Consider the following 81,638-nt stretch of genomic DNA (forward strand, 5'->3'; position numbering starts at 1 on the left):
GTGATAAGAATCATACGGACCAACTAAATACCCCATTTTCTTAGCTTCTGTAACGAAATTAGGCTGCATATATCCTTGTTCCCAGTTCGGTAGACCAATCCACGCTTTGTCTATTCCTGCTTCTTTCATTTCCTTTATAATATCTGTCCCATCTGCGTTACCCCATTTACTTACTTCTTCAACCGCATCACCAAGTATCGACTTTAATAAATGCTTATTTAAGTTATATAACTCCATCTTCGATAAGTGATCTATGCCTTTCTTTAATAGTGCATTAGCTTCCTGATCGACTTTAGGAAAAATATCCTCTTTATAAAATTCCTTCATGGATAATACTTCGTTTATATAACGTAAAATAACATTTTTTTGATACTTATCAATGAAATCTTGTTTACTTACTTGATCTAATACATTCAGTTCCCCAGGCTCTGAACTATTCTTTTGAATAAGTTCTTTTATATGGCTAAACAGCGGGCTATTTATTTGCTCCCTTAGTTTTGGCCAATTTATATTACTTTCTGATAAACCATTTTGATTCCAAAAATAAAAATGCGCCGCTCCATATAACTTTTCGATTTCTTTATTTTTTCTAGCCTTTTCTTGTAATGTTCTAAATTCACCTTTTTCAATAATATAATCCTTATACAGTTTAGCAATACTGACCGCGTCATTATTTGTCACATATAATTGAAATCCATATGTTTTATTTTTATTTATGCTCGAGAATTCATGTGTAAAATCAAATCCTATTTTCGGATCCGAATGAAATTTCAATTCATTATTAAACATATTGTTCGCAATATATACAATGGAATACTTCGAACCATTTAACGCAAAAAACTTCATAGAAAATGATTCAGCAAATGAATATGCATCATCCTTTAAAAACTTCTTCCAATTCTCATCATTGCTCGGAATTTGCTTACCTTCCCATAACGGAAGTGTATAATTTTCAGCCTCTACTTTCGGCCACGTAAAGCTTTCCGCACCAGTCGATTCCACTTCAATGTTTAAGTGGTCTTTTTTCTTTTCTAAGTTTACTTTTACTTTTTCATCTGGATATTCCCACGATGTACGATCCTTTTCTTTTTTTACATTCGATACCTTCATTTTCGGTAGGGGTTGTGATGCCTGTTCCTTTACACCCTCATGTTCTACAGTTATTGTGAATGTTTCTGGATTTACATCGTAAGTAAAATCTTTATACGTCGCTTTCTTTATTTTAGACTCTTGTACAGTATTATTACCTTTTACATCACAACCGACTAAAGTCGAAAATGACATAGTTGTAAGAAGACATATCGCTATCATTTTTTTCATCCTCTGCACCTCCACCAATGAATATACAGGTGCTTTGTTACAGGAATGTGGCAAAAAATAATAGAGCTAGCATATTGCTAGCTCTATTTGGAGTATTAAAAAAGGTGATATGAACAACTTTAACTCGCTTAGAAGATATGTAATACGATAACTGCTTTTTTCTTTTTCACTAATTATGAAACTAAACAAATCAAAATTTTAACAAACATTCTTTAACTGAAAAAGTAAGTGTATACAAAGTATCCTAAAAGCAGTACTAAGATGATTATCCCTGTACCTTTCCAATTCATCCCCCCTGTCATATCAACAGGACTACCTGATTCCACTCTATTGAGTCCGTCATTTAAAGAACCAGTCGGATTACTTTTTAATTCACTTTGTCTCATACGTTCTCTTTTTTCTTCTGGTGACTCTTTATCCATATAAGCACCTCCAAAATTAATACACTCTTTACTAAATTATACATTATTATCTTTCTTTTATATGCCAATTTAACAGATATTTACAACAAAAAGAAAGCTAGCGATGCTAGCTTTCTTTATAATCCAATATGTTCTTCCTTATTTACAGTAATCCCTTTATGGTCGATTTCAAGCTCACATACTTTCATAGCTGTAAATACTCTCGCTAATTGCGCCGCAATTTCTTGTCGCTTCTCATATGGAGTTAATATAAAAATGGACGGTCCCGCACCGCTAAGCGCTGTGCCATATGCTCCGAATTCTTTTGCACATTTACGAATTGACGGTAATAACGGTACAAGTTCTAAACGATACGGCTCGTGAAAATGATCTCTCTCCATCATTTCACCTACAACTTCCCACTTCTTTTGACAAAACGCAGCTACTAATACGTTACTTATCGCACTAGCCTTAACGGCTTCATGAAATGGAAACATCTCTGGTAATACAGATCGACTCTCGTCCGTATTTAGCTCTTCATTCGGAATAAGAGAAATTACGCCTAATTCCTTACTTTCGATCCTTACAACGGAAACATTCTTTCCATCCAGTGCTCCGATTACAGTTCCACCTAATATAGAAGCAGCAACATTATCTGGATGTCCTTCAAAATTTGTTGCAATTTGAACTTTCTGATCACTTGTTAAGTTCAAATTTCCAAGCTGATTCGCAAGCTCTATTCCTGCTACAATTGCTGATGCACTACTTCCTAAACCTCTTGTCAGCGGAATATTACTAGTAACTTCTATTATATAGGGCGATAAAGAAGGACACACTTTACATGCCGTGCTAACAATTAAATTTTTATCATCCGTTGGAATTGAATCTTCAAAGGAATGGATTACTTGCCATTTATCTGCTTCCGCCTTTACCACCACATCTAAATATAATGACAACGCTATTCCTACTGAATCAAATCCAGGTCCGACATTCGCTGTACTAGCAGGGACACGTACTCTCAATGGTATCACGACATAATCACCCCTTTAATATGATCTTTAATTTGCTCTATATCATTTGACACACTTGCAATATCTAATTTATTAGAAGAAATTGCGATATCAGGATCTTTCAAACCATTTCCAGTTAATACCGCAACAACTGTTTCTCCCTTTTTAATTTTTCCAGATTGAACATGTTTGATTACGCCTGCTAATGAAGCATTTGATCCTGGCTCAGCGAAAACCCCTTCAGTTTTTGCTAATAATCTATACGCGTTTAAAATTTCTTCATCTGATACCATATCTATTTCACCATGAGACTGCTCAGCAGCCTCTACTGCATACGACCAACTCGCTGGGTTACCGATACGTATCGCTGTTGCAATCGTTTCAGGTTCTTCAATTACATGTCCTTTTACAATGGCAGCTGCTCCTTCGGCTTCAAAGCCGTGAATTCTTGGTTTTTTATAACCCTTTTCTTTTTCATATTCACAGAATCCTTTCCAGTATGCTGTTATGTTCCCTGCGTTCCCAACAGGAATAGCTAGAACATCTGGTGCATTTTCCAACTGGTCACAAATTTCAAATGCTGCTGTTTTTTGCCCTTCAATTCGGTAAGGATTTACTGAGTTTACTAATGTAATCGGCTCTTCTGCAGCAATATTTCTTACAGCCTTAAGTGCATCATCGAAATTCCCTTCTATTGAAATGATCTCCGCTCCATAAGCAACTGCTTGCGCTAATTTCCCATGCGCAATCTTTCCTTCTGGTATTACGATAATACATTTCATTCCGAGGCGTGCCGCATATGCCGCAGCTGATGCCGATGTATTACCTGTAGATGCACAAATGATGGCCTCTGAACCTTCTTCTTTCGCTTTTGCAACTGCCATTACCATGCCACGGTCTTTAAAAGAACCTGTTGGGTTCGCTCCTTCATATTTTCCGTATAACTGAATCCCTAATTGTTTTGATATATTTAATAATGGAATCAGGGGTGTATTCCCTTCCATTAAGCTGACATCAGGTGTGTTTTCATTCACTGGTAAATAAGAAGCGTACTGTTTTAATAGTCCTTTATACATATTGTTTTTCCTCCTCAATAATGTAGTAACTGTTTATTTCACTTGCGACATCTTCTATCGCTCCTAAAACTTGTTCGAATTGATATTTTGAAGTTTGATGCGTCACAACAACGACTTCTGCATGCTCATGATTTAATGGTAATTGGATTACCTCTTTTAAACTCACAGAATAATTAACGAAACATTCCGTTATTTTACGCAACATTCCAGGTTCATCTCGTAATGAAATACGTAAGAAATATTTCGAAACTACTTCTTCATCTCCTTGTAGTTCATACGGTTCTGGTTCTTTTAACGCACTTTTATTTTTCGGAACTTGATTCATATTTTTAACGATTGAAATGATGTCACTTACTACAGCAGAACCAGTTGGTAACTTCCCAGCTCCCGGTCCGTAAAACATCACTTCTCCTACTGCTTGACCGTGAACATATACCGCATTGAATTCATTATTCACATTCGATAGCGGATGATGCCTTGGTAATAAAGTCGGTTCTACACTTAAGTGAATGGATGATCCTTGTTTTTCGGCTTTACCAATTAGTTTCATAGTAAATCCTAATTTTTCGGCCATCTCTAAATCTTCTTTTTCAACCTTTCGAATACCTCTAACTTGCACATCATCTAAAGAAACATTCATCGAAAAACCTAAGTTTGCAAGAATTGCTACCTTTCTTGCAGCATCTAGTCCATCTACATCCGCTGTCGGATCTGATTCTGCAAACCCTAATTTTTGCGCTTCATGTAAAGCCTCTTCGTAAGACCATCCATTTTGACTCATCTTTGTTAACATGTAATTTGTTGTTCCATTTACAATTCCCATTATTTTTTCAATTTGATCTGAAGCTAGCCCGTCTGATAATCCTCTTAATATCGGAATCCCACCCGCTACACTCGCTTCGTAACATAAGTCACATTCATTTTTATTCGCTAATTGCAAAAGCTCCGCACCGTATACGGCCATTAAATCTTTATTTGCTGTTACGACATGTTTCTTACTTTGCAATGCCTTCACAATATGCTCTTTCGCTTCTTCAATTCCGCCCATTACCTCTACTACAATATCAATATTTGAATCATTTAGAACTTCATCGACATTACTTGTTACTACGATTCCATCGATACAAACATCACGTTCTTTTTCCAAATCACGTACAACGACTGTCTTTACCTTTACTTCATATCCTGTATCAAGAGTAATTTTTTTATAATGTTCTTTCAAAATATGGACAACACCACTTCCGACAGTACCTAATCCTAATACCCCAACATTAATAACGTTATTCATCTTCTAATCTCCTCCTAAATAGTTTAATTGTTACACCTATGAATCACCTTACTCTGCTTTTTAATCATGCAGGTGGTGGTTATTTCCGTACGTACTAAACGCTTCATGTTACCGCACCTCCTTTCAAAGTGATAAAAAAAAACACACTCATCCCTAGGAAAGGGACGAATGTGTTTTCGTGGTTCCACCCTTGTTCCAACCTAGACTTACTTACTTTCTTCTAGATTGCTCAAGTTCAGATAACGGCTGATACCGTCAATAATTACTAAATTGCTCGTTCACTATTGAAGTTCAAAGGCGGTAAGATCATTTCTCGTGTTAGGAAGCTCGCAGCCTTTGGCCTCCCTCTCTGTAAACCGTAAAAATGTTCTCATGTCCTTATCATTACTTTTTCGCTCATGTTTATTTGTTAACTCATTATACTCGCATAAAAAACAAAATCAATACTATTTTTTAATTATTTTAAATTTTCAATCTTAAAAACTATAAAAAAAACACACTCATCCCTAGGAAAGGGACGAATGTGTTTTCGTGGTTCCACCCTTGTTCCAACCCAGGATTATTTCTTTCCAGGTTGCTCAAGTTCAGATAACGGCTGATACCGTCAATAATTACTAGATTACTCTTTCACTATTGAAGTTCAAAGGTGGTAAGATCATTTTTCGTGTTAGGAAGCTCACAGCCTTGTCTTCCCTCTCTGTAAACCGTAAAAATCATCTCATGTCCTTATCGTTACTTTTTCGTTCATGTCTATTTGTTAACTTATTATAGTTATGAAAATTTTAAAAAGCAAGCCTATTTTTACTCACTATTTTAAAGATAATTTTTCATTATATTTCACAATAACATTTCATAAAGACTCCTCTTATTACGTATCTTACAACTTAACAACTTACAAGCCAGCAGTTCACATATGAAAAGCTCATTCTAAAACGAGAAGATCCCGTTCTCATTGAAACTATATTAATAAAATAATTCAATACAATCTTTTTGTATAACTTTCTTCTAAAGAACGTGCAACGTCCTCTTCTGAAGCATTCACTTTCGCATGCTCCAGTAACATCTTCGCTGCTGAAGGTAACTCTTTTTTATTTAACCACGATTCTGGATCCCACATTTTTGAACGTATAAAAGCTTTTGCACAATGGATATAGCACTCCTCTATCTCAACAACAATTCCAAGTAACGGATTACGTCCATTCGCCTGCATTTCTTTCAAAATTTCTTCATCGTTTGTAATGTATGCTCGGCCGTTTATTCGGAGTGACTCACCGAGACCAGGAATGAAAAAGATTAATCCTACGTGCGGATTCGAAATAATATTTAAAATAGAGTCTATACGACGATTACCCGGCCTTTCTGGGATGATAATTTTATTTTCATTTAATACATATACAAATCCAGGTGCATCTCCTCTCGGCGAAGCATCACACTCTCCTAATTTATTTGCAGTAGATAATACTAGAAAAGGAGATTTAGACAGAAAATCTACACAATGATGATCAAGTGATGAAATAACTTTTTTCAAAGCCCGCTCACTTGGTTGCCCCAATATTTGTCTTAATTCTTCCTCAGTTGAAATTATTGATTTTATTTCCTTATTCTCTATCTCCACTTATAGCCACTCCTTTTTCTTTATTTTCCCAAAATTCAATACAAATATTGTATAATAAAATTTGCAGAAAGGGGAATTAAAATGACAGAGTGGTTAACGATATTTGATTCTGAAAAAAATACACTTGGAAAGAAATTACGTGATGAAGTGCATCGTGACGGTGATTGGCACGAAACATTCCATTGCTGGTTTGTAGAAAAAGATGATGAAGATATGTTTTTATATTTCCAATTACGCTCTAAAAATAAAAAAGAAGCTCCAGGTATATGGGATATTACATCCGCCGGACATATTATGCATGATGAAGATGTGCAAATTGGCGGTCTACGTGAAATTGAGGAAGAATTGGGTCTTTCCTTCCAAACGACTGATTTAACATACAAAGGAATCTATAAAATAGATTATGAAATTTCAAACCTTACTGATCGTGAGTTTTGTCATATGTATTTCCACAATGTAATAAAACCACTTCCATTTGCACCAGGTGAAGAAGTAGACGATGTGATGAAAGTACATGCAACTTCTTTTCTACAACTATTAAAAAGAGATATTTCATCTTTAACGACTAATTCTGTTTTAAACAGTAATCCGATAACAATAACATTTGAAGATATTTATCCTTATAATCTTGAATACTATGAATTTGTTGTAGAACAAGGAAAAGAATTGCTGAAAAATAATAGTTTATAAATAAAATAGGACCCCTGCTTATAATATCCGGGGAGTCCTTTTTTATTTATCATCATTGTTCAAGGATCTTCAACCTTTTCTCTACTTGTATAAATAAGCGAATAATTAACAACAGCATAACAATCATAACCGCTATCATTGTATGCGGATATCTAAACAGTATACTAATAACACTTCCGATTAACATCATGATGAAACCATTTTGTTTCATCACTTCTGCACTATACCTATTACCCGCATCCCATAGTTCCTTATTTTTCATAGATCGCTTCGTACGATAACCATATGCCGCATTAATATCCGTTGGTGGATTCTTTTGAAGAATACGTGCGGCAAGTATAAATATAATACCGATCAACATGCTTATTCCTATGTTTACTAGTGCATACATCAATTATATCCACCCCCTAACTTACACCTTCATTATACTATACAATCATTCCGGTTCCAATTATTAACATTTTTATTTTCTCTCTTTCGATGTCTGGAACATGCTTGGAAGTGTTACAAAACGCGCTCCTTTCGTTTTTAACTGCGGAATGATTTTGTCTAGTGCATCGACAGACCCTTGCAAATGTCCACCTGGAGTTGAATGCTGAAGTATGACACTACCTGGAAATGAATTCCCTAACACATTATTTGTAATCGTATCAGCACTTACACCTTTCCAATCAACCGTATCAACACTCCACTGTACAATCATAAAATTTTTCTCAGTTGCCCATTTCAATTGATTTTCAAGTATTTCACCATACGGCGGACGTATAAATTTAGGTGCATAACCAGCTAAACGATTTAATATTTCTTCCGTTTTTATAATTTGATTACGGTACTCATCCTCATTTACTTTCGCTAAATTCGGATGGTTATACGTATGATTACCAATTACATGCCCTTCATTAGCGATACGCTTTACTACATTCGGATACCTTTCTGCATTTTCACCAAGCAGAAAAAAAGTAGCTTTTACATTATGTTGTTTTAACTTATCTAAAATTTTCGGCGTAAATACTAAATCTGGTCCATCATCAAATGTAAGAGCTACTTCCGCTTTATTATATGGACCTGAAAATGCATACGCATATTTTTCAGCCCACGAAAACGGTGTCCATGACCCACGATCCTTTTCTTTCATTTGGACTTCATAATTTTGAGGAACATGTAAAGCGTATGGCAATGAGCTTATATAGTCTCCATAATAAAATGAGTTATATGGCATATAAGCATACGAAACATTTCGCTCTAATCCCCATTGAAATGGAACGAACATCTCTGGTGAATAAAAATAATACATGATAAAAACCTCCCTAAAATTTCATATGTGATTCAGCTGCACTTTGTTAGAGAAATTCTTATTCATGAACAAAAATAAGACTGTCCATAATTAGGACAGTCTTACTACTTTATAAAATTAATATATCGTTGTACTATCTTTCGGCAAAGCTTTCACATGTTTTAAATAGCTCGTCACTTTGTCATCATCATCTTGCGGATATTGATAACCATAAGTGCTAGCAATTTCATTCGCAGCTTCCCTAAATAAATCTCCCATTACAAAGAATGACTCCCATATGTTTTCATATTCAGCATTAGAAAAGGTCCTCTTAAATTGTTGCCATATATCTTTTTCAAAATATTGCTCGAAATGCTTACCAAACTTCCCTGCATTAACTGTAAAGTCTGTTTTCATACCAATATGCCATTCTAGCATTACGATTAACATATCTCGTACTGGCCCTTCAAGCACCCCTTTCGCATAAGAAAGTTCCTCGCGCCACAACCCTTTTCCTACGTTTGTACTGCACCACCAAAATTCATTACAGCAATCTAAAAATTCTTTTTCTGTTGGCTTTTTTATTAAGTAATCTTTATCGCTTGCTGGTGGAAATTCTCCCATACAATTATCTTTATCTAGAAGCAGGTTACTTAAACTATCTTGCCCAACGAATATATCTATCAAATCAACCGGAACTAGCGCTAAATCAATTCGGTTCCCATCCATAAACTGCATTAAATACGGAAACTTCCCGTCTTCATCTGCTGGAAGTAATGACATTTCTTCCGGCATTTGTACAATAATTATCTCTCCAAATCTTTGAATCCAATTATGATTAGACGTAAAAGATTGGATATCTTTTACAACATATATAATATCATAATCTTGAAAACAATCTCTTTTCACATTTGGATTTACACGTGATCCATTCATGATGACTGCTCGAATTCTTTCATCCTCATTTGCTGTATTAATAATTAAGTCTAACATTTCTTTTTCAGTTCTCATCTATTCCTAACCTCCAATTTTTATATAAACTTATATTTTTATGTATGTTGGAGGTCCACGAGCTAGCTGTGTTACACACGATACATGTTATAATTTTTGAAATTTCTTTTTCATCCCTTTTACCTCCTCACATCACTCTTTTACGACTGCCATTATAAATCCATCATACCCTTTACTTCCGACAGTTTGAAGCGCTGTAGCACTTACACGTGGCTCTGCAGCTATCAATTCATAGAAACGACGTATCCCTCGTACACGAGGATCGCTGCTAGTATCGTCAATAACTTCTCCTTCCCGTACTACGTTATCCCCAATAATTACGGTACCAGGGCGTGATAGTTTCAGTGCCCATTCAAAATAAGCAGGGTTATTTTGTTTATCTGCATCTATGAAAATAAAATCAAATGGTTCATACTTCTCATTTTCTATTTGCTGTAAAGAATGTAGTGCTAATCCTGTTCGTATTTCAATTTTATCATTCAAATTGGCACGTTCAATATTGCTACGTGCAATTTCGGCATGCTTTTCACTTGCTTCTAATGTAACAATTCGCCCTCCAGATGGCAATGCTCTTGCAAGCCATATCGTGCTATATCCACCTAAAGTACCAATCTCTAAAATGTTACGAGCTCCTTGAATTTGTACTAATAGTTGCAAAAACTTCCCTTGCGTTGGCGATACATCATGTGTTGGCAAATTAGCTGCAGCGTTTACTTGAAGGACTTCTTCTAATGTAGAATCTTTCGGTATTAATACATCACTCATATATTGATCAACAGCCGTCCATTTCTCAATCGTACTCATATATATACCATCCCCTTAAAGTTTTTAATGCTTTTCTACCATTCACACTTGATTATACCGAAAATTCCGTTTTATATACAAAAAATAAGAAGGAACACCCACTCCATTACAGAATAGATGTCCCTTCTTTGTTGATAAATGTAGACCTTACGGATTAGTAGACCAAAGTCCTGCTGATTTAATAAATGTACGTTTATTTAATTTCAGCTGTGCTACGATAAACTCTGCAATATCTTCTGCTTGCATTACTTTATCAGGATTTCCATCAGTTAACCCTAAATCTACAGCCATATCAGTTGCTACTGTGCTTGGAGTTAAAGCTGTTACACGAATATTATGTTTACGAACTTCCATCGCTAACGATTCTGTTAAACCAAGAACCCCAAATTTAGAAGCACTATATGCACTTGTTACAGGCGCACCTTTTTGTCCTGCTGTAGATGAAATGTTAATAATATCACCAGATTGTTGTTCAATCATGCTTGGTAAAGCGGCGCGAGTTGCATAGTATACACCCATTAAGTTTACTTGAATGATTTTTTCCCAATCTGCAACTTCTAGTTCTAAAAACTTACCGAACTTAGAAATACCAGCGTTATTAATTAAAATATCGATAGATCCTAAACCATTTTTTAAAGTTTCAATTGCAGTCGTTACTTCTTCATATGAAGATACGTCAGCAGTGGCAATAACAGCTTTTACGCCTTTTGCTTCCACTTCTTTCGCAACTGCTTTTAAGTTTTCTTCTGAACGAGCTAAAAGACCTACATTTACGCCCTCTTTCGCTAATGCGATTGCTACAGCGCGACCAATCCCTCTACCTGCTCCTGTAATTAAAGCATTTTTGCCTTGTAATAATTCTGCCAAGTATAACACTCCTTAATCATCTCTGTTGTTTATTATATTAAAATTTTATCTGTGTTTATGTAAAAAGGCAATGATGCACTTTCATGTGCGTAGGTTACCTATAGGTAACTATAGTAGTTATGCATAACATTTTTAAAGAAAAATAGTGTTAGTAGGCTCTCCTCCTAACACTATTTTTCTTCATGATTCGGAATACGCACAATAAATTTTGTACCATTTTCTTCCTCACTCTCGACTTTTATTCCTCCATTATGAAGGTCGAGTACTTTTTTTACAATCGCTAAACCTAAGCCACTCCCTCCATAAGCACGGTTTCGTGAAGAATCAGCTTTATAAAAACGCTCAAAAACATGTTGCTTCTGTTCTTCTGATATACCAATTCCCGTATCATGAATACTTATTTCTACGAACTCCTTATGTTCTTTTAACTGAATCGTAATCGTACCACCACTTGGAGTAAATTTAATACTATTATGAATTAAATTAATCCACACTTGACTCATACTTTCTTGGTCCGCAGTAATTTTCACTTTTTCTAAATCAAGGTCTAACTCAATTTCTTTTTCAGCCCATAGCGGTTCACTATTTAATACAACTTGCTTTAACTGTTGATCTAATCGATAACTCACTCTTTCTGGTGTATACTCTTCTGATTCTAAAAGTGTTAGCTTTAATAGATTTTGACTCAGTTTAGATAATCTCGTTGTTTCAGTTTCAATAATGGTAAGATAATGCTTTCTTTTTTCCTCAGAAAGATTATTATCTTGCAGCGCTCTAGCAAACCCTTTTATAGAAGTTAATGGTGACTGTATTTCATGAGAAACATTCGATACAAATTCCTGGCGCAGTTTCTCCATCGCGTTCAGTTCATCTGTCATATCATTTATACTCTTTACGAGTACACCAATTTCTCCATCATACTTTTCTTCATTTCGTATTTTTACAGAGAAATCTCCTTTTGCAATTTTTTGTATCGGTTCAATAATGGTCCAAATCATCGCCTCTCGCTTCGGTCTCATTAAAATCCCGATTAATGTCCAAATAAGAACAATAAAAACAAAGCCAACCATATCACTAATTAGAAAAGTAATAAAAGGCGATACGTTTATTTCCAGAGCTTTCATTACACTAGACGATACAAAAAAGGCTATAGACCAAATTATAGTAAGAAAAGTAAAGAGTGCTACTATCGCCCCCATTACTTTTAACATCTTCATCTTACTCATTCTTTCTCTTTTTCTCATTTACTTACCTCTAAGCGATACCCTAAGCCCCTTATCGTCCTTATACTAAACTTCGATAACTCTTCTTGAAACTTTTCACGCAACCGATTAATATGAACGTCTAGCGTGCGTTCATTCCCTTCAAAATCATATCCCCATACGTCTTCTATTAATTGCTCTCTTGAACAAGTTCTTCCCGCTTTAGATCCTAATGTAAAGAGCAATTCAAATTCTTTTAACGGCAACGTCACCATTTGTTCTCCGGCGTTAACTTCAAATGTTTTACGATTTAACAGTACATTCCCAACTTGAATAGATTGCGATACTGTAATTTGATAACGTTTCAACAATGCCTTCACTCTCACAACTAATTCTAAAGGATCAAATGGTTTTACTAGATAATCATCTGTTCCGAGGTGAAACCCTTTTATCTTTTGAGATGTTTCACCTTTAGCAGTTAACATAAGAATCGGTATATCATAGTATTTTCTTAATTCATAACATAAATCAAATCCATCCATATTTGGCATCATAATATCAAGAATCGCCATATCAACTTTCACTTCTTCTATTCTTCGAAGAGCATCTAATCCATCAACGGCCTCATATGTTTGAAAACCTTCTCTTTCCAAAAATACAGAAACAAGTTCTCTAATGTGCGGATCATCATCTACAATTAATATTTTGGGTATCAAGGAATCATCTCCTTTCTGCTTAACATACTTTTTAGCACTCTAAAATTAACAATCAGTGAAGTTCCCCCTCACTGATTGTTTTCATTCTATAATGCTCCTTCTTTAATTTTCAATTGTTGCATTGCAAATTCACGGTACATGTCATGTGTCCGTAATAACTCATCATGTGAGCCACTTCCTGTAAGATTCCCTTTTTCAATAAAGATAATTTTATCTGCATCTACAACAGTAGAAAGTCTATGCGCAATAACTAAAGTTGTTCTACCTTTCATTAAGTTATTTAACGCCTTCTGAACAACCGATTCGGATTTACTATCAAGACTTGAAGTCGCTTCATCTAACATAAGGATTTGCGGATTTCGTAGTAACGCTCGAGCGATCGCAATTCGTTGCCTTTGCCCTCCAGAAAGCTTCACACCACGCTCTCCAACTTCTGTTGCATATCCGCTTGGTAAATCATGAATAAACGCATCAACATACGCCATCGCTGCCACTTTTTCAATTTCTTCATCCGTCACATCATTCTCAACACCGTAGCAAATATTATCACGAATCGTTCCATCAATTAACGGACTATCTTGTGAAACATAACCAATTTGACGTCGCCATGACTGTAATGAATAGGCCGTAATTGGTTCTTCTCCTAATTTTATTACACCATTAGTCGGCTCATAAAAACGTTCTAATAGCGAGAATAAAGTTGTTTTCCCACTACCACTTGGTCCTACAATCGCTGTTACTTTTCCAGATTCAATCGTGAAATCGATATTTTTCAATACTTTCTCATCTTCGTTATACTCAAAATTCACATTTTCAATAACGATCGACTGCTTTGCATTTGTAACTTCCACACCAGTTTCATGGTCTTCTACTTCATATTCTAAAATCGTATTAATTCTTTCAGTTGCACCAATTGCCTTTTGGAATTGTGTGAAAAACATAGATAATTGACTCATTGGCATTATAATTTGAACTAAATATAAAATAAACGCTACAAGTTCCCCTGTTGTTAATACGCCACTAGAAACTCGCATTCCACCATACCCTACGATAATAACAAGCAACGCCATTAACACAAACGACATAACTGGTGAAATTAACGCTTGCACTTTTCCTTCTTTCAAACCAAATTGCAATAACTTTTGGATACCTGTATTACCTGTTTCATATTCTCTTTTTTCCGTATTTGAAGATTTCACTAAACGAATTTCTGATAGCACCTGTGTTAACACACTTGTAAAAGAAGCTGTTTCATCTTGAAGTGCTTTTGAAATCTTATACATTTTTCGTCCAAGTGGCACTAAAATTAGTACAGATAATGGAATAACCGTTAAAAGTAATGCTGTCATTTTCCAATCTAAAACAAATAATACAATTAACGATCCAATAATTGAGATACCGCCTGTTAATAAGTTTGACAAATGCTCAGAAATTAATGTTTTCACAACACCTGTATCATTTGTCATACGGCTAATCGTATCGCCTGTTCTATTTTGATCATAATAAGATACTGGTAAAATAAGTACCTTTTTCCACAATCGTTCTCTAAGTCCAGCTACAATTTTTTGTCCAATATAATTCAATAAATAAATTGACAATCCTGCAGCAATTGTTTGCATAATAAAGAATGCGACTAACCCAACAATTTGTCCTGTACTAATTGAAGAAAGCGAAAAATTATCAACTAATCCTTTTGTTAGCATCGGAATAAACAAACTCGCTCCAGTAGAAAGTAAACTCATTAATAATGCAAAAATAAGAATGCCTTTCGGTGGATTTGTATCTTGAATAAGACGTAAAAACTGCCTCCAATTTCCTTTTTTCTTTTCTGTATTCCCAACTTCCATTGTCGTTCATCTCCTCGTTTTCAACAAAACTATGCTTTCTAAAAATAGAATACGATATAAATGTAAACTGAATGTAAACACACTTTTCTATTTTTACAAAATATACATATAAACTCATCTTTACAACAGATATAAATATCTGATATTATTACCTGGTACTTAATATTATTCTATGCAAATGCTAGGCTACGCATAGAATATATATAACGGTTTTTCTTAATTAGCCAATTTATAATACTAAATAAATCTCCAGTTACTGAAAGGAGTATCCTTTTTGCAAACAAATAAACATTCTGAAAAGGAAACAATCATTTTTATTCATGGATTAGTTGGAAATCGCCGTGCCTTCAAAAAAGAGCATAAACGATTTTCTGCATCCTACAACATTATAACTTATGACTTATTAGGCCACGGAGATGATAAGGGAGAAGCTATCGACTTTTCAATACAGCGCCTCGTAGATCAATTATTGAATTTGTATGAAAAAGAGGGAATTAAAAAGGCTCATATTTGTGCTCTAAGCTATGGCTGTTATATCTCTACGACATTTGCACAAATGCATCCAGAAAAAGTATTGAGCATTTGTCATATTGGTGGACATTATAATAACCCTTCTCGTTTATATAATGTTTTTCAGAATTTTTGGGAAAAACGTGGTGATGAATATTCATCTTGGCTTTCTCAGTATGCTAGTACTATTTTTCCAAGTGGAATACTAAGGGCAAATCCGTTCGCTGTTATTTCACGAAATATTTATTACCGTTTCGGATTACAATTACACTCGTCCATTATTGCTGAGTCATTACGACATCGCTTAGAATTCGACTTGAAATCTAAATTAAAAGCACTTACCCATCCTATATTATGGGTAATGGGAGAACATGATCACCTCTATAAATCTTGTCTATTCGATTTAAAATCTATTCTTCCAAACGTTCTATATAAGGAAATACCTTTAGCAGGACATGCAGCAAACTTATTTCGTCCTAACTATTTCCATGACTTATACGATCGATTTTTAAATGGGAAGTTAAAGTAAAAACTACTACACTTCCAATTTATTTAACTATAAAAAGGCTTCCCAAGTTTCCCCGGAAAGCCTTTTCTTTATACGAAAAGTAGTATATAAACTACTTTTTCTTAGTATGCTTTTGTGTAACCTGTTAGGTGTTTAGCCCAGTAAGAGTTATTAATTGAACTAATTCTTACACCCACACTTTCATTCTCTGCACTAATGAACTGACCGTTTCCTAAGTAAACACCCATGTGAGAAAGACCTGATTTATATGTGTTAGAGAAGTATACTAAATCACCTGGTTGTGGATTGCTAGTTTTTGTTTTAGAGCTCCAGTATCCAGCAACTGTTTGACGAGCGCCTTTATGACCAGTTTGATTTAATACGTAGTGAATGAATCCACTGCAGTCGAAACCAGCAGTAGTTTGACCACCAAATACATATTTTGAACCATTTAAAGATCTAGCGAATCCAGCGATTGAAGATGTATCTCCACCTGTTGGCGCTGTTGGTTTTTGTACTTGGTTTTGTCCTTGGTTCGTACCTTGGTTACCACCAGTAACTACATTGTTCACTCCGCCTTTTACAAACTTAACAAAGTCTGCACTTACGTAACCAGTGCGGCCGTTATGGTTAATTTTATACCAACCATTTTCAGCACCAGTAACGTTTAATACTGTACCATTTGTTACCCCACCAATTACAGGGTTATATGTAGCTGGACCTGTACGTACTTTTAAAGCACCTGTGTTAACAACATATGATCCACCAGTTTGAACTGTAGTAGTATTGTTGTTGTTTGTAGTTGGTTGCTGAGTTTGGTTAGATACAGCTGAACCACCTTTTGTTACGAAGTCTTTACTTACGTATCCAGTTCCACCATTGAAGTTAATTTTAAACCAATCTTGAACTTCACCTACAACTTGAACTGTTTTTCCTTTATTTACAGAACCTAAAACAGTATGAGATGCACTTGGGCCTGTACGTACGTTTAGTGAAGAAACGTTTACTGTGTAAGTACCTGTTCCTTGCTGAACAGTAGTAGTAGTTCCTTTATTGCCACCAGTTGTTACGAAGTCCCCACTTACATAACCTGTTTGACCATTTACACTAACTTTGAACCAACCGTTTTCTTGTCCAATTACTTGAAGTACTTGACCTGCTTTTACTTTAGAAATAACGTTATGTCCTGTACCAGCACCTGAACGTACATTTAATACATCAGCTGTTACTGTGTATTTTAATTCAGAAGTTGTTTCTACCGTTTTTGTTTCAGTTACAGTCGTTTGAGTTTGAGTTTGAGTTTGTCCATTAATTTCTTTTAGCGCATCATTTGAAACTTGTGCATGAGCAGAATCCATTCCAGGAACTGCTACACCTACTACAGATGCTGCTGCTAAACCTGCGATTACTTTTTTCATAAGTTGTCTTTACTTCCTTTCCCTACTATCCTCTTGAGAAAAACTATAAACTTAGTACTTTACAATATTATCAAAGTAAAATATTCATCCAGTTCCATTTTTTAGCAAGAGTTTTATTTTTCACACGTCGTTCATTTTAAACGATTGAAGTGAATTCCGTGTGAACTTCATGTGAACTTTACCATTAAACAGTGTGTTTTTGCAACGATTTTTTCAAATTTATTATGTATTACATCAAGATTTAAATTTTTTATGTTATTTCGATATAGTTTTTACACTTTCTATCTACTATGGAAATTCCATTAATCTAATACATAAACACAATATATTTTTCTAGAAAGTTCTTTTTCATGAGGCACACTCTTATCATGACAAAAAACCTCTTATTTATCAATAGTATAATATTTTAAGAAAATGAATTCTCAATACTATGTATGATTTTAAACAAAGTGATGATTTGTAAGATTTCAAACATGAAATTTCATCCGACTTGAGAGCACTCCCATTCCAAAAACACAATTGATTATTTTGTTTCTCTGCTAAATATGGAATTATTAGGGTTTTGTTGATAGAATATGTATAGTCACATAAAAAGAGGAGTTGCATTTGTGGAAAAAATAATAGACGATCACATAACTAATAATATCGAGCTTTACTATACACTTACTCACTTATTATCTTTTGCAACATTTAAAAAGGTACACGCTATTGAAACAAAGAAAAACGAATTAAAAGAACAGATAAAAACAATACAGCATACAAACTCCTACCATGTATAAAAAGGTGAACAGATTATATCTCTGTTCACCTTCTATTTTTTATTCTATTTGTAAATTTTCACACGAGTTTCTAATGGCTGATATTCTTTATCTCCTGCCGAAACTACCGGTTTACCAAACGGCATTTGCGCAGTTAACTTCCAGTTTTCAGGTACATCCCATTCTTTTCTTACTTCTTCATCAATCAACGGATTATAATGCTGCAATGTAGCACCAAAACCTTCAATCTCTAACGCTGTCCAAATCGCAAATTGCAACATTCCAGAAGATTGCTGAGACCATGTAGGAAAATTATCTTTGTATAGTGCAAAGTTCTCTTGCAAACTTTCTACTACTTTACTATCTTCAAAATACAAAACTGTCCCATAGCCACTTCTAAATGCATTCATTTTCTCTTCCGTAGGTGCAAAATTATTTTCAGGTACAATTTTTCGTAACGTTTCTTTCGTAGCATCCCATAATTTGTCGTGTTGTTCACCTAGTAATACAACAACTCTTGCACTTTGAGAATTAAAAGCCGAAGGTGTATGTTTCACAGCATGATAAATCACTTCTTGAATTCTTTCATCAGAAACTACTTGCTCTTTACTAATCGCGTAAATAGATCTTCTGTCTTCAATTGCTGAGTAAAAATCTTTTGCCATCACAATTCCCTCCAATTTTTATTTGAGGCAATATCATATGTATGAAGCATATAATCCCCCTAAACTTATTAATAATAAGTTCTCAACTTAATAATATCAACAAACAAAAACAAACTCAAATGATATCACTTAAGTTTTTACTCCCAATTCGTCAAAGAATAAAAAAAACAGTCTATTGTCACCAACATCAAGGTTCAATAAACTGTCTACTTTATTTTATAACAATCTAATTTACTTCTTTCTTCACCTAATTAAGCAATTGAAATGCATAGGACATTAATTTATTTGTTTCTGTAAAACGTTTTGTTTTACTTTTTGTCCCCATAACAACTGTAATAACGCGATTATCGCCTTGCTTTGCAGTACCTGTAAAACAATACCCTGCGCTATCTGTAAACCCTGTTTTTAAACCGTCTATTCCTTCTATATATAAAGCTTTATTATTTTTGTTTAACATCTCATTTGTGTTTGTAACATTAATATTATTAAATGCTAACTGACTTTGACGTAAGTGAGTCACTTCTAATATCTCCGGGTAGTCTTTTATAAGATGATACGCTAATTTCGCTACGTCAGCTGCTGTCATTTTTGTTTCACTTCCGTCGGGCTCCTGCAATCCGGAAGCATTCGCAAATTTAGCTTTATCTGACATTTCTAACTGCTTTGCTTTTTCGTTCATAAGTTGAACAAAGTTTTTTTCTGTCTTAGCTACATGTTCTGCTAAAGCGACAGCCGAATTATTAGCCGATTCAATCATTAACGCATGATATAAGTCCTTAACAGTTAATGTATCATTTACTTGCATTGGGATTTTTGCACCCTCTGTTTGTGCCGATTTTTCACTTATTTTCACTGGATCTTCCCAGCGGACTTTCCCATTATGTATACTCTCTAAAACGAGATATGCCGTCATCATTTTCGACATACTAGCAGGGGCAACAGCTTCATTTTCATTATTTTGATAAATAACTTCTCCATTACTCGCATCGATAATAATAGCTGCTTTTGCATCAATTTCTGGTGGTATATATTTTGGTGGAACTACTTTTTCAGATAGCCCTGTTTTAGGTAGCTCTGCCACTTGTAAAGGCTGAGTATCTACATTTGTTTCACTCTTTTGAACTCCCTGGAAAAAGAACCAACATATACCCAGAATTACTACTAATAGGATTGTTAATCTTCCCCATTTTAACCACTTCATTCTAAAACTCCTTTAGCAAACCTTTTATACACTCATGTTTAACCATAACAACAATTACTTTATATCGTCAAGGTAAAAAGTATATTTATTCATCTACAGCAATTATTATTTCAACCCCTTTCTCTTTTTCATATGTGTTACACTAAAAATAACGAAATATAAGAATATTCAATAACAAAAAGTTCGAAAACACTATATAATAGAAAGGATTTATACAAATGATACTTCCAAAAGCATTAAAATATGGCGATACAATCGGCATCTACTCTCCCTCTTCACCAGTAACCTATACTTCTCCAAAAAGATTTGAACGAGCAAAATTATACTTACAAAAGAAAGGATTTCGTATTTTAGAAGGCTCACTAACAGGTCAATATGATTATTATCGTTCAGGAAGCATTAAAGATCGTACTGAGGAACTAAATGAATTGATTAGAAACCCAAACGTTTCTTGTATCATGTCAACAATTGGGGGAATGAATTCAAATTCATTATTACCTTATATTGATTATGATTCTTTTAAAAAAAAACCAAAAATAATGATTGGCTATTCAGATGCAACAGCGCTATTACTAGGAATTTATGCAAAAACAGGAATTCCTACATTTTACGGTCCAGCACTCGTTCCTTCTTTTGGTGAATTTGAGCCTTTCGTAGATTGCACGTACAAATATTTTGCGGATACTGTATTAACTGATCAACACCTTCCTTACAACATAAACCAGCCATTATTTTGGTCAGATGAATTTATTAATTGGGAAGAAAAAACGAAAGAAAAAGAACTTCGACCTAACAATTGGATTTCAGTGATCGGTGGAAAAGCTACTGGACGTATTATTGGTGGGAATTTAAACACTATACAAGGTATTTTTGGTAGCCCCTATATGCCACATATTCAAGAAGGTGACATTCTCTTTATTGAAGATAGCTCAAAATTTGCATCTACTATCGAAAGAAGTTTTTCATTACTTAAAATTAACGGCGTTTTTGATAAAGTTTCAGGTATCATCCTTGGAAAACATGAGCAATTCGATGATTGTGGTACAAATCGAAAACCTTACGAAATACTATTAGAAGTATTACAAGATCAAAAAATCCCTTTTTTAGCCGATTTTGATTGTTGTCATACTCATCCAATGATTACTTTACCAATAGGTATTCAAGTAGAGATGGATGCAACAAATAAAACGATACAAATTATAGAACAGTGGAAAATCTAACACTACTACCTCTATTTCAACTCTATAGCTACGTATGACCTTCTATTGTTTTACATTAAAAGACATGATACTATATATTTTGGAATGTGAAGGAATAAACAAAAATCATTTCAATATGCCTTCTATATATAATAAGAAGCTATTGATTATATACATCGAGTTTACATATGTGTATATAAATGTAAAAGAGAGTGAATATATGAAACCAACTATTAAAAACTATGTATTTTTACATGTGGCCTTCTTGATATATTCTATCATTATGGTTTACATGAAATGGGCAGCTCAATTCCCTATTGCATCAATTTCATTTTTTATTGCTTACTTTGGACTTGTTGTACTTTTATTCGGATATGCAATTCTATGGCAACAAGTCATTAAGAATTTTGAAATTTCTAAAGCATATTCACACCGCGGAATTATAATACTGTGGTCTATGCTATGGTCAGTATTCCTATTCGGAGATAAGATACATTGGAATCACATACTTGGTGCAGCTATTATTATCGTCGGGATTGTGGTGGTGACAAAAGATGAATAGTTATATGTTATTATTTATTTTCGGGATAATTTTAGCCAATTACTCACAAATATTATTAAAAAAGGCTACTTTACAACAATACGATTCTAGAATAAAAGAATATGTGAATCCTTATGTTATCATCGGCTACTTTTTATTTGTAATTAACGCCGGATTGAATGTGATCGCTCTAAAAGGCTTGGCATTAAAGCAAGCATCTGCATTAGAATCATTAAGTTATATCATTATATTAATTTTCGGTTGGTACTTCCTAGGGGAGAAAATAACGAAACGAAAAGTCATTGGCAATATTATTATTGTCATTGGTGTAATCGTCTATTGTATACAATAGCAAAAGGATCCGTTTATGATAAACGGATCCTTTTGCTATTGCCCTAAGTTTTGAACCTTATCTTTCAAATCACGAACTTGTTCTATCGTCTGCATAAGCTCGGAGTCTTTAAACTGCTCTACATTCATTTTTCCTTCCTCTATCTTTTGCATAGATGTATCAATTAATGTATTTAACTTTTCATTATATCCGACGATTTGCTGGTGAAGATCCTTCGCTACATCCGGTGGTGTTAATTCATTAAAAGCTGGTATATCTTGTTTAATTTCAGTAAGTTTCGTTTCTAGTTCTTTTCGAGCTTCTCCATCATTAACAGCCTTTTCAGCTAATGCTGGTGCTTCATTTGCAAATGCACTTATTTCATTTACATAGTCTGTCGCTTTTTGAGCATAATCTATAGAGTTCTTCCCTCCCTCTACTAGCGAACATCCCATCAACCCAATTGAAACTACAATTGAAAGTAGCATTGTTTTTGTAAACTTCATTTTGACCTCCTAAATAATTATCATACTTTTATTCATTTATAAACACTTTATTTTCTTCTTATACACCTTATCGCATCATATCTTATTTTTTAATCTTTCTCTTATACATTCTAGAAAAATCATTATTATCCTGTTCAACATGTACTTCGAACAATTTATCATACATTTTTTCATTTTCACCTCGAAACTATCTTCATTTAAATATAAAAACAGACATACTTATTTTAAGTACATCTGTTTTCGAGGTACGTATAACTCTCACTAATTAAAGTTTCTCTTTATCCACTTACATGTCCTATGATCGTTACAATATCTATTTCTATATGTACACTAATAATATCTTCTATAATGTCCGTATATCCTTGGCCTAAAGGTGTTCCATAATGTAATATAATCCCCTTTTTTTCATAAACTGACTTCGGTACAGTAAAAATAAATTTCCTCATATTCCGTTCATCAGCAGGCTCCATAATTAACACAATGCCATCCTCTTCAAACATATAATCACGCCTTCCAACATTCCTTTCACTATGGCTCAGTATTGCCTTGAAAGACTAGGTTTTAAACACCCTTTCTAACAATATATAACCATTCCATGTTCAACTAGCTTATACGCCCTATATGATTTGACCACAAATAAAAAAAACACAAACCTTGAACTGTCAAGAATTTGTGTTTTTCTTCCTTTTATAATTTCACTTTATCGAGCTCATATAGGCTACGATATTTCTCATTTTCTTTCAGTAACTGTTCATGGCTACCTTGCATAGCGATTTGACCACTATCAAGGAAAATAACTTCATCTACATGTTCAATTCCTACAAGGTGATGTGTAATCCAGAGAACAGTCTTTTCTTCTGTTGCAGAAAACATTGTTTCTATTAAGGCTAATTCCGTTTTAGGATCTAAACCGATAGTCGGTTCATCAAGTACAATAATTGGTGTTTCTTGCATAAGGGTTCTTGCAAATGCTACCCTTTGCCTTTCTCCGCCAGAAAACCTCTTTCCCATTTCATGCATTTTTGTTTGTAATCCATCAGGAAGAGATGCAATATGTGAAGCTAGCTGTGCTTTCTCTAAAGCTTTCCATATCTCTTCATCATTAGCCTCTGGTTTACCGATTCGCACATTATTTCCAATTGACGTATCGAACAAATGCGGTTTTTGATTTAATACAGAAATATATTCGGATAAAAGATTCGTATGCGCTTGTTCACCATTCAATAAAACTTGGCCATTTACCGGACTTAACGCCCCTGTTAACAATTTTAGTAAAGTAGATTTCCCTGTCCCACTTCTACCTAAAATAGCAATTTTCTTTCCTGCTTTTATTTGTAACGATATGTCTTTTAATACAGTCTCGTTACTATCTGGGTAACTATACGATATATGATTCAGTTCAATATCTACATGTTTTGGTGCAACGTAATCTTTATCTCCATGCAAATCCATTTCATCATGTAAAACACTATCACTTTCTACACCATTAAGACGATGAGCAGATTCTACATACAATGGGATTCGATCGATGGCATCTGAAATAGGAATAAGCGCATTCGTTACCGATAAAGTCATTAATACGAAGGCCGCGATAACTGTAGGAGCAATTTGTTCCCTTGCCGCTTCATTCCCAGTCCATATAATCATTGAAATAACTACAATACCTACTACTAAATGAATGAGACTGTCTCGAATATGATACCAGCGTTTCACTCTCTTCTCTGTTTTTAACAATTGATCATTTTGCTCTACATACGCATTAATAAATTCATTTTTTCTACCACTCGCCTGCCAATCAGATAACCCAAATACTGCATCTGTCAATTGTTGATACAAACGATTTCTTCCTTGCTTCAAAGCGATATGATTTTGTTTCATTAAAAGCAGTGATACAAAGGGAAGAAGAAAAACGATAATAGCTAACATACAGCCTGCAATGAGTGCGAATACTAAATCAAATGCACCGATAACAAGTACGAAGATGCTATATACAACTAGCGCTAATATACTAGGAAATATTGTTCGTAAATATAGATTCTGTAAATGTTCAATATCCTCAGACAATACACCTAGTACATCACCAGTTTGAAAGCGTGAGCGGAAGAATAACGCCTGTGGTTCTACAATTCTATATAGTTTCGTTCTCATTTTTTCTAATATACGTAGTACAACATCATGCCCAACTAAACGCTCTAAATAATGAAAGACCGCTTGCCCTATACTAAATGCACGCGTTGCAACAATAGGAACATATACAGCCATTACATTTTCTGGTCTGAGAGCAGATTTAGATATTAAATAACCTGAAATAAAAAGCAACATCGCACCCGAACTAACTCCAAGAAGTCCAAGGAAAATAGTCAAAGTCATTCTACCTTTATTTTGCTGTATATAAGGCTTAATCCAGTTACTCATCGCTCTCCCCTCTCTTCGCTATGAAAATGTAATGTCTCATTCGTTAAAAGTTCTTCATATGTTCCGCTTTCTATAATTTTCCCTTTATTTAAAATAAGAATATGATCCATTTGCTTCATCCAATGTAGACGATGTGTTGCAAGAAATACTAACTTTCCTTCAAACAGATGTAACATCGATTGCTTTATTTCAAATTCAGTTTCAATATCAAGATGTGCTGTAGGTTCATCTAATAAAATGATTGGCTTTTTACTTAAAAGTGCACGTGCCATAGCGACACGTTGTTCTTGTCCGCCGCTAAGCATACGCCCACCTTCTCCAATTATTTCATACATCCCATTGGGTAATGATGCAACGAGCGAACGAAGACCTACTTCATTAATAACTCTCTCAACTTCTTCATCAGTTGTATTTGTTTCATAGAAACAAATATTATCTTTTAATGAAAGCGGAAAAATATATGGTTGCTGCGGAATATAAGCAATATTCTTTTGCCAATCTTCACGAGTAGATCCGTCAATTTCAACACCATTTACTAACATCTTCCCAGCCGAAGGAGATAAAAATCCTGCTAATACATCGATTAACGTTGATTTCCCCGCCCCACTTTCACCAATAACGCCTATAGCACCGTTACCTTGCCAAGTAAAATCGATTCCCTCCAACATAGCCTTTTCAGATTCATCATTATTTACTTTTACATCTTTTAATTTCAAGCTACTAGAGGAGTTCCATACTATATCTACATTTGAATCTTTCATTTCTATTCCTTTTTGCTTCTGTAAAATCTCTTCTATTTGCTCGATCGCAAGTTGTCCATCTAATGTAGCATGATAATTCGCTCCAACTTGCTTAATCGGCAGAAAATATTCCGGCGCTAAAATTAAAATTGTAAGAGCTGGTAACAGTATAATCGTCCCATCTATTAACCGTATTCCTAACCCGACTGCTACAAATGCAATTGATAAACTCGTAAAGAAATCTAATGCAAAAGAAGAAAGAAAAGCAACTCGCAAAGTACGCATCGTTGCTTTTCTATATCGTTTACTTACTTTTTCAATCTTTCCTTCGTGCTGTTTACTTTTCCCTAAATATTTTAATGTTTCTAACCCTTTTAATGTATCTACAAAATGATTAGAAAGTACACGATATGTTTCATATTGGCTATCCGCCATTTTCTGCGCTGCTAATCCTAAAAGGATCATAAATATAATCACAATAGGAATCGTTACAACTAAAATGATTCCTGACTTAATGTCCAGTGTAAAAACATATAGAACAATTAGTCCTGGTACGATACTACTTCTAATCATTTTAGGAATTGTCAATTCAATATATGTTTTGAATTTCTCTATACCTTCAATCGATAAAGTAACCAAATGACCAGTTCCATTCGTTTGGACAAATCTCGGCCCTAATGTAAAATACGCTTCTATTAGTTGTTTACGTAATGCCATTCCTGTTTTTTCAGCGAAACGCTCAACCAATATTTGCGATGTTCGCACCAACATTTGGCGTACTGCAAAAGTAATCCCAAAATACACAGTTTCATTTAGCACAGCTTGCACTGTTTCTCCATGAAATAAAAATGTGATTGCTCGTGCTAAAAACACTGTCTGTGCAATAATACTACACGCCTCTAAAATGCTAATAAAGGTTAAAGTTACATATAAAACTCGGCTACCAGGATACGACGGAAGTCCTCTTTTTCTTTTCATTAGTACTCCAAATCTTTGTCTGACTTAACAGGTTGTCTAAATACATAGAAACTCCATATTTGACTACCGATAACAAACGGTAAAATAGCAAGAGAAAAATAGCTCATCAGTTTTAATGCATAAGGTCCTGATGCCGCATTATAAATTGTCAAATCATTCGCCGCTCCTAATGAGCTAATCATGACACGCGGGAACATACCGATAAACACACTTGCACTTAGCAAAATGATTGTTAAACTCGTCATAAAGAAAGCCCAACCATCTCTTCTTCTTTTATTTAATAAAGTAGAAACAAATAGCGCTACAAAAGCTCCAATCGGCACCATTAGCCACTCTGAACCATGTGCTGTGAAAATATCTGTTTTCCATAACCCTACACCTGCAAAAATAAGAAGTGTTATTAATGCAAAAGGTGCAATCTTTGTTGCGGCAATACGTGCGCGTTCTCGTAATGTACCTGTTGTACGTATAGTAAGAAATTGCAAACCATGAACAATACATAGAAGAAGAAACATAACTCCTCCAAGTAACGCAAATGGGTGAAGTAATTTCACGAATCCGCCTACCATATTTTTACTTTCATCAATTGGTACACCTACCATGAAGTTTGCAATTGCAACTCCCCAAAGTATAGGAGGGAGCATACTTCCAAGAAACATGCCCCAATCCCAGAAACTTTTCCACTTATGATTTTCTATTTTCGCACGGAACTTAAAGGAAACGCCTCTTATAATTAAAGCAAGAAGCATAAACACAAACGGAATATAGAACCCACTAAATAAAGTTGCATACCAGTGCGGAAATGCCGCAAACATAGCACCACCAGCACAAACAAGCCATACTTCATTTGCGTGCCAAAACGGTCCAATTGTATTTAAATATATACGCTTTTCTAAATCGTTCTTTCCTAAAAACCTTGAAACTATTCCTACACCAAAATCGAAACCTTCAAGTACAAAGAATCCAACGAATAAAGTTGAAATAATTAGAAACCATAACTCATTAAGAGATAACATACTCTTCCTCCTTATCAAATGGATCATGGCTTTGATAATCCTTTTTCGCTTTCTTATTCGCATGACCTTTAATGATACGAACGAATAAGTAAATAGAAATTCCTCCGATAATTAAATATAGTGATGTGAATGAAATAAGAGAGAATAATACTTCTCCAAAAGTAACGTTTGGAGATACAGCATCTTCTGTTTTCATAACACCGAAGACAACCCACGGCTGACGTCCCATTTCGGTCATAACCCATCCTACTGTATTACCGATAAACGGTAGTGCAATTGCATATACCATTATTTTTAAATACCAAGGTTTTTCAGTTAAGCGATCTTTTCTTGATAAGAACCAGCCGTACGCTCCTAGAAGAAGCATAAATGTTCCACTCATTACCATCGCTCTAAAACTCCAGAACATAGTATGTACTGGCGGAATATAATCTCCAGGTCCATATTTTTCTTCATATTGTTTTTGAATTTGATTCATCCCTTCTACTTGACCACTAAATTTATCGTATGACAATAGACTTAGCATGTAAGGAATTTGAATTTCAAACGAATTTTCTTTCTTCTCTGTATCAATTTTCGCAAATACTGTAAATGGCGCTGGGTCCTCACTCGTATTCCATAACGCTTCAGCTGCGGCCATTTTCATCGGATGTGTCTTAATTAAATTTTGCGCTTGTGCATGACCGAAAAATAATACCAATGCTGTTGAAATTGTTCCAACAACGATAGAAACTCGGAAAGACTTCTTAAACACTTCCGTCTCTTGTTGTTTTGCAATTTTCCATGCACTGACACCAGCAATAAAGAATGCGCCTGTTGCAAGTGCCGCTGTAATTGTATGCGGGAATTGCACCCATAATTGTGGATTTTGAATAATCGCCAAGAAATCATTCATTTGTGCACGCCCATCTGCTGCCATTTCATATCCTACTGGAGCTTGCATAAATGCATTTGCAGTTAAAATCCAAAATGCTGATAACATTGTTCCTATTGAGAGGAGCCAAATACATAAAAGGTGAACTCGCTTCGGAAGTTTATCCTCACCGAATACCCATAAACCTAGGAATGTAGACTCAATGAAAAATGCTAATAAACCTTCAATTGCCAGTGACGGTCCGAAAACATCACCAACAAAACGTGAATATGTTGACCAGTTCATACCAAACTGAAATTCTTGTAAAATACCTGTTACAACACCTACTGCAAAGTTAACAAGGAATATTTGTGTCCAAAACTTTGTCATCTTCTTATAAACTTCTTGTCCCTTTACCACATACAACGTTTGCATTAACGCAATGATAAAAGCTAAACCAATAGATAGCGGAACGAAAAAGTAATGAAAAATCGTTGTAGATGCAAATTGTATTCGTGCCAATTCGAGCGTTTCCATGCTAAATTCACTTCCTTCATAATTTTTTATATCGTAATATTGATTGAATTCACTTCATAACGAACAATTCAATCATTTGGAAATACAAAAAGATAAATTCGTTTATGTACTTTCTGAAAATATAGATTGTCAGTTTTTTAGATAATTACAAAAGAACTTTCTTCATACGATTTACCTTTTCACTATTTCAGTAGTGTTTTATTCGTTAATCGAATTGTATAATATACTTACATAATAAATTCAGGTGATTTTTGACGTATTATTGACAGGATTTTGTCTGAAATATGTCTTTTGTAATTTTTTCGAATTAGATTTCTCACATTTAAAAAACGTGTTTTTCAAACATACAACATACTCTTATATCAATAATATTACGTTTTTCTCTTCATACGCTTGACTTTCCTCTTAAAAAATGTCCTCAAATCAAACCTGGAAATACGCTACATTTTTGTCAAGAGAAAAATGTATTTCTAAAATTCAAATTAAGAATATTGTTATTCACAAATAGAAAAATCCTTTCCTTTTTTAGACTAAAAATTCATTTTTTCGTCATTTTTTCAAACTGAATTAACATAAAAAATACCGAGAGTCAGCTAGACTCCCGGTATTTTTCAATTATTTTGCTATGTGCTTTCTAACAGCCGGCATAATTTCAGTTGCAATTAATTCGATGTTTTTTTCAATCTTATCAAATGGTACACCGCCAAAATCAATCTGCGCCATAAAACGTTGTTGCCCAAATAACTCATGTTGATACAGCATTTTTTCAATAATTTGTTGCGGGCTACCAATCATTAACGCGTCACGATAATCTACTGCATTAGTAAATTGTTGTTTTGGATACCCACCACCACGTAGTGCAAGCATACCAGCATGAATATGGGGATAATATTCACTAAGTGCATCTTGTGAATTTTCTGCTGTATAAAATAAACTTGTTGTTGCAATTGGTAATGTTGCTGGATCAAAGCCACTTTGCTGAGCAGCTTCACGATATGCATCCACCGAAACTTTAAAATTAATAGCTGGGCCACCAAGTGTCGTAAGCATCATTGGTACACCTGCGTGTCCCGCCTTAATTGCACTAGCAGGTGGCCCTCCAACAGCACGCCAAATTGGCATATTGTTATTTTTAGCTCTCGGTATAATTGTCGCATCTTCAAGCGGCGTTCTAAACTGCCCTTTCCATGTTACACTTTCTTCTTTATTTATTTTTAATAAAAGATCCATCTTCTCTTCAAATAGTTCTTCATAATAATTTACATCGTAACCCAGTAAACTATATCCCCCAATACGAGATCCACGACCAGCAACGATTTCCGCACGACCATTAGAAATTAAATCGATTGTAGCAAAATCCTCATATACACGAACCGGATCTGACGTACTTAATACTGTTGCAGAACTCGCGATTTTAATATTTTTCGTAGCTTGTGCAATAGCTCCTAAAATAACTGTATGAGCTTGCGTTGTAAAATGCGCTTGATGACTTTCACCGACAGCAAACACATCAAGTCCAGCTTCATCTGCTAACTTAGCTGTTTCAATTAGTTCCTGAATTCTTTTTTCTGCACTTATTTTCGAACCATTATGCGGATTTAAAATGTGATCTCCAATTGAATATAATCCAAATTCAATTCCTTTACTTACATCAATACGGTATTGTTCCATAGTTGTCCTCTCCCTTTTAATCAAGTGGTATTAATTTCTCTTCAATCTCTTTTCTTCTCTCTTCTAAAAATCGTGGTAAATCCAGCTCTTTTCCTAAATCAGCAACTGCTGAATCTACAGTAAATCCTGGTCCATCCGTCGCAACCTCAAATAAAATTCCATTTGACTCACGGAAATATAAACTTTTAAAATAAAAACGATCGATAATCCCTGTTGATTGGAACCCTTTATTTTTCACAGCTTCATTCCAATAACTCAGTTCTTCATCATTTTTTACACGAATAGCTAAATGATGAATACTTCCTTTTCCAGGTCTTTCACTCTCTCCCTCTTGCTGTTTCACCAAAATTTCCCCAAAAGATTGACCAGCAATAGATTGATAAATCCCCTCATCGTCTGAACGAGATACTTCTTTATAACTAAACAAACCTGTTAATGTTTTTGATAATTTATTTAAACTGCGCACTGTCATTTCAACTGTTCCCATGCCTAAAATACGATGCTTCTGCTCTACAGAAGATTCATCCCATGCAGTCCAATATTCAGGCACCTCTTCACCGTTATTATTTAATAGTACTAACCGTAGGCCATCTGGATCTTCAAAGTGCAGTGCGTCTCGGCCGGCGTAAGTTGTAATTTCCCCATGCGCCACCTGAAGCGACTCAAAACGTCTCTTCCAAAATGTAAGGCTTTCTATTGAAGGTACGAGCAAACCTATTTGCGTTATTGCATTTGTGCCACGGATTGTTCTTCCTACAATCGGCATTTCAAAAAATGATAATTCAGTTCCGGCACTCCCTGTTAAATCGCCATAAAACAAATGATACATAAATGGATTATCTTGATTGACCGTCTTTTTCACTCGGCGTAATCCTAAAACATTTCGATAAAAATTATTATTCATTTTCGCATTTTTAGTCACCATAGAAATGTGGTGATGTCCTGGAATTGTATACATAAAACTTCCTCCTCTTTATCACTTGATTAGTCAATTGATTGAGTAAAAAAAATTACTCATTCGGTAATTCTTTTTTTTCACTATGCTTATGAACTTTTGTCATCAACTCGTATAGTATTTTCTGCTCTTCTTCATTTAATACATCATCAAAAAATGATGATTGAAATGCAAGTTGCTCTGGCAATGCTCTTTCTAAAGCCTCTTCCCCTTGCTCTGTAAGACTAATTGTTTTCGTTTTCCAATCTTGTTTTCGTATAATATATCCTTCTTTTTCAAGACGTGTTAACATTCGAGAAATACCGCCTTGTGTAACGGTAACCTTTTCTGCTAACTCCATTTGTGTTAATGGCTGATAAGTCCGTATTTGCAAAAGCACATCAAATTGAGCCGTCGTTAAATCAAAGCGTTTTAAAAACTCATTTGACATTTGATTACTTTGGTTCGTAAATCGTATGAGGCGTAACCATATTAACGATCCTATCGTATTCTCACGCATGTTTTATCACTTCCTAGCGTTGATCTTACTGTCACTTTACCACTCAAGTGACAGTAATGCAAGTAGAAATATGTTAAAAATATCTCCCAAAATCATTATTCTTAACTTTCCATTTCATTCATTGCTATATTTAAAGCTGCCACAGCTTTTGGCCAACCAACGTAAAAAGCCATATGTGTTATTAATGCAACTAATTCATTCTCCATCATCCCATTTTGTTTAGCTAGCTTCAGATGAAATGGTAATTGTTCTGTATTACCAAGACTGATTAGTGCCGACAATGTACATAAGCTTCTTTCTCTTAATGTTAAAGCGGCATCCCGCCACACTTCCTCAAATAATATCTCTTCACTATAATGAGAAAATACAGGTGCTATTTCTCTCATTTTCTTTGGAATATAAAATTCAATTGGTTCATTCATCATTTTTCTCCCTTCATTTTTACCAATTGTGCCATCCCTTGACCAAATGACCAGTTTTCAGCAGCTGTCTCATGTAATGTAATAAAAATGTCAGTAACTTTCACATTGGAACATTCTGAAATTTCGAAGGATATAGATTGATACAAACCTTTTTTCTGTTGCACTGTTCTTCCAGGTCCACATGTAATAGAAACATGAATCATATTCTCAGTTCTCATTTCTCCTCTTTCCAACAAATAATATGGATTATAAAAAAATTGATTTCGTTGATAAGGTACAAACATTTGAAAATAATCATTTTCAGGAATGTTAAAATGTTCAATTAATGACAGATGGATACATTCACCTACCTTTTTCAACTCTTCTTTATTTAATATATTTTCATGATAATAAACGTTCACAAAAGGCATACATTTTCATTCCTTTTTCTTAATTTAGCATTCAACAACATATCATCGTGAAATATGTAAAAGCTCATAAATAGTAACATCGTCCATTACATCTATTTCAGGCTTTTCCTTATAAAAACTGAATTGACTATATCCCCACTTATCCGGATTATAAATTATTACATTTCCTAAACATTTTTCTATGTTTTTCACATTTTCATTTACTTTATTTAATTGCGTCTCAATCAGCGATTTATTTTGAGAAATACTCCCTACATATTCAACAACATATCTACTTTTTCGAAAGTCATCACTTACATTAACAACGAATGGAACACCTATATTTATTTGTTGCCACCCGAACGATTGTAAAATATTATCGTAATACCCTTCAAAGATAAATTTGTTCATCCCTTCATGACCATTCCAAATATATAAAGGTGCATAGCAATTATAGAAATTCCCATCCTTACCTGCCTCAGCAATTAAATAAGCCTTAAAATTCAATCCTTGAAAACCATCTGTTTTATGACTATTCTTTTTTACCCTTTCTCTAATAATCCCCATATCATAATCCTTTGGCAAAATGACTTTATATTGCATTCCAATCATGTTTATCACTCACTTTCGATCTTATATACATAATGATAAACCGATGACTGACTAACGTAAAATAGGTATAAATTATGTTTGGTATCATTTATAATGATACCGTATAAGGGGCTGAAATGAATGGAAATTAATGATCTTATCATATTTAAAACTGTAGCTAACGAAGGCTCTATTAGTAAAGCTGCTAAAGAGCTAAGCTATGTACAACCAAATGTAACGGAGCGAATCAAAAAATTAGAACAAGAGTTAGAAACTCCATTACTACATAGAGATAATAAAGGTGTTTCCCTGTTACCTTCTGGTGACATTTTATTAGACTACACGAATAAAATATTAGCTCTTTTAGAAGAAGCGAAAGATGAAATTAAAACAAGTGCTTCTTCTTATGTAATAGCAACGTCACAATCTATTTTGACTAATTATTTAAGTATGCGTATTAAAGAAAATTTCAGGAATTATCAAATATATATAGAAAGTAGTAGCCATTTACAAAAACTACTACAGCAACAAAAAGTTGATATGGTCATAACTTATGAGGATTATCCCGAAGCAGCGTTTAAAAAAGTATTCACCACTTCAATTTTTGTAGGCTTATTAAAAGCGAAAGAACAGTGTAACATTGACTTTTCAAAAGAACTTTTCTTTGTTAGTAACGATAAAAAGTGCCCTTTTAGAAATATGACAATACAATTTCTAAAAGAAAACAATCTATCCCAGCATCAACTTCAACAGTTAGATTCTTATTCGCTTATTGAAGAGTTTATTGTTGAGGGAAATGGGATAGCTTTTTTACCGATTAGAAATGATAAAATAGTTCCAGTTGAAAATGTTCCAATAGAGAAATTAGCTGTTCATTTTTTTACGAATCAAAACTTTATAAAACATATCCCTGATGAACTATTTGAGTAATAGAATGACTTTGTTTACAAACTTTTCAAACAAATAAAAATCCCTCTTTAACGAATCTACAAGAGGGATTTTTATTTTTTGTACAATTGATTTTTCACACGTTTTGCTCCACTTCTGCACTTTTCTCCTTCTTACTCCTTTTAACATTCTTCAACTGCTTAACCGTTCCAACTAATCCTTTCGGAAAAACTAGTAACACGATAATATACAATAACCCTAAAATAATCGTCCATCTTTCAAAAATCGGATACTCCGTCGCTAGTTCTGATAAATAATATTTTAGTGATTCAATAATCCCAGCTCCTGCAATGGCTCCGATTAACGTTCCAACTCCTCCAATCATTGTCATCAATAATGCATTTAACGTCATTTCGATTGAAAATACAGTCGTATTTACAAAACGTAATGTGATGACGAATAAACCACCGCTAATCGCTGCTACTACTCCTGCAACAACACTAGCAATAATTTTATAATGAAGAACTTTATACCCAAGCGCTTCAACACGTTGTTCATTTTGTGAAATTGCCTTTAATACTTTCCCAATAGAAGATTTTGTGAAAAGACGTAACAAAATGAAAATAATGATTAGACATATAAATGTTACATAATAAAAGGTAAAACGATCACGAAATATATCTGGCACACCAAATGTAAATCCATCTCCACCGTGAGTAAGCCCACGCCATTTTTCAGCAAGCACAAAAAATAACTGTGAAATCGCAAGGGTTAACATTGCATAAAAATGACTTTTCAATCGTAAAGAAAGTAAACCGATTATATAACTAACGATTGCCGAAATGATAATTGCCGCTACTATACCTATTAAAAAGTTTGTTATTGATACACCTTGCCGATCAAATAAAAGTGCTACCCCATATGCTCCTATTCCAAAGAACATACAATGACCAAACGATACAATTCCTGTATATCCAAGTAATACATCAAAACTCATTGCAAAAATAGCAAAGATGAAGATTTGAGTGAACAAAATTAACAAGCTCCGTGAATCATTTACGAACGGAAATACACTTAAACAAATGAGCATAAATACTCCGAAGTATACTTTAATTCGATTCGATGTATTGTTCACCATTTCACCCCTTTTCACCAACAAGTCCAGTTGGCTTCACTATTAAGAAAAACAGTAACATTAACATATTGATTGCAAGTGATAAATCTGGAATAAAATAGGCTGTAAAAGCTCCGGCTAATCCGACGATTAAAGAAGCGATAGCTGAACCTTGGACGCTACCTAACCCTCCAATTATTACTACAATGAAAGCTAAAATTGCATATTGCATACCCATTTCTGCGAAAACAACGCCTGAATATGGTGCAAATAAGAATCCACCTAACGCTGCCATTCCTGCTCCTAATAGAAAGACGAACGAAAATATAGCTTTCACGTTAATGCCGAGCGCTTGAACCATCTCCTTATCCATTACACCAGCGCGGATCATAAGACCTATCTTTGTTTTTTTGAGTAGTAGTAGTAGAGCAATGTAAATTAGTATCCCAACTAAAATAACGAATAGCCGGTATTTTATTAATATAACCCCTCCAAATGTATAGCTACCTTGTAACCATATCGGTAACTTTGCACTAATTGGATTCGGTCCCCAAAATATTTTTATGCACTCACTAAGAACGAGCATTCCTCCGAGTGTAACGAGTAGCTGGCGAACATGATTTCCATACACTGGTCTGATAAGAAATCGTTCTAAAATAAAACCAAGCAACATCCCCATAGCAACTGCTCCAACTAACGCTAATACATAACTACCTGTCATATTAAATAACCAAACGCCTGTAAAAGCTCCCCATGCAAATAAACCGCCATGCGCAAAGTTTAAAACGCTCATTAGGCCGAAAATAAGTGAAAGACCTGATGCTAATAAAAAAATAAGCATCCCTGTTGAAACGCCGTTTACAAATAAGTTAATTAACACATCCACGTTCTATCCCCCCGTATCAATGTTAAGAAATACCTAAATATTTATGACATGTTTCTTTATCCTCTCGCAGTTCATTCATAAAACCTTTATGCACAATACGCCCATTATCCATAATGTAAAAATAATCACCGATTTGACTAGCCATCATAAAATTTTGTTCAACAAGTAAAACAGTCGTTTTCTCCTTCATTTTCAAAATTGCTACCATTAATTTTTCTATCATAATTGGTGATAGCCCCTTACTTGGCTCGTCAATAAGCAATAGTCCATCACTATTAATAAACGCTCTTGAAATGGCCAACATTTGTTTTTGTCCCCCGCTTAAAAGCCCACTTTTCTTATTCCAAAACTGCTTTAAATCAGGAAATAGCTCGAGCATCCAATCTATTTTCTCGTCGACTTCTTCTCCTTTTCCTCTCGCAAGTGCGAATGTCTCTTCTACTGTTAAATCATGAAAAATCCCTTGATTTTCTGGTACATACCCTATTCCTTTTCTTGAAATTAAATGTGTAGATAATCCATTTACTTGTGTACTACCATAATAAATCTCACCATTTGCTATCCGATGAAATCCCATAACTGATCGCAACGTTGTTGTTTTTCCCGCCCCGTTTCTTCCAAACAGTACAGTAATCGTCCCTTTCTCAACAGTGAGTGATACCCCTTGTAAAATATGAAACTGATCTAAATACGTCTCTATATTATTCACTTGTAATAGAGCCACTATATAATCCCCCTAAATAAGCACTTTGTACACGCTCATCTTTCATCATTTCTTCTGGTAATCCTTCAGCCAATAACTCGCCATGAAATAAAACAATAAGATGGTCCGACAAACCTAGTACCATATCCATTTTGTGTTCGATGAGTACGATTGTGCTCTCTGGATGCTTTTTAATATTTTCAATCACTTGTAAAATAGCCGGTATCTCTTCAACTGATATACCTGCCGTCGGCTCATCAAGTAGTAACACATCCGTTTTTAAAGCTAATAACATCGCAAGCTCTAACTTTCGTTTTTCTCCATGTGCTAAATCTTTCGCTAATACATGTTCTTTCTCCTGAAGTAATACTGTTTTTAAGAAACGTCTCGCCTCTCCAACTTGTTGCTTAAATTTTGCCGAACTTGGAAAAAAACTATAGTAATCTTGCACGAATGATTGAACACTTAAACGAACATTTTCAAGTACCGTTAACTCTGGGAATATATTTGTAAGTTGAAAAGAACGACCAATTCCTAATCGAGTTCGATCTGAAATTGATAAATTTGTAATCTCTTGTCCTTTAAAATATACTTCACCCTTTGTTGGAGAAATTTGCCCACTTAGTAAGTTAAATAACGTTGTCTTTCCGGCACCGTTCGGTCCAATAATTGAAATGAGCTTTCCCTTTTGTACCGTTAAATTAACATCTTTAATAACATGATGGTCACCAAAAGATACACAAAGATTTTTCGTCTCTAACAAATGTGTCACGAAATTCCTCCCTTTAAAACTTTAAGTATGAAAGAAATACGTATAAAGAGGGTATCCCCTCTTTATACAAAAACAACAGAAAATTCAGTCTATTTATTTTGAACTGGTGGTTCTGTCTCTTTCATCGTTAATTCTCGCTCTAATACTGGCACCGGATAATCAACACCATCTTGCTTTTTCAACGTGATAGAATATAGCGTCTGCATCGCTTGGTGGTCTTTCTCTCTAAACTTCATCTTTCCTTTCGGTGTATCAAATTCCATTCCTTCCATTTTCTTAATCAATGTATCTACATCTGTATCACCTTTTGTTTTCTTTAAAGCTTCTACAATTGAAATTGCCGCTGACATTCCTCCTGCTGTAAATAAATCTGGCACCGCACCATTAAATCGTTTTTTATGTTCTTCCACTAACCAATCATTCACCTTATTTTTCGGGAGTGTATGATAATAAACAGAAAAACCTTGCATTCCTACTAATGCATCCATCGTTTTTAATGCCGGTATATCTGGTGCACCTGTAGAAATTTTAATACCTTGCGCTTCCACATTCATATCTTTTAACTGTTTCCAAGGTGAATTTGCACCTGCCCAAACGATAAATAAATAATCCGGTTTTGAGCTAATGATATTTTGAATATTCGCTGTGAAATCAGTTGAGTTTGTATCCGCATATTGTTCGTTTACAATGTTTGCACCTAATTTCTTTGCTCCAGATTTAAATGCGGCAATTCCTTCACGCCCAAATGCATTATCTGGGGCAAACGTTGCAATCTTTACATCTTTTTTTGCAATTGCTGCTGCTCCTGCAATCGCATCTTGTGAAGAGCTTCTTCCTGTTCTAAAAACATATTTATTCCAGTTCTTCCCGGTTATACTATCGGCAACTGCTGGTTCAACAACCATAATTTTTTCATATTCTTCAGCTAGTGGTAAAACCGCTAACGTATCACTTGAACTAGATGATCCGACTAAAAAATCAACTTTCTCGTCTTCTAATAGCTTCGTAGCTTTTTTAACTGCAACATCTGCTTTCGTTTCCGTATCTTCTACAACAAACTTAATCTTCTTTCCGTCCACTTTTCCTGTTCCACCAGTTGCATAATCTAATCCTAATTCAAACCCGTTCACTGTTTGTTTTCCGTATGATTCTAATGGACCTGTTAACGAAGCAAGAACCCCTACCTTAATTGTTTTTTCATCCTCAGTACTTGTTTTCTTTCCTGAGCAAGCTGCTGTTACTAATAATGACCCTAAAACACAACCAGTAACCACCGTTTTTAGCCATTTACGTTTTTTTATCGACATTGTGATCCTCCCCATACTTTACTTTCTGATAGAATCCAACACGCCAAATTCCCCTGTCCGTAATCATGACTTATAAACTGTAAGGTAGGTAATGGAAAACTCTTGTAGTATCCTCTACATTCGGCACAAATCTATAATCACCTTCCTATTAAATGGAAACGGACATACAATCAATATATATTCCTTTGTTCAAATGAAATTACTGTTTCATTACAGGAATCATCACGAAAAAACTGCAAATAATTAACTTAAGTTAGTAAGTTAATTATTTGCAGCCTACCTAAAAAGCACTTAATTATTTTCTACTTTCTCTAACCCTTCAACCAATTGTTTCTTATCTAGCCCTTCCCCGATTACTACCAAGTTTGTCGGGAAACCAAAATCTTGCTCCAGTAAAGTCGGTACACCAAACGAATATTGGAATAGATGAGGGTATTTATCTCCATGGAATTTCACAAAACCTTTCACTCGATAAATACTATCTGGTAAATTCGAAAGCCATTCATATAATTTGTCTTGATCAATCGATTTCGTAAATTGATACGTCATCGTTTGTATATGTAAATGCTGTTTAACATGAAGTGTCTCATGTTCCCCAGCACTCACATGTTCAGCTTCTTCTATATCATTTAAAGATATATTACAATATTTTGTTTCAAACAATTTCGCATGACTATTTATTGCTTTCACTTCTTCAAGTACTTTGTTCTTATCTTCTTCTGTTAGTAAATCTGATTTATTAATAAGAAGATGACTACCAAATTTCATTTGCTCATGCAGTAACTGTTGCACATTTGCACTTAATCTACTTCGATTTAGCCATCTTACTGCATCTAAAACGACTACAATTGATTTCACCTCTAAGAAAGGTGCTAAAATTGGTGATACACATGCATCTAACACTTCAATTGGATGTGCGACGCCTGTTGTTTCTATGTAAATTACATCTGGTCTTTCTTGCTGATATAATGAATGTAATTGTATTTCAAGTTCTTCCTTTAACGTACAACAAATACATCCTTTTAGTAATTCTCTTAATACATTCTCTTTACCAATAATATCTGTATCTACTGAGTATTCACCAATTTCATTCATTAAAACAGCAACTTTTCTATTCTTCTTTTTCTCCGCTAATAATAAATTTTGTAATAATGTTGATTTTCCACTACCTAAAAAACCACCTAATATATGAATTTCCACTTTATTCATTTGATCAACCATCCATTTCTTTATTTCAAACGTATTCAAAGCGTAATAATTACGATTTATATTTATCATTTTATTAAAAGAATAACAATTTGTAAATATATCTACTAGCTTCACTTTTCATTTACTTCATGAGCAACTCTAATTCCAGACTCAATCGCTCCCTGCATCCACCCATGTGTCAACGTTGTATGTTCTCCTGCAAAGTGTACGTTTCCAGCAGGCGACGCAATATAAGGAAATAATTCTAGCTCTTGGCCTGGTTCAAAAGCTGTAAATGCTCCGCAAGAATACGTATTCTTACTCCAGCTAAAAGATTCCCCTGTTATAAACTCACTATAGACTACATTCCCATAAATTTGCGCTAAATTTTTCAATGCGTAACAAATACGCTCTCTATGCGGGAGACTATCCCATGTTAATGCCTCATCCGCCCACGTATAACTTGCTATAACAATAGCTGCCCCTGGTGACTGAATGCCATAACTCGGATAATATGTAAAACGTATCGGTAAATCTGTAATAGATTTACCACCACACTGTCCCACTCTTTCCCAAAATCTACTTTTAAACTCTATCGCAATTTTAGTTGCAGCAATATAATTCAATTCACGAATTGCCCGTCTTTTATAATAAGAGAATAAATGATACGGCTGGACTTCTACAAATCGCAAAGCTGAAAATGGAATTGTGACAATAGCGATGTCACCAGTTACTATACATGAATTTAACGTTTGTTCATGTGTTACTTGCAGCATCACTTTATTATCTTCTTGTATTATTTTTTCTACTTTATAGGACATAAAAATATTATCCTTTAGCTGTGGCAAAAATGAATTTGGTAATGCGTCCATTCCGCCTGTTATCTCATAATATTTCGTCGTTGAAGTGAAAAAGATCATTTCTCGTAATACTTCAATTAAAGACATTCCCATGTATGCTTCCATATCAAGAAGTACTCCGATCATATCTATTGCCCCATCTGAATAATACTCGGTTAAAAATGAACCGAGCGAATATGTTTTATACTTTTTTTCAATGATAATCCAGTTTTTATTAGGATCTTTTTTAATAAAATTAAGTATTGGCTCTAATACTTCTAACATTAATTCTTCTGCCGTTTTCCCTCTTTCTTTTTCTAAAACTGGATATCCAAGTACACTTGGATCCTTTTCAAACACATCCAATCTCGTTATTTTATTATTCGTATACATTATATCTGAAGAAGTTTTATTAATAAAAAGGTTTAACGGTAGTTTAAATTTACGAATGTAGGCTAAAGTTAAATGATGAGTATCCGGAATACGCATAGGACCTGCGTTAAAATATAATCCTGCGCTAAATGGTTCACGAATCGTATACACCCTACCACCTATTCTGTTATTCGCTTCTATAATCGTTACCTCGTGTCCAGCCTCTTTTAATAAAGATGCTGCAACTAATCCAGACATCCCTGCACCGGCAATTGTAATCCGTTTGGGGGTATTCGTTTTGGCAAGCCCTTCATGAATAATTTGAAGCATTTCTTCCATCGATAATGTCTTCCCCATGCCAATTCCCCTTTTATGAAGGATTTTACTGAATTATATTCGTTTAACAGGATTCCTATGTTTCATTCAAGTAATTGAGCGGATACATTTTCAATTACTTGAATATCTTTTATAAAATGTAATAAAATAGATATGAAACTATAGAAGTAAGACGTATTATCTTACATAATAAAATTAATGAAATTGCGAGGAATTTTGAAATGAAAAAAGGTATTAACCGTGTTGTATTAGTAGGAACAGGAGCAGTTGGATGTAGTTATGCTTACTGCATGATTAACCAAGCAGTTGCTGAAGAATTTGTTTTAGTTGATGTAAATGAAGCAAAAGCAGAAGGAGAAGCAATGGACTTAAGCCATGCCGTACCTTTCGCACCAGCTCCAACAAAGGTTTGGAAAGGTAGTTATGAAGATTGTAAAGATGCAGATCTTGTTGTAATTACTGCTGGGTTACCACAAAAACCAGGTGAAACACGCTTAGACTTAGTTGAGAAAAACGCTAAAATTTTCAAGCAAATTGTTCGTAGCATTATGGATAGCGGATTTGATGGCATCTTCTTAATCGCAACTAACCCTGTTGATATTTTAACTTACGTAACTTGGAAAGAGTCTGGATTGCCAAAAGAACGCGTAATCGGTTCTGGTACAACACTTGATTCTGCTCGTTTCCGCTATATGTTAGGTGAATACTTCGATATTGGACCTCATAACATTCATGCATATATTATTGGAGAGCACGGTGATACAGAACTTCCTGTTTGGAGTCACGTATCAATTGGTATTCAAAAACTAGAAACACTACTTGAAAAAGACAACACATACAACCAAAAAGATTTAGATGAGATTTTCATAAACGTTCGTGATGCAGCTTACCACATTATTGAACGAAAAGGTGCTACATACTACGGCATTGGTATGTCACTTCTGCGTGTAACGAAAGCAATCTTGAACAATGAAAACAGTGTATTAACTGTCTCAGCATATCTTGAAGGTCAATATGGCCAACAAGACGTTTATATCGGAGTCCCTGCTGTTTTAAATCGCGGCGGTGTTCGTGAAATTTTAGAAGTGGAATTAAGTGAAGAAGAAGAATTAAAATTTGATCACTCTGTTCAAGTGTTGAAAGAAACAATGGCTCCTGTTCTTTAATCATATTTTTCAATCAAAAAAGCAATCCAATTTATATTGGATTGCTTTTTTATATTTTTATAGTTCCCCCTCAATTTAAACGATAATATTATCTATAATAGAAAGGAGTGATTTTATGAATGATTCTTGGACAATTCTCCTCCTCTTACTAGCTGTAGCGGCATTAATACTTTTTCTCTTTTTAATCATCCGAACATTATTTCCAACCAAAAAATATGATAAGAATCTCGGATTGATTCTTATTATTTTAAGCTTGTTAGCAATACCGATGAGTATCTTTCTTATAGGAGGATGGGCAGGTATGGGGGTTGGCATAATCGCGGTGTTTATTTTTGCTGCTGTTATTATAGCTTTAATTGCAAATAAATTTATAAAACTACCTCCTCCAAAGAAAAAATAAGAAATAACCGATGTTTTCCCCAAAAGACAACATCGGTTATTTCTATCACTTATTACTTTTAATCGATTTATCATTATTTACGTCAAGTACATCTAATAAAAAGATAAAGATCGGTATCCCGATAATAAGCCCCCATATTCCGAGGAAATGCTCTGAAAAGATGAGAATCATAAATGTATAAAAGACAGGCAAATTCGTTTTTGCAGACATAAATTTTGGATTTAAAAAATAACTTTCAAGAGCATGGATTATTGTAATGAATACTAGTATATATACAACATACATAACTCCACCGACGTTATAGGCAATTATACAAAGTGGAAACAGGGAAATAATAACACCAGCAACTGGAATCAAACCGAGTAGAAAGACCATGACAGCTAATACAAGGAGCTGTGGAAATCCTAAAATGACAAGTGCGATTACAGTGAGCACACAATTGACAACCGCAATTAAAAACTGTGCTTCAATCACCTTTCCAAACGATCTTGCAAATCTTTCGCCGAAATATGCAATCTCCTCATAAAAAACCTTTAATTTACTATCTTTAAATTTAGACGTGAATGAAATAATCCGCTCTTTTTCTAATAAGAAAAATAAGCTTAGAATAAGAGACAATAGTATTTGCAAACTTACCTTTCCTATGTTTGCTATTGATTGATAAATGACATCCACACCTTGTTCAATATATTTTGATACTTCCATTTCATTAATTGCTGAAAGTACGTATCTAATCATCTCATTATCAGGTGGATGTTGAAAAAATAATTTAAATTGATAAATTAATTGTGAAATTTGTATCGTTAGTACCGGTAAATACTTATACAATGTTGTGACAATAAAGGTCACTAATATTATATATAAACAAGCAATAACTACCTTCCTATTCACTTTCAACTTCTTTGAAATAAAACGTTGAAACCGATCCATTAAAAATGTCAGTATAAACGTAATTAAAATTAAATTGATCATACTTTTTAATCCATATAATACAAGCGCTAATATTATTAAAACGAGAAACCGTTGAAACCCTCTACTTCGAAAAAAATTTTTCACTTCATTCATTAAGATTTAACCTCCCCCTTCAATGGATGGAAATTGAATATATTACATTTTATGAACTTCTATAGACAATCTTTCTTACTAATTGGGCATAATCCTTTTTTTCTTTTTTAATGTCGGATTTTTCAACTCTATCTTTTATTTTTAGGTGGGTGTGTTCATACGCATATCCTACGTTACCTTTCCCCATTTTTTTCATATTGTTTCCTCCACTCTAAAAATTGTTCTTTAATAGATTTTTCATATTGAAAAAAGAGAGTTATCTATTACTTAACTCTCTCTAGAAAAATGCTAAATGAAAAGCTTAATTATTTCAATCTAATCATTTCTTTTTTGCATTTGCTTCGCTAACAATTCCTTCACTTGGTTATACGTTAACCCTGAATTTTCATTTAAACGTTTTACTTCCTCAACGTTAGTACCTACCACTGTATATTTTTTCTCATCACTCATATTTCCACTCCCTTTTTCACCAGATCATTTTTTATATTTCTTCCCTAAACTCTTATAAATTAATACAAATAAGAAAACTGTACTAAATTTAATAAGTAAAGGGAATTCAGTTGCGTAAGAGGAATAGATAAAAAAATGTCGAATTTATTATACTTGTTGAATTTGAGGACTTGGAGGATACATTTTGAAAAAATATGAGTTTAAAAATAACATTCCAACATTGGAAGAGTACAAATATTTGTGCGATTCTGTTGGATGGTCTAATTATATGAATTTTGAAGTAGCGGAAACATCCCTGAAGAATTCTATTCACTGCATCACAGTCAAAGATAATGATCAAATTGTGGGTATGGGGAGAATTGTTGGCGATGGAGCTATCTATTTCTATATTCAAGATATAGTGGTTCATCCAGATTATCAGAAAAATGGTGTTGGTAAAGAAATAATGCATATTTTGGTTGAATACTTAAATCGAAATGCCCCGGATAAGGCGTTTGTTGGTTTGTTTTCATCACAAGGTAAAGAATCTTTCTATGAAAAATATGATTTTAAAGATTACTCACCAAACATGACGGGGATGTTTACTGTCATTTCAAAAAAATAAGCATATAGATTATTGATTGTAAGGAAAAACATCGATTCATATGGAGGAAATTGTTCTTGAAGTAACATTCCCAACAATAGAGTTTAAATATTACATACGAAAGGACAGTACATATATGGCTAATATGTACTGTCCTTTCATTTATCTAACCTTTTCATTTTGATAAGTATATAACAGATTCCTTCTCGTTATATATTAAATTTCTTAATAAAATTTCACTACATCTTCAGTAGGTAAGAACGTTCTTTCTCCTGGTTGTTCATTTGGCTCACCAAATGGCATTTGACCTACTAAACTCCACTCTGCTGGAATGTTCCAAGTTTCTTTTACTTCAGCATCTACGATTGGATTGTAATGTTGCAGTGATGCGCCAATTCCTTCAGCAGATAATAGCATCCACACAGTATGTTGTAACATTGCATTACCTTGATGAGACCAGAATGGGAATTGATTTTTATATAATGGTGCATTTTCTTGCATTTTTTCTACAGTTGCTTGATCTTCAAAGAATAGAACTGTCCCTACACCTGCATGGAAACCTGTTAGTCTTTCTACAGTCGCCTCAAAGTTTTCTGCTGGTACGCGTGATCTAAGTGTTTCTTTTACGATATCCCAAAACTTTTCATGCTCTCCATCCATTAATACAACCATACGGCCACTTTGCATATTGAATGAAGTTGGTGCATGTAAAGCTGTTTTTAAAACTTCTTCAATTCTTTCTTTTGTAATTGCATCATTTTTTGTTACTTTACGAATTGAACGGCGGTTCACAATTGCTTCTTTTAAATTTGTTGTAGTTGCTGACATTTTAATTCCTCCAAATGTATGTTTTTTTATTTAAACAAATCAATTCGATTCTTTCATGCAAAACGAATTAGCAATATCCATCCGTATTACATTGCATTCCTTCAAATGAATTTGTTTTATCCTTTTCAATTTCTTTATCAATTACTCTTTGTAGTGTTTCTTTACTAGCCAGCCCTTGAATGACTTCATCACCAATCATGACAGTTGGTACCGCCATAATATTCGCTTCATCATATGCATGCTGAATTGCTTCTTGATGTTTTTCTTTATATTTTCGAGTTACTAAAGCATCTTTAAATTCAGCTTCTGGAAGCCCTACTTCTACCGCTAGTTTTGTTAACACATCAATATCTTCAATGTTTTGTTCTTCTTGGAAAAATGCGGTGAATACGCGGTGATGATACTCATTTCCTAGCCCACGTTCTTTCGCAAATTCACATCCTTCAAAAGCTAAATGTGTATATGGATGCGGTGAAACACGTGGCAAGCGCATATCGATTCCTAATTTCTTCGCTGTAGGAAGAATGAAAGCATCCCATGAACCTAACTTTTCTGGCTCATTCCATGGATCTATTTTTGAATATGGACTTGGACGTAATTCAAATGGCATCCATTCAATTTCTACATCTTTTTCTTTCGCTACTTCATCTAATGGACCTTTTGCTAAAAAACAAAATGGACATATAAAATCTGAGTATACTTTCATTTTTACAGTCATAATTTTCACACCTTACCTTTATAGTTGTAATCAAAACAGTTACATTAATAATAAAAAAATATAGATAATATTTTAAGCATTCATTTTCTCTTGTAAAGATTCAAACAACTGCCCCATCGTAATATTTTTCAAAACTTCTTCCATCGCGGATTGTGCTTGAATTAATATAACTTCTAACACCACTTGAATATTCGCGCCAATTGGACAATCTGGATTTGGTTGCTCATGAATATGAAATAGTTTATCCTCTTCCACTACATTTACTGCATGATACACATCTAACAACGTGATTTCATGTAAATCCTTTAATAACCCCGCGCCACCTGGTCCGCGATTTACGTAAACAAATCCAGCTTGTTTCAAGTACGACATTATTTTACGAATGACTACCGGATTTGTATTTACACTTTCGGCCATATAGTCTGAAGTGCAAAGTGAAGATGGATTGTTTTTTAAAATAGATAAAATATGAACAGCTATAGAAAAGCGGCTACTAATTTTCATCGTAATCACCACCCCGATGTAATCATTATAGTTACAACAAAAAGATAAGTCAATCCTTTTCATAGATTTTTTATAAGCAAATTAAAAAGTGTCCCATTATGATATATGAGACACTTCTTTTTATTCTGTAAATAGCGCTTGAAATTCTTCAATAAATAGCTGCACAGCAATTGAAGAATCCCTTAATGATGGAACAGCTAAAGCAATTTCTCTCCATACTTGCGGTTCCAACTCTCTCGTTTGCACATTTTTTGGTAAATTTGTTAAAGATAATTCAGCTAATATTGCAATACCTAATCCTTCTTGAATCATATTTAAAGCTGTAGTAACGGTCGAAATTACATACTCAGCCCGAAGTGGTACGTTGGCTTGTTTAAACATATCAATAATGGGTGGTTCGTATCCGCCCTTACATAATATGATCGGTTCATTCTCTAAATCACTAATTGTAATAGAGTCCTTCTTACAAAGAGGATGATCCTCTCTTAAGATAACAACCATTTTCCCCTTCGTTAATGGGACAATCTCCATATCTTTATTAGGCAAAATAACAATTCCTATATCAACAACCCTCGATACTAACCAATCTTCAACTTCTTTAATCGTCCCTTCACAAAGAACGACTTCTAAGTTCGGATACTTCTCCTTAAAAAGATTTATCATTTTGGGTAAGAAATGCGCAGAAGCACTCGGAAAACTCCCAATTCGAATCGTCCCAACTTCGTGCCCTTTCTCCATCGCAACTTCTTGTTCAATCTTCTCTACACCGTTCAAAATCTCTCTAATATGTACAAGAATTCTGTTTCCTACATCCGTAACGAGTAATCCTTTTCGTTTATCACGTATAAGAATAGTAACTCCTAATTCTGACTCAATACTTGAAATCGCATGACTTACAGCTGGTTGCGTCATATTTAACACCCGAGCAGCCTTCGTAAAACTACCTAACTCAACAGTTTTTATTAATACTTGCAGTTGTGTAATGGTCATAACTAATCACTTATACTCCTTATAAAAAAGATTCATTTTATTTATCACAGTCGATATCATATCATAGTGAGATGAATAACACCAAGGAGGTTTTACAGTGACACAGCTTTCTCGAACTAAGACAGCCATAATCCTTACGTTTCTCGTTTTCATGTGGGGAATCAATTGGCCTTTATCTAAGTTTGCCCTGCATTATACACCACCCGTTTTATTTGCAGGCGTTCGAACTTTAATTGGAGGATTCATTTTACTCCTTTTCGCTTTACCGAAATACAAAGAGTTACATTTAAAAGAAACTTGGCATTTATACGTTATTTCTTCTTTACTTAACATCATTATATTTTACGGACTACAAACTGTCGGACTTCAATACATGCCCGCCGGACTATTCTCCGCAATCGTATTTCTCCAACCTGTCTTACTCGGCATTTTCTCATGGATTTGGCTTGAAGAGGCAATGTATGGCTTGAAAATTTTCGGACTTATTCTTGGATTTATTGGTGTAGGGGTTATTAGCTCTAGTAGTTTAACTGGACATATTTCGATTATCGGTGTTCTACTTGCTTTAGGCTGTGCTATCGGCTGGGCACTCGGCACAGTATTTATTAAGAAAACGGGACACCGCGTTAATGCCATTTGGATGGTAACACTTCAGCTTATTATTGGCGGACTTTGCTTAATCGGATTTGGTTCAGAATTTGAAAGCTGGTCTAACATCGCTTGGAGTATACCATTTGTAAGTGTACTACTATTCATCTCATTCTTTGTTATTGCAATGGGGTGGCTCGCTTACTTCACACTTGTTGGAGCCGGTGAAGCAAGCAAAGTTGGAGCTTATACATTCCTTATCCCTCTTATCGCTATTATTGTAAGTTCAATTTTCTTACATGAGGCAATTACGATTAGCTTATTCATCGGACTTTTATTTATTGTAGTAAGTATTTGTTTTGTAAATATAAAGCCGAAAACACTTGCTGTAGGGCAGCAAGTTGAAATGAAATAAATAGACATAAGAAAGAGCCTACTTTTTGTAGGCTCTTTCTTATGTCTATTTTGTGCACCATCACTTTAAGTACCAACAAAAAGGGAAATCTCTCTTTTTGTTATAACTATCCTTATCAATAATCTTTCAGCTCTATCCCGTTAGCCGCTTTCGCTATCATTTTCGAAATCATCTTAAATTGTACAACCATAATGGTTGGTATACGCAACATTAAGTTGCGAAGAAAGATTTTGAAGTTTGATTTTTCAACCATACTCCCGGCAGCCATTAATCCTATTTTTTGATTTTTCTCAACAAACTTTCTCATTTTTTGTTCATAGGCAATAAATGCACGGGCGAAGTCGCCATCTGCAGCTTTGAGTTCACCAGCTAATACAAAAGCCCCGACAAGCGCCAGGCTAGAGCCTTGACCGGATAAAGGTGATGGGCCATAAGCTGCATCACCTACCAATGTAACCCGCCCCTTTGACCAGGTCGGCATGTGAATCTGGCATATCTCGTCAAAATAAAAGTCTGTCGCATCTCTCATGGTCTTGAGTAGATGCGAGGTTTCCCAACCTGTCTGGCCTAAGAAGGCATTTTCTACAAGTTTCTTTTGAGATTCTATATCATAACGGTCGTACTTCAATGCCTCTGATTGGAACAAGAACATCCCCCTTGCTTCGGTATTGTCACGAGCACTATACATACCTACTGTTTTGCCTGGTATCGTATAAAGCAGCTGGTGGTGGTCGAGGTTAAGGTAATTCTCGAGGTTAAAAATTGAGATATAACAGCCAAGGGTACGTTTAAACTGTGCTTCGTCGCCAAAAGTTAAGGTGCGCACATTAGAATGGAGCCCGTCCGCACCGATGACCAGGTCAAATTTCTGTGGCTTGCCATGAATAAATTGAACTTCTACACCAGCTTCAGTCTCATGTATAGCGGTAATCGAATCGCCCCAAATGTATTCAACCGTATCCTTGGTTAAATCGTACAAAATGTTACTAAGATCGTCACGCATGATTTCTATGTCCAGACCCTGCTGGTTCCCCATACTCGCTTCGCTTATTTGACCTTCGAACTTGCCCTTGCTGTTCACGAAATAAACACCAGTCATGTTCGTGTCAGCTGCACGAACTTGATCAAGTATGTCCATCCCCTTAAGCACCGTAATAGCTGCACCACGGATATCAACCCCGTAACCACCCGTGCGCAATGCTGGTGCACGTTCTATTACAGTCACCTCGAATCCGTGGCGTTGAAGCCAGTAAGCGAGTGCCGGGCCGGCAATGCTTGCACCAGAAATAAGGACGCTCATCGTTTGTATCATAATTACTTATTCACTCCTATCCTAATTAAAGCCTTAACATCCCCACAGTATATTCACGACCTATTCTACTTATTTACCACAACAAAATAATAGGAATTTAATTTTCCAACAAAATGGTCCACTTCAAAAAGATACGTCTTTTTATATGCATCCCTCGATTTTGATTAAAGATTAATTTCAGTAGCTTTCAAAAATATTTAATATAAAAATTGCGTCTCAACTTTCCGCTCAGCTGAGCAAATATTCTCGTGGTTTCATTCTTCTCATGACCAAGTAAGCTTTTTATTACTTCAAGTGGCGCATCGTTGTTAATCATATATGTAGCATAGCTGTGACGTAATTGATGAGGATGAATACTCTATTTAATCCCAGTACAATTTGATATACGTTTGATAATAAATCTTAGGTTATCAATACTTATACGTCTTTTGAGCCTTTTTCCCGTAATAAACAAGGCTCCTCATCATCTCTTTCATCTAGATACCTTTTTAACCAAATAGTGCAACCAGTATTAAAGTATACTTCCCTTTCTTTATCACCTTTCCCATGTACAATGATTCGTTGAGAAGTTAATATCATCACGATTCAGTTTTACGACTTCTCCAATACGGCAGCCCGTAGAATACAAAAATTCAAATAATGATATAATTTCTCTCGTTGTATTGGGATGTTTATAGACCATCAATTTTCCGTTCCTCTCCTTTTCTTCATACTTCTGTTCATTAGCCAAAGTATGAAGAATAAGAGCTTTTTTATATACAAATAATAAAGCTCAAGGAGTTGTTGACATGAATTTCATATTAAATATTTTAGGGATTTTCATTGTAATATTATTCGTTTTCCTATGTTCGCCTAATAAAAGAAAAATAAAATGGAGACCAATCAGTATTCTAATAATATTGGAACTTTTTATTACATGGTTTATGTTAGGTACCAAATTGGGTAGTATCATAATTAATAAAATTGCGTCATTTTTCAGTTGGCTACTATCATGTGCGAATGAAGGTATTCGATTTGCATTTCCTTCAGCTATGGAAAATCAAACAATTGACTTCTTCTTTAGCGCATTACTTCCCATCATTTTTGTTATCACTTTTTTTGATATTCTTTCTTATTTTGGAATCTTAACTTGGATTATCGATAAAGTAGGTGCAATCATTTCAAAGATTTCTCGTTTACCAAAGTTAGAAAGCTTCTTTTCCATTCAAATGATGTTTTTAGGAAACACGGAAGCACTTGCAGTTGTTCGTGATCAATTATCTGTTTTAAAAGAAAATCGTTTGTTGACTTTTGGAATTATGAGTATGAGTAGCGTCAGCGGTTCCATTCTTGGTGCTTATCTATCAATGGTTCCAGCAACATATATTTTCAGCGCCATTCCTTTAAACTGTATTAACGCATTAATTTTAGCCAATGTTTTAAATCCTATAGAAGTCACTAAAGAAGAAGATATTATTTATTCACCTTCAAAAAATGAAAAAAAAGATTTCTTTTCTACCATTTCAAACAGTATGTTAGTTGGGATGAATATGGTTATTGTTATTTTAGCCATGGTAATTGGATATGTAGCATTAACAGCATGTTTAAATGGGATTTTAAGTTTTTTTGTAACAGGTTTAACAATTCAAAAAATCTTCTCTATTATCTTTAGTCCCTTCGCTTTTTTACTCGGTGTATCAGGCAGTGATGCTATGTATGTTGCTGAGTTAATGGGGATAAAAATAACAACGAATGAATTTGTTGCAATGATGGATTTAAAATCACACCTAAACTCGTTACATCCGCATACTATTGCAGTTGCAACAACATTTCTAGCCTCTTTTGCTAACTTTAGTACAGTGGGCATGATTTATGGATCTTACAATTCATTATTTGGCGAAGAAAAATCATCAATTATCGGTAAGAATGTTTGGAAGCTTCTTGTTAGTGGAATGGCTGTTTCTTTATTAAGCGCTATGCTTGTGGGGCTTTTTGTATGGTAAATGAATATCGAAGATACTTAACACCCTTACGGATGAAATTTATGTACACAGTGCAAGGCATCAGGAAATCTGTCCCCTTTATCTTTTTAGCCAAGAAGACTCCCTCCTCAAGGAAAGTGAGGGAGTCTATCTCAGTGAGCACACGGGATTTGAATTGACTTTTTGAGTTAGCGAAAAATTGTTGCTGCAGTCAGTAGTGGAATCATATTAATTACTCGTACCCTATCTATTTGATCAAAAGAAAACTGTAATTTAAAAAGAACTAACCAAATAAGTGCTAATGCATAGATTATGAATAATACGAATGTCAATTTTTTATTTCCCAATATTTCTCCTCCAATTTCTTGTCACGCCACCCTGAAACAATGCTGGTTCGCTTATGGGCATCTCTAAAAAGTAAAGAACAGAAGATACAAGAAATTATTTAATTTTTACACTTCAAACACGCATCCCCCTCGGGGCTGCTTAATCTCTAATATTAATTAACAAAGGTCTCATTACTTTCAATGAGACCTTTCAATATTGCCTATCTTTTACGACGTACTACAAAAATACAAGTACTCACTGACGATACAATTGCCAAAATGGATAAGACAATTGCTATTGTTTGCATATTACTTGTACCTTCATTTTTCTCCACACTAGATACTTCACCATGTTCTCCTGTAAGTGACGTACCTTTTGTAATTGCAGTAAGTGAATGTGGTTTCTCTGCTTTCTCGTCGCCTGTCCATTCAACAATTTCTCCGTCTTTATATTGTTGATATGCATCCCAAGCTATTTTTTGTTCTTTATCTGGGTTTTTAGCAACGAAAGTAAATCGTTGGAACTGACCAGGTGCAATTCCCTCTCCTGTTGCTTCCCATATTACAGTTTTAACTTTTCCAGCTGTATCTTTTTGTTCTTCCGCTTTCCATCCTGGCACTGGCTCATACTGCTGAAACTCGACTCCAGATGGTATTTTCAGTGTGACTTTTGTCGTTGCCACATTCTTTTCAACTGGTACCTTTATTGTGTAAGTCTCCCATGAGTTAACATCCGAAGTGGCTGGTTTCACAGTTACATGAGCACTAACAGGTAACGAAAAAATCCCCATCGCAATTATCGTTGCTATCATTGTTGTTCCTATTTTTTTTATACGCTTCATTTTCTATTAACTCCTTTTCATCTATAACGTCTCTTTACCTGCCACCTACAATAAATTTATAATCTATATCGAAGCTATCAAGAGATTTTGTTAATCCATGAACATGTATATTCCAGTTTCCTGTCATGTTAATATACATGCCTTCCGCTTCATATTCTCCTGGTGAAACTGCCGAAACTTTAAATGAACCTTTGCCCATATTCATATCTAACGATTGTGTGGTCAATATAATTTGTTCCATATCAGTAACTGGCTGTCCGTTCTCATCCTTTAAAGTAATATGGAATGTATTTTGTCCTACCTCATTAGGACTTACATTTAGAGTAAGTTCATATCCATTATCTAATTGTTTACTCTCTGTGAAAGGTCCAGTAGGAGGCATCGGCGGGGTTTGTACGTTTGTCATAAAGGCCACGATTATGAAAACGATAACTCCAATGATAAACTCTACTTTCACCGTAGCTCCTAACCTTTGCTGCGCTCGCATTCTCCCTTTCACATAATGAATAATTCCCAATATACCCATACAAACGAATAAAAGTATCTTTGCTAATAAGGCTAATCCATACTTCGTATCAAATAGTGAATGGATCGTTGGAATAAAAAATGTACTGTTAAAAAGACCTGTTAATAAAATCACTATGACAGTACCTGTTGCCCATGGTGAAAAACGCTTAATCGCATCCCAATACATAGCCCACTTACCATCCTCTTTACGTAAAAGAAGAATAATCGATGATAGACCACCAACCCATAATGAAGCTGCAAATAAATGTAGAAAGTCCATAACGACAGCAATTTCTTTAAACTTTAATCCATATGCATGACTATTGAAGGCTTTCATAACAAGTAACCCAATAAATAATAGTATTGGAATGCTCCATACTTTAAAAGACGAAAGCTTTTCACGCTTCATCGCAAAATATGTAACAATTATAAGCATACTAATAAGAGCCATTTGAGTGATCCATACATAACCAAAAACAGATAGCTGTAATGTTTCTTTTAATAATAAAGGATCGAATGCTTCTAGCCATGAAACATCAGCATTTATTTTCGCTTGCAATGGTAAATTGAAAAGTAAACTAATGAATATACCAAATAATGATATCCATATTATTTTCTTACTCCTCGACTGAACTTGACTTTCACTTCCTTTATAAAGGATAAGATTAAATAATAGAACACCGATAAATAGAGAAAAACTTGTATATAAAATTCCGCGTTCCACAATCATATCGATTTTCGGAACATAGCCCATCTCTTCTACTTTTATATCATCTGTTCCCGCTTCTGCTGACCCAATACGGAACGGAATAACTCCTTGAATTGGATGTCCATCAGCTGAAATAGCTTTCCACTGAATAGAATAGAGACCATTTTTGAGATTCTCTTTTAAGCCAGCTTCTAATGATTTTTTATTACTTTTATCTATATGAGCATCTTTTAAATCTACTCTTTTACCTGAGGAATCTCTTACAAACAATGTATTAAAATGTGAAACTTGTATATCCTCATCAAATTCAATTTTCACAACAGGTGGTGCTTTCTTTAATGTTTCATTTTCCGTAGGGTTTGATTTTACAACATACGCATGAGCAGATGCACTTTTTGGTATTAATATGATAAAAACGCATGCAATTAATAGCCATGCCCCTAACCTTCTTATTACTTTCACACTCATTTCACTTCTTTCTTTTTCGTCACTACACTTTCATTACTTTACTTCTTGAATTTTATTCTCCGCTAAACTATTAACCTGATTAAGTATAAGGATCTATATAGTATCAATCTCTATTAATTCCTCACCTCTATACTTCTAATATAATAGTAACTATCCTCATAGACATTACTTATATTTTTAAAGTCGATTATTATTATAGCACAAAATATATTTTTGTAAGTTTCTAAAAAAGAAAAGTTATCGTGAATCATTTGTGAAGAAAATGTGAAATACATAAAGTGAAACTTTAATCAGTGGTTTTTTTGTCCATCCCCCACCTAACTCCCTCACATCCGCCAGCTTTTGAGGTGGGAGTCTTACTGCCCACAAATAGCGGGATAAATAAAAAGGTGGTACGTTAGTACGTAACACCTTTTAAAAAAATATACTTCTTTTATTTCTCTTCTGGATAATCACAGTACACAATGATTGTTCCTTCTGTATCTGCCGGGTTAAGATATATTAATCTTCTGCTATGTTTATTCATTCGAAGTATATGCTCTAACGTTCGAATACCTTGTTCTTTAAATATGTTGTGTTTCAACATATCCTTTCCCTATTTTTAAATTTCATTTTCTTTTTTAGGGTTACTTTCAATTATTTTTAACAACTGTTTTACCCTTTTATCATATGTATGTTCGATTAGCGTTCTCTTAAGTCCTTCCATCGCAATTTTCTTTCTTTGTGCCGGATTCACTAAATATCTTTCTGCTTTCTCTATAAAATCAACCGATGAAGTAAATGTCTCAATTTGTGCCCCTGGAATATAGCACTTTTCCAAGTCTGAACGAATATCCGTCATTTGAAAAGCACCTGTACTAGCTATTTCGAATGTACGATTATTAATGGAACAAGCATTTATTTTTACTTTATTTATATTAAATGTTAAATCCTCTATCAAACGATGGATATTAATGTTAATTTTACTTTTTTTGTAATATCCCATACTATTTTTATAAACCAAAAATGGTAAAAGTAAAATTTTATCCTTCAATAACTCATAACTTTTTAGTCTATCCCAATTACATCCTATAATTAGAGTGTTTTTAGTCACTAAGTACTCTGCAATTGAATCAATAAACGCGAGCCGATTATCAAAAGCAGTCCCTATGAAACTAATATCAAATGCGTATTCCTCTTCCGTAAGTATCGGCGTATATAAAGGTGGTTCGGCCGCTAAAGGCAAGTAATATACATTATCACAGCCTAAATCTTTATAAAAATCAATACATCCTGTATCTTGTGTAAAAACATAATCATAATCAAGCACTAAGTTTTTCGTCACATCTGTAAAGTAAGGATCATCTGTAAGCCAGAGTGCAGTCTTAAATTTATATTGCTTTAATTCTTGTATCCCCTTAGTTATCCCTTCTTCAAAACCATGGAATACAATAATGAGAGACGGTTGTATCTTTAAAGCTGTTTTCACCAAGTTTTCGTATGTTACCATCGTTACATTACCAATTGCTTTTTTCAAACTATTAAATATAGATTCCTCTAGCACCGGAAAATATACAGAAGCACCAGATTTAACAAATAATACGTTATAATTTTCAGCACTATTTGAAATCTCCACAGATAGCCACTCTCCAATACATGAAATTAACTATTTATATTAATTGCCTAAAAATATATAGTTGGTTACAAACTACTATTCCCCTTTAACATGTTGCTATGGAAAAGGAGAATAATCAGCTAATTTTCATCTTAGTATAAGATATGACTTTCTTATAAAATGTATAACTTTTTTGTCACTCCACACAAATACATATATTTAAAGGTGCTACGTTAGCACGTAACACCTTTCTCAAAAATATACTTCTTTTATTTCTCTTCCGGATAATCACAATACTCAATAATTGTCCCTTCAGTATCTGCTGGGTTAAGGTAAATTAATCGTCTACCATGTTTATTCATTCGAAGTGTATGTTCTAACGTTCGAATACCTTGTTCTTTTAACTCTTCTAAAGCTACATCTAAATCATCTACACGATACGCAACGTGATGAACGCCTTTACCTTTTTGTTTAATAAATCGGGCTATTGGAGATGTCGTATTATTCGTAGGCGCAAGTAATTCAATTCTATCGCCATCTACTTCAAGAATAGCCACTTCACTTTCAACGCCTGGTGCCTCACTTACGTAACGATCTATTAAAGTTCCTAACAATACCTTTTCATAAAAACGTATCGTACTATCTATATCTCGAACTGCGATGCCGATATGATCAATTGTTTTTTTCATTCTATTTCCCCTACTACTTTATTTTTTCTATCCTTATTAATAGTAACAAAAAAAGTTATAGAAACAAGTCTATAACTTTTTATATTTAACCTATTTTCTTATTCGCTCTAGCTGCTGGTTGAACTTGATTTTTCACTTTTAGAACACTAATACCGTACCCGATAAATCCACCGATAATCGCTGGGAAGATCCACCCTAAACCTACTTCCTGCATCGGAAGGAATTTCGTGAACACTTGGTTTACTACTTCAATGTTAACTCCAGCTGCACTTAATCCGTCAAATAAGCTGATGATAAATGTTACGATTAAACTCACTTGATAAACTTCAGCTCTTCCTTTGAATAATGAGTGGAAGAATGTTAAGAAAATCAACACGATTGCAAGTGGATAAATTGCTGTTAATACTGGAACAGAAACTGCGATTAATTGTGTTAATCCTACATTTGCAACAATTGCACTAAACACACACAACGTAATTGCAATTGCTTTGTAAGGAACATTTGGGAATAACTTATGGAAGAATGAAGAACATGCTGATACAAGTCCCACACTAGTTGTTAAACAAGCTACTGTAATCATTAACCCTAATAATACTCCGCCATATGATCCGAAATAGTAGTTAGAAACTTTCGCTAATACTTCTCCGCCATTCTCTAAATGCCCAAGCTTCGCAACACTTGAAGCTCCCATATAAGAAAGAGCTGTATATATAATCGCTAAAATAGATGCTGCAATGATCGTCGCTTTTGCGCAAACAACCATAATTTGTTTTTTCGTTTTTGCACCTTTTTCTTTAATTGCATTAATGATGATGATTCCGAATACAAACGATGCGAGCGTATCCATCGTTAAGTATCCTTCTTGGAAACCTTTAAAGAATGCATGTGTTGTATAGCCTTCAGCCGGTGCTTGCATATCGCCAATTGGATGAATAAAAGCAACGATTACTAAAATACCGATGAATGTTAATTTAATTGGTGTTAATATTTTTCCAACAATATCGACAATTTTCGCAGGATTTAGCGAAAAAAAACAAGTAATGCTAAAGAATATAACAGTGAAAAGAATTAAAGGTGTAGAACCTAATCCCTCTGGCATAAATGGCTTAAGACCAATTTCATAAGAAACATTTCCCGTTCTAGGTATTGCAAATAACGGACCGATCGCTAAGTATAAAACTGTCGTAAACACAATCCCGAATACCGGGTGAGCTCGACTTGCTAATGACTGTAAATCATCTTTACCTGAAAAACCAAATGCTAATACACCTAATAATGGTAATCCAACACCTGTTACTAAAAATCCAGCGTTAGCAATCCATACATTCTCTCCTGCCGATTGACCAAGCATCGCTGGGAATATTAAATTTCCTGCTCCAAAAAATAGTGCAAATAACATTAATCCGATAACTACTATGAACGAAAACGGTACTTTATTCGCCATAATATAACCCCCATTCAAATTTCCTTATCTCATTTCCAATTTTAACTAATTGAATTTTCTGAATATTTAATTTAAGTATCAACTATTCTTAAACTCATTATAGTTTGATATATAATATTTTGCAATACTATTTTCAAACTTTTCATTCATTTTATAAATATACATTTTTTAACATAGAAAATAGACTAAAAAACCAACATGGTCATCCATGTTGGTTTTTCCATTTACTATAATTAATTAAAATTTCGCAGCTACTTTTTTAACGTTTTCTAAACCTTCTTCAACAATTTGTTGTGAGCGATCTGGATATTGATTATGCCCTTCAATTACAACTGTCTCTGGATTTGTAATTCCCCAGAACCCAAGTACGTTTGTCACATAATTAACAGCCATTTCCATAGGAGCCATTTGTTCTGAAGAGTAATCTGAACCGCGAGCACCCAATACAACTACTTTCTTATCACCAACTAAACCTTCTGGGCCGTTTGCTGTATATTTAAACGTTTTTCCAGCTTGAGAAAGATATGAAATGTAAGTAATTAATGGTGCTGGTACTGTAAAGTTCCATAATGGGAATGCAAATACTACTTTATCAGCCTCTAAAAATTGATTTAAATATTTATCTACTGTAGCAACTGCCTTCTCTTCTTCAGCTGTTATCTCCATTCCTTGACTACGTTTATATCCACCTGAAATAGCGATATTTCCGTAATACGGAAGATCTAATGCAAATAAATCTAACTCCGTAATTTCTGTATTCGGATTTGCTTCCTTATAAGCACTTACAAATGTTTCATACATCTTTGAACTAATTGCTTGCTCCGCTGGACGATCGTTCGCTTTTACAAATAATACTTTTGACATAGTTTTATTCTCCTCTACATTTGTATTTTCTTCTTTTTTACCAAATAATGAGCTAAATAATCCCATTTTCTTCACCTAAACTTTCTCATCATATTCATTATTCATCATCATAAAAATTCTTATTCTAATAAAAAGTTCTAATAGATACCTTAACCTAAGTAAATTAAAACTTTTTGTTATTTAATTACCTTATGTAAGTGATTGTAATACAGTCACTTACTTTAGTCAAGTAACTTTTTAAAAATAAAAAAATCTCGAATTAAAAACATTTAATAAATATATTTCCTCAGTCAAAATGATCAATTCAAAAACACATAAGTGAAATACCTTGTATAATACAACTAGAAAGAGAAATTCATCTATAGAGAGGATTAATTAATGAGTACTTTAGAAAAGATTCAAACCTTTATCATTCTTGCAGCCGTTATATTCGGGGTTATATTAGGACAATTTAATATGATACATATGTATTCGGAAAAATTTATTGTTCCCTTCTTATTTTTAATGCTTTACGGATTATTCCTCAGCATTCCATTAAAGGATATAAAAAATGGATTCCGCAACTTAAAATTCGCTGGAACAAGCCTAGGCATTAACTTTATATGGACACCTTTGCTCGCTTGGGGATTAGGTGCATTATTTCTTTCAGATCACCCAGCTCTTTGGGTTGGCTTTATTATGTTAATGGTTACTCCGTGTACAGATTGGTATTTAATTTTCACAGAGATCGCAAAAGGTAACGTCGCATTATCTACATCAATTTTACCGGTAAATTTAATTTTACAAGTATTATTGCTGCCAATTTATTTGTTTTTATTTGCTGGTGTAATGAAGACTGTAGCGGTTTCTGTTTTAGTAGAAAGTATTGTTATCGTAATCGTCTTACCATTTTTACTTGCACATGCTACAAAATTCATTATGAATAAAATGAAAAAAGCTGAAGCACTCGAGAATAAAATCATTCCGTTTTTCAGCTCTGCCCAAATTGTATTTTTAAGTTTAGCAATTGTAGCGATGTTTGCATCACAAGGTAAGTACTTATTACAAAATATGAATGTTGTTTTATTGTTACTTATACCAGTATTACTGTTCTTCATGATTAACTTTATACTAGGACAGTTTGTAGGACGTATGATGTATTTATCCTATGAAGACACTGTCAGCCTAAGCTTAACAACGTTAGCGAGAAACTCACCTGTTGCACTCGCTATCGCTGTAACTGCTTTTCCAGATGAGCCTCTTATCGCACTTGCACTCGTTATTGGCCCGTTGATTGAGTTGCCAGTACTTGCTTGTGTTTCACAAGTGTTGTTACTTATTAAGAAAAAACGGCAATACGCATAATAAAAAACGTCCCATAATGGGACGTTTTTTATTATTGAAAATTACATACAACACTTATTTCTTATTTATCAATACAAATGAAATAACCGAAACTACAAACGTAATAATACCAATTATAATAAATAGAATAGAAGCTGAAGAGGATGACATCAAGCTATCACCCTCTTTTAACAAATTTATCGTTACATTAACAGATCCTTTCTAATTAAAAATTATAGGAAAAGTAAATATAACGAAAGCTGCCCAAAATCCGTAGACTGGCAAATACTTAGTAACGGCATCTTGGATAGTTGTAGGTCCAGATTTATTTTGCAGAAAACGCATATAGGAGAACATAATCCAAATTAGATTTGCCCAGATAAGTATGTTTACTCCTAAAATAGCAAGTCTATTAGGCGTAATCCCATAAGAAGAAAGTCTGAACACGATTGCTGACAAAGCAACACTGTCAATGATAAGCGCAAGAACAATTAAAACAAAATTTATATAATCTGAAATGTTCTTTTTCTCGTCTGAGTCGCTCTCAACAATGGAAAATATGGTAACGGCCAATACACCAAGGAGTATTCCATTGAAGGCCATCAGGAAATTGCGGTCCAAGAATGGATTTTTTCCGACCAATATAACCGTTATAAGATAAATCAACAATGTTATCAGGACGAGAGGACTAAAAATTTTAGATATGTATGGTGTAATATTCTTAGCAAGTTTAAGATTCATTGATACTAAGTATGCAGCCACTACAGCGAGAGCGGCAGCTCCAAATAAAACAACATTACTAAAATAGAATTCTCCTATATCCAAGTCAACAAAGCTAAATAACCGCATGGTGAATACTGCTAGTACCATTCCGCTCACTGCCATGCTCGCGTAGAGAAGACAATATTCTAAATTAAATTTAATATAAGCTAATCTTGTACTGCCTTTTGAATATTCATTTCCCGTAAACGCAAGTCCCAATAAGACCCATAACAATATAGGAAGATGTAAATACGCAAGGATACTGCTGTCTTTATAATTTAATGGCAACATATTAAGATACAACCCGGAAATTAGGAACAACGCTACAAGGGAATAAATAATACTTTTTTTCGGAGTATTATTGTAAACAAAATAAACAGCAATAAAGGGAATTATACCAAAAGCCAGGTTAATTGGAGCAATTGCTTCCTGCTCGACAAAGTGGAAAATGATTCTAGTGCTTAGCCCAGCTAGAATAGCTAACATGCCCATGAATAAGAAACCTTTTTGAAACAGCGATATTTTTTCTTTATTTGCCGTCTCCTTGAAATGCAATCTTTCATACCAAGCAGCTAGCACCTGAGAATCAGGGTTTTGGGCCCATGCTTGTGAGAATGATCTTTTAAAAGCTTTCGGGTCTTTTCTATACATTCTCTCCAGCTCATGAGGGTTATCCATATTTTCAATAATTAATTTGTTAATTTCCATAGTTATACCTCCTCTAATTTTAAAAACAACGCTGTTACTTTTTCCATAAAAAGCACCTCACTTATTTATTCTGATTTTGATTTTATTATATTTTTTATTGTTTTACAATAAATTTTTATTATTTTATATAATATTTTTGTTGTATATTTTGTTTTAAGTAAAAATAAAAAAGCATGACATAAAAGTGTCATGCTTTTTCTTTTCTATCATTATTTTTTCAAACTTAATCTGTTATAGCACCTTTCACTCGAGCAGGAGCTTTTTTATCTTTTATTTATATAACTACAGTCAGTTTTAAAACTTCCTCAAGTAAAGAACTTTTTTATTCCGACTCAATTCTTCGGACGATGTCTATATTACTTGATTAAAGGCCATTTTTGCTTTATCCACATCTCCTAATCAACCATTTCCCAAAATTGAGATGCTACTTTGGAAATTCGTTGGTCTTTTAATTTTACTATTACAGGCTCTAGATGAAAATCAAATTGTTTCAATTCAAAAAGCGTTGTATGTTCTAAAAATGGTGATGTGTAATCCATACTTGGAATAACGGATAATCCTAGTCCTCTACTAACAAGTGCTACAACCATCCTTATATCTTTACACTCGATAATGATATTTGGCTTGACTTGATGTTCATCAAACACTTTGAAGAGGTCTTCATTGAAGGAGAGTCCTTCCATTGCTCCTAGCATAATGAATGGGAACTGGGCAATCTGTTCAATCGTCACATGCTGTGATGAAAACGATGCTGCCCAACTTGTTGGAATAATCACAGCGGTTGGTTGTTTTTTTAATATTTTCATCTCATATTGTTCACTATTACCCAATCGTAAAAGTAAGGCAACATCAATTTCTCTTTGCTCTAGTCTTTTTAATAATTCTTCTGAATTTCCAGTTACTATGTTTATTTTAACATTTGGGTATTGTGTTCTAAACATACTAACATAGTCAATGAGCATATTCGAACATGTAGACGATACACCGATACTTACTGTTCCTCCTATACCTTGTTCAATTTCTTGAATTTGCTGCTTTACATCTTGAATTTGCATTAGCATTTGATTGGCATATTGGTATAGTATTTCACCTGTTTCTGTAAGCTCCCATTTTTGACGATATCGATGAATTAAAGTTGTGCCAAGATCATTTTCAAGCTTTTTTAATAATTGACTAAGTGGTGGCTGCGCGATATGGAGCACTTCTGCTGCTTTAGATATGCTTCCTTGTTTCACAATTTCTTTAAAGTAATATAATTGCCTGAAATCCATTGTATCTCTCCGTTATATGTTTTTTGATATGATTAGTTTATCATATATATATTTTTCATATGTCGAATTTGGCGTTATATTTAATTGTATAGCTATAGTCTTTATATTGATAATATTAACTAGAAAGTGAGAGATACTATGAATCATCGGAACAGAACCTTGAAGCGCATCACCTTATACGTGCTCGGGTTATTTTTTATGTCGATTGGCATTAGCATGTCGATTCAAGCAGGATTTGGTGTATCACCTGTGTCATCATTAGCATATGCAAGTACGCTAACGATTGGTTTATCGGTTGGTGTGACAATGGCGCTTGCAAATGTTTTATACATTATTATTCAAGTGATATTAAGTAAACGAATGGAGTTAAATGAATTTGTGAGTCAATTCATTATTTCGTTTTTATTTGGGTTTTTCATGGATGCAACGCTCTTCCTTGTACAACTTTTCCCTGCACCTGAAACTATCTTTGCTCGAAGTGTATATTTGATTGTTAGTTTATTTGTTATAGCGGTCGGTCTAATGGGCTATACAACAGCGAAACTGCCATTAATGCCGTATGATGCGTTAACTTATGCAATTAGTGAAAAATTCAATTTGAAATTCGGTAAAGCAAAAATTTCGAGCGATTTAATAAACATTTGTGTGGCCGGTGCAATTTGTATAGTTTTCATTCAATCATTAGGCTCAATCGGAATCGGTACACTAATTGCCGCCTATTTTATCGGCAAAATTTTAGGGTGGATGATACCGTATTATCAACCAACTCTCCAACAATGGGTATTTAAAACAGAGAAGGCTGCTTAAGGAATCATAATAAAGTACAGGAAAAATAGATGAATCAAATTCCTCAGCCGAAATCAAATAATGAATTTTGCACCTTACCAAGTGCCAGTCCACATTAGGAATGGCACTTCTTTATTACTGCCTTTTCTTCGACCTTCTATCACTTTGGTTAAATGATAAAACAAACATTGTATTAAAACTAACCTGCCTTTTAGTTAAAGAAGAATCTTTGAACAACTTTTTTATTTTTCAAAAGACTTTATTGTAAATTAAATAACTTTATTGCTACTTAACACTATTTCATACTATCTTTTCAAACAATTATTTTAAATAATTTTTAGTATTAGTACACAAAAGTCTGTAATTATAAAATAAAAAAGCATGACATAAAATTGTCATGCTTTTTCTATTATATCAATATTTTTTTCAAACCTAACCTGTTACATAACCTTTTACTTTGGAAAGGATTTTTTTATTCAGTAAAGCACTTTTTTATTTGTTGACACTATTAATTCTCAAACACAAAATTAATCTTATTATCTTTCCACTCTAACTTCGCATCAAACGTTTTCTCGCCTTTTTTAAAACCTTTAATTAAATCGGTCTTTTCACCTTTTAAGAGCTTTGTCATATTCTTTTGCGAAATTGTTTTACTTAATATTTTCTTCGAAATGGTAAAGTCACATTGTGTTGTATTGTAATTGGAACAACCGTAAAACGTAGATTTATCAATTACATCACCATCGCATTTTTTACAACTTCCAACCTTTTTACCAGTTGTAAATTTCGATCCTTTTCGCTCAATCGATTCCACATGTAATCCAGTGAAATCCCATTTCTCCGACATTTCAACCGCGTCTTCAATAATTTTAGCTGATAACTTTTTCGTTTGTTCCATAAATGTAGCTGGTGAAGCGGTACCTTCACCAATTTCCGCAAGACGTTGTTCCCATTTTGCAGTCATTTCCGGTGAAGCTAGTATTTTGTCGCCGATTGCTGTAATTAAAACTTTACCTTTATCGGTTGCATACACTTGGTTTTTCTGCACATCTATATATTTACGGTCTTTCAGCATCGTAATAATTCCAGCGCGAGTTGCCTCAGTACCTAAACCTTCTGTTTTCTTTAATACTTTCTCCAGCTCTTCATTCTCTAAATACTTACCTGCCGTTTTCATTAGCGTAATAAGTTGTCCTTCCGTATAACGCTTCGGTGGCTGTGTTTTTCCTTCTTTCACTTTCACCTTTACAACTTTGCCTTGTTCACCTTCAGCTACAATTGGAAGAATCGTTTCGTCATCTTTATCGTCTTGGAAAATAACTTTACGCCAACCTTCTTGAATTTGCTGTTTTCCTTTCGAAATGAACGCAGCACGTTCTTCTACAAGAGTTGTAATTGTTGTGTAGTCAAAGATTGCTACTTCATAATGCGCCGCAATAAGTCTTCTTACAATCATATCGTAAATTTTCTTTTCATCACCCGATAATTTACTTGGGTTTGTAACTTGTTCTGTCGGAATAATTGCGTAGTGATCTGTAACTTTCTTTTCATTCACATAACGCTTGTTATTCATAATTGATTCAATTGGTGCTGGCAATAAGCCTTTATATTCATCAAACTGACTTAACTTCTGTAAAATATCAGGGAACGTCGCTGCTTCTCCTTGTGTAACATAGTTAGAATCTGAACGTGGATAAGAAACTATCCCTTTTTGATATAGTGCTTGTGTTATATCAAGCGTCTTTTTCGGTGAAAATTTAAAAGCTTTATTCGCTGTCGCTTGCAGTGCTGATAAATTAAATAAAAACGGTGGCTGAAACTCTTTACGCTCCGTTTTCATTTCTTTTACTACAGCCGGTTTGTTTTGACAAAACGCTGCAATTTTATTTGCCAAATCAGGATCATTTAGGCGGGACTCATTATCTTTCTCCCATTTCCCCTCATACTTCTTTCCTTCTATATTAAAGGTTGCGAACACTTCCCAAAACGGCTCTGACTTAAAGTTCTCTATTTCTTTCTCACGCTTTACGATGAGTGCTAATGTTGGTGTTTGTACACGACCAGCGGAAAACACATCATTCATTCCCTTTTTCTTTAGCAAAATGCTAAAGACACGCGATGCATTCATACCAACCACCCAGTCAGCACATGATCTTGTATATGCTTCGTAATACGTATTAATCGTATCTGCTTCATCAAGTAAGTTTTTAAACCCTTGATAAATTGCTTGCTTCGTTAAAGATGAGATCCAAAGACGCTTCATTGGCTTTTGCACGTTGCAAAGATTAATAATGTTTCGTACGATCAGTTCCCCTTCACGCCCAGCATCGCCCGCGTGAATAATTTCTGTCACCTGAGGATTATGTAACAGCTGTTTCACAACGTTAAATTGCTTATACTTTGACTTTGTTACCTCAAACTGAAAACGCTCTGGAATCATCGGTAATGTATTAAGTGACCATTTCTTCCACTCAGCGTGATAATGTTCTGGATTACATAACTGCGTCAAATGACCAATTGCCCATGTACAGTACGCTCCATTTGGAAATAACTCATTCGCTTCTACTTCTAAATATCCATCTTTCCGGCGACATTTAAACTGTGAAACAAGAGCCAAACCTTGATCTGGTTTCTCGGCAATAATTAATTTCATTTTATAACTCCCTATCTGTATTCCAGTGTTACTTTCATTGTATATATGTTTAGAAGCGATGATAAAACAACGATCTTATTTATCATTCGCAGTTTGCCTCACAAATGGGAGACCTATAATATTATACGCTTATTCTTTATGGCTTCACAATAGAAACTCATTATATAACAATTTCTTTCACATGCTCGTAGACAAAAAAGACGCTCAAAATCGAGCGTCTTTTTCATCCACTACTATTTACTTCCATATATTCTATAAAATCAAAAATATAACAATTCCTTATGGAGCATCGTCTACTAAGATAACCATCATTATTTGAGAATTATATTGAACTTACCTTTTTTAAATTGTGCAGATAATTTGCAGATATATATTAGCATAAGTACTCTCCATTTGAACATATGATGAAGTGAATGATAGGACAGGGAGGTATCATGATGTTTGCTTATACGTTAACTGCCTTAACACTTTGTTGTATCTCGATTATTATCACATCATATATTTCTAAACGTAAGGGTACCCTAATGGAGTATATGGTATTTATTATGTCTTTTAGTATGAGTATCGGTTTAAGTATCGGTTTTTATTTAGGGATTCTCTTGAAAGGAGAATTACTATATTCTACTTTGCTTGCTATTTTGATTAGTGGTTTTATCGGTTTTTTAGTCGGTCTACGTTTTCACCTGTATACTGCCTTAGAAGGAATGTTCTCTGGATTAATGGCAAGTATGATGGGGGCAATGATTACAGAAATGCTAAACGCTCAACAAGCCCATAGTATACTCTTCATTAGCCTTTTACTTACTATAACGATAACTATGTCATGTATGATTCAACTTTTATCAGACACCTTTTCTACTTTTATCCAACGGCGTTTTTTGTTATTACTTTCAATTAGTGTAGTAATTATCGTTGCCGTATTCGTGACATTCCCAGATCATACTCCCCCACCTTCACCCGAGCATGATCGACATATACATTGACACTTGCACCGAAAATTAATAAGCAGCTATCCATAGGATAACTGCTTCATTTTATTCTGGCTTATTAGGAATGCTTGGGTTTGGAACATAATCAGATTTATAATCTGTATATTTCACCTCTGTTACCATCCCCGCGGAAGCATGATGTAAATCATGACAGTGGAACATCCAATCACCCGGATTATCTGCTACAAAGGCTACTTCATATTCTTCTCCCGGTTTTAAGTTCAATGTATCTTTAACAATTGGAGAACCTTCTATCGGTTTTCCATCTTTACTCAACACCTGGAAGAAATGACCATGTAAATGCATCGGATGATCGTCCATTTTAGATTGATTTACCAATTTTACTTTTACTAAGTCACCCTTTTTCACTGGAATTGGATCAATATCCGGAAATACTTTTCCGTTTATTGTATATACCATTTCATTTCCATTCATTTGCGTATTCAAGTCCATATTATATGTGGCAGTATACTGCTGGTCTAACGTGAAACTACCTAATTTTTTCGCACCATATTTCGTCATATCTAATTTTGGTAGTTTTTCTTTTTCGTTTCCTTTATCGTTCATCTCTTTACTACCTTCATATTCAATAACAGCTTTCATTCCTTTTGCACCCTTATTTTCTGAATGGTCTTCAACGTACCATTTCCCAAAATTGTTAGCAGTAAATTCAACATCATAACGTTCACCCGGTGCAATTGAAATTACTTTGTCTTTTATAACTTTTGGATCATTAATTGGTTGACCATCTGTTGCAATTACTTTTATATCATGACCGTGAACGTGTATATCATGTGATAGATAACCCGAATTAACGAGTCGAAGACGAACTTTATCCCCCTTATTCACTTTTAATGGCTCTACTAAATCACCGCTTTTACCATTGATTGTGAATAAGTCATACATACTCATATCATGACCTTCCATCTTCATATTTCCATGATCCATGCCTGCCATATTACCAGAGTCTTTTTTATCACTGCCCATGTCCATACCGGAATGATCCATGCCTTTCATATCATCATTCTTTTTCGTATTTTCATTACTCTTAGATTTATTACCTGTTGGCCCTTTTGTCATTTCTTTTAACTGCTTATTAATTTCTTCTTTATCTGTTACCCATTCATCTAACATTAATGTGTAATCTTTATCATACTTTTCATTTGTATCCTCTACAATAAGAGCACCATACAAGCCTCTATCTAGTTGATTTACAGAATCTTGATGTGAATGATACCAATACGTTCCTGGTACGTTTGCTTCAAATTCATAGGTGAAACTTTTTCCTGATTCAACCGCATCTTGTGTCACGCCTGGAATTCCATCCATGTTATTTGGGACAGGATACCCATGCCAATGAATAGATACTGGCGTAGGTAATTCATTTTTTAATGTCACTTTAACCTTTTCACCTTTTTTCACCCTAATTTCTGGGCCTGGGGATGAACCATTAAATGTCCAGACTGGAACAATAACACCGCTACTTAGCTTTTGTTTTTCTTCTTTCGCTACTAAAGTAACTTCTGGTCCTTTTACAACTTTCAATGGCTTTGTAGCCGTCTCAGTCTGTGTTGTTTTTTTATCGTTCATATTTTTATGATCTTTTGTTGTATTTGTGGTCGCAGAACATGCAGCAATTAAAGATATTACGGAGACTGTAACTGCTGTTAATACAAATCTTTTCATCGAAAACTCCTCCTTTTTCTTTTTCAAAATCATTATAAAAAACGATTTTCAAGAAAATAAGGAGATGTAATTAAATAAAAAAGTAACTAAAAGGCTCTTCACAAAAAAACGTAGGATTGTGTATAATGAGAACTAATGTTCCTTCCAAAAATTCACTAAACCTGAAATACACTTATATATTAAAAAGAAGAGGATTGATATACTATGAAAATTGATAGACCAAAAATTTCACCAGAGTTATCTTCAAAGAATTTTCAAGATATTTTTTATGAAGAAGATCCTACATTAGAAATGTGTGAAATTATAGACTCCACTTTCGAAAATGAATCTTTAGATAGAGTGCGATTATATAATGTAGTGATAAAGAATTGTAAGTTCACTAATACAGACTTTAGCAATATCGATATTACAGATGTTTGTTTTGAAAACTGCGATTTATCAAATGTTAATTTAAGCAATTCTTCTGTTCACAGAGTTGAATTTAAAAATAGTAAATTAATTGGGGTTAATTTTACAGAATCTAGCTTAGGAAATGTTAAATTTGAGAATTCAATTTTGAATTTAGCGGCATTTGGAAATTCTAAACTAGAAAAAATTATATTTAATGAAACTTCATTAAATAATGCGGATTTCTTTGACTGTAAACTAAAAAAAGTTGAATTCCAATTATGTAGCCTTGACGAAGCTAATTTTGATCAAACATCACTGAAGGGGATAGATATTAGTTCTTCTAATTTTGATACACTTACAGTTTCAGTGAACGATTTAAGAGGATGTAAAGTATCAACATATCAAGCTGTTCAGTTCGCAACTTTATTGGGATTAGTGATTAAAGATTAGTATTTCGAAGGTAGCGCCGAACTCTATCCCGAATCATGGGCTTTTTTAAGTGTCCACGATTCGAGATAAAGTTCAAATACATTAGTGCTTACCTTTTTTCTTATTATTTAACTACGGCCTGATTTCCCTTTATATGTTCATTATTTTCGCTCATAAACTCTTCGATTTCTTCAACTTCTCTAATGATATCTTTTGACAAGTTTTCATACCCGTCTTTCGTTACAAGAATGTCATCTTCAATACGAATACCAATTGATTCGTCCTCGATGTAAAGGCCCGGTTCTATCGTAATAACCATACCTTCTTCTAACACTCTATCTTTGTATGTTCCTACATCATGCGTATCTAAACCAAGGAAGTGGCTAACACCATGATAATAGTATTTTGATAACTCTTCGTCTTCTTGAATTAAACCAATTTCTTTACACTCTTCTGCTAGTACTTTTTTTGTATGCTCATTTAATGCAGCAAACTTTACTCCCGGCTTAATAATCTCTGTTGTTTCTTTTAATGCTTTTAATACGATATTATATATTTGTTTTTGGCGACTAGAAAATGCTCCACTCGCTGGGAATGTATAACTAATATCAGCATTGTAGTAGTCTTTTTGAGCACCTAAATCAAGCAGTACTAAATCGCCATTTTGAATTTGTGCATCATTGTCTTCATAATGAAGGACTGTGGCATTTTTACCGCTTGCCAAAATTGTATTGAACGCATGATGCTTAATTCCAGATGATTTTAGTGTAAAATCAAAATGTGCTTCTAATTCAAATTCCATCACATCCGATTTTGCATGCTTCAGCACATTATAAATACCCTCTTTCGTTACAGCAATTGCTCCTTTAATAATTTCAATTTCTTCCTCTGTTTTAAACACTCGTAATTCACAAATATTCGGGTATACATTACCAATTAAAACGTGTGGATATTGTTCTCTTACATGTTTAGCAAACGCTAAAGTTTTCGTTTCAGTACCCTTCCACTCACGACACTCTAAATCTAAATACACATGTTTCACATTTTCTGCGAAAAGTGTATTTGCCATTGTCTTTTCAAAGCTTTCTATATATACAACTTTTTTTATGCCTGAAATTTGTTCTGCATCTTCTTTAGACACTGTTTTTCCAACCCATTTTTCAAGCACTGGATCTGATTTTTCAATGAAAAGAGTTTCTTCTATACTATTTCCAAACTTTTTCAACATGAAAATAACATTCGGCTCATCAATTCCCGTTAAGTAGTAAAAATTTCGATTCGGCACAAATTTATAATGTGCATCAGCTGACATATGAGGTGCCTGTTCAGCAAATAAAATAGTAATAGATTCATCATGTAATGTTTTCGCTAATCGTTCTCTATTTTGAGTAAAAAATGTTGACTTCATAATAATCCCCCTAGTGTTCTATGTATGTTTTTCAAACTAATTATCCAATACAATTCATTCTATTATTGTTATAATTTTTCGTCAATTATTAACCTTTTTAGATGGTGTTGACATAATAAAAATTACACGTTAAAATAACTATAAATTAGTAAGTAACTAATTTAATTAAATTTAACTAGAGGTGAAAACAAATGCAAAAAATTTTATTCCGTATTAACGAATTATCAAAAAAAGAAAGAACATCTGGATTAACGGTTGATGAAAAACAAGAACAACAAATGTTGCGTCAAAACTATACAAAAACATTTCGCGGAAGCCTAGATTCTATTTTATTAAATACAAAAATTGTTGATCCAAAAGGTCTTAACGTTACACCAGTTGCATTACAAGATGCTCAAATACGTTTAAAATTAAGCAAATGAGTTCCGCGCTAAAGAAGTTCAATAAAACATAAAAAGAGCTGAAATTTCTATATAGAAATTCCAGCTCTTTTTATTGTCTTTTCTAATTTAACATACGAGCGATACATCGCAATTCTCCACGATACGATCATCGCAAATGCGAGTAAGAAAAACATTCCACTTAACTGTGCTAAATCAATCGATTGACTTAAATATGATTTCAATGCTACTCGTACAGCTAATAGCCCAACTAAAATAAATATAAATGCTTTAGACGGTTTCATATATATTTGTTCGTCTCTTATTTCGAACTTAGTTGTTTTAATAAGAAATATAGAGAAAATAAGCCCTATGATAATTGCCTCTCCTATTTCTAACGATGTTAACCTAAATTCCGGTAAGAAGTACATCATTGCACCAGTACTCATAAAAATTGGCGGTAATATAATTTTCTTTTTCGTTACCGGTTTTTTCGCTGCTTTAAAACGTAGAAACATTACTCCAACAGCCATACAAACTGCTACGATACTTGATAAAAGGGCTATATTCATATTCTCCACTCCTATCTATTTAAAAGACTTTTTAAGCAAAATCATAAACCAAACGAGCCCGATACTTATAATGACATGAGCTAATCCAGTCATATGGCTTAAACCGTTAAAGTCAGTTCCGTTTACTTGTAGAAGACCTCTAAATACCATTGTAGTGATAGTAAAAATTAATCCTGCATTATAAACAATAAACCATGCGTGAAAGCTTTTTGTTTCTTGTACATGAAACACTTTAAATAAAGCTAATGCAACCAAAAAGAATATGAATCCTAATACTAATACATGCGTATGCACTAGCTGTAACATAGTAGATCCTTTAATTCCTTGTGCTTTTGTATACTCTCTTGCAAATACACCTGATAATAAACCAATAATTAAGTAAATGAATGCTGCATTATATAATTTCTTCATTATATTCCTCCTGCTGTAGAACGACAATTCATATCGTCGTTTTCCATATCCGCTGCAATTATTTTACGTAATGTTTATGAACGGAATATGAACAGAATGTTACATTCTATTTTTTAAAAACAAAAAAGCCATTCCACAACTTTTCCTTGTGGAATGGCTTTTACTTATTTTAAATCTTCAATTGTGAAAGCACCCGGCAATAACTGTTCAACCGTCACTTCTTTTTCATCACCTTTTACATTCGTTAGTAATACAGGCATTTTCGGATCACAGAACTCAGCAATTACTTGTCTACAAGCACCACATGGTGAAATAGGTCCATCCGTTTCGCCTGTAATGACTAAGTAACTAAAATCGCGCTCACCTTCTGATACTGCTTTAAAGATTGCCGTTCTTTCTGCACAGTTACATAAACCGTAAGAAGCATTTTCTATATTACAACCAGTATAAATTTTACCTTCTTTCGTAACTAATGCTGCGCCAACAGGAAATTTTGAATACGGAATATACGCTTTTGATAACATCTTATTCGCTTCTTCAATATATTTTTTCTTATCCATATTATTTCCTCCTCAAAGTAACTGTAATTATGATTAATCAGTAATAACTGTATGAACTAATTTAGGAGCCACTGCTGTTTCAGCGATAGAAATGTTTTCATAAATTTTAGCTTTTACATCTTCTACATTTTCACGATTTGCGTAAATTGTTACGAATGGCTCGCCTTCTTTTACTGCATCGCCAACTTTTTTACGTAACATTAATCCTACTGCTAAATCGATTTCATCTTCTTTTGTCGCACGACCAGCACCAAGTAGCATAGCTGCGATACCGATTTCATCTGCAACAATGTTAGAAATAACACCTGAAGTTTTAGCAGGTACATCAATTACATATTTCGCTTGTGGCATTTTTTCTGGATGATCTACAATCGAGCTATCTCCACCTTGATTGCTTAAGAACTCTTTAAATTTCTCAGTTGCTTTTCCGTTTTTCATAACTTCAATTAACATTTCACGAGCTTCTTCTAATGTATTAGCTTTTTTCGCAAGTACAACCATTTGACTTCCTAATACAAGTACTAATTCTGTTAAATCTTCTGGACCTTCGCCTTTTAATGTATCGATTGCTTCTTTCACTTCAAGAGCATTACCAATCGCAAAACCAAGAGGCTGTGACATATCTGAAATAACAGCCATCGTTTGACGTCCAACATTATTTCCGATACGTACCATTGCATGTGCTAATTCTTTTGCATCTTCTTCTGTTTTCATAAATGCGCCAGCACCTGTTTTTACATCAAGTACGATCGCGTCAGCACCAGCTGCAATTTTTTTACTCATAATTGAACTTGCGATTAAAGGAATTGAGTTTACTGTTCCTGTGACGTCACGCAATGCATAAATCTTTTTATCTGCAGGTGTTAAGTTTCCTGTTTGTCCGATAACAGCTACTTTGTCGCGGTTTACAATATCAATGAATTGCTCGTTCGTAATCTCAACGTGGAATCCTTCTACCGCTTCTAATTTATCAATTGTTCCGCCTGTATGTCCTAAACCACGACCAGACATTTTTGCTACTGGTACATCTAAAGCAGCTACTAATGGTCCTAATACTAATGTTGTTGTATCACCAACACCGCCAGTTGAATGTTTGTCTACTTTAATTCCTTCAATTGCTGATAAATCAATCGTTTCTCCAGACTCAACCATTGCCATTGTTAAATCTGCACGTTCACGATCTGTCATATCTTTAAAGAAAATTGCCATTGCAAGTGCACTCACTTGATAATCAGGAATACTTCCGTCTGTATATCCATTAATAAAGAATTTGATTTCTTCAGTCGTTAATTCTTTTCCATCACGTTTTTTCGCAATAATATCTACCATTCTCATTATAATCACCATTCCTTTTCATATTATATGAATCTGTTAAAATAATAAGCCAACGATTGTTGCTGATAAGAAACTTACTAACGTTGCACCGAAAAGTAATTTCAAACCAAATCTTGCGACTACATTCCCTTGTTTTTCATTTAAGCTCTTAACTGCCCCTGCAATAATTCCAATTGAAGAGAAGTTTGCAAATGAAACTAAGAATACAGATATAATCGCTGTCGTTCTATCTGAAAAATTAAAGTTTCCTTGTGCTAAATCTGTCATAGCGACAAATTCATTTGATACTAATTTTGTTGCCATAATATTTCCGGCATTAACCGCTTCATGCCATGGAACACCCATAATAAATGCAAATGGTGCAAATACATAACCGAGAATTTCTTGGAATGAAATACCGATTACACCTTTAAATACTGCATTAATGAATGCGATAAGAGCAACGAAACCAATTAACATAGCTGCTACTGTAATCGCAACTTTAAATCCATCTATAATGTATTCCCCTAATACTTCAAAGAATGTCTTTTTCTCTTCTTCTTGTACTTCTAACATATCTTCTTCTTCAGTAACTTCATAAGGGTTAATGATAGAAGCGATGATGAATCCACCGAATAAGTTAAGCACTAAAGCGGTTACAACATATTGCGGTTTTAATAACACCATATATGATCCAACGATAGACATAGATACTGTAGACATTGCAGATGCACATAATGTATACATTCTTTTCTCTGGCAATAATCCCAGTTGTTTCTTAACTGAAATAAACACTTCAGATTGTCCTAAAATCGCAGAAGCTACCGCGTTATATGATTCTAGTTTACCCATTCCATTTATTTTACTTAATACTAGACCGATAGATTTCACAATAATAGGTAATATTTTAATATGCTGTAAAATACCTATTAAAGCTGAAATAAATACGATTGGCATTAATACACTTAAAAAGAATGAAAACTCTTTTTGATTTACTAATCCACCAAATACAAAATTCACACCCTCAGCGGCATATTTTAATAACTCTCCAAAGCCATCTGCTATTCCGCTAATTAATATATTCCCAGCGCTTGTATTTAATAATAAAAACCCCAAAATGAATTGTAATATAACCATCGTTATGATTGGACGATATTTGACTTTCTTTCTATCATTACTAGCAAGCCAAGCGATACCTAAAATCAATACGAGGCCAAAAATACCGATTAAGTATTTCATAAGCCGTCTTCTCCCTCCGTATCCGCTTACATATTTTTCAATTGTTAAAGCAATAGATACACTTTACTTTAAACGTGTATCTATTGCTCTTTACTTTCATTATTAATTAGTAGTTATCTGTAGCACCTTTTGCATCATTCAATACGATTGCAACACTAGCACTAGCTCCAACGCGAGAAGCTCCAGCAGCTACCATTTTGTCTGCATCTTCACGTGTACGAACTCCACCAGATGCTTTTACACCAACGTTTGGTCCTACTGTTTTACGCATTAATGCGATGTCTTCAGCAGTTGCTCCGCCAGTTGAGAATCCAGTTGAAGTTTTTACGAAATCAGCACCAGCTTTTACTGATAATTCACAAGCGCGTACTTTCTCTTCATCTGTTAATAAACAAGTTTCAATAATAACTTTTACAAGAGCTTTTCCTTTTGCTACTTGTACTACTTCATAAATATCTTTTTCAACGAACTCATTGTCGCCATCTTTTAAAGCGCCTACGTTGATTACCATATCAACTTCAGTTGCACCTTTTGCGATAGCATCTTTTGTTTCGAATGCTTTTGTTTCAGTAGTGCTTGCTCCTAATGGGAAACCGATTACAGTACAAACGTCTACATCATGTCCAGCTAATTCTTCAGCAGCTAGCTTTATCCATGTAGGATTAATACAAACAGAAGCGAATTTATATTCCTTTGCTTCTTCGATTACTTTCATAACATCTTCTTTAGTTGAATTTGGTTTTAAAATTGTATGGTCAATTAACTTTGCAATGTTCATTATCTTCACTCCTCATATCTTTTAACAACTTCATTCTAACTCTTAGTTGAACAAATGTAAACATACTTTTGAAATTTTGTTCATTATTTTTCAGAAGGGAATTTCTTGTAATACATTGAAAGTAGTATAAGTTTGTAAATAAAGGATGTGGACTACTTGTTTAAGTCAAAATTCTTTATATTCACATTGCTAGTATGCACCTCACTATCCATATTTATTTTTTATAAAAGGGATGTTATTTTCCAAGAAGGAAACCCCATTCCATTTGCTTTAGCTATGTCTAAGATGGTTATTCAAAATAAAGAAATGGTGGAAGTAGAACCGCTAGATAATCAATACCCCTACTTAGTAAAGCGCGGAAAAATGGAACCTTTTATCAATATGATGGAGCGAGATGGATGGACTTTTGTAGATAGAGATATTATGGCTAACTCACTAATTTTTGAAAAAGGAGATCAATTCAAAGAGCATTCCTTACAAATACTTTACAAGGTACTACACATTGATTTATTCATACTAAAAATAAAAGGCTTTCTCAAAATTAACATTTTGAGAAAGCCTTTTATTTCTAACCTTTTTGATAATGTAACAATTCTTTTGCTGTATGCTGATCAATAATTAATACATTTGCATACCCGCCACGTAACGCACCATCAATTGCTTGTATTTTTCTATTACCACCTGCAACTAAGATAGAACGTTTCTTTAATTTAAGTTCCTCTAACTCAATTCCAATGGTACGCTTATTAATTTCTTCGCTACTAATATTTCCGTCTCCATCAAAGAAACGTGAACAAATGTCACCGACAGCTTGTTTTTTCAAAATGTTCGTTTCATCCTTATCTAAATATCCTAATCGGAATAATAACGCTTCATCACGCACTGTTCCAACAGTGAAAACTGCAATATTTGCTTGTTTCCCCATTTCAATAATGTGATGAATATGTCGATCCTGCTCTACTAATTCTTTTGTCACCGCATTATCAAATATAACTGGGAGCGGTAAATTTCTTGGCGTCGTTTGAAAAGCCTCTGCAAATAAAGTGATGGTCTCATTCGCATATGTATTTACACTCGAATGACTAATACCACCTTTTAACTGGACAACTTCTACACCTTTCACATGTTGTGGTACGATTTTCCTAGCGATTTCATACATCGTCATTCCCCAGCTTACACCGACGATATCACCGTTTTTCACCGTCTTTTCCATGTACTCAGCTGCATATTTACTAATATACTCCGTAATCGTTGCATATTCTGGCACTGGAGAAAACACAACATGTGCCTCTAATAGGTTGTACTTTTCTTTAAGTAAATTCCCAACGTTATCTAAATCCGCAAATGGATCGGCTATGCTAATTTGAACAAACCCTTTTTCTTTCGCGTACTTTAATAATCTAGAAATCGTCGGTCTTGAAATATTTAATTTGTTAGCAATTTCTTGCTGACTATAATCTGATTGATAATATAATCTTGCAACTTCGACGCTTAATTGTTGTTTATCTTTTTCCATAGTAACTCATTACAAATCCCTTCCTGTATTTCCCTTTCGTTACAAGCATTATACAGCTTTATGCAAGAAATTTCGACTAATGAATTTTATCTACCTGAACTGATATTCCATTTAGTCTTTATAATGAAACTTTATTTTTCAGCTTCATACACTCGATACAGATGATCTTGAAACAGTTAAATCGATTTATATTTATTCTTTTTATAGTAACGATAACAAAACCCTTCAATAACAAATATTAAATATCGTTTATGGAACTTCCTTAATGTACGTTTAACAAAGAAATTCCTTAAGCGTATGAAATTCACATTTTGATGGCGAAATCCACGGCCATCAAGCTAAAGTTTTAATGTAACCCCGAAATGAAAATTTTCTTTCACTGCAGTTAATTACTTTGAGAAATTCGCGGATTTTTTCATTTTAGTGGGGTGTTTTACTTTGTTTTGTTAGCTTGATAGTGATGGGATACAGCCAACATTTTGGAAGTTTTATATGCTAAGCGAAATTTAACCTAATAAAGTCGAATTCCTGTACGTTAAGTGAAGTGGCATTACATTCACATAATCCGTATTATCTGAAATTAATAAAGTCTGTTACACTCTCTTCTTTAAAAACGTTTCCATAATATCCTTCTTGAATTTTTCATAATCAAACTGAAAAGCTACATTATGCGTTTTATAGCCTGGATTAGTAGCAAAACGAAAATCTGCAATACTTTGACCAAATCCTTCTCCTTGGTCAGGAATTACTTTAATGGGTACTCTTGAAAGGCCCACAGCCTCTTGATTCAGCAAATACCACACTGTCACAAAATCATGCATAGGACTTCCACTTATACCTGGATTAGACTTGGAGTAGAATTTATAATAATAGTCTAACATAGGTTTGATGATGAGTCCTGCAAGATCCTGTGTATTCCGGTGAAATGCATCGATTTGCTGGACCATTTCGGGTGTAACAATCGCATGTTGAGTCACATTTAAAGGAATAATTGTCAAGTTCTTTGCATGCTGCAGAATTAAGTTTGCTGCATAAGGGTCTGAGTAAAAGTTAGCTTCAGCCACAGCAGTTACGTTACCTGGATAGAAAAAAGCTCCCCCCATGCAAATGCATTCTCTTACGTTTCGCATTGTTTCTAAATTCAATACAAAAGTCGTAGCTAACGAAGAAAGTCTTCCTAAATTGATAATTGTAAGATTTTCTAAATTTGATTCTATAATTTGATAAATATCATTTAAAGGATAAACTGGATATGAAATTTCAGGGGGAATAATAGGCCCTAATCCGACTTTTCCATGTACCTCAGGGAAATACTGAATCACTATACCTGTCAACGGTACAGAAGCACCAAGGAATACAGGTATCTCTTCCCTTCCCGCAATGTACTTCAAATAGTTAATATTTCTTAATACATTTTCTCTTGATACATTTCCATAATCGGCTACAATTCCTACAAGTTGAATGTCTTTACGAAAAAAGGTGTACAGTATAGCAAACGCATCATCAATCCCCAAATCTGTAAACAGGAGAACCTTTTTTTGCATATTTCTTCCTCCAAAATCTATAGAATCCTACTTTCACTAATGATGTAGTAATCAGACTAAGCTTGTATGTATATATTTTATGTATTCTTAAAGAGTGGATTCTATTCACTTGAAATAGAGCTTTGCTCATTTAAATTTGATATTATGTTCAAGCGTAAGTTCCTGTTCTTAAGTTGATGGGCATGTGGTGCTATCCCACATCCATCAACTTAAGATATATTTTTATATAAAATTCGGTCTTTCCATATAGTTTTTATTATCTTTTATA

The 81,638-nt window shown here is 34.2% G+C and carries 80 protein-coding genes, 3 pseudogenes and 2 other annotated features (1 of these 85 only partly in view); of the genes and pseudogenes, 18 read left to right on the plus strand and 65 right to left on the minus strand.

Going from position 1 to position 81,638, the window contains the following annotated elements; all coding sequences use genetic code 11:
• From BAQ49_RS13015 to BAQ49_RS13040, 6 genes are all read right to left on the minus strand, one after another.
• A protein-coding gene (locus BAQ49_RS13015) for a glycoside hydrolase (RefSeq protein WP_071745658.1) crosses the window boundary here: on the minus strand, positions 1-1,320 show its 5' portion. Its footprint begins 984 nt before the window's first position; the window shows 1,320 of its 2,304 coding nt (coding positions 1-1,320); it begins with the start codon at positions 1,318-1,320; its stop codon lies off the left edge, out of view.
• Between the two features lie 212 nt (positions 1,321-1,532).
• On the minus strand, positions 1,533-1,742 hold the full coding sequence (locus BAQ49_RS13020) for a DUF6366 family protein (protein WP_071745659.1): 210 nt from the start codon (positions 1,740-1,742) through the stop codon (positions 1,533-1,535).
• 116 nt (positions 1,743-1,858) lie between these two features.
• On the minus strand, positions 1,859-2,752 hold the full coding sequence (thrB, locus tag BAQ49_RS13025) for a homoserine kinase (RefSeq protein ID WP_071745660.1): 894 nt from the start codon (positions 2,750-2,752) through the stop codon (positions 1,859-1,861).
• Positions 2,749-3,807: a threonine synthase gene (gene thrC / locus BAQ49_RS13030; protein WP_071745661.1), complete on the minus strand. Its 1,059-nt coding sequence runs from the start codon at positions 3,805-3,807 to the stop codon at positions 2,749-2,751. The genes thrB and thrC overlap by 4 nt, the downstream gene beginning before the upstream one ends.
• Positions 3,800-5,095, minus strand: a complete 1,296-nt coding sequence (locus BAQ49_RS13035; RefSeq protein ID WP_071745662.1) for a homoserine dehydrogenase — start codon at positions 5,093-5,095, stop codon at positions 3,800-3,802. Before BAQ49_RS13035 ends, thrC begins: the two co-directional genes overlap by 8 nt.
• Before the next feature lie 157 nt (positions 5,096-5,252).
• Positions 5,253-5,489, minus strand: a binding site (T-box leader).
• 116 nt (positions 5,490-5,605) lie between these two features.
• Positions 5,606-5,837, minus strand: a binding site (T-box leader).
• 234 nt (positions 5,838-6,071) lie between these two features.
• On the minus strand, positions 6,072-6,710 hold the full coding sequence (locus BAQ49_RS13040) for a pyridoxamine 5'-phosphate oxidase family protein (RefSeq protein ID WP_071745663.1): 639 nt from the start codon (positions 6,708-6,710) through the stop codon (positions 6,072-6,074).
• Between the two features lie 81 nt (positions 6,711-6,791).
• Here BAQ49_RS13040 and BAQ49_RS13045 point away from each other — a divergent pair, with 81 nt between their 5' ends.
• Positions 6,792-7,400, plus strand: a complete 609-nt coding sequence (locus BAQ49_RS13045; RefSeq protein ID WP_071745664.1) for an NUDIX hydrolase — start codon at positions 6,792-6,794, stop codon at positions 7,398-7,400.
• A 52-nt stretch (positions 7,401-7,452) separates the two neighbouring features.
• Here BAQ49_RS13045 and BAQ49_RS13050 read toward each other — a convergent pair whose 3' ends face one another.
• The 8 genes from BAQ49_RS13050 to BAQ49_RS13085 all read right to left on the minus strand — a co-directional run bounded on the left by BAQ49_RS13050 (position 7,453) and on the right by BAQ49_RS13085 (position 15,120).
• Positions 7,453-7,791 (minus strand): SdpI family protein, encoded by a 339-nt coding sequence (locus BAQ49_RS13050; RefSeq protein ID WP_071745665.1) that lies wholly within the window; start codon positions 7,789-7,791, stop codon positions 7,453-7,455.
• A 72-nt stretch (positions 7,792-7,863) separates the two neighbouring features.
• Entirely contained in the window at positions 7,864-8,694 is an 831-nt protein-coding gene (locus BAQ49_RS13055) for a peptidoglycan-N-acetylglucosamine deacetylase (protein ID WP_071745666.1), read from the minus strand.
• A gap of 117 nt (positions 8,695-8,811) precedes the next feature.
• Complete coding sequence (locus BAQ49_RS13060) at positions 8,812-9,684, minus strand: aminoglycoside 6-adenylyltransferase (RefSeq protein WP_071745667.1); 873 nt, start codon at positions 9,682-9,684, stop codon at positions 8,812-8,814.
• 132 nt (positions 9,685-9,816) lie between these two features.
• Positions 9,817-10,488: an O-methyltransferase gene (locus BAQ49_RS13065; RefSeq protein WP_071745668.1), complete on the minus strand. Its 672-nt coding sequence runs from the start codon at positions 10,486-10,488 to the stop codon at positions 9,817-9,819.
• Between the two features lie 147 nt (positions 10,489-10,635).
• Positions 10,636-11,355, minus strand: coding sequence for a 3-ketoacyl-ACP reductase (locus BAQ49_RS13070; protein ID WP_071745669.1), 720 nt, complete (start codon positions 11,353-11,355; stop codon positions 10,636-10,638).
• A 170-nt stretch (positions 11,356-11,525) separates the two neighbouring features.
• Positions 11,526-12,599, minus strand: coding sequence for an envelope stress sensor histidine kinase HitS (gene hitS, locus BAQ49_RS13075; protein ID WP_071745670.1), 1,074 nt, complete (start codon positions 12,597-12,599; stop codon positions 11,526-11,528).
• Positions 12,596-13,273: an envelope stress response regulator transcription factor HitR gene (gene hitR, locus BAQ49_RS13080; protein ID WP_071745671.1), complete on the minus strand. Its 678-nt coding sequence runs from the start codon at positions 13,271-13,273 to the stop codon at positions 12,596-12,598. The genes hitS and hitR overlap by 4 nt, the downstream gene beginning before the upstream one ends.
• Positions 13,274-13,359: 86 nt before the next feature.
• The gene (locus BAQ49_RS13085; RefSeq protein WP_071745672.1) at positions 13,360-15,120 is read right to left on the minus strand and encodes an ABC transporter ATP-binding protein; all 1,761 of its coding nucleotides are present in this window, start codon (positions 15,118-15,120) and stop codon (positions 13,360-13,362) included.
• Positions 15,121-15,394: 274 nt separating this feature from the next.
• On the opposite strand from BAQ49_RS13085, the gene BAQ49_RS13090 reads away from it, so the two are divergent.
• A complete protein-coding gene (locus BAQ49_RS13090; RefSeq protein WP_071745673.1) occupies positions 15,395-16,159 on the plus strand; it encodes an alpha/beta fold hydrolase in 765 nt (254 codons plus the stop codon).
• A gap of 101 nt (positions 16,160-16,260) precedes the next feature.
• On the opposite strand, the gene entFM is transcribed toward BAQ49_RS13090, so the two are convergent.
• Positions 16,261-17,556 (minus strand): enterotoxin EntFM, encoded by a 1,296-nt coding sequence (gene entFM, locus BAQ49_RS13095; protein ID WP_071745674.1) that lies wholly within the window; start codon positions 17,554-17,556, stop codon positions 16,261-16,263.
• 608 nt (positions 17,557-18,164) lie between these two features.
• Here entFM and BAQ49_RS32920 point away from each other — a divergent pair.
• Positions 18,165-18,335, plus strand: a complete 171-nt coding sequence (locus BAQ49_RS32920; RefSeq protein WP_084667417.1) for a hypothetical protein — start codon at positions 18,165-18,167, stop codon at positions 18,333-18,335.
• 44 nt (positions 18,336-18,379) lie between these two features.
• On the opposite strand, the gene BAQ49_RS13100 is transcribed toward BAQ49_RS32920, so the two are convergent.
• Both BAQ49_RS13100 and BAQ49_RS13105 read right to left on the minus strand, forming a co-directional pair.
• Complete coding sequence (locus BAQ49_RS13100) at positions 18,380-18,979, minus strand: nitroreductase family protein (RefSeq protein ID WP_071745675.1); 600 nt, start codon at positions 18,977-18,979, stop codon at positions 18,380-18,382.
• Positions 18,980-19,226: 247 nt separating this feature from the next.
• On the minus strand, positions 19,227-20,180 hold the full coding sequence (locus BAQ49_RS13105; RefSeq protein WP_071745676.1) for a D-alanyl-D-alanine carboxypeptidase family protein: 954 nt from the start codon (positions 20,178-20,180) through the stop codon (positions 19,227-19,229).
• A 218-nt stretch (positions 20,181-20,398) separates the two neighbouring features.
• On the opposite strand from BAQ49_RS13105, the gene BAQ49_RS13110 reads away from it, so the two are divergent.
• The 3 genes from BAQ49_RS13110 to BAQ49_RS13120 all read left to right on the plus strand — a co-directional run bounded on the left by BAQ49_RS13110 (position 20,399) and on the right by BAQ49_RS13120 (position 22,272).
• Entirely contained in the window at positions 20,399-21,400 is a 1,002-nt protein-coding gene (locus BAQ49_RS13110; RefSeq protein ID WP_071745677.1) for a S66 family peptidase, read from the plus strand.
• Between the two features lie 199 nt (positions 21,401-21,599).
• Positions 21,600-21,941 carry an EamA family transporter gene (locus BAQ49_RS13115; protein WP_000805129.1) on the plus strand — a complete coding sequence of 114 codons (342 nt, stop codon included), beginning with the start codon at positions 21,600-21,602 and terminating at the stop codon, positions 21,939-21,941.
• A complete protein-coding gene (locus BAQ49_RS13120) occupies positions 21,934-22,272 on the plus strand; it encodes an EamA family transporter (protein ID WP_001089866.1) in 339 nt (112 codons plus the stop codon). Before BAQ49_RS13115 ends, BAQ49_RS13120 begins: the two co-directional genes overlap by 8 nt.
• Before the next feature lie 35 nt (positions 22,273-22,307).
• Here the strand turns inward: BAQ49_RS13120 and BAQ49_RS13125 are convergent, their stop codons facing one another.
• The 12 genes from BAQ49_RS13125 to BAQ49_RS13180 form a co-directional block, all read right to left on the minus strand.
• Complete coding sequence (locus BAQ49_RS13125; RefSeq protein ID WP_071745678.1) at positions 22,308-22,757, minus strand: DUF6376 family protein; 450 nt, start codon at positions 22,755-22,757, stop codon at positions 22,308-22,310.
• A gap of 278 nt (positions 22,758-23,035) precedes the next feature.
• Positions 23,036-23,257, minus strand: coding sequence for a hypothetical protein (locus tag BAQ49_RS13130; RefSeq protein WP_071745679.1), 222 nt, complete (start codon positions 23,255-23,257; stop codon positions 23,036-23,038).
• Between the two features lie 187 nt (positions 23,258-23,444).
• A complete protein-coding gene (gene cydC / locus BAQ49_RS13135; RefSeq protein WP_071745680.1) occupies positions 23,445-25,172 on the minus strand; it encodes a thiol reductant ABC exporter subunit CydC in 1,728 nt (575 codons plus the stop codon).
• A complete protein-coding gene (cydD, locus tag BAQ49_RS13140) occupies positions 25,169-26,890 on the minus strand; it encodes a thiol reductant ABC exporter subunit CydD (RefSeq protein WP_071745681.1) in 1,722 nt (573 codons plus the stop codon). The genes cydC and cydD overlap by 4 nt, the downstream gene beginning before the upstream one ends.
• On the minus strand, positions 26,890-27,906 hold the full coding sequence (cydB, locus tag BAQ49_RS13145; RefSeq protein WP_071745682.1) for a cytochrome d ubiquinol oxidase subunit II: 1,017 nt from the start codon (positions 27,904-27,906) through the stop codon (positions 26,890-26,892). Before cydB ends, cydD begins: the two co-directional genes overlap by 1 nt.
• On the minus strand, positions 27,893-29,296 hold the full coding sequence (cydA, locus tag BAQ49_RS13150; RefSeq protein ID WP_071745683.1) for a cytochrome ubiquinol oxidase subunit I: 1,404 nt from the start codon (positions 29,294-29,296) through the stop codon (positions 27,893-27,895). Before cydA ends, cydB begins: the two co-directional genes overlap by 14 nt.
• A gap of 615 nt (positions 29,297-29,911) precedes the next feature.
• Entirely contained in the window at positions 29,912-30,967 is a 1,056-nt protein-coding gene (locus tag BAQ49_RS13155; RefSeq protein ID WP_071745684.1) for an LLM class flavin-dependent oxidoreductase, read from the minus strand.
• Between the two features lie 16 nt (positions 30,968-30,983).
• Positions 30,984-31,925 carry a VOC family protein gene (locus BAQ49_RS13160; RefSeq protein ID WP_071745685.1) on the minus strand — a complete coding sequence of 314 codons (942 nt, stop codon included), beginning with the start codon at positions 31,923-31,925 and terminating at the stop codon, positions 30,984-30,986.
• Positions 31,926-31,977: 52 nt separating this feature from the next.
• Entirely contained in the window at positions 31,978-32,421 is a 444-nt protein-coding gene (locus BAQ49_RS13165) for a MarR family winged helix-turn-helix transcriptional regulator (protein WP_001208967.1), read from the minus strand.
• Between the two features lie 101 nt (positions 32,422-32,522).
• Complete coding sequence (locus BAQ49_RS13170; RefSeq protein WP_071745686.1) at positions 32,523-32,846, minus strand: carboxymuconolactone decarboxylase family protein; 324 nt, start codon at positions 32,844-32,846, stop codon at positions 32,523-32,525.
• Positions 32,843-33,253 carry a tautomerase family protein gene (locus BAQ49_RS13175; protein WP_071745687.1) on the minus strand — a complete coding sequence of 137 codons (411 nt, stop codon included), beginning with the start codon at positions 33,251-33,253 and terminating at the stop codon, positions 32,843-32,845. Before BAQ49_RS13175 ends, BAQ49_RS13170 begins: the two co-directional genes overlap by 4 nt.
• 42 nt (positions 33,254-33,295) lie before the next feature.
• Positions 33,296-33,844, minus strand: a complete 549-nt coding sequence (locus tag BAQ49_RS13180; RefSeq protein WP_071745688.1) for a DUF4865 family protein — start codon at positions 33,842-33,844, stop codon at positions 33,296-33,298.
• A gap of 120 nt (positions 33,845-33,964) precedes the next feature.
• On the opposite strand from BAQ49_RS13180, the gene BAQ49_RS13185 reads away from it, so the two are divergent.
• Positions 33,965-34,753 carry a LysR family transcriptional regulator gene (locus BAQ49_RS13185; RefSeq protein WP_071745689.1) on the plus strand — a complete coding sequence of 263 codons (789 nt, stop codon included), beginning with the start codon at positions 33,965-33,967 and terminating at the stop codon, positions 34,751-34,753.
• 94 nt (positions 34,754-34,847) lie between these two features.
• On the opposite strand, the gene BAQ49_RS13190 is transcribed toward BAQ49_RS13185, so the two are convergent.
• The 7 genes from BAQ49_RS13190 to BAQ49_RS13220 all read right to left on the minus strand — a co-directional run bounded on the left by BAQ49_RS13190 (position 34,848) and on the right by BAQ49_RS13220 (position 42,249).
• Positions 34,848-35,801 carry a branched-chain amino acid ABC transporter permease gene (locus tag BAQ49_RS13190; protein WP_071745729.1) on the minus strand — a complete coding sequence of 318 codons (954 nt, stop codon included), beginning with the start codon at positions 35,799-35,801 and terminating at the stop codon, positions 34,848-34,850.
• Between the two features lie 49 nt (positions 35,802-35,850).
• Positions 35,851-36,711, minus strand: a complete 861-nt coding sequence (locus BAQ49_RS13195) for a branched-chain amino acid ABC transporter permease (RefSeq protein ID WP_071745690.1) — start codon at positions 36,709-36,711, stop codon at positions 35,851-35,853.
• Positions 36,712-36,733: 22 nt separating this feature from the next.
• Complete coding sequence (locus BAQ49_RS13200; RefSeq protein ID WP_071745691.1) at positions 36,734-37,435, minus strand: branched-chain amino acid ABC transporter ATP-binding protein; 702 nt, start codon at positions 37,433-37,435, stop codon at positions 36,734-36,736.
• Entirely contained in the window at positions 37,413-38,186 is a 774-nt protein-coding gene (locus BAQ49_RS13205) for an ABC transporter ATP-binding protein (RefSeq protein ID WP_071745692.1), read from the minus strand. Before BAQ49_RS13205 ends, BAQ49_RS13200 begins: the two co-directional genes overlap by 23 nt.
• 89 nt (positions 38,187-38,275) lie before the next feature.
• Entirely contained in the window at positions 38,276-39,493 is a 1,218-nt protein-coding gene (locus BAQ49_RS13210; protein WP_071745693.1) for a substrate-binding domain-containing protein, read from the minus strand.
• A 291-nt stretch (positions 39,494-39,784) separates the two neighbouring features.
• Positions 39,785-40,702, minus strand: a complete 918-nt coding sequence (locus tag BAQ49_RS13215; RefSeq protein WP_071745730.1) for a CobW family GTP-binding protein — start codon at positions 40,700-40,702, stop codon at positions 39,785-39,787.
• A gap of 110 nt (positions 40,703-40,812) precedes the next feature.
• Complete coding sequence (locus tag BAQ49_RS13220) at positions 40,813-42,249, minus strand: flavin monoamine oxidase family protein (protein ID WP_071745694.1); 1,437 nt, start codon at positions 42,247-42,249, stop codon at positions 40,813-40,815.
• A 200-nt stretch (positions 42,250-42,449) separates the two neighbouring features.
• On the opposite strand from BAQ49_RS13220, the gene BAQ49_RS13225 reads away from it, so the two are divergent.
• Positions 42,450-43,394 carry an L-lactate dehydrogenase gene (locus BAQ49_RS13225; protein ID WP_000715317.1) on the plus strand — a complete coding sequence of 315 codons (945 nt, stop codon included), beginning with the start codon at positions 42,450-42,452 and terminating at the stop codon, positions 43,392-43,394.
• 115 nt (positions 43,395-43,509) lie between these two features.
• Positions 43,510-43,794, plus strand: a complete 285-nt coding sequence (locus tag BAQ49_RS13230) for a YesK family protein (RefSeq protein WP_071745695.1) — start codon at positions 43,510-43,512, stop codon at positions 43,792-43,794.
• A 45-nt stretch (positions 43,795-43,839) separates the two neighbouring features.
• Here BAQ49_RS13230 and BAQ49_RS13235 read toward each other — a convergent pair whose 3' ends face one another.
• From BAQ49_RS13235 to BAQ49_RS33900, 3 genes are all read right to left on the minus strand, one after another.
• Positions 43,840-44,859, minus strand: a complete 1,020-nt coding sequence (locus tag BAQ49_RS13235; protein ID WP_071745696.1) for an AI-2E family transporter — start codon at positions 44,857-44,859, stop codon at positions 43,840-43,842.
• 49 nt (positions 44,860-44,908) lie between these two features.
• Positions 44,909-45,055, minus strand: a complete 147-nt coding sequence (locus tag BAQ49_RS32925; protein WP_165616044.1) for a hypothetical protein — start codon at positions 45,053-45,055, stop codon at positions 44,909-44,911.
• Between the two features lie 119 nt (positions 45,056-45,174).
• Positions 45,175-45,309 (minus strand): hypothetical protein, encoded by a 135-nt coding sequence (locus tag BAQ49_RS33900; protein WP_071745697.1) that lies wholly within the window; start codon positions 45,307-45,309, stop codon positions 45,175-45,177.
• Positions 45,310-45,493: 184 nt separating this feature from the next.
• Here BAQ49_RS33900 and BAQ49_RS13245 point away from each other — a divergent pair, with 184 nt between their 5' ends.
• Positions 45,494-45,913, plus strand: a complete 420-nt coding sequence (locus BAQ49_RS13245; RefSeq protein WP_071745698.1) for a GNAT family N-acetyltransferase — start codon at positions 45,494-45,496, stop codon at positions 45,911-45,913.
• Positions 45,914-46,117: 204 nt separating this feature from the next.
• Here the strand turns inward: BAQ49_RS13245 and BAQ49_RS13250 are convergent, their stop codons facing one another.
• The 4 genes from BAQ49_RS13250 to BAQ49_RS13265 all read right to left on the minus strand — a co-directional run bounded on the left by BAQ49_RS13250 (position 46,118) and on the right by BAQ49_RS13265 (position 48,932).
• Positions 46,118-46,720, minus strand: coding sequence for a nitroreductase family protein (locus BAQ49_RS13250; RefSeq protein WP_071745699.1), 603 nt, complete (start codon positions 46,718-46,720; stop codon positions 46,118-46,120).
• A gap of 67 nt (positions 46,721-46,787) precedes the next feature.
• Positions 46,788-47,438, minus strand: a complete 651-nt coding sequence (locus BAQ49_RS13255; RefSeq protein WP_071745700.1) for a DsbA family oxidoreductase — start codon at positions 47,436-47,438, stop codon at positions 46,788-46,790.
• 72 nt (positions 47,439-47,510) lie between these two features.
• Complete coding sequence (locus tag BAQ49_RS13260) at positions 47,511-47,942, minus strand: Rrf2 family transcriptional regulator (protein ID WP_000704078.1); 432 nt, start codon at positions 47,940-47,942, stop codon at positions 47,511-47,513.
• Positions 47,943-48,062: 120 nt separating this feature from the next.
• Positions 48,063-48,932: a LysR family transcriptional regulator gene (locus BAQ49_RS13265; protein WP_071745701.1), complete on the minus strand. Its 870-nt coding sequence runs from the start codon at positions 48,930-48,932 to the stop codon at positions 48,063-48,065.
• A 97-nt stretch (positions 48,933-49,029) separates the two neighbouring features.
• Between BAQ49_RS13265 and BAQ49_RS13270 the strand changes: the two genes are divergently transcribed.
• Positions 49,030-49,935 carry a DMT family transporter gene (locus BAQ49_RS13270; protein ID WP_071745702.1) on the plus strand — a complete coding sequence of 302 codons (906 nt, stop codon included), beginning with the start codon at positions 49,030-49,032 and terminating at the stop codon, positions 49,933-49,935.
• Between the two features lie 115 nt (positions 49,936-50,050).
• On the opposite strand, the gene BAQ49_RS13275 is transcribed toward BAQ49_RS13270, so the two are convergent.
• Positions 50,051-51,247 carry an FAD-dependent monooxygenase gene (locus BAQ49_RS13275; RefSeq protein WP_071745703.1) on the minus strand — a complete coding sequence of 399 codons (1,197 nt, stop codon included), beginning with the start codon at positions 51,245-51,247 and terminating at the stop codon, positions 50,051-50,053.
• Positions 51,248-51,434: 187 nt separating this feature from the next.
• Positions 51,435-51,890, minus strand: a pseudogene (locus tag BAQ49_RS33535) (tyrosine-type recombinase/integrase); the annotation flags it as partial.
• 145 nt (positions 51,891-52,035) lie between these two features.
• Here BAQ49_RS33535 and BAQ49_RS13290 point away from each other — a divergent pair.
• A complete protein-coding gene (locus tag BAQ49_RS13290; RefSeq protein WP_071745704.1) occupies positions 52,036-53,229 on the plus strand; it encodes a NupC/NupG family nucleoside CNT transporter in 1,194 nt (397 codons plus the stop codon).
• A 526-nt stretch (positions 53,230-53,755) separates the two neighbouring features.
• Here BAQ49_RS13290 and BAQ49_RS13295 read toward each other — a convergent pair.
• The 7 genes and pseudogenes from BAQ49_RS13295 to BAQ49_RS13325 all read right to left on the minus strand — a co-directional run bounded on the left by BAQ49_RS13295 (position 53,756) and on the right by BAQ49_RS13325 (position 60,717).
• Positions 53,756-54,376, minus strand: coding sequence for a YcnI family copper-binding membrane protein (locus BAQ49_RS13295; protein ID WP_071745705.1), 621 nt, complete (start codon positions 54,374-54,376; stop codon positions 53,756-53,758).
• A gap of 34 nt (positions 54,377-54,410) precedes the next feature.
• Positions 54,411-56,060: a copper resistance CopC/CopD family protein gene (locus BAQ49_RS13300; RefSeq protein WP_071745706.1), complete on the minus strand. Its 1,650-nt coding sequence runs from the start codon at positions 56,058-56,060 to the stop codon at positions 54,411-54,413.
• Positions 56,061-56,493: 433 nt separating this feature from the next.
• Positions 56,494-56,625 (minus strand): annotated as a pseudogene (locus BAQ49_RS13305) (glyoxalase); the annotation flags it as partial.
• Positions 56,626-56,661: 36 nt separating this feature from the next.
• Entirely contained in the window at positions 56,662-57,675 is a 1,014-nt protein-coding gene (locus tag BAQ49_RS13310; RefSeq protein ID WP_071745707.1) for a CgeB family protein, read from the minus strand.
• Positions 57,676-57,923: 248 nt separating this feature from the next.
• Positions 57,924-58,343, minus strand: a complete 420-nt coding sequence (locus BAQ49_RS13315; RefSeq protein WP_000750834.1) for a VOC family protein — start codon at positions 58,341-58,343, stop codon at positions 57,924-57,926.
• A gap of 85 nt (positions 58,344-58,428) precedes the next feature.
• Entirely contained in the window at positions 58,429-59,787 is a 1,359-nt protein-coding gene (gene brnQ / locus BAQ49_RS13320) for a branched-chain amino acid transport system II carrier protein (protein WP_071745708.1), read from the minus strand.
• Between the two features lie 237 nt (positions 59,788-60,024).
• The gene (locus tag BAQ49_RS13325) at positions 60,025-60,717 is read right to left on the minus strand and encodes an FMN-dependent NADH-azoreductase (RefSeq protein WP_071745709.1); all 693 of its coding nucleotides are present in this window, start codon (positions 60,715-60,717) and stop codon (positions 60,025-60,027) included.
• A gap of 312 nt (positions 60,718-61,029) precedes the next feature.
• Here BAQ49_RS13325 and BAQ49_RS13330 point away from each other — a divergent pair, with 312 nt between their 5' ends.
• On the plus strand, positions 61,030-61,995 hold the full coding sequence (locus tag BAQ49_RS13330) for an arsenic resistance protein (protein WP_071745710.1): 966 nt from the start codon (positions 61,030-61,032) through the stop codon (positions 61,993-61,995).
• 201 nt (positions 61,996-62,196) lie between these two features.
• Here the strand turns inward: BAQ49_RS13330 and BAQ49_RS13335 are convergent, their stop codons facing one another.
• Both BAQ49_RS13335 and BAQ49_RS13340 read right to left on the minus strand, forming a co-directional pair.
• The gene (locus tag BAQ49_RS13335) at positions 62,197-63,444 is read right to left on the minus strand and encodes a DUF4153 domain-containing protein (protein ID WP_071745711.1); all 1,248 of its coding nucleotides are present in this window, start codon (positions 63,442-63,444) and stop codon (positions 62,197-62,199) included.
• Between the two features lie 395 nt (positions 63,445-63,839).
• Positions 63,840-64,715 (minus strand): LysR family transcriptional regulator, encoded by an 876-nt coding sequence (locus BAQ49_RS13340; RefSeq protein WP_071745712.1) that lies wholly within the window; start codon positions 64,713-64,715, stop codon positions 63,840-63,842.
• Between the two features lie 138 nt (positions 64,716-64,853).
• Here BAQ49_RS13340 and BAQ49_RS13345 point away from each other — a divergent pair, with 138 nt between their 5' ends.
• Positions 64,854-65,522 carry a YczE/YyaS/YitT family protein gene (locus tag BAQ49_RS13345; RefSeq protein WP_071745713.1) on the plus strand — a complete coding sequence of 223 codons (669 nt, stop codon included), beginning with the start codon at positions 64,854-64,856 and terminating at the stop codon, positions 65,520-65,522.
• Between the two features lie 487 nt (positions 65,523-66,009).
• Here the strand turns inward: BAQ49_RS13345 and topB are convergent, their stop codons facing one another.
• Entirely contained in the window at positions 66,010-68,154 is a 2,145-nt protein-coding gene (topB, locus tag BAQ49_RS13350; protein WP_071745714.1) for a DNA topoisomerase III, read from the minus strand.
• A 437-nt stretch (positions 68,155-68,591) separates the two neighbouring features.
• On the opposite strand from topB, the gene BAQ49_RS13360 reads away from it, so the two are divergent.
• Entirely contained in the window at positions 68,592-69,137 is a 546-nt protein-coding gene (locus BAQ49_RS13360) for a hypothetical protein (protein ID WP_071745715.1), read from the plus strand.
• Between the two features lie 51 nt (positions 69,138-69,188).
• Here BAQ49_RS13360 and BAQ49_RS13365 read toward each other — a convergent pair whose 3' ends face one another.
• Positions 69,189-70,829 carry a multicopper oxidase family protein gene (locus BAQ49_RS13365; protein ID WP_071745716.1) on the minus strand — a complete coding sequence of 547 codons (1,641 nt, stop codon included), beginning with the start codon at positions 70,827-70,829 and terminating at the stop codon, positions 69,189-69,191.
• A 204-nt stretch (positions 70,830-71,033) separates the two neighbouring features.
• Between BAQ49_RS13365 and BAQ49_RS13370 the strand changes: the two genes are divergently transcribed.
• Positions 71,034-71,669 carry a pentapeptide repeat-containing protein gene (locus BAQ49_RS13370; protein WP_071745717.1) on the plus strand — a complete coding sequence of 212 codons (636 nt, stop codon included), beginning with the start codon at positions 71,034-71,036 and terminating at the stop codon, positions 71,667-71,669.
• Positions 71,670-71,772: 103 nt separating this feature from the next.
• Here BAQ49_RS13370 and BAQ49_RS13375 read toward each other — a convergent pair whose 3' ends face one another.
• Positions 71,773-73,056: an aminopeptidase P family protein gene (locus BAQ49_RS13375; RefSeq protein ID WP_071745718.1), complete on the minus strand. Its 1,284-nt coding sequence runs from the start codon at positions 73,054-73,056 to the stop codon at positions 71,773-71,775.
• Positions 73,057-73,247: 191 nt separating this feature from the next.
• On the opposite strand from BAQ49_RS13375, the gene BAQ49_RS13380 reads away from it, so the two are divergent.
• Positions 73,248-73,478 (plus strand): DUF896 domain-containing protein, encoded by a 231-nt coding sequence (locus tag BAQ49_RS13380; protein ID WP_071745719.1) that lies wholly within the window; start codon positions 73,248-73,250, stop codon positions 73,476-73,478.
• Between the two features lie 47 nt (positions 73,479-73,525).
• On the opposite strand, the gene BAQ49_RS13385 is transcribed toward BAQ49_RS13380, so the two are convergent.
• The 6 genes from BAQ49_RS13385 to deoC form a co-directional block, all read right to left on the minus strand.
• Positions 73,526-74,008, minus strand: coding sequence for a CcdC family protein (locus BAQ49_RS13385; RefSeq protein WP_071745720.1), 483 nt, complete (start codon positions 74,006-74,008; stop codon positions 73,526-73,528).
• Positions 74,009-74,023: 15 nt separating this feature from the next.
• On the minus strand, positions 74,024-74,419 hold the full coding sequence (locus BAQ49_RS13390; protein WP_071745721.1) for a DUF2871 domain-containing protein: 396 nt from the start codon (positions 74,417-74,419) through the stop codon (positions 74,024-74,026).
• 164 nt (positions 74,420-74,583) lie between these two features.
• A complete protein-coding gene (locus BAQ49_RS13395) occupies positions 74,584-74,979 on the minus strand; it encodes a cytidine deaminase (RefSeq protein ID WP_000358534.1) in 396 nt (131 codons plus the stop codon).
• A gap of 33 nt (positions 74,980-75,012) precedes the next feature.
• Positions 75,013-76,314, minus strand: a complete 1,302-nt coding sequence (locus tag BAQ49_RS13400; RefSeq protein ID WP_002118293.1) for a pyrimidine-nucleoside phosphorylase — start codon at positions 76,312-76,314, stop codon at positions 75,013-75,015.
• A gap of 36 nt (positions 76,315-76,350) precedes the next feature.
• Complete coding sequence (locus tag BAQ49_RS13405) at positions 76,351-77,532, minus strand: NupC/NupG family nucleoside CNT transporter (protein ID WP_071745722.1); 1,182 nt, start codon at positions 77,530-77,532, stop codon at positions 76,351-76,353.
• A gap of 106 nt (positions 77,533-77,638) precedes the next feature.
• A complete protein-coding gene (gene deoC, locus BAQ49_RS13410) occupies positions 77,639-78,310 on the minus strand; it encodes a deoxyribose-phosphate aldolase (protein WP_071745723.1) in 672 nt (223 codons plus the stop codon).
• Between the two features lie 156 nt (positions 78,311-78,466).
• On the opposite strand from deoC, the pseudogene BAQ49_RS13415 reads away from it, so the two are divergent.
• A pseudogene (locus BAQ49_RS13415) lies at positions 78,467-78,830 on the plus strand (hypothetical protein).
• A 48-nt stretch (positions 78,831-78,878) separates the two neighbouring features.
• Here BAQ49_RS13415 and BAQ49_RS13420 read toward each other — a convergent pair.
• Together BAQ49_RS13420 and BAQ49_RS13425 are read right to left on the minus strand one after the other, a co-directional pair.
• The gene (locus BAQ49_RS13420) at positions 78,879-79,826 is read right to left on the minus strand and encodes a DNA-binding transcriptional repressor DeoR (protein WP_071745724.1); all 948 of its coding nucleotides are present in this window, start codon (positions 79,824-79,826) and stop codon (positions 78,879-78,881) included.
• Between the two features lie 593 nt (positions 79,827-80,419).
• A complete protein-coding gene (locus tag BAQ49_RS13425; protein WP_071745725.1) occupies positions 80,420-81,370 on the minus strand; it encodes a nucleoside hydrolase in 951 nt (316 codons plus the stop codon).
• Positions 81,371-81,638 lie beyond the last annotated feature (268 nt).

The sequence above is a fragment of the Bacillus proteolyticus genome, from assembly GCF_001884065.1.
GTDB lineage: Bacteria > Bacillota > Bacilli > Bacillales > Bacillaceae_G > Bacillus_A > Bacillus_A proteolyticus.

Bases quoted from the DNA above. Each gene is read 5' to 3' on its own strand.
- BAQ49_RS13020 (WP_071745659.1), bottom strand. From the start codon at position 1,742: ATGGATAAAGAGTCACCAGAAGAAAAAAGAGAACGTATGAGACAAAGT.
- thrC (WP_071745661.1), bottom strand. From the start codon at position 3,807: ATGTATAAAGGACTATTAAAACAGTACGCTTCTTATTTACCAGTGAAT.
- BAQ49_RS13035 (WP_071745662.1), bottom strand. From the start codon at position 5,095: ATGAATAACGTTATTAATGTTGGGGTATTAGGATTAGGTACTGTCGGA.
- BAQ49_RS13045 (WP_071745664.1), top strand. From the start codon at position 6,792: ATGACAGAGTGGTTAACGATATTTGATTCTGAAAAAAATACACTTGGA.
- BAQ49_RS13050 (WP_071745665.1), bottom strand. From the start codon at position 7,791: ATGTATGCACTAGTAAACATAGGAATAAGCATGTTGATCGGTATTATA.
- BAQ49_RS13055 (WP_071745666.1), bottom strand. From the start codon at position 8,694: ATGTATTATTTTTATTCACCAGAGATGTTCGTTCCATTTCAATGGGGA.
- BAQ49_RS13060 (WP_071745667.1), bottom strand. From the start codon at position 9,684: ATGAGAACTGAAAAAGAAATGTTAGACTTAATTATTAATACAGCAAAT.
- BAQ49_RS13065 (WP_071745668.1), bottom strand. From the start codon at position 10,488: ATGAGTACGATTGAGAAATGGACGGCTGTTGATCAATATATGAGTGAT.
- hitS (WP_071745670.1), bottom strand. From the start codon at position 12,599: ATGAGAAAAAGAGAAAGAATGAGTAAGATGAAGATGTTAAAAGTAATG.
- BAQ49_RS13085 (WP_071745672.1), bottom strand. From the start codon at position 15,120: ATGGAAGTTGGGAATACAGAAAAGAAAAAAGGAAATTGGAGGCAGTTT.
- entFM (WP_071745674.1), bottom strand. From the start codon at position 17,556: ATGAAAAAAGTAATCGCAGGTTTAGCAGCAGCATCTGTAGTAGGTGTA.
- BAQ49_RS13100 (WP_071745675.1), bottom strand. From the start codon at position 18,979: ATGGCAAAAGATTTTTACTCAGCAATTGAAGACAGAAGATCTATTTAC.
- BAQ49_RS13105 (WP_071745676.1), bottom strand. From the start codon at position 20,180: ATGAAGTGGTTAAAATGGGGAAGATTAACAATCCTATTAGTAGTAATT.
- BAQ49_RS13110 (WP_071745677.1), top strand. From the start codon at position 20,399: ATGATACTTCCAAAAGCATTAAAATATGGCGATACAATCGGCATCTAC.
- BAQ49_RS13115 (WP_000805129.1), top strand. From the start codon at position 21,600: ATGAAACCAACTATTAAAAACTATGTATTTTTACATGTGGCCTTCTTG.
- BAQ49_RS13120 (WP_001089866.1), top strand. From the start codon at position 21,934: ATGAATAGTTATATGTTATTATTTATTTTCGGGATAATTTTAGCCAAT.
- BAQ49_RS13125 (WP_071745678.1), bottom strand. From the start codon at position 22,757: ATGAAGTTTACAAAAACAATGCTACTTTCAATTGTAGTTTCAATTGGG.
- BAQ49_RS13130 (WP_071745679.1), bottom strand. From the start codon at position 23,257: ATGTTTGAAGAGGATGGCATTGTGTTAATTATGGAGCCTGCTGATGAA.
- cydC (WP_071745680.1), bottom strand. From the start codon at position 25,172: ATGAGTAACTGGATTAAGCCTTATATACAGCAAAATAAAGGTAGAATG.
- cydD (WP_071745681.1), bottom strand. From the start codon at position 26,890: ATGAAAAGAAAAAGAGGACTTCCGTCGTATCCTGGTAGCCGAGTTTTA.
- cydB (WP_071745682.1), bottom strand. From the start codon at position 27,906: ATGTTATCTCTTAATGAGTTATGGTTTCTAATTATTTCAACTTTATTC.
- cydA (WP_071745683.1), bottom strand. From the start codon at position 29,296: ATGGAAACGCTCGAATTGGCACGAATACAATTTGCATCTACAACGATT.
- BAQ49_RS13155 (WP_071745684.1), bottom strand. From the start codon at position 30,967: ATGGAACAATACCGTATTGATGTAAGTAAAGGAATTGAATTTGGATTA.
- BAQ49_RS13160 (WP_071745685.1), bottom strand. From the start codon at position 31,925: ATGTATACAATTCCAGGACATCACCACATTTCTATGGTGACTAAAAAT.
- BAQ49_RS13165 (WP_001208967.1), bottom strand. From the start codon at position 32,421: ATGCGTGAGAATACGATAGGATCGTTAATATGGTTACGCCTCATACGA.
- BAQ49_RS13170 (WP_071745686.1), bottom strand. From the start codon at position 32,846: ATGATGAATGAACCAATTGAATTTTATATTCCAAAGAAAATGAGAGAA.
- BAQ49_RS13175 (WP_071745687.1), bottom strand. From the start codon at position 33,253: ATGCCTTTTGTGAACGTTTATTATCATGAAAATATATTAAATAAAGAA.
- BAQ49_RS13180 (WP_071745688.1), bottom strand. From the start codon at position 33,844: ATGATTGGAATGCAATATAAAGTCATTTTGCCAAAGGATTATGATATG.
- BAQ49_RS13185 (WP_071745689.1), top strand. From the start codon at position 33,965: ATGGAAATTAATGATCTTATCATATTTAAAACTGTAGCTAACGAAGGC.
- BAQ49_RS13190 (WP_071745729.1), bottom strand. From the start codon at position 35,801: ATGCTCATTTGTTTAAGTGTATTTCCGTTCGTAAATGATTCACGGAGC.
- BAQ49_RS13210 (WP_071745693.1), bottom strand. From the start codon at position 39,493: ATGTCGATAAAAAAACGTAAATGGCTAAAAACGGTGGTTACTGGTTGT.
- BAQ49_RS13215 (WP_071745730.1), bottom strand. From the start codon at position 40,702: ATGAATAAAGTGGAAATTCATATATTAGGTGGTTTTTTAGGTAGTGGA.
- BAQ49_RS13220 (WP_071745694.1), bottom strand. From the start codon at position 42,249: ATGGGGAAGACATTATCGATGGAAGAAATGCTTCAAATTATTCATGAA.
- BAQ49_RS13225 (WP_000715317.1), top strand. From the start codon at position 42,450: ATGAAAAAAGGTATTAACCGTGTTGTATTAGTAGGAACAGGAGCAGTT.
- BAQ49_RS13230 (WP_071745695.1), top strand. From the start codon at position 43,510: ATGAATGATTCTTGGACAATTCTCCTCCTCTTACTAGCTGTAGCGGCA.
- BAQ49_RS13235 (WP_071745696.1), bottom strand. From the start codon at position 44,859: ATGAATGAAGTGAAAAATTTTTTTCGAAGTAGAGGGTTTCAACGGTTT.
- BAQ49_RS32925 (WP_165616044.1), bottom strand. From the start codon at position 45,055: ATGAAAAAAATGGGGAAAGGTAACGTAGGATATGCGTATGAACACACC.
- BAQ49_RS33900 (WP_071745697.1), bottom strand. From the start codon at position 45,309: ATGAGTGATGAGAAAAAATATACAGTGGTAGGTACTAACGTTGAGGAA.
- BAQ49_RS13250 (WP_071745699.1), bottom strand. From the start codon at position 46,720: ATGTCAGCAACTACAACAAATTTAAAAGAAGCAATTGTGAACCGCCGT.
- BAQ49_RS13255 (WP_071745700.1), bottom strand. From the start codon at position 47,438: ATGACTGTAAAAATGAAAGTATACTCAGATTTTATATGTCCATTTTGT.
- BAQ49_RS13260 (WP_000704078.1), bottom strand. From the start codon at position 47,942: ATGAAAATTAGTAGCCGCTTTTCTATAGCTGTTCATATTTTATCTATT.
- BAQ49_RS13265 (WP_071745701.1), bottom strand. From the start codon at position 48,932: ATGACCATTACACAACTGCAAGTATTAATAAAAACTGTTGAGTTAGGT.
- BAQ49_RS13275 (WP_071745703.1), bottom strand. From the start codon at position 51,247: ATGATACAAACGATGAGCGTCCTTATTTCTGGTGCAAGCATTGCCGGC.
- BAQ49_RS13290 (WP_071745704.1), top strand. From the start codon at position 52,036: ATGAATTTCATATTAAATATTTTAGGGATTTTCATTGTAATATTATTC.
- BAQ49_RS13295 (WP_071745705.1), bottom strand. From the start codon at position 54,376: ATGAAGCGTATAAAAAAAATAGGAACAACAATGATAGCAACGATAATT.
- BAQ49_RS13300 (WP_071745706.1), bottom strand. From the start codon at position 56,060: ATGAGTGTGAAAGTAATAAGAAGGTTAGGGGCATGGCTATTAATTGCA.
- BAQ49_RS13315 (WP_000750834.1), bottom strand. From the start codon at position 58,343: ATGAAAAAAACAATTGATCATATCGGCATCGCAGTTCGAGATATAGAT.
- brnQ (WP_071745708.1), bottom strand. From the start codon at position 59,787: ATGGCGAATAAAGTACCGTTTTCGTTCATAGTAGTTATCGGATTAATG.
- BAQ49_RS13325 (WP_071745709.1), bottom strand. From the start codon at position 60,717: ATGGGATTATTTAGCTCATTATTTGGTAAAAAAGAAGAAAATACAAAT.
- BAQ49_RS13330 (WP_071745710.1), top strand. From the start codon at position 61,030: ATGAGTACTTTAGAAAAGATTCAAACCTTTATCATTCTTGCAGCCGTT.
- BAQ49_RS13335 (WP_071745711.1), bottom strand. From the start codon at position 63,444: ATGGAAATTAACAAATTAATTATTGAAAATATGGATAACCCTCATGAG.
- BAQ49_RS13340 (WP_071745712.1), bottom strand. From the start codon at position 64,715: ATGGATTTCAGGCAATTATATTACTTTAAAGAAATTGTGAAACAAGGA.
- BAQ49_RS13345 (WP_071745713.1), top strand. From the start codon at position 64,854: ATGAATCATCGGAACAGAACCTTGAAGCGCATCACCTTATACGTGCTC.
- topB (WP_071745714.1), bottom strand. From the start codon at position 68,154: ATGAAATTAATTATTGCCGAGAAACCAGATCAAGGTTTGGCTCTTGTT.
- BAQ49_RS13360 (WP_071745715.1), top strand. From the start codon at position 68,592: ATGTTTGCTTATACGTTAACTGCCTTAACACTTTGTTGTATCTCGATT.
- BAQ49_RS13365 (WP_071745716.1), bottom strand. From the start codon at position 70,829: ATGAAAAGATTTGTATTAACAGCAGTTACAGTCTCCGTAATATCTTTA.
- BAQ49_RS13370 (WP_071745717.1), top strand. From the start codon at position 71,034: ATGAAAATTGATAGACCAAAAATTTCACCAGAGTTATCTTCAAAGAAT.
- BAQ49_RS13375 (WP_071745718.1), bottom strand. From the start codon at position 73,056: ATGAAGTCAACATTTTTTACTCAAAATAGAGAACGATTAGCGAAAACA.
- BAQ49_RS13380 (WP_071745719.1), top strand. From the start codon at position 73,248: ATGCAAAAAATTTTATTCCGTATTAACGAATTATCAAAAAAAGAAAGA.
- BAQ49_RS13385 (WP_071745720.1), bottom strand. From the start codon at position 74,008: ATGAATATAGCCCTTTTATCAAGTATCGTAGCAGTTTGTATGGCTGTT.
- BAQ49_RS13390 (WP_071745721.1), bottom strand. From the start codon at position 74,419: ATGAAGAAATTATATAATGCAGCATTCATTTACTTAATTATTGGTTTA.
- BAQ49_RS13395 (WP_000358534.1), bottom strand. From the start codon at position 74,979: ATGGATAAGAAAAAATATATTGAAGAAGCGAATAAGATGTTATCAAAA.
- BAQ49_RS13400 (WP_002118293.1), bottom strand. From the start codon at position 76,314: ATGAGAATGGTAGATATTATTGCGAAAAAACGTGATGGAAAAGAATTA.
- BAQ49_RS13405 (WP_071745722.1), bottom strand. From the start codon at position 77,532: ATGAAATACTTAATCGGTATTTTTGGCCTCGTATTGATTTTAGGTATC.
- deoC (WP_071745723.1), bottom strand. From the start codon at position 78,310: ATGAACATTGCAAAGTTAATTGACCATACAATTTTAAAACCAAATTCA.
- BAQ49_RS13420 (WP_071745724.1), bottom strand. From the start codon at position 79,826: ATGGAAAAAGATAAACAACAATTAAGCGTCGAAGTTGCAAGATTATAT.
- BAQ49_RS13425 (WP_071745725.1), bottom strand. From the start codon at position 81,370: ATGCAAAAAAAGGTTCTCCTGTTTACAGATTTGGGGATTGATGATGCG.